Annotated in this window: 78 protein-coding genes and 2 pseudogenes; 32 read left to right on the top strand and 48 right to left on the bottom strand. The window is 71.0% G+C overall.

Going from position 1 to position 85032, the window contains the following annotated elements; translation table 11 throughout:
• Positions 1 to 61: 61 nt before the first annotated feature.
• Entirely contained in the window at positions 62 to 847 is a 786-nt protein-coding gene (gene nagB / locus ACFVTC_RS39800) for a glucosamine-6-phosphate deaminase (RefSeq protein WP_390134254.1), read from the bottom strand.
• 685 nt (positions 848 to 1532) lie between these two features.
• Here nagB and ACFVTC_RS39795 point away from each other — a divergent pair.
• Complete coding sequence (locus ACFVTC_RS39795; RefSeq protein ID WP_390134260.1) at positions 1533 to 2999, top strand: sensor histidine kinase; 1467 nt, start codon at positions 1533 to 1535, stop codon at positions 2997 to 2999.
• Between the two features lie 229 nt (positions 3000 to 3228).
• Here ACFVTC_RS39795 and ACFVTC_RS39790 read toward each other — a convergent pair whose 3' ends face one another.
• The 6 genes from ACFVTC_RS39790 to ACFVTC_RS39765 form a co-directional block, all read right to left on the bottom strand.
• Positions 3229 to 3486, bottom strand: coding sequence for a WhiB family transcriptional regulator (locus ACFVTC_RS39790; RefSeq protein WP_006380970.1), 258 nt, complete (start codon positions 3484 to 3486; stop codon positions 3229 to 3231).
• 318 nt (positions 3487 to 3804) lie between these two features.
• The gene (locus ACFVTC_RS39785; protein WP_329290318.1) at positions 3805 to 4773 is read right to left on the bottom strand and encodes a diacylglycerol kinase family protein; all 969 of its coding nucleotides are present in this window, start codon (positions 4771 to 4773) and stop codon (positions 3805 to 3807) included.
• 188 nt (positions 4774 to 4961) lie between these two features.
• A complete protein-coding gene (locus tag ACFVTC_RS39780; RefSeq protein WP_390134251.1) occupies positions 4962 to 5417 on the bottom strand; it encodes a hypothetical protein in 456 nt (151 codons plus the stop codon).
• Between the two features lie 157 nt (positions 5418 to 5574).
• Positions 5575 to 6810, bottom strand: a complete 1236-nt coding sequence (locus tag ACFVTC_RS39775) for an RNA polymerase sigma factor SigF (RefSeq protein ID WP_390134249.1) — start codon at positions 6808 to 6810, stop codon at positions 5575 to 5577.
• Positions 6807 to 7220 (bottom strand): anti-sigma regulatory factor, encoded by a 414-nt coding sequence (locus ACFVTC_RS39770; protein WP_054228129.1) that lies wholly within the window; start codon positions 7218 to 7220, stop codon positions 6807 to 6809. The genes ACFVTC_RS39775 and ACFVTC_RS39770 overlap by 4 nt, the downstream gene beginning before the upstream one ends.
• Positions 7221 to 7480: 260 nt before the next feature.
• Positions 7481 to 7741, bottom strand: a complete 261-nt coding sequence (locus ACFVTC_RS39765; RefSeq protein WP_390134247.1) for a UBP-type zinc finger domain-containing protein — start codon at positions 7739 to 7741, stop codon at positions 7481 to 7483.
• Between the two features lie 61 nt (positions 7742 to 7802).
• Here ACFVTC_RS39765 and ACFVTC_RS39760 point away from each other — a divergent pair, with 61 nt between their 5' ends.
• Positions 7803 to 9398, top strand: coding sequence for a Na+/H+ antiporter (locus ACFVTC_RS39760; protein ID WP_390134245.1), 1596 nt, complete (start codon positions 7803 to 7805; stop codon positions 9396 to 9398).
• 24 nt (positions 9399 to 9422) lie between these two features.
• Here ACFVTC_RS39760 and ACFVTC_RS39755 read toward each other — a convergent pair whose 3' ends face one another.
• The 3 genes from ACFVTC_RS39755 to ACFVTC_RS39745 all read right to left on the bottom strand — a co-directional run bounded on the left by ACFVTC_RS39755 (position 9423) and on the right by ACFVTC_RS39745 (position 11413).
• Positions 9423 to 10385, bottom strand: a complete 963-nt coding sequence (locus ACFVTC_RS39755) for a 1-aminocyclopropane-1-carboxylate deaminase/D-cysteine desulfhydrase (protein ID WP_390134244.1) — start codon at positions 10383 to 10385, stop codon at positions 9423 to 9425.
• Positions 10386 to 10441: 56 nt separating this feature from the next.
• The gene (locus ACFVTC_RS39750; protein WP_390134242.1) at positions 10442 to 11032 is read right to left on the bottom strand and encodes an N-acetylmuramoyl-L-alanine amidase; all 591 of its coding nucleotides are present in this window, start codon (positions 11030 to 11032) and stop codon (positions 10442 to 10444) included.
• Positions 11033 to 11179: 147 nt separating this feature from the next.
• The gene (locus ACFVTC_RS39745) at positions 11180 to 11413 is read right to left on the bottom strand and encodes a hypothetical protein (protein ID WP_390134240.1); all 234 of its coding nucleotides are present in this window, start codon (positions 11411 to 11413) and stop codon (positions 11180 to 11182) included.
• A 286-nt stretch (positions 11414 to 11699) separates the two neighbouring features.
• Here ACFVTC_RS39745 and ACFVTC_RS39740 point away from each other — a divergent pair, with 286 nt between their 5' ends.
• From ACFVTC_RS39740 to ACFVTC_RS39725, 4 genes are all read left to right on the top strand, one after another.
• A complete protein-coding gene (locus tag ACFVTC_RS39740; protein WP_390134238.1) occupies positions 11700 to 13106 on the top strand; it encodes a family 2B encapsulin nanocompartment shell protein in 1407 nt (468 codons plus the stop codon).
• Positions 13107 to 13240: 134 nt separating this feature from the next.
• Positions 13241 to 14302, top strand: coding sequence for a family 2 encapsulin nanocompartment cargo protein polyprenyl transferase (locus ACFVTC_RS39735; RefSeq protein ID WP_390134236.1), 1062 nt, complete (start codon positions 13241 to 13243; stop codon positions 14300 to 14302).
• Between the two features lie 196 nt (positions 14303 to 14498).
• Positions 14499 to 15110, top strand: a complete 612-nt coding sequence (locus ACFVTC_RS39730; protein WP_390134234.1) for a GNAT family N-acetyltransferase — start codon at positions 14499 to 14501, stop codon at positions 15108 to 15110.
• A gap of 82 nt (positions 15111 to 15192) precedes the next feature.
• On the top strand, positions 15193 to 15489 hold the full coding sequence (locus ACFVTC_RS39725) for a hypothetical protein (RefSeq protein ID WP_390134232.1): 297 nt from the start codon (positions 15193 to 15195) through the stop codon (positions 15487 to 15489).
• A gap of 267 nt (positions 15490 to 15756) precedes the next feature.
• Here ACFVTC_RS39725 and ACFVTC_RS39720 read toward each other — a convergent pair whose 3' ends face one another.
• Together ACFVTC_RS39720 and ACFVTC_RS39715 are read right to left on the bottom strand one after the other, a co-directional pair.
• Complete coding sequence (locus ACFVTC_RS39720) at positions 15757 to 16518, bottom strand: YoaK family protein (RefSeq protein ID WP_390134230.1); 762 nt, start codon at positions 16516 to 16518, stop codon at positions 15757 to 15759.
• A 199-nt stretch (positions 16519 to 16717) separates the two neighbouring features.
• Positions 16718 to 17284, bottom strand: coding sequence for a TetR/AcrR family transcriptional regulator (locus ACFVTC_RS39715; RefSeq protein WP_390134228.1), 567 nt, complete (start codon positions 17282 to 17284; stop codon positions 16718 to 16720).
• An 86-nt stretch (positions 17285 to 17370) separates the two neighbouring features.
• On the opposite strand from ACFVTC_RS39715, the gene ACFVTC_RS39710 reads away from it, so the two are divergent.
• Both ACFVTC_RS39710 and ACFVTC_RS39705 read left to right on the top strand, forming a co-directional pair.
• Positions 17371 to 18291, top strand: a complete 921-nt coding sequence (locus ACFVTC_RS39710; protein ID WP_390134225.1) for an SDR family oxidoreductase — start codon at positions 17371 to 17373, stop codon at positions 18289 to 18291.
• A gap of 167 nt (positions 18292 to 18458) precedes the next feature.
• On the top strand, positions 18459 to 18791 hold the full coding sequence (locus tag ACFVTC_RS39705; protein WP_390134223.1) for a DUF952 domain-containing protein: 333 nt from the start codon (positions 18459 to 18461) through the stop codon (positions 18789 to 18791).
• A gap of 31 nt (positions 18792 to 18822) precedes the next feature.
• Here the strand turns inward: ACFVTC_RS39705 and ACFVTC_RS39700 are convergent, their stop codons facing one another.
• The 4 genes from ACFVTC_RS39700 to ACFVTC_RS39685 all read right to left on the bottom strand — a co-directional run bounded on the left by ACFVTC_RS39700 (position 18823) and on the right by ACFVTC_RS39685 (position 21711).
• Complete coding sequence (locus ACFVTC_RS39700) at positions 18823 to 19617, bottom strand: VOC family protein (RefSeq protein WP_390134221.1); 795 nt, start codon at positions 19615 to 19617, stop codon at positions 18823 to 18825.
• Positions 19618 to 19848: 231 nt separating this feature from the next.
• Positions 19849 to 20715 carry a hypothetical protein gene (locus ACFVTC_RS39695; RefSeq protein ID WP_390134219.1) on the bottom strand — a complete coding sequence of 289 codons (867 nt, stop codon included), beginning with the start codon at positions 20713 to 20715 and terminating at the stop codon, positions 19849 to 19851.
• A 146-nt stretch (positions 20716 to 20861) separates the two neighbouring features.
• Positions 20862 to 21278, bottom strand: a complete 417-nt coding sequence (locus ACFVTC_RS39690) for a VOC family protein (RefSeq protein WP_390134217.1) — start codon at positions 21276 to 21278, stop codon at positions 20862 to 20864.
• A 49-nt stretch (positions 21279 to 21327) separates the two neighbouring features.
• Positions 21328 to 21711, bottom strand: coding sequence for a helix-turn-helix transcriptional regulator (locus tag ACFVTC_RS39685; protein ID WP_390134259.1), 384 nt, complete (start codon positions 21709 to 21711; stop codon positions 21328 to 21330).
• Positions 21712 to 21885: 174 nt separating this feature from the next.
• Here ACFVTC_RS39685 and ACFVTC_RS39680 point away from each other — a divergent pair, with 174 nt between their 5' ends.
• From ACFVTC_RS39680 to ACFVTC_RS39665, 4 genes are all read left to right on the top strand, one after another.
• Positions 21886 to 22518: a hypothetical protein gene (locus tag ACFVTC_RS39680; protein WP_390134215.1), complete on the top strand. Its 633-nt coding sequence runs from the start codon at positions 21886 to 21888 to the stop codon at positions 22516 to 22518.
• A gap of 100 nt (positions 22519 to 22618) precedes the next feature.
• Positions 22619 to 22858 carry a ferredoxin gene (locus ACFVTC_RS39675; RefSeq protein ID WP_390134213.1) on the top strand — a complete coding sequence of 80 codons (240 nt, stop codon included), beginning with the start codon at positions 22619 to 22621 and terminating at the stop codon, positions 22856 to 22858.
• The gene (locus tag ACFVTC_RS39670) at positions 22848 to 24242 is read left to right on the top strand and encodes an NAD(P)/FAD-dependent oxidoreductase (RefSeq protein WP_390134211.1); all 1395 of its coding nucleotides are present in this window, start codon (positions 22848 to 22850) and stop codon (positions 24240 to 24242) included. The genes ACFVTC_RS39675 and ACFVTC_RS39670 overlap by 11 nt, the downstream gene beginning before the upstream one ends.
• Before the next feature lie 23 nt (positions 24243 to 24265).
• On the top strand, positions 24266 to 25498 hold the full coding sequence (locus tag ACFVTC_RS39665) for a cytochrome P450 (protein ID WP_390134209.1): 1233 nt from the start codon (positions 24266 to 24268) through the stop codon (positions 25496 to 25498).
• Positions 25499 to 25687: 189 nt separating this feature from the next.
• On the opposite strand, the gene sodN is transcribed toward ACFVTC_RS39665, so the two are convergent.
• Complete coding sequence (sodN, locus tag ACFVTC_RS39660) at positions 25688 to 26083, bottom strand: superoxide dismutase, Ni (RefSeq protein WP_004983535.1); 396 nt, start codon at positions 26081 to 26083, stop codon at positions 25688 to 25690.
• Positions 26084 to 26227: 144 nt separating this feature from the next.
• On the opposite strand from sodN, the gene sodX reads away from it, so the two are divergent.
• On the top strand, positions 26228 to 26662 hold the full coding sequence (sodX, locus tag ACFVTC_RS39655) for a nickel-type superoxide dismutase maturation protease (RefSeq protein ID WP_390134207.1): 435 nt from the start codon (positions 26228 to 26230) through the stop codon (positions 26660 to 26662).
• Here sodX and ACFVTC_RS39650 read toward each other — a convergent pair.
• On the bottom strand, positions 26566 to 27195 hold the full coding sequence (locus ACFVTC_RS39650; protein WP_390134204.1) for a CGNR zinc finger domain-containing protein: 630 nt from the start codon (positions 27193 to 27195) through the stop codon (positions 26566 to 26568). The two genes, sodX and ACFVTC_RS39650, sit on opposite strands and share 97 nt — an antisense overlap.
• 110 nt (positions 27196 to 27305) lie before the next feature.
• Between ACFVTC_RS39650 and ACFVTC_RS39645 the strand changes: the two are divergent.
• Positions 27306 to 28093 (top strand): annotated as a pseudogene (locus tag ACFVTC_RS39645) (class I SAM-dependent methyltransferase).
• Between the two features lie 147 nt (positions 28094 to 28240).
• On the opposite strand, the gene ACFVTC_RS39640 reads toward ACFVTC_RS39645, so the two are convergent.
• The 3 genes from ACFVTC_RS39640 to ACFVTC_RS39630 are packed head-to-tail and all read right to left on the bottom strand — an operon-like array spanning position 28241 to position 30955.
• On the bottom strand, positions 28241 to 29002 hold the full coding sequence (locus ACFVTC_RS39640) for an amino acid ABC transporter ATP-binding protein (protein WP_390134202.1): 762 nt from the start codon (positions 29000 to 29002) through the stop codon (positions 28241 to 28243).
• Complete coding sequence (locus ACFVTC_RS39635; protein ID WP_390134200.1) at positions 28999 to 29964, bottom strand: amino acid ABC transporter permease; 966 nt, start codon at positions 29962 to 29964, stop codon at positions 28999 to 29001. Before ACFVTC_RS39635 ends, ACFVTC_RS39640 begins: the two co-directional genes overlap by 4 nt.
• A gap of 28 nt (positions 29965 to 29992) precedes the next feature.
• Positions 29993 to 30955, bottom strand: a complete 963-nt coding sequence (locus ACFVTC_RS39630; protein WP_390134198.1) for an ABC transporter substrate-binding protein — start codon at positions 30953 to 30955, stop codon at positions 29993 to 29995.
• 541 nt (positions 30956 to 31496) lie between these two features.
• Here ACFVTC_RS39630 and ACFVTC_RS39625 point away from each other — a divergent pair.
• From ACFVTC_RS39625 to ACFVTC_RS39610, 4 genes are all read left to right on the top strand, one after another.
• Positions 31497 to 32744 (top strand): NADP-dependent malic enzyme, encoded by a 1248-nt coding sequence (locus ACFVTC_RS39625; RefSeq protein WP_390134196.1) that lies wholly within the window; start codon positions 31497 to 31499, stop codon positions 32742 to 32744.
• A 293-nt stretch (positions 32745 to 33037) separates the two neighbouring features.
• On the top strand, positions 33038 to 34003 hold the full coding sequence (locus tag ACFVTC_RS39620) for a zinc-binding dehydrogenase (RefSeq protein ID WP_390134194.1): 966 nt from the start codon (positions 33038 to 33040) through the stop codon (positions 34001 to 34003).
• A 135-nt stretch (positions 34004 to 34138) separates the two neighbouring features.
• Positions 34139 to 34348 carry a helix-turn-helix domain-containing protein gene (locus ACFVTC_RS39615; protein WP_148010429.1) on the top strand — a complete coding sequence of 70 codons (210 nt, stop codon included), beginning with the start codon at positions 34139 to 34141 and terminating at the stop codon, positions 34346 to 34348.
• Positions 34348 to 34914, top strand: a complete 567-nt coding sequence (locus tag ACFVTC_RS39610; RefSeq protein ID WP_390134192.1) for a Clp protease N-terminal domain-containing protein — start codon at positions 34348 to 34350, stop codon at positions 34912 to 34914. The genes ACFVTC_RS39615 and ACFVTC_RS39610 overlap by 1 nt, the downstream gene beginning before the upstream one ends.
• 86 nt (positions 34915 to 35000) lie before the next feature.
• Here ACFVTC_RS39610 and ACFVTC_RS39605 read toward each other — a convergent pair whose 3' ends face one another.
• From ACFVTC_RS39605 to ACFVTC_RS39575, 7 genes are all read right to left on the bottom strand, one after another.
• The gene (locus tag ACFVTC_RS39605) at positions 35001 to 36110 is read right to left on the bottom strand and encodes a helix-turn-helix transcriptional regulator (protein WP_390134190.1); all 1110 of its coding nucleotides are present in this window, start codon (positions 36108 to 36110) and stop codon (positions 35001 to 35003) included.
• A gap of 1 nt (position 36111) precedes the next feature.
• On the bottom strand, positions 36112 to 37014 hold the full coding sequence (locus ACFVTC_RS39600) for a DUF4097 domain-containing protein (RefSeq protein WP_390134188.1): 903 nt from the start codon (positions 37012 to 37014) through the stop codon (positions 36112 to 36114).
• Between the two features lie 179 nt (positions 37015 to 37193).
• On the bottom strand, positions 37194 to 37382 hold the full coding sequence (locus ACFVTC_RS39595; protein ID WP_356270338.1) for a DUF6104 family protein: 189 nt from the start codon (positions 37380 to 37382) through the stop codon (positions 37194 to 37196).
• A 153-nt stretch (positions 37383 to 37535) separates the two neighbouring features.
• Positions 37536 to 41372: a multifunctional oxoglutarate decarboxylase/oxoglutarate dehydrogenase thiamine pyrophosphate-binding subunit/dihydrolipoyllysine-residue succinyltransferase subunit gene (locus ACFVTC_RS39590; protein ID WP_390134186.1), complete on the bottom strand. Its 3837-nt coding sequence runs from the start codon at positions 41370 to 41372 to the stop codon at positions 37536 to 37538.
• Between the two features lie 282 nt (positions 41373 to 41654).
• On the bottom strand, positions 41655 to 42755 hold the full coding sequence (locus ACFVTC_RS39585) for an ATP-binding protein (RefSeq protein WP_390134184.1): 1101 nt from the start codon (positions 42753 to 42755) through the stop codon (positions 41655 to 41657).
• A 40-nt stretch (positions 42756 to 42795) separates the two neighbouring features.
• Positions 42796 to 43533, bottom strand: coding sequence for a response regulator transcription factor (locus ACFVTC_RS39580; RefSeq protein ID WP_054236710.1), 738 nt, complete (start codon positions 43531 to 43533; stop codon positions 42796 to 42798).
• A gap of 113 nt (positions 43534 to 43646) precedes the next feature.
• Complete coding sequence (locus tag ACFVTC_RS39575) at positions 43647 to 44324, bottom strand: spermidine synthase (RefSeq protein WP_390134181.1); 678 nt, start codon at positions 44322 to 44324, stop codon at positions 43647 to 43649.
• A gap of 410 nt (positions 44325 to 44734) precedes the next feature.
• Here ACFVTC_RS39575 and ACFVTC_RS39570 point away from each other — a divergent pair, with 410 nt between their 5' ends.
• Positions 44735 to 45610, top strand: a complete 876-nt coding sequence (locus ACFVTC_RS39570; protein WP_390134179.1) for a rhomboid-like protein — start codon at positions 44735 to 44737, stop codon at positions 45608 to 45610.
• Positions 45611 to 45858: 248 nt separating this feature from the next.
• Positions 45859 to 48282: an endopeptidase La gene (gene lon, locus ACFVTC_RS39565; protein WP_390134177.1), complete on the top strand. Its 2424-nt coding sequence runs from the start codon at positions 45859 to 45861 to the stop codon at positions 48280 to 48282.
• A gap of 78 nt (positions 48283 to 48360) precedes the next feature.
• Here lon and ACFVTC_RS39560 read toward each other — a convergent pair.
• Positions 48361 to 48456 (bottom strand): annotated as a pseudogene (locus ACFVTC_RS39560) (lysozyme); the annotation flags it as partial.
• A gap of 304 nt (positions 48457 to 48760) precedes the next feature.
• Between ACFVTC_RS39560 and ACFVTC_RS39555 the strand changes: the two are divergent.
• The gene (locus ACFVTC_RS39555) at positions 48761 to 49252 is read left to right on the top strand and encodes a MarR family winged helix-turn-helix transcriptional regulator (protein ID WP_390134175.1); all 492 of its coding nucleotides are present in this window, start codon (positions 48761 to 48763) and stop codon (positions 49250 to 49252) included.
• Positions 49253 to 49438: 186 nt separating this feature from the next.
• On the opposite strand, the gene ACFVTC_RS39550 is transcribed toward ACFVTC_RS39555, so the two are convergent.
• Entirely contained in the window at positions 49439 to 50227 is a 789-nt protein-coding gene (locus ACFVTC_RS39550) for a hypothetical protein (RefSeq protein ID WP_390134172.1), read from the bottom strand.
• Between the two features lie 395 nt (positions 50228 to 50622).
• Here ACFVTC_RS39550 and ACFVTC_RS39545 point away from each other — a divergent pair, with 395 nt between their 5' ends.
• From ACFVTC_RS39545 to ACFVTC_RS39520, 6 genes are all read left to right on the top strand, one after another.
• Positions 50623 to 53517 carry a nitrate- and nitrite sensing domain-containing protein gene (locus tag ACFVTC_RS39545; RefSeq protein ID WP_390134170.1) on the top strand — a complete coding sequence of 965 codons (2895 nt, stop codon included), beginning with the start codon at positions 50623 to 50625 and terminating at the stop codon, positions 53515 to 53517.
• Positions 53514 to 54017 (top strand): roadblock/LC7 domain-containing protein, encoded by a 504-nt coding sequence (locus ACFVTC_RS39540; protein WP_168530199.1) that lies wholly within the window; start codon positions 53514 to 53516, stop codon positions 54015 to 54017. Before ACFVTC_RS39545 ends, ACFVTC_RS39540 begins: the two co-directional genes overlap by 4 nt.
• The gene (locus ACFVTC_RS39535) at positions 54014 to 54421 is read left to right on the top strand and encodes a DUF742 domain-containing protein (RefSeq protein WP_153288648.1); all 408 of its coding nucleotides are present in this window, start codon (positions 54014 to 54016) and stop codon (positions 54419 to 54421) included. Before ACFVTC_RS39540 ends, ACFVTC_RS39535 begins: the two co-directional genes overlap by 4 nt.
• Complete coding sequence (locus ACFVTC_RS39530) at positions 54402 to 55082, top strand: ATP/GTP-binding protein (protein WP_390134167.1); 681 nt, start codon at positions 54402 to 54404, stop codon at positions 55080 to 55082. The genes ACFVTC_RS39535 and ACFVTC_RS39530 overlap by 20 nt, the downstream gene beginning before the upstream one ends.
• Before the next feature lie 24 nt (positions 55083 to 55106).
• On the top strand, positions 55107 to 56360 hold the full coding sequence (locus ACFVTC_RS39525; RefSeq protein WP_390134165.1) for a styrene monooxygenase/indole monooxygenase family protein: 1254 nt from the start codon (positions 55107 to 55109) through the stop codon (positions 56358 to 56360).
• Positions 56361 to 56531: 171 nt separating this feature from the next.
• Positions 56532 to 58160, top strand: a complete 1629-nt coding sequence (locus tag ACFVTC_RS39520; protein WP_390134162.1) for a multicopper oxidase family protein — start codon at positions 56532 to 56534, stop codon at positions 58158 to 58160.
• 82 nt (positions 58161 to 58242) lie between these two features.
• Here ACFVTC_RS39520 and ACFVTC_RS39515 read toward each other — a convergent pair whose 3' ends face one another.
• The 4 genes from ACFVTC_RS39515 to ACFVTC_RS39500 all read right to left on the bottom strand — a co-directional run bounded on the left by ACFVTC_RS39515 (position 58243) and on the right by ACFVTC_RS39500 (position 61749).
• Positions 58243 to 59391: an NlpC/P60 family protein gene (locus ACFVTC_RS39515; RefSeq protein ID WP_390134160.1), complete on the bottom strand. Its 1149-nt coding sequence runs from the start codon at positions 59389 to 59391 to the stop codon at positions 58243 to 58245.
• 102 nt (positions 59392 to 59493) lie between these two features.
• Positions 59494 to 59811: a hypothetical protein gene (locus ACFVTC_RS39510; protein ID WP_390134158.1), complete on the bottom strand. Its 318-nt coding sequence runs from the start codon at positions 59809 to 59811 to the stop codon at positions 59494 to 59496.
• Positions 59812 to 59963: 152 nt separating this feature from the next.
• Positions 59964 to 60689 (bottom strand): TetR/AcrR family transcriptional regulator, encoded by a 726-nt coding sequence (locus ACFVTC_RS39505; protein ID WP_390134156.1) that lies wholly within the window; start codon positions 60687 to 60689, stop codon positions 59964 to 59966.
• A 115-nt stretch (positions 60690 to 60804) separates the two neighbouring features.
• Positions 60805 to 61749, bottom strand: coding sequence for a diiron oxygenase (locus ACFVTC_RS39500; protein ID WP_390134154.1), 945 nt, complete (start codon positions 61747 to 61749; stop codon positions 60805 to 60807).
• Positions 61750 to 61887: 138 nt separating this feature from the next.
• On the opposite strand from ACFVTC_RS39500, the gene ACFVTC_RS39495 reads away from it, so the two are divergent.
• A complete protein-coding gene (locus tag ACFVTC_RS39495) occupies positions 61888 to 62994 on the top strand; it encodes a ferritin-like domain-containing protein (RefSeq protein WP_390134152.1) in 1107 nt (368 codons plus the stop codon).
• Between the two features lie 107 nt (positions 62995 to 63101).
• Here the strand turns inward: ACFVTC_RS39495 and ACFVTC_RS39490 are convergent, their stop codons facing one another.
• The 7 genes from ACFVTC_RS39490 to ACFVTC_RS39460 all read right to left on the bottom strand — a co-directional run bounded on the left by ACFVTC_RS39490 (position 63102) and on the right by ACFVTC_RS39460 (position 71285).
• Positions 63102 to 63872 carry a TIGR03943 family putative permease subunit gene (locus tag ACFVTC_RS39490; protein ID WP_390134150.1) on the bottom strand — a complete coding sequence of 257 codons (771 nt, stop codon included), beginning with the start codon at positions 63870 to 63872 and terminating at the stop codon, positions 63102 to 63104.
• Positions 63869 to 64981: a permease gene (locus ACFVTC_RS39485; RefSeq protein WP_390134148.1), complete on the bottom strand. Its 1113-nt coding sequence runs from the start codon at positions 64979 to 64981 to the stop codon at positions 63869 to 63871. Before ACFVTC_RS39485 ends, ACFVTC_RS39490 begins: the two co-directional genes overlap by 4 nt.
• 82 nt (positions 64982 to 65063) lie before the next feature.
• Positions 65064 to 66581 carry a peptidoglycan D,D-transpeptidase FtsI family protein gene (locus tag ACFVTC_RS39480; protein WP_390134146.1) on the bottom strand — a complete coding sequence of 506 codons (1518 nt, stop codon included), beginning with the start codon at positions 66579 to 66581 and terminating at the stop codon, positions 65064 to 65066.
• A gap of 19 nt (positions 66582 to 66600) precedes the next feature.
• Positions 66601 to 68046, bottom strand: a complete 1446-nt coding sequence (locus tag ACFVTC_RS39475) for an FtsW/RodA/SpoVE family cell cycle protein (RefSeq protein WP_390134144.1) — start codon at positions 68044 to 68046, stop codon at positions 66601 to 66603.
• Positions 68047 to 68151: 105 nt separating this feature from the next.
• On the bottom strand, positions 68152 to 69594 hold the full coding sequence (locus tag ACFVTC_RS39470; RefSeq protein ID WP_390134258.1) for an ATP-binding protein: 1443 nt from the start codon (positions 69592 to 69594) through the stop codon (positions 68152 to 68154).
• A 143-nt stretch (positions 69595 to 69737) separates the two neighbouring features.
• Positions 69738 to 70529, bottom strand: coding sequence for a hypothetical protein (locus tag ACFVTC_RS39465; RefSeq protein WP_390134142.1), 792 nt, complete (start codon positions 70527 to 70529; stop codon positions 69738 to 69740).
• Positions 70530 to 70778: 249 nt separating this feature from the next.
• Complete coding sequence (locus ACFVTC_RS39460; protein WP_390134256.1) at positions 70779 to 71285, bottom strand: protein phosphatase; 507 nt, start codon at positions 71283 to 71285, stop codon at positions 70779 to 70781.
• Positions 71286 to 71382: 97 nt separating this feature from the next.
• On the opposite strand from ACFVTC_RS39460, the gene ACFVTC_RS39455 reads away from it, so the two are divergent.
• Positions 71383 to 72186: a nuclease-related domain-containing protein gene (locus ACFVTC_RS39455; protein ID WP_390134140.1), complete on the top strand. Its 804-nt coding sequence runs from the start codon at positions 71383 to 71385 to the stop codon at positions 72184 to 72186.
• A 144-nt stretch (positions 72187 to 72330) separates the two neighbouring features.
• On the opposite strand, the gene ACFVTC_RS39450 is transcribed toward ACFVTC_RS39455, so the two are convergent.
• Both ACFVTC_RS39450 and ligD read right to left on the bottom strand, forming a co-directional pair.
• Entirely contained in the window at positions 72331 to 73608 is a 1278-nt protein-coding gene (locus ACFVTC_RS39450; protein WP_390134138.1) for an ATP-binding protein, read from the bottom strand.
• Positions 73609 to 73991: 383 nt separating this feature from the next.
• A complete protein-coding gene (gene ligD / locus ACFVTC_RS39445; protein WP_390134136.1) occupies positions 73992 to 74873 on the bottom strand; it encodes a non-homologous end-joining DNA ligase in 882 nt (293 codons plus the stop codon).
• Between the two features lie 181 nt (positions 74874 to 75054).
• On the opposite strand from ligD, the gene ACFVTC_RS39440 reads away from it, so the two are divergent.
• A complete protein-coding gene (locus tag ACFVTC_RS39440; protein ID WP_390134134.1) occupies positions 75055 to 76191 on the top strand; it encodes a Ku protein in 1137 nt (378 codons plus the stop codon).
• Positions 76192 to 76285: 94 nt separating this feature from the next.
• On the opposite strand, the gene ACFVTC_RS39435 is transcribed toward ACFVTC_RS39440, so the two are convergent.
• Together ACFVTC_RS39435 and ACFVTC_RS39430 are read right to left on the bottom strand one after the other, a co-directional pair.
• Complete coding sequence (locus ACFVTC_RS39435; protein WP_390134132.1) at positions 76286 to 78064, bottom strand: beta-ketoacyl-[acyl-carrier-protein] synthase family protein; 1779 nt, start codon at positions 78062 to 78064, stop codon at positions 76286 to 76288.
• A 484-nt stretch (positions 78065 to 78548) separates the two neighbouring features.
• Entirely contained in the window at positions 78549 to 79442 is an 894-nt protein-coding gene (locus ACFVTC_RS39430) for a LysR family transcriptional regulator (protein ID WP_390134130.1), read from the bottom strand.
• Positions 79443 to 79574: 132 nt separating this feature from the next.
• On the opposite strand from ACFVTC_RS39430, the gene ACFVTC_RS39425 reads away from it, so the two are divergent.
• Both ACFVTC_RS39425 and ACFVTC_RS39420 read left to right on the top strand, forming a co-directional pair.
• Positions 79575 to 80024: a hypothetical protein gene (locus tag ACFVTC_RS39425; RefSeq protein WP_390134128.1), complete on the top strand. Its 450-nt coding sequence runs from the start codon at positions 79575 to 79577 to the stop codon at positions 80022 to 80024.
• Positions 80025 to 80239: 215 nt separating this feature from the next.
• Entirely contained in the window at positions 80240 to 81298 is a 1059-nt protein-coding gene (locus ACFVTC_RS39420) for a zinc-dependent alcohol dehydrogenase family protein (protein WP_390134125.1), read from the top strand.
• Between the two features lie 341 nt (positions 81299 to 81639).
• Here ACFVTC_RS39420 and ACFVTC_RS39415 read toward each other — a convergent pair whose 3' ends face one another.
• From ACFVTC_RS39415 to ACFVTC_RS39405, 3 genes are read right to left on the bottom strand one after another with little or no spacing between them, the layout of a single operon-like run.
• Positions 81640 to 82080: an NUDIX domain-containing protein gene (locus ACFVTC_RS39415; protein WP_390134123.1), complete on the bottom strand. Its 441-nt coding sequence runs from the start codon at positions 82078 to 82080 to the stop codon at positions 81640 to 81642.
• 4 nt (positions 82081 to 82084) lie between these two features.
• Positions 82085 to 82825, bottom strand: coding sequence for a hypothetical protein (locus ACFVTC_RS39410; RefSeq protein ID WP_390134120.1), 741 nt, complete (start codon positions 82823 to 82825; stop codon positions 82085 to 82087).
• A gap of 44 nt (positions 82826 to 82869) precedes the next feature.
• Positions 82870 to 83754 (bottom strand): hypothetical protein, encoded by an 885-nt coding sequence (locus tag ACFVTC_RS39405; RefSeq protein ID WP_390134118.1) that lies wholly within the window; start codon positions 83752 to 83754, stop codon positions 82870 to 82872.
• Between the last annotated feature and the right edge of the window lie 1278 nt (positions 83755 to 85032).

Raw genomic sequence — 85032 nt, 5'->3', positions numbered from 1 at the left:
CCGGGCACCCTGTCCGACAGGGTGCCCGGCGCCTTCGTGCGCGCGGGTCGGGGGACAGCCCTCAGATTCCCTGCCAGTCCGGCTTGTTCGCGAAGGTGTGCCGGAAGTAGTCCGCGAGCTTCAGCTCGGACGCCGCCGCCTCGTCCACGACGACCGTGGCGTGCGGGTGGAGCTGGAGTGCCGAGGCCGGGCACACCGCGGCGACCGGACCCTCCACGGTCGCGGCGACCGCGTCGGCCTTGCCCTCACCGGTGGCGAGCAGCACCAGATGCCTGGCCTCCAGGATGGTGCCGATGCCCTGCGTGATGACGTGGTGCGGCACCTGCTCGATGTCGCCTCCGAAGAACCGTGCGTTGTCGACCCGGGTCTGTTCCGTCAGCGTCTTGATGCGGGTCCGCGAGACGAGCGAGGAGCACGGTTCGTTGAAGCCGATGTGCCCGTCCGTCCCGATGCCGAGGATCTGCAGGTCGACCCCGCCGGCCGAGGCCAACGCCCTGTCGTACGCCGCGCAGGCGGCCTGGACGTCCCGCGCCGCGCCGTCCGGCCCCATGAACGCGGCCATGTCCAGCCCGAGCGGCTCGAGCACCTCGCGCCGCAGCACCGACCGATAGGACTCGGGGTGGTCGGCGGGGAGCCCCACGTACTCGTCGAGCTGAGCGATCCGGGCCCGCGAGGCGTCCACGGAGCCGGTGCCGACCCGTGCCGCCAGTGCCTCGTAGACGGGCAGCGGGGTCGAGCCGGTGGCGACGCCGAGCAGGGCGTCGGGCTTGCGCCGCAGCAGTTGCGCCACGGCCTCGGCGATCAGCTCGCCGCCCGCCTTGGCGTCCGGAACGATGACAACTTCCACGCTGGGCCTGCCGATCTGGGAGGGGCTCGCCGGGAACCGAGGGGAACACATGTGGTGTAGACCAATCTAGCAAAGATGGTCCGCCCGTGGTCGTGGGAGAACCCGCGCGCCGGAAGGGATCCGGGCGTGTCCTCCCGCGAAGCGACGTCCGTCGCGGGGCTCGGCTCGATGCCGACGGCACCGGCGTGCGGCCCGGCTCCCCCCGCGATCCGGCGATCACCGTCAGTCACGTCGGCGGTTCCCGGACCCGGCGGCGCGACAACCCGTCCGGCCCCGCGCATGAGCGGAACCGACCCCCGCAGGGGGCCGAAGCGGGCTAGTCTTCATGGTGGATGTCGTGGGAAGTTCGATGAAGTGACAACAACAAACATCCGTCGGCTCATGGACGCGAGAACGTGGTCTAGTCCACAATGTTCGGGTAGGGCGTCCACGGCCCACAGCGTCACCCCATCAACTGAACAAGCCTCCGTCCTCCCCGCACAGGAGGACGGACCGAGGAACCGGCGCTCTCTGCCCTGACTGCTCCGGGTCCTCTCCATCGGCCGACCGGGACCGCACAGCCCACGGCCGTTGCTGCTCCGGGCTGCGGTGCCGGGAGGGTTGAGGGTCCCTCCCAGGCGCCGCGGCCCGCGGGTGTTTTCGGACCGGGACCGACCCCCCGGGTACGCTCGCACATGTGCCCTCCATGAACGACCTCGTACGCCAGCACACCGCTCTCGGTGCCTCCGATCTCGAGTGGCTGCATCTGCTGGTCTCGGAGTGGCAGTTGCTCTCCGACCTCTCCTTCGCCGACCTCGTCCTGTGGGTGCCCACCCGGGACGGCACCCGCTACGTCTCGGTGGCGCAGATGCGCCCCAACACCGGTCCGACCTCGTACCAGGACGACATGGTGGGCCATCTGGTCCCGCGGGGCCGCCGCCCGCTGCTGGACGCCGCGCTCGACGAGGGCCGCATCGTGCGCGAGGGCGACCCCGAATGGCGGGAGGAGGTGCCCGTGCGGGTCGAGTCCATTCCGGTACGACGGGAGGGGCGCGTCCTCGGTGTCATCGCGCGCAACACCAACCTCCTCACCGTGCGCACCCCGAGCCGGCTGGAGCTGACGTACCTCCAGAGCGCCTCCGACCTCGCCCAGATGATCGCGGCCGGCTCCTTCCCGTTCCCCGACCAGCAGGTCGACATGGACGCCTCGCCGCGCGTGGGCGACGGACTGATCCGCCTGGACGCGGAAGGCATCGTGCAGTACGCGTCGCCGAACGCGTTGTCCGCGTACCACCGGCTGGGCCTCGCCTCCGACCTGGTGGGCCACAACCTCGGCGTGACCACCGCCGAACTCGCACCGTCCCGCGGGCCGGTGGACGAGGCGCTGGCCAAGGTCGCGAGCGGATGGGCGCCCCGCGAGTTCGAGATCGAGAGCGCCGAAGGGGTGATCCAGCTGCGGGCGATCCCGCTGAAGCCCAAGGGCACCCGGGTCGGTTCCCTCGTACTGTTGCGCGACGTCACCGAACTGCGCCGCCGCGAACGGGAGTTGATCACCAAGGACGCGACCATCCGGGAGATCCACCACCGGGTCAAGAACAACCTCCAGACGGTGGCGGCACTGCTGCGGCTGCAGGCCAGGCGCATCGAGTCGGAGCGCGGCCGGGAGGCCCTGGAGGAGGCCGTGCGACGGGTCGGGTCGATCGCGATCGTGCATGAGACGCTGTCTCAGAACCTGGACGAACGAGTGGAGTTCGACGAGATCGCCGACCGGGTGCTCGCGATGGTCGCCGAGATCTCGCCCGGCAAGGTCACCGGCCGTCGCACCGGCCGCTTCGGGGTGCTGGACGCGGAGGTGGCGACACCGCTCTCCATGGTCCTCACCGAGATTCTGCAGAACGCGCTGGAGCACGGTTTCCGCGAGGGCGACCGGGGCACGGTCGAGGTCTCGGCGGTCCGGGGCGGCACCACCAAGGAGACCCGGCTGCTGGTCACCGTCCAGGACGACGGTGTCGGTCTGCCGGAGGGATTCGACCCGCACCGCTCGGGCAACCTCGGCCTCCAGATCGTACGGACCCTGGTGGAGGGCGAGTTGGGCGGCACCTTCGACATGGTGGCGGCCCCCGAACGCGGCACGCAGGTCATCCTGGACATTCCGGTGCGGGCGAGCAAGTAGGACGCGGCCGTGCCCCGAGGGCGCGGGGCCCGGGGCGATGGCGCAGGACAGAGGCCCCGGACCTTTCGGTCCGGGGCCTCTGCCTACGTTGCGATGGGGGTACCCCCTGCTCGAGCATGGTCGAGAGTTCCGGGGGAGCATCGGGGGTACTGCGCGCTGCGGCTCGGGGGCGGGAGATGCGTACGCGCTGTACGCGCCGCCAAGCTCAGGCTCGTTGCGGGGTGGGGTGTCAGGCGGTGGCCTGACGAGCCCGGTTGCGGGCGGCGCGGCGCTTCATCGCACGACGCTCGTCCTCGCTGAGGCCACCCCAGACGCCGGAGTCCTGGCCGGACTCGAGCGCCCACTGCAGGCACTGCTCCATGACGGGGCAGCGGCGGCAGACGGCCTTGGCTTCCTCGATCTGCAGCAGCGCAGGACCGGTGTTGCCGATGGGGAAGAAGAGCTCGGGGTCTTCCTCGCGGCAAACGGCGTTGTGACGCCAGTCCATGGCTGCTACCTCTCCTTGGTATTACATGCACGTTGCTTGTGAATGTGAACGCTTTCACGAATCCCTCAACAAGTGAAGGGCCGACTACCAGACGGACTGGTGTGGTCCTGTGATTTGAGGAGGGGTTCTGGCGCTCTGTGGGGCCGATGTTGCGGGCCGTCCCGAGCGCCACGTAGAGACTCGCAAACCTCAGCGGCGGATACAACCCCTTCTGGAAAGTTTTTTTTGATTCCTCGGTGTCGACTAGGTCACAGCCGTACTTCCATGGGGTGGACCCTGGTCTAAACGTTCGAGTGAAAGGACTTTGAGGACTTCCACTCACACAATCACACGCAGTGCACGGCGTACGCCTGTGAACGTCACGCTCGTGCGCAGCCCCAGGTGGTCGCCGTCCATCTGAAGGGGGAGTGGCGCCTTCGAATGCAAGGTGAAGTCGGTCAGGTCGTGCAGTGACAGGGCGTGCTTTCCGTGCGGACCGCGTTCGGGGGACGAAGTGAGCAACTGGGTGGCATACCGGGCGGCCGAGGCCGTCGACATGCGGCTGAGGCCGAGTACGTCGAGGCCGGTATCGAACGAAGCCTTAGGCGAGGCGTACACCGGACGATTGCCGAGAAACGTCCAGGGCGAGGTGTTGCAGATGATGGACAGGACGAGATCGGTGACCGGGTCCTCGCCGGGGCGGTCCAGGGTGATCGTTCCGTGCCTGCGATGAGGTTCGTCCAGAAACTGACGTACCACTTGGCGCAAATACAGGGCGTGCGTGGAGCGCTTGCCGCGCTCCCGCTGCTGCTCGACCCGGCCGATCACTCCGGCGTCGAAGCCGAGCCCCGCGCAGAACGTGAACCAGCGGGAGGGGACGGATTCGTCCTCGGTGCCGGGGGTGCCCGCGGCGAGACCGAGGCCGACCGTGCGCTCGCGGTTCTCTCTCAGCGCGTCCAGCAGGGCGCCGGTGGCCTCCACCGCGTCGTTGGGCAGGCCGAGGGCGCGGGCGAAGACATTGGTGGAGCCGCCGGGGACCACGGCGAGGCGGGGGAGGCGGTCCAGCTCGGGGCCGTTGTGCAGGAGACCGTTGACCACTTCGTTGACGGTGCCGTCGCCGCCGAGGGCGACGACCAGTTCTATGTCCTCACCCTCCGCGGCCTGCCGGCCCAGGTCCCGGGCGTGCCCGCGGTACTCGGTGGTGACCACTTCGAGCTTCATCTCGCTCGCCAACGCGTGGATCAAGACGTCGCGCGTGCGCGCACTTGTGGTGGTTGCTGCCGGATTGACCACGAGAAGTGCACGCATGCGAAGCAGCGTACCTACCGTGCGGTACTCGTCCCAGACCGAGGTAGGGATCGGGTAAGAGATGAGGGCGTGAGTCTCGACACGGGGAGAGACGGCGGAAACGGGGTACGGCGCGGGGCGGCGGCGCGGAACGGGGTGGCGGGACGGGGTGACGGCGCATGCCGGGCAGGGTGCGCGGCCGTAGCCTGTCAGCGCTGGTGGGACTCCTCCGCACCGCCGGGACCACGGATGCCCAGGGCCACCGTCGTCGCCGGGTTCACCAGCAGAACCAGAGCCGCGACCGCGACGACGGCCAGGACGATGCCCGCCGGGATGGCTACGCTGTCGGCCCGGAGCAGGTTGTAGGCGACGGGCAGGGCCAGGATCTGGGTGATGACCGCGGGGCCCCGACTCCATCTGCGGCGCAGGAGCAGCCCGCGCGCGGCCAGCAGGGGCAGCAGCGCGAGCACGATCAGGGTCACGCCCCCGGTGACGGCCTGCCGCCGGTCGTCCGGAGATCCGGTGAGCCCCTGCACGAACAGATAGGCGCCCCCCGCGGCCAGGGCGAGCCCCTCCAGCGCGGCCAGCGCCGCCGCGGCGGTCAGCCGTCCGGGACGGGGCCGCGCGGTCGACGCGTCGGGGGCGGGGGTCTGCTCAGCGCTCACCCCTGAAGGGTAGCCCTCGGCTCCTGGTGCACGACCGGGCCCTGCGTACGATCGAGCCCTGCGCACGACCGGCCCCAGGTGCACGGCCGGCCCCTGGCGTACGAGCGGGGGCCCCGGACCGGTGCCCCGGCGCGGCAGCCCCGCCGTCCGGGGTGGGCTACTCCTCCACCAGCAGCTTTTCGCGGAGCTGGGCGAGGGTGCGGGCCAGCAGCCGGGAGACGTGCATCTGGGAGATGCCGACCTCCTGGGCGATCTGCGACTGCGTCATGTTGCCGAAGAAACGAAGAAGAAGGATCCGCTTCTCTCGCGGCGGAAGGTCCTCCAGCAGCGGCTTCAGCGACTCCCGGTACTCGACGCCCTCCAGAGCCTCGTCCTCGGCGCCGAGTGTGTCGGCGACGGCCGGCGACTCGTCGTCCGTGTCGGGAACGTCCAGGGACAGCGTGGAGTACGCGTTCGCGGACTCCAGGCCCTCCAGGACCTCCTCCTCCGAGATCGCCAGCTTCTCGGCGAGTTCGTGGACCGTGGGGGAGCGGCCGTGCTGCTGGGAGAGTTCCGCGGTCGCCGTGGTGAGCGCGAGGCGCAGTTCCTGGAGGCGGCGCGGCACCCGGACCGCCCAGCCCTTGTCACGGAAGTGCCGCTTGATCTCGCCGACGACCGTCGGGGTCGCGTACGTCGAGAACTCGACGCCGCGCTCCGGGTCGAACCGGTCGACCGACTTGATCAGGCCGATGGTGGCGACCTGGGTCAGGTCGTCCAGCGGCTCGCCGCGGTTGCGGAAGCGGCGTGCGAGGTGCTCGACGAGCGGGAGGTGCATGCGGACCAGCTGGTTGCGCAGTTCCGCGTACTCGGCGCTGCCGTCCGGCAGCTTGCGCAGCTCGATGAACATCGCCCGCGCCCCGCTGCGGTCCTGCGGGTCCTTCGGGTCGTGCTGGATGTGCTGGACGCTCGGCCCGTGCTGCGTGGCCTGCACGCTCTGCACGTTCTGCGTGGCCTGCACGCTCGGCCCGTGCTGCGTGGCCTGCACGTTCTGCGCAGCTGTCTTGTCGTGTTGCTCTTGCTCGCTCATAGTCCCGCCCGTCACCAGCCGCCGCCCTTCCGAGGACGTGCTCCGCGCGGCACCCTCCGGATCCCGTTGCCCGTCGTCCCGGCCGGGGAGCTTCTCCTGTCCGTCCTCGTCGACCGGCGCGTCCCCCGCGTTGTCGGCTTCGTTCGGGCTGGGGGGATCCCCGGCCCGGGTGGCTGTGCCGTCGTCGGGGTGCGGCCGGGCCTGGTCGGGGATGCCGTCGACGCCCTCCGCCACGCGCCGTGGCGCGTCGAGGCCGTCGACGCGCCCGGCGGGAAGCCCCCGTGTGCCGCGCTCTTCGTCCCGCACCGGCCCGTCCCCGTCCCTCACGCCGGCCCGGGTCCCGCGCCGCGCTGTTTGTAGAGGCTGATCGAAACGGTCTTGTCCTCGGCGACGGTGGAGTCGACCTTGCCCGCGAGCGCCGAGAGCACGGTCCACGCGAACGTGTCCCGTGACGGAGCGTGACCGTCCGTGGTCGGAGCGGAGACCGTCACCTCGAGCGAGTCGTCGATGAGCCGGAAGACACAACTGAGCACTGAGCCGGGGACGGCCTGCTGCAGCAGGATCGCGCAGGCCTCGTCCACCGCGATGCGCAGGTCCTCGATCTCGTCGAGGGTGAAGTCCAAACGGGCCGCGAGGCCGGCCGTGGCCGTGCGCAGCACCGACAGGTAGGCACCCGCGGCGGGCAGCCGGACTTCCACGAAGTCCTTCGTCGCGGGCTCGCCTGCGATCTGGGACACCCTCACCTCCAAGGTGGTACAAGCTCATTCGAGCTCTTTCGGGGCCGAGGGTCGCCCCCCGGGGTAACGCGCTAGGTGGTTCAGCGGTGACGCTACCGCGCTCCCGACTTTCCTGTCCTGGGGACCCCACTCCCCTGCTGTCACTCATAGTAAGCCCATGAGTACGGACAGTGGCTAGGGGTCTGCGGGCCCAAATAGGAAGAGCGCGCGCCGGGTTGACGTACCCAGGCGTCAGACGGTCGAACCGTCCGGACGGCGGGTCACGCCAGTACGTGGTCGACGAAGCACCAGCGCCAGCTCTCACCGGGCTCGAACGTGCGCATCACGGGGTGTCCCGTCTCCTTGAAATGCTCTGTCGCGTGCCGCAGCGGCGAGGAGTCGCAGCAGCTGAGGTGCCCGCAGTCCAGGCACAGTCGCAGCTGTACCGGATGTGTGCCCGCGGCGAGACACTCCACGCACGTCTCGCTCGTGGGCTCAGGTTCGGGGTGAGGCAGCGCGTCGGCATGCGTGCACTGTTTCATGATTGCCAGGTTACGTCGGGCGTGCGGGATGCCGCGCGAAAACGAGGGCGGGCGGACGAGGATGCACGTATTGCCACTGCTGTTGCTGGTCGCGGGAAGCGCGGCGGTCGCCGGAGCGGCCCGCCGTACTCCGGTGCCGGCACCGCTGCTCCTCGTCGCCGCGGGCCTGGTGGTCGCGTACGTGCCGGGGGTTCCCGGGTACGAACTCGACCCCGACGTCGTCCTCCCGCTGCTGCTGCCCCCGCTGCTGTACACGGCCGCCACCGACAGCTCGTACCTCGACCTGCGGGCGCATCTGCGGCCCATCGCGCTGCTGTCGGTCGGGTACGTGCTCTTCGCGACGCTGGCCGTCGGCTGGGTCACCTATCTGATCGTGCCGGGTCTGCCGCTGCCCGCGGCGCTCGTGTTCGGGGCGGTGGTGGCGCCGCCCGACGCGGTCGCGGCCACCGCGGTGGCGCGCCGGGTCGGGCTGCCTTCGAAGATCACCACGATTCTGCAGGGCGAGTCCCTGGTGAACGACGCGACCGCGATCACCGCCTACAAGGTGGCCCTCGCCGCCGCGGTCGGCGAGGGCGCGACCTGGTCGGGCGGCATCCGCGAGTTCCTGCTCGCGGCGGTCGGCGGCGTGGTCGTCGGCCTGGTCCTGATGATGCCGATCCACTGGCTGCGCACCCACCTGAACGAGGCGCTCCTGCAGAACACCCTCTCCTTGCTGATCCCCTTCGTGGCGTACGGGATCGCCGAGCAGGTGCACGCCTCCGGGGTCCTCGCGGTGGTCGTCGTCGCGCTCTACCTCGGACACCGCGCCTGGGAGGTGGACTTCGCGACGCGGCTCCAGGAGGAGGCCGTCTGGAAGATGGTCGCGTTCGTCCTGGAGTCGGCCGTGTTCGCGCTCATCGGCCTGCAACTGCCGGTCGTCCTCAAGGGTCTCGGCCCGTACGAGGGTGTCACCGCCGCCTGGTACGCGGTGGTCGTCTTCCTGGTGGTGGTCGCCGCCCGGTTCATGTGGGTGTATCCCGCCACCTTCCTGCCGCGGATCCTGTCCTCGCGCATCCGGGGGCGCGAGGAGAACCCCACCTGGAAGGGCCCGTTCGTCATCGGCTGGGCCGGGATGCGGGGCGTGGTGTCGCTCGCCATCGCCTTCTCGATCCCGCTCACGGTGGACGGAGGCGCACGCTTCCCCGAGCGCAACCTCCTGCTCTTCCTCACCTTCACCACCGTCATCGCCACGCTGGTCGTCCAGGGGCTGACCCTGCCTCCGCTGATCCGCCTCCTGAAGCTGCCTGGCCGCGACCCCCAGGCCGAGACGCTCGCCGAGGCCAACGCCCAGGCCCAGGCCTCCCGGGCCGCCGAGCAGCGCCTCGACGACCTACTGGCCGACGAGCGCAACGCGCTGCCCCCGCCGCTCGCCGACCGGCTGCGCTCGGTCCTTGAGCGCCGACGCAACGCGGTCTGGGAGCGGCTCGGCGCCGTCAACCCGGTGACCGGGGAGACCGCCGACGACACCTACCGCAGGCTGTCCCGCAAGATGATCAGTGCCGAGCGCGAGGTCTTCGTGCGGCTCCGCGACCACCGGTACATCGACGACGAGATGCTGCGCACCCTGCTGAGACGGCTCGACCTGGAGGAGGCGGCGGCCTACCGGGAGGCGGCGTGAGGGTCCGCCGCGCCGGCACCCGGTTCAGGCGAGCGGCGCTCCGGTGATCACCGCCGCCACGGTCGTCCCCGGTGCGAACGCCCCCTCCTCGGCCAGGGCGACAAGTCCGTAGAGCATCTTGGCGACATAGAGACGTTCGACGGGCAGGCCGTGACGCTGTTCGAAATCCTCGGCGAAAAAGTCGAGTTCGGGCGTGGCGCGCGCGTAGCCGCCGAAGTGGTAGCGGTCGTCGAGTGACCAGGTGCCGCGGCGGCCGCCGAAGGCGGAGTCCTGGAGGGCGCGTACCTCGGCGCCCAGGAAACCGCCCTTGAGGACGGGGACGCCCAGCGCCCGCTGGCCGGGGGCGAGGCCGGCGGCCAGGCCCGCGAGGGTGCCGCCGGTCCCGCAGGCGAGGGCGACGACGTCGGCGTGGCCGCGCAGCTCCGCGCCGAGCTCCTGGCAGCCGCGTACGGCGAGCGCGTTGCTGCCGCCCTCGGGGACGACGTACGCGTCCCGGGCGTCCGCCGCGCACAGGATCGCGGCCTGCGTCCGCGGTTCCGTCTTGCGGCGATACGTCGACCTGTCGACGAAGTGCAGCCGCATGCCGTCGGCCGCGCACCGGGTCAGGGAGGGATTGAGGGGGCGGTGGGCCAGCTCGTCGCCCCGGACCACGCCGATGGTCGGCAGTCCGAGGAGGCGGCCCGCGGCGGCGGTGGCCCGCAGATGGTTCGAGTACGCGCCGCCGAAGGTGAGGAGCGTGCGGCCGGCCGCGGCGCGCAGGTTCGGGACCAGCTTGCGCCACTTGTTGCCGATCAGGTCCGGGTGGATCAGATCGTCGCGCTTGAGCAGCAGCCGGACGCCATGGCGCGTGAAGCGCCCGTCCGCGACCGGGTCCAGCGGCGAGGGCAGCCTGGGCCGCAGACCGGTCGGGTCGAGCGCTTCGGGGCCGCCCGGGGCGCCGGGCACGGCGGGAGTGCCCGGGATGCCGGGGTCGTCGGGGCTGGTCACCCCACCATTGTCGGACAGCCGTGCGGGAATCCGGACGACCGGCGAACGCCTGTGCGTCACTTGAGGCGGTCGCGGACGCGCCCTCTCATCGAGGCCATCGTGAAGCCGCGCGGGTCGACCTTGCCGGGCTGCCACTCCAGATGGCCGATGACCGAGCGCTCCGTCCAGCCGTGATGGCGGCAGATCGCGGCCGCGACCCTCTCGATCGCCTCCAGCTGGACCTCGGGCCAGGGGTCCTTGCCGTTGCCGAGGTTCTCGCACTCGAAGCCGTAGAAGTGGCGGTTGCCGTCGGTGTTCGCCTCGTTGTCCACGGGGAGCGACTTCTCCGCGATCACGGCGCGCAGCACGTCGTCGTCGCCCAGGCCCGCGTGGTTGACCCGGCCGTAGCCGACGAGATGCACGACGCCGTCCTTGGTGATGACGCCGTGACACAGCGGTCCCGGCAGGTCGGTGCGGCCCGTGCGGCAGAGGCCGATGGTGTGCTCGTCGCCCGAGGACGCCGTGTGGTGGATCATCACCCCGTGCACGGGGCCCCACGGCCCCTTGTGGTTGCGGTTGTGATGCTCCCAGGCGCCGACCTCGACGACGGTGACGCCTTCCCTCCTGAGCCGGTCCAGGAAACCGGCCGCGGACATGGGTGAAGCCATGACCGCCTCCTTCGCGCTGCACGCCGGCCACCGGGCGCGGCCGTCTCGTACCGCCGCTTCTACCCGGAACTGGACGCTCCGGGTTGGCCGTTCGTACAGCGTGCGAGCCGATCCGGTCAGGGCCGGCGGGCGTCGGGGCGGCACCGCTCAGGAGCGCAGGAACGCGTCCCCGTTCGCCGCGATATGGCTGTCCAGGGCCTGGAGGGCCTGCTGGGTCGCCTCGGGGGACCCGCTGCCGCGCCGCTCCGCGTAGTACGCGGAGCCCAGTCTCTTGAGGAGGTCCGCGCCCGCTCGCTGCGCCTGCACCTCGTCCAGCTTCTGCTTGCCCTGCGTGAGCCCTCGCTGCGCCTGTTCCTTGGCGCGGTCCAGGAAGCCTGCCATCGCCGTCTCCCGTCATCGTCCGTCGCCGTGTCAAACGGTTGGCCGGATCTTGGAGTTCCCGAGCGCGCCGACAGGAGGCTGTTCGACGGCGCGGGCCCGGCCGTTCGACAGCACGGCACGATTTTCCGGACGTCAGGATTCCGCACGATTCGCCCGCTCGACAAAGTGCGCGTGTGTGCCCAATCCGCCGTGATCCATTCCCCCTCATTCGTGTAATAGCACCGGCACGCTCCGTGATGGAAGGCTGGGCGGCGCAGATCAGTGCATGACCGGGAGGGCAATTTTCATGTCGGTAGGCGAAGAGGTCCGTTCAGGTCAGGGCAGGCCGCAGCAGAGTCTCGGCACATCGGCCGCGCGGAACCTGGCCACCACCACCAAGTCCGCACCCCAGATGCAGGAGATCAGTTCACGGTGGCTGCTGCGCATGCTCCCGTGGGTGAACGTGCAGGGTGGCACGTACCGCGTGAACCGGCGGCTCAGCTACTCGGTGGGCGACGGCAGGGTGACGTTCGTGAAGACCGGTGACCGCGTCCAGGTCATCCCCGCCGAGCTCGGCGAGCTGACCGTCCTGCGGTCCTACGAGGATCAGGAGGTGCTCGGCGAGCTCGCCCAGCGCTGCCAGCAGCGGGAGTTCGCGCCGGGCGAGGTGCTCGCCTCGTTCGGCAGTCCGTCCGACGAGGTGTTCCTGCTCGCGCACGGCAAGGTCGAGAAGATCGGTACGGGTCCCTACGGCGACGACGCGGTCCTCGGCGTCCTCGCCGACGGCGCGTACTTCGGCGAGCAGGCGCTCATCGACCCGGACGCCATCTGGGAGTACACGGCCCGCGCCGTCACCGCGGTCACCGTGCTCGCGCTGCCCCGCCAGGACCTGGAACAGGTCGCGGAGCGCGCCGAGTCCCTGCGCACCCACCTCCAGCAACTGCGGGCGATCCCCGAGCAGCGCACCAACAAGTACGGCGAGAAGGAGATCGACCTCGCGGCCGGCCACACCGGGGAGGAGGACATCCCCGGAACCTTCGTGGACTACGAGGCCGCACCGCGCGAGTACGAACTGAGCATCGCCCAGACGGTACTGCGCCTGCACACCCGCGTGGCCGATCTCTACAACCAGCCGATGAACCAGACCGAGCAGCAGCTCCGCCTCACCGTCGAGGCGCTGAAGGAGCGCCAGGAGCACGAGCTCATCAACAACCGGGAGTTCGGACTGCTCAACAACTGCGAGTACGACCAGCGGCTGCAACCGCACGACGGCGTTCCGAGCCCCGACGACCTCGACGAACTGCTCAGTCGCAGGCGCGGGACGAAGCTCCTGCTCGCCCACCCGCGCGCGATCTCCGCGATCGGCCGCGAGTGCAACAAGCGCGGGCTCGTCCCGGAGAGCGTCGAGGTCGCGGGCAACCGCATCCCGACCTGGCGGGGGGTCCCGATCTTCCCGTGCAACAAGATCCCGGTCAGCGACGCCCGTACGACCTCGATCATCGCCCTGCGTACCGGTGAGGCGGAGCAGGGCGTCATCGGGCTCCAGCAGGCGGGCATCCCGGACGAGATCGAGCCGAGTACGTCGGTGCGCTTCATGGGCATCAACGAACAGGCGATCATCTCCTACCTGGTGACGGCGTACTACTCGGCCGCGGTCCTCGTCCCGGACGCCCTCGGCATCCTGGAGAACGTCGAGATCGGCCGCTGGCGGTGACCTTCCCGACACCGGCCACCGTGTTCCCGCCGGACCGGACGGGCAGACCGGGCAGACCGGGTGGACCGGGCGGACCGGAGCCCCGGCAGAGCGGGGCCGAGACCCTCGACGGGCGGAGCCCTCTCGGGGGGCCCATGGACGGGGGGTCCATGCGACAACAGGTACCGCCCGTCCCGCCCGACGGGCAGGAGGCGGCGGGCATCCTGGAGCGTGCGCGGGCGTCCGTCGACCCCGAGCTGCGCAGGGCCATCGACTCGCTGCCGGGTTCGATGCGCCGGATCGCGCTCTATCACTTCGGCTGGGAGCACGCGGACGGCACCCCGGCGGCGGGCAACGCGGGCAAGGCGATCCGCCCCGCCCTCGTGCTCACCGCCGCGGGAGCGCTCGGCGGGCAGCACGTGTCGGCCGTACGGGCGGCCGCCGCGGTGGAGCTGATCCACAACTTCAGCCTGCTGCACGACGACGTGATGGACCGGGACACCACACGCAGACACCGGCCCACCGCGTGGACCGTGTTCGGCGACGCCGCCGCGATCCTCGTGGGGGACGCCCTGCAGGCGCTCGCCCAGCGGCTGCTGGCCGAGGACCCGCATCCGGCGGCCCCGGCCGCCGCCGCCCGGCTCGCGTCCTGCGTGGTCGAGCTGTGCGAGGGACAGCACTCCGACACGGCCATGGAGAAACGCGGCCCGGGTGAGGTCACCCTCGACGAGTGCCTCGCCATGGCCGAGGCGAAGACGGGCGCGTTGCTCGGCTGCGCCTGCGCGATCGGGGGGCTCTACGCGGGGGCGGACGAGGAGGACGTCGAGGCACTGGACGCGTTCGGCCGGGAGGCCGGTCTCGCCTTCCAGCTGATCGACGACGTGATCGGGATCTGGGGGGACCCGAGCCGCACCGGCAAGCCGGCCGGGGCGGACCTCATCGCCCGCAAGAAGTCCCTGCCCGTGGTGGCCGCGCTCGGCTCCGGCACCCCGGCGGCGACGGAACTCGCCGAACTGTACGGAGTTCCCTACGAGGAAGGGGAGTTGGAGCACACGGTGCTGGCCGTGGAGCGGGCGGGGGGCCGCGACTGGGCCCAGGTCCAGGCGGCCGACCGGATGTCCCGGGCGATGCACGAACTGTCCCGGGCGATCCCCGACCCGGAGGCCGCGGGCGGTCTCCTGGCACTCGCGGAGTTCGTCACGCGACGCAGTAACTGAAGCCGCCGGACGGCGGTTGAAGACCCCGGAGCCACCGGGACCGTACGGCACCTGACCTCCGTACGGTCCCGGTCTCCGGCCGGGGCGGATCCCGCGCATCCCCACGGTGCGCGGGGCCCGCCCCTTCGCCGCGGGTGATCCCCGCTAGGCTGCGACGGCCGTACGGCCAGGGGCGGTTGAGGCGAAGGGGCAGGACATGGGCGTGGCGATACGGGTGGCGGGCGAGGGCGATCGCGGACGGGTCGTCCAGTTGCTCGACGAGGCGTTCCGGGACGACCCGGTGAGCGGCTGGGTCTTCCCGGACGCGGCGCACCGCCGTGACCGGCACCCCCGGCTGATGGCGGTGTTCGCCGACATCGTGTTCGCCGGGGGCCGTGTCGACATCACGGAGGACGGCACGGCGTGCGCCCTGTGGCTGTCGGTGCCGGCCGACGACGACCACGCCGACGAGGAGGGGCCGGTCCAGCTGCGCGAGGCGGTGGACCCCGACAACGTACGGGTCGAGCTGGTGGGCCGGCTCACCGCCGGGATCCACCCCGCGGGCCGTGCCCACGAGTACCTGTGGATGATCGCCGTGGCACCGGAGCACCAGGGCGAGGGTCTCGGCAGCGCACTCGTCCGTTCGGTCCTCGACCGCTGCGACCAGGAGGGTGTCCCCGCCTATCTGGAGGCCAGCAACGAGCGCAGCCGCGCGCTCTACGAGCGGCTCGGGTTCGGTCACACCGGCCGGCCCCTCGACCTGCCGGAAGGCCCGCGCATGTGGCCGATGTGGCGCGAGCCGCGGGCGGGGTCGGCGGCCGGGGCGTAGTCGGCCGGGCCCGCCGTCCCGGCCGCTCGCGAGCCCGGCCGTGCGGGGAGCGCCGGAGCGGGTGCCGCCCTACTCTGAAGGCATGGGCATCGATGAGCATGTCTGCCCCGCCTGCGAGCAGCCGGTCGCCACGGTCGTGCGGCGCCGCAAGACACTGGGCGCGTTCGTTCCCGTCTGGGGTCCCGGTCCCTGCCACAACCCACGGTGCGAGGCGAGCGCGGAGTCCGCGTCCTCCCCGCGGACGCGTGATCTTCAGGAGGCGGGCGCGGCCCGGTGGCCCCGCGATCCCCGCGACCCCGGGAAGGCCGCGGGAGTCCGGCGGACGTCGGCGGACCGGGACGACCAGGACGAGGCCACGGAGGCCACGGAGAGTTCCTGATCCGTGCGCTGACCTGTGGGGGCGCGTCCGGGGGGCGGTGAGGTGTGCCCGTACCGGAGGCCGGGCACGGAGGTCCGAGAACACGGAGGCCGAGGCGCGGAGGCCGAGAACACGGAGGTCGAGCGCGGAGGCCGAGAACACGGAGGTCGAGCGCGGAGGCCGCACCTCTTGTCTCCCCGCGCTTCCCGGTTCCCCGCGCTTCCCGGTTCGCCGCGCATCCCGGTTCTCCGGGGTTCTCCGGCCGGGCTCGCGGGGGTGCCGGGCCCGTCAGGAGGCGGGGGCCGGGGGAGGCCGGTGGCGGGGCGGGTCGGCGTGGACTCCCGACAACGCCAGCGCCATGACGACCGCCGCGACGACGAGGAGCGCGCGGCCCGCCCCCCATGGCGCCAGGAGTGTGCCCAGGGTCCCGCCCGCGAACATGCCGCAGACGGTCGCGGTGAGGCGGGTGCGCGCGAGTCGTCGCGGCACCCCCTGCTCGCCGTCCGGAACCCGTGGCGCGGTGGACACGTCCGCCACCAGCTGGACCAGGGACATCTGGATGAGGAGCGTCGGCATGCCCGGCACGGCCACGCGCAGTACGACGGCGGACCTCACGCCCATGGCGAGGGCCACGGCCGCGAGGGCGAGCAGATCGGAATCGTGAGCGGGCGAACCCGTCCCGTGGCGCAGCAGGTCCAGTGTCCCCCCGACCGCGAGCAGGACCCCCTCGGTGGCCAGCGCCGCCGGGAACCAGCGGCGTCCCCGCGCGGTGAGCGCGCGGATCGCGAAGGAGGCCGTGGCCACCCCGGCCGCGAACGTCACGAGCGCGACGGAGGGCCGGATCACGGAGACCTGGCCGGATCCGGCCAACGCGAAGGTCAGGAACAGCACGTTGCCCGTCTCGAGTGCGGCGAACACCCGGCCCATGGTCAGGAACGTGATCGCGTCGACCGCCCCCGCGACCACGGTGAGCACCGTCATGATCACGGTCCTGCGGAGCTCGGTCCGGTCGACGGGAGCGGGTACGGAGGCGGTGGAGCTTTCGGGCATGGGCAAGTCTCAGCAGATGGCGGGCCCGAGCGGCCGGCCCCGAGGCGACACGCAGGGGGAGTACCGCCGTCTGCCGCAGCCGGCGCCCAGGGCGGGCCCGCGGAGGCCCGAGGACAGGGTGCGGCGTCCTTGCTGCCGGCTTCCGGGAGAACCGACCGCCCGCCACGACGGCGTCCGTCCCGGAGACCGGCCCGCGGGCCTACCGGCCCGCGGTCACGGCCTTCAGCTCGGCCAGCGATTCCCGCATCATCTCTGCCATCTCGCGTTCCTCGGCCGCCACGATCCAGCGCTCGAAGCCGACCTTGAAGACGGCGATCCCGGCCTCGGCGGTCAGGCTCGCGGCCGGCTCCGTGACGCCGCGTCCGTGCAGGGCGCCGGTGAGCGCGGCCGCCATCGTGGCGAGCTTGATCAGCTCGCGTTCCCGGAGTTCCGTGTTCGCCATGATCACAGCCTGCCGTGCGCGCGCGAAGTCGCGGCGGTCGGCGAACGTCTCGGAGACCGCGTCGAGCCCCGCCGCCATCGCGTCGATCGGCGCGGCGGACTCCGGAGCGTCGGCGACCGCCCGCACGAACAGCTCCTGCAACTGGCCGGAGCCGGCGAACAGCACCTCGCGCTTGTCGGCGTAGTGCCGGAAGAAGGTGCGCTCGGTGAGTCCGGCCCGTCGGGCGATCTCCGCCACCGTGGTCTGTTCGAAGCCGCGCTCGCTGTAGAGCTCCAACGCCGCCTTCGCCAGGCGCCCGCGCGCGTTCGGCTCCCATCTACCCATGCGCAGATCCTACGTGATGGCAGCAACTGACATCAGGTGTTAGCGTTGATGACAGCAACTGACATCAACTGGTTTGGGGATTCTCCATGCGCATCTTCGTGACCGGCGCGTCCGGCTGGCTCGGTTCCGCCGTCGTTCCCGAGCTGACCGGGGCGGGGCACCAGGTCGTCGGGCTCGCCCGCTCCGAGGCCTCCGCCGACGCGCTCACCGCGGCCGGGGTGGAGGTGGTCCGCGGCACCCTCGACGATCTCGACGTGCTCCGGGACGCGGCCGCCGGGTCGGACGGGGTGATCCACCTGGCGTTCAAGCACGACGTCGCCTTCGCCGGCGGTTTCCAGGGCGCCGCCGAGGCCGACCGCCGCGCCGTCGACGCCCTCGGCGACGTGCTCGCGGGCACCGACCGTCCCTTCGTCCTCGCCTCCGGGGTGGTCGGCCTCGCCCCCGGGCGGCCGGCCACGGAGCGGGACATGCCGACCGTCGACGGCTCGCCGATCTCGATCCGGATGGCCACCGCGCAGGCGGTGCTCGCACTGGCCTCGCGTGGGGTGCGCTCGTCCGTGGTACGGCTCTCCCCGACCTGCCACGGCGACGGGGACAACGGTTTCATGGCGGCGCTGGTCACCATCGCCCGCGCCAAGGGCGTCTCCGGCTACCTCGGCGACGGCGCCAACCGCTGGCCGGCCGTCCACCGTCTGGACGCGGCACGGCTGTTCCGTCTGGCGGTCGAGAAGGCCCCCGCCGGGTCGGTGCTGCACGGTGTCGCGGAGCAGGGCGTCGCGATCCGTGACATCGCCGAGGTGATCGGCCGTCAACTCGACGTGCCGGTGGCCGCCGTGGCGCCCGAGGACGCGGCCGGGCACTTCGCCTGGCTTGGGCCCTTCCTCGGCCTCGACTCCCCGGCGTCGAACACCCTCACCCGCGAGCTGGTGGGCTGGGAGCCGGTCCACCCCGGTCTCCTGGAAGACCTCGGCAAGGGCCACTACTTCGCCGCCGTCACCCCTGCCTGACCGGTAGCGGAGGCGTCCCCGCGGGGCACGCGCCCAGTGCCGTGCGGGGAGCGTGTCCGCGGGGCCGGTCCGGCACCCGGCGCGCCGGAACCGGGAGGGAAGCGAGGGAAGGGAAGCGAGGGAAGGGAGAGGCCGGGGTTGTACGCCCGACGCCGTAACGTTGGGGCATGTCCGAACCCCTTTTGCACATCACCGAGCGTTCGCTGTGGGACGCGGCCCGCGCGTCCGGCGCGTACGAGATGTCCACCCGTGGCCGCACCCTCGGGGAGGAGGGCTTCATCCACTGTTCGACGCGGGCCCAACTCCCGCGGATCGCTTCCTTCCTCTATGGGGCCTACGAAGGCCCTGGCGACCTGGTGGTCCTGGTCGTCGACGCCGAACGGCTGGAGGTGCCGGTGCGGTACGAGGCCGTGAAGCCCGGCGGCGAGGAGTTCCCGCACGTCTACGGGCCGATCCCGGTCACGGCGGTGGTGGACGTGGAGGTGTGGGAGCGGGCCTAGGCGTATAGCCCGCCCCCGCCGGGAGGCCCGCCTAGACCGACCGGACCGGGAGGCCACCGGTGCCGGGGTCGCGGCCCGTCAGGCAGTAGGTGCCGCCGGCCGGGTCCCGCATCACGGCCCAGTGCGTGCCACGGCCGACGAGGGTGGCGCCGAGGTGTTCGTGCCGGGCGCGGACGGCCTCGATGTCCGAGCAGGCGAGGTCGAGGTGGGCCGAGGTGGGGCGATCGGTGCCGAGACGTTGCAGGACCACGCGGACGGGCAGCGTGGCGGGCGGCCTGATCACATGGAACTCGGGGAGCGAGCCGGGGTGGGACTCCCATCCGGTGAGGCCGCTCCAGAAGGCGACCTCCGCGTCGTGGCGGGAGGGCGCCACGTCGACGCACACCTGGTCGAGGCGGCTGGTGACGCCGGGGGGTCCCTCGACCACCGGCGGCCGTACCGATTCCCCCTGCCACGGGACCACGCAGAACAGCAGGCCGCCGGGGGAGCGCAGCACGGCCCAGCCCCCGTCGTCGGTGATGCCGTTGTCGGACACGGTGCGCGCTCCGAGCCGCAGGGCCGACTCCACCAGTGCCGCCACGTCCTCGACGGCCAGGTCGAGGTGCGCGCCGCCCGCGCCCTCCTCGACGCCCTGCGCGTTCAGACAGGCGTCGGACCCGTCCGGCAGCAGGGTCACGAACTCGTCCTGTCCGCCGCGCGGCGCGGACGGCGCGGTCCCCGTGACGGACGTCCAGAAGGCGCGGGCCGGCCCGAGGTCCTTCCTTGGCCGGTCGACGAAGGCGTAGGTCCACCGGATCGGCCCGCTCCCGCGGATCGGTTCGGGCATGGTGCGGTTCCCCTGTCGGACGGGTCGGACGGGTCGGACGGGTCGGACGGGTCGGACGGGTCGGACGGGTCGGACGGGTCGGACGGGTCGGACGGGTCGGACGGGTCGGACGGTTCGGACCGTTCGTACGGTTCGGACCGTTCGGACGGTTCGGACGGGTCGGACGGTTCGGACCGTTCGTACGGTTCGGACGCTTCGGACGGTGTCGGCGGTTCGGGCGCCCGGCACGCTTCAGGCGGCTCCGGCGGCTCCGGCGGCGCCTCGCACCGTCTCCTGCCCGATCAGCCCGCGCAACGACGTCTTCACGCGCGCGACGAAGGCGTCCCGCGCGGCGGGGGAGAGGACGTCCAGCGACAGATACGGGTTGAGGTCCTCCAGCTCGACGAGGAGCAGCTCGCCGTCCGGTGCCCGGCAGGCGTCGACGCGCTGGATGCCGTACGCGATGTCGTTCCAGTCGACGAACCGCTGCGCGAACTCCCGGTCCCGCCCGGTCGCTTCGTACGGCTCCAGGTCCCACCGCCGGTCCGGGCGGGGTGCGTACAGGGCGTACTGGAAGGTGCGGTCGACGAAGTAGAAGGACACCTCGTAACGGAAGTCGACACGCGGCTGGACGAGACGGTCGTCGTACGACAGTTCGGCGAGCCGGTCGCGCGGGACGAACTCCAGGCCTATCGAGTCCGCCCCCAGTTTCGGCTTCACGACGTACGTGTCGACGTCCGGCAGCCGGTGCAGGTCCCCGGCGCGGTCGACGGTGGGGATGACCGGGAACCCCGCCGCGGTGAGGTCGAGCAGGTACTGCTTGCCGGCCATGTCCCCCTTGCCGGAGAGCTGGTTGTACACACGGACGCCGTCGGCGAGCGCGCGCTGCCGGAAGGCGTCGTACTGCGCCTGGTAGTGCAGCACCGGCCCGCTGTTGCGGACGACCACGGCGTCGAAGCCGGTCATCAGCGCGGCCGCGTCCAGCGGATGGCACACGGCGACGTCGAAGTCCTCGCGCAACCGGGAGGTGAGGAACACGTCCTCGTCGCCGTACCGCCGCCCCTGGGCCGGATAGGCCAGGTCGCTGACGTAGAGGACGCGGGAGCGCGCGGACGGCATGGGTGTCTCCGGTGGTGAGCGGTGCGGTGGGGCCGACGCAACGGTAGCCGGAGCCCGATGCCCGGGGACGGGCACCCGGGGGACGGGCGGCGGGGCACGCTTCCCACCGGGGACCCGGGCCTGTTCCCGGCGGAGGGGAGCCGTGGTCAGGCCGCGGGGCGCTCCTTGAAGCGGAGGAGGTTGCCCGCCGGGTCACGGAACGCGCAGTCGCGGGCGCCCCAGGGCTGGTCCGTCGGCTCCTGGAGGACTTCGGCGCCGGACGCGCGGACCCGTTCGTAGAGGGCGTCGCAGTCGGTCGTCGAGAAGATGACCCCGCGCAGGATGCCCTTGGCGAGCAGCTCGACCATGGCCTGCTTGTCGGCGGGGGAGGCGTCCGGGCTCGCGTCCGGGGGCTCGAGGACGATCTCCACGTCCGGCTGGAGCGGCGAGCCGAGGGTCACCCAGCGCATCCCCTCGAACCCGACGTCGTTGCGTACTTCCAGGCCCAGGACGTCCCGGTAGAAGGCGAGCGCCTTGTCGTGGTCGTCCACGGCGATGAAGCACTGGGAAAGTTTCAGGTCCATGGGCTCCAGGCTAGGCCGTGCCGGGGGCTGTCCGCCGGGCGGACGGGGCCTACAGGCGCGTCCCCGGTTCCCCTTCGTCCGGCCTGCGGTGGCGGGAGGGGCGGGTCAGACGGCGGGTCACACAGGGTGGGATGGGGGCTCCGTGGTCGTGCGGGCGGGCCCGGTAGGCGCTCGGGGTCTCCCCTACGAGCTCCGTGAAGCGGGAGCTGAAGGAGCCGAGCGAGGTGCAGCCCACGGCGATGCAGACCTCCGTGACCGTCAGGTCGCCGCGCCGCAGCAGGGCCTTGGCCCGCTCGATCCGGCGGGTCATCAGATAGCCGTACGGCGTCTCCCCGTACGCCGCGCGGAAGCTGCGCTGGAAGTGGCCGGGGGACATCAGCGCCGTGCGCGCGAGCGCGGCGATGTCCAGCGGCTCCGCGTACTCACGGTCCATCCGGTCGCGTGTCCGGCGCAGCCGGACCAGATCCTCCACAGTCACTTGTCCAGGATGACACGGGCCACCGACAGCGGGGAGGGCCGTCACTCCCGCGGGTGCCCCCGGTGGCGTACGGGCACGCGTGCCTGCTTGCTGGACCAAGGGGGGAACCGGGAAGGACGGCGGGCGACGATGGAGCCGAACGACGAGCGGCTGCGCACACCGCGGGCGGCCGGCATGGCCGGGGCGGTGTTCGCGGTGCTGCTCGCGGTGGCGATCGTGCTGGTGCGGATCGCCGTGCCCGCCGGGAACCCGCCCGGCGCGAAGATCGACCCGGACAAACGGTGGGCGGTACAGACGGCCCTGGAGATCCTTCCCTTCGCGGGCATCTTCTTCCTGTGGTTCATGGGCGCCGTGCGCGCGCAGGTCGGCGACGCCGAGGACAGGTTCGTCGCCACCGTCTTCATGGGCAGCGGATTGGTGTTCGTCGCCACGATGTTCGGGGCTGGTGCCGCGGCGGGCACCGTCCTGGACGAGGTCCGGTCCTCCGACTTCGGGCGCTACTTCGCCTACACGATGATGACGACGTACGCGCTGCGGATGGCGGCCGTGTTCGTCTTCACGACCTCCACCATCGGACACCGCCTCGGTGTCCTGCCGAGACCCCTCGCCCTCCTCGGATTTCTCGTGGGCGTGGTGCTGCTCGCCACGGGGTCCTCCCTGCCCTGGGCCGAACTGGTCTTCCCGGCCTGGGCGCTGATCGTCAGCCTCCACATCCTGCGCGTCGGGCTGCGCGAACCGCGCCGGTCCCGGAGCCCGCGGTGACCCCGTCGTCCCATCGGACGCTCCGGCGAGCGGGTCCGCGCCCGCTCACGCATGCTGAAGGGCGAGGGGGCGGACGGGGCCACGGAAAGGCTGTTCCTCGGTGAGACTTGTCGTCGATCTCAACCGCTGCCAGGGGTACGCGCAGTGCGCGTTCCTCGCTCCCGACGTGTTCGCCATGCACGGCGACGAGGCCCTGCTCTACAACCCGGAGGCCGACGAGAAGCGGCGCGACGACGTGGCGCGTGCCGTCGCGGCCTGCCCCGTCCAGGCCATCCTCGTGGACGCGGATCACGCCGCCGCGAACCCCGGAACAGACCGGGAGGTCACCGGTGAGCAGTGACGGAATCCTCGACCGGCTCAAGCGCGAAGGACGTGTCGTCGTCGTGGGCGCCTCGCTCGCGGGACTGCGGGCCGCGGAGACCCTGCGCGAGAAGGGCTTCGCCGGCTCCCTGACGATGGTCGGCGACGAACCCCACGAGCCCTACGACCGGCCCCCGCTGTCCAAGCAGGTCCTGCTGGGCCGGGCGACGCCGGACCGGACCTCCCTGCCCCGGCGCCGCGCGATCGACGCGCAGTGGCGTCTCGGGGTTCCGGCCACCGGCCTCGACATGGCGGCCCGGCGGGTGCGGCTGGCCGACGGCGACGAGGTGGGCTACGACCGGCTGCTGATCGCCACCGGCGTCCGGGCCAGGCCCTGGCCGAGGGAGAGCGAGGCGGAACTCGACGGTGTCTTCGTCCTGCGCACCCGCGACGACGCGACCGGGCTGGAGCGCGCGCTCGCGCAGAACCCCCGCCGTGTGCTCGTCATCGGCGCCGGGTTCACCGGCTCGGAGATCGCCTCCGCCTGCCGGGAACGCGGGATCGCGGTCACCGTGGCCGAACGGGCCGCCGCGCCCCTGGTCGGCGCGCTCGGCGGGGTCGTCGGCCGGATCGCGGCCGAGATCCAGCGCGAGCACGGGGTCGACCTGCGCTGCGGCGTCATGGTGACCAGCCTGGAGGGCGACGCCGCGAACCGGGTCCGCGCCGCCCATCTCTCCGACGGGAACACCGTCGAGGCCGATGTGGTGGTCGTGTGCCTCGGCGCCCTGCGCAACACCGAGTGGCTCGCGGGATCCGGACTGGGCGCGGGTCCCCGGGGCATCGCCTGTGACGCCGGCTGCCGGGCCTTCGACATCCGCGGCATCGTCACCGACGACGTCTACGTGGCCGGCGACGTGGCGCGTTCCCCGCATCCGCTGTTCGGCTACCAGTTCCTGTCCCTGGAGCACTGGGGCAACGCCGTCGCGCAGGCCGAGACCGCGGCGCACAACATGATGAGCGACAGCGTGGACCGCCGCCCCCACATCTGGGTGCCCGCCTTCTGGTCCTCGCAGTTCGGCGTGAACATCAAGTCCGTGGGGGTGCCGTCGATGGGGACGGAGATCCTCATCGCCCAGGGCGCCCTGGGCGAGCGCAGATTCACCGGCGTGTACGGGTACCAGGGGCGCGTCATCGGCGCCGTCACCTTCGACCAGACGAAGTGGCTGCAGTTCTACCAGCAGCTGATCGAGACCACAGCGCCCTTCCCGCCGTCCTTCCCGACCGTGGACCGCCGCCCCGAGGGGCAGCGCCCTGTGGACGCGGACTTCCCCGACCCGTCAGTGCCCACGAGCGGACCGACCGTCACCCTCACCGGCTATTCGCCGGCCGACCGGCGGATGACGTTCACCCCCGCCGGGCACTGATCCGACGCTCACGAGGACGCATCATGACGCAAGCCATCCTGCGGCAGATCATCGACTACTCGCACCGCGCGAACCCGTATCCGCTGTACCAGGAACTCCGCGAGACCCCGGTGTACCACGACGCGGACGGGCCCTACGTCGTCAGCAAGTACTACGACATCCAGGGCCTGTTGCACGATCCGCGGGTCAGCTCCGACGCGCGCAACCTGAAGGCGACGGCCGGCGATCCGCTGGGCGACGCGGAGGAGGAGTCGGCGCTGCCGCCGGCGTTCCTGCGGCTCGACCCGCCGGAGCACGACCGGCTGCGGCGCATGACGAACCGTCCCTTCGGACCCCCGCACTCGCCGCGGCGCGTCCACGAGATGCACGGCGAACTGGCCGACATCGTCTCCGGGCTCATCGACGGCATCGGCGACCCGGAGCGGATCGACCTGGTCGACCAGTTCTCGTACCCCTTCCCGGTGACCGTGATCTGCCGGCTCCTCGGCGTGCCGCGCGAGGACGAGCCCCGCTTCCACACCTGGGCGGACACCCTCGCCGCCAGCCTGGACCCCGTCCCGGGCGCCGACGCCGGTGAGCGCGCCAAGGTCTCGAACAACGCCCGCACCGAGCTGGGCATGTATCTGGCCGGGCTGATCGAGGAACGCCGCAAGAAGCCGGGCGAGGACATGCTGTCGCAACTGGCCACCGCGCACGGGCCGGACGGCGCCATGACGACGATGGAGGTCATGAGCACCGCGGCGCTGCTGCTGATCGCCGGTCACGAGACCACGGTGAACCTCATCACCAACGGGATGCTGACCCTGCTGCGCAACCCCGGCATCCTGCAACGGCTGCGCGCGGACCCGAAGCTGGCCGTCCCCGTCGTCGAGGAGCTGCTCCGCTTCGAACCGCCGGTGCAGCTGTTGCCGCAGCGCAGCACCCTCGCCGACATCGAGGTGCGCGGCGTGACCATCCCCAAGGGCTCGTCACTGTGGCTGGTGCTGGCGGCGGGCAACCGTGACCCCGAGCGCTTCGAGAACCCGGACCGGTTCGACCCGGACCGCGGGGACATCCAGCACCTGGGCTTCGGCAGCGGCATCCACAGCTGCTTCGGCGCTCCGCTGGCCCGGCTGGAGGCACAGCTCGCGCTCGGTGAACTGGCCCGCAGGCTGGAGAACCCCCGTCTGGTGGAGGACCCGCCCCCCTACCGGCAGAACGCGGTCCTGCGCGGCCCCCGTCACCTGTCGATCGCCTGCGACGGCATCCGTCCGTAGGGCGACGTCACCGGGCCGTCCGGGCCGTGTCCGGCGATGTCCGCCGGGCGTCGCCGGTGGTCCGGACACGGCACGACCTGGCGCGCACACCCGAAGGGGCCCGGCCGGAACATCCGGCCGGGCCCCTTCGGAACGCCCGTCGACCTGCGAGGGTGCACCGCTCGCCGGTCAGGGCGAACGCGGCCCGAATCAGGCCTTCTTGGTCTCCCAGAAGATCTTGTCGATCTGGGCGATGTAGTCCAGCGCCTTCTGGCCCGTCGCCGGGTCGGTGGACGCCTTGGCGGCCGAGAGGGCCTTCAGGGTGTCGTTGACCAGCTGGTGCAGCTCGGGGTACTTCTCGAAGTGCGGGGGCTTGAAGTAGTCGCTCCAGAGCACCGACACGTGGTGCTTGGCGAGCTCGGCGCGCTGCTCCTTGATGACGGTGGCGCGGGCCTGGAAGTGCGGGTCGTCGTTACCGGCCATCTTTTCCTGGACGGCCTTCACCGACTCCGCCTCGATGCGGGCCTGGGCAGGGTCGTACACGCCGCAGGGCAGGTCACAGTGCGCGCTGACCTTCACCTTGGGGGCAAACAGGCGGGAGAGCATGGAGCTGTCCTTCCTCGTGATCGTCTTCTCAGGTGGGACATTACTCCGTGGGGGACGTCTTTTCGCGAGTGCCCCCATGGGCTTAGGACAAAAGTCCGGGGTGAGACTGGGACTGGTGGAGGATGGACCGGGGAGGTGCCGGTGATGCCGGAGCTGTCGCAGGAGAGCGAACGTGGAAGGGCCGTGCTGCCGTTCGGGGGAGCCGAGGTGCGGGGGCCCTCGATGGTGCCCACGCTCCAGCACGGGGATCGGCTCGTCGTGCAGTACGGGGCCCGGGTGGGTCCCGGTGACGTGGTCGTTCTGCGTCATCCGTTCCAGCAGGACCTGCTGGTGGTGAAGCGGGTGGCACAGCGGCGCGAGGGCGGCTGGTGGGTACTGGGTGACAACGCCTTCGCCGGCGGGGACAGCACCGACTACGGCGCCGTGCCCGAGGAGCTCGTCCTGGGGAAGGTGCGCTTCCGGTACCGGCCCCCCAAGGACGGTCAGCGTTCGCCGCTCGCGCTGGTGCGCTGGGCGTTGTCGGCGGCCAGGCCCGTACTCTCCGACCGGTCCGCCTCCAGGCGCTTCCGGGCCCGGTAGGCGGCCACGTTGGCGCGGGTCGCGCAGCGGTCCGAGCAGTAGCGCCGGGAGCGGTTCGTCGACGTGTCCAGGTAGGCGTTGCGGCACGGCGCGGCCTCGCACAGGCCCAGCCGGTCCACGCCGTACGAGGTGAGGTGGAAGGCGAGCCCCATGGCGGCGATCGCCGCGTAACCCGCCGTCACGTTCGACGGGTGGTCCGCGAGGTGCATGTGCCACAGCGGGCGGCCGTCGTCGTCCCGGAAGTCGTGCCCGGAGATCTGCGGGCTGACGGGGAATTCCAGGAGCAGCGAGTTCAGCAGGTCGACCGCGAGGGTCTCGTCGTCGCCGTCCGCCGCCTCGAACACGGCGCGCAGCCGTGCGCGGACCGAACGGAAGCGCGTCACGTCGGCGTCCGTGGCGCGGCGCGCCGCCGAGGCGTTGCCCACGAAGAGATCGCGGACGGCCTCGACCGAGGTGAGCGCGTCCTTGCCCCGGGCCGGCTCCTCGCTGTTGACGAGACGAACCGCGTAGTCCGAGTAATAGGCCAATTCCACTTGTAGTCCTTACGGAGGCGCTCTATCGTCATGCGTGCGGTCGGGTAACGGCTGATTGCGCTTCCAGGGTATTACGCGGGTGAGTGAAGACGCGCGAAGAAGGGGCTCACATGACCGTCAGCACCGGCACCGGCCACACCGGGACGCAGGGCACCGGAACCGACTGGCAGGCCTGGCAGGAGAGCTGGGACCGGCAGCAGGAGTGGTACATGCCGGACCGCGAGGAACGCTTCCGGGTGATGCTCGACATGGTCGAGCCCTGGTCGGCCCCGCGCCCCGCGTCCTCGACCTGGCCTGCGGCACCGGGACCGTCACCGCCCGGCTCCTCGCCCGGCTCCCGCGCGCCACCAGCACCGGCGTCGACCTCGACCCCGCGCTGCTCACCATCGCCGAGGGCACCTTCGCGGGCGACGACCGGGTCTCCTTCGTCACGGCCGACCTCAAGGACCCGCACTGGACGGCCGGGCTGCCGTACGAGTCCTACGACGCCGTGCTGACGGCCACGGCCCTTCACTGGCTGCACAGGGACCCCCTCGCGGCGCTCTACGGCCGGATCGCGGGGATCGTCCGCGCCGGCGGGGTCTTCATGAACGCCGACCACATGATCGACGAGTCCACGCCCCTGATCAACGCTGCCGATCGCGCGCAGCGGCACGCCCGGATGGACCGGGCCAAGGAGGGCGGTGTCCTCGACTGGTCCGCGTGGTGGGAACTGGCCGCGCAGGACCCGGTCCTCGCCGTGCCGACCGCCCGCCGCTTCGAGATCTACGGCGAGCACGCCGACGGCGACACCCCGTCCGCCGACTGGCACGCGGGCGTGCTGCGCGAGAAGGGCTTCGCGGAGGCGCGGGCGGTGTGGCGCTCGCCTTCGGACGCGCTGGTGCTCGCGGTCAGGTGATCCGCCGGGTCCGCCGGGTCCGCCGGGTACTTCGGGTACTTCGGTCGAGGCGGCAGGGACGTGTGGTGACCCGGAACGACGGACGCCGCCCAGCCCTTCCCGGGCGGGCGGCATCCGTTTGTCGGAACCCTCGGATTGTCGGAACCCTCAGAGCACCTTCGACAGGAACGACTTGGTGCGCTCGTGCTGCGGGTCCGTCAGGACGTCGCGCGGGTTGCCGGACTCGACCACGACACCGCCGTCCATGAAGACCAGGCTGTCGCCGACCTCGCGGGCGAAGCCCATCTCGTGCGTGACGACGATCATCGTCATACCGGACTCGGCGAGGTCGCGCATGACGTCGAGGACGTCACCGACCAGCTCCGGGTCCAGGGCCGAGGTCGGCTCGTCGAAGAGCATCAGCTTCGGGTCCATCGCCAGCGCGCGGGCGATGGCCACGCGCTGCTGCTGGCCGCCGGAGAGCTGCGAGGGGTAGTTGCGCGCCTTGTCGGACAGACCGACGCGTTCGAGCAGCTCCATCGCGCGGTTCTGGGCGTCCGACTTCTTCGTGCCCTTCACCTGGATCGGCGCTTCCATGACGTTCTCGACTGCCGTCATGTGCGGGAACAGGTTGAAGCGCTGGAAGACCATGCCGATGTCCCGGCGCTTCAGGGCGACTTCGCTGTCCTTGAGCTCATAGAGCTTGTCGCCCTTCTGGCGGTAGCCGACCAGGTCGCCGTCGACGTACAGCCGGCCGGCGTTGATCTTCTCCAGGTGGTTGATGCACCTCAGGAAGGTCGACTTGCCGGAGCCGGACGGGCCGATCAGGCAGAACACCTCACCGGTGTTCACCTCCAGGTCGATGCCCTTGAGGACCTCCACCGGACCGAAGGACTTGTGGACGCCCTCGGACTTCACCATCGCGGTCATGCGGTGCCCCTCTCACGGCCGAGGCCGAGCATGTTCGCCTTGATCTTCTGGAAGACGGTCGGCGGCAGGCTACGGCTGGAACCCCGTGCGTAGTAGCGCTCCAGGTAGTACTGGAAGACGCTGAACACGCTGGTCATGGCCAGGTACCAGATGGAGGCGACGAACAGCATCTCCATGACGGCGTACGACGTGGAGCCGATCGCCGAGGTGGAGCGCAGGAGCTCGTTGTACGTGACCGCGTACACCAGCGACGAGGTCTTCAGCATGTTGATGAACTCGTTGCCGGTCGGCGGCACGATCACGCGCATCGCCTGCGGGATCACGATCCGGAACAGCGTCTTGGTGTGGCTCATGCCCAGGGCCTGCGCGGCCTCCGTCTGACCCTCGTCGACGGCCAGCAGGCCGGCGCGGCAGATCTCGGCCATGTACGCGGCCTCGTTCAGACCGAGACCCAGCAGGGCGCACATGAACGGAGTCATGACGTCCGTCATCTCGTTCTTGTAGATCGGACCGAGATTCAGAACGGGGAAGATCAGCGCCAGGTTGAACCAGAGCAGCAGCTGGACGTAGACCGGGGTGCCGCGGAAGAACCAGATGTACAGCCAGGCGACCGTGCTGGTCACCGGGTTCTTCGAGAGGCGCATCACCGCGAGGACGATGCCCAGCACCACACCCACGATCATGGCGAGCACGCTGATCAGAAGCGTCCGGCCGGCGCCCTGGACGACGCTGGACACGAACAGCTGGTCGCCGACCGTGTGCCACTGGATGTTGCCCTGCGAGAACGCGACGCCGAGCGCCAGCAGCAGCGCGACGACGATGACGCCGCTGATCCACCGGCCGTAGTGCCGGACGGGGATCGCCTTGATGGTCTCCGGGTCCGGCCCGACGGCCGTGCTCCTGGCCACCGTGTCGCCGGGGGGCGCGGCGTCCGCGGGGGACTTGTCGAATTTGTCAGTCACGTGACTGCCCTTCAGTGGTGCGCTCGGCCTACTTGCCGCCGTTGATCGCGGACTGCTCGATCGCGCCGGACTGGGCGCCCCACTTCTCCAGGACCTTCTGGTACGAACCGTCCTTGATGATCGCGTCGACGGCGTCCTTCAGCGCGTCACGGAGCTGGGTGTTCTTCTTGTTCAGGATGATGCCGAACGGGCCGGCGTCGTACTGCTTGTTGATGACCTCGAAGGCCTTGCCGCCGTCGGCCTTGTTGGCCAGGTCGACCGCCACCGGGTAGTCGTTGATGCCGGCCACCGCGCCGCCGGACTTCACCCGGGTCTGGGCCTCGGTGTCGTTCTGGAACGCCTCGATGTTGATGGCCTTCTTGCCGGCGTCCGTGCACTTCTTGGACTGGTCCTTCAGGGCCGTCTCGTACGTCGTGCCCTGCTGCACGGCTGCCGTCTTGCCGCAGAGGTCCTCGATGCCCTTGATGCCCTCGGGGTTGCCCTTCTTCACGTAGATGGCCGTACCGGCCGTGAAGTAGTCGACGAAGTCGACGCCCTCGCCGAGCTTCTTGCCCTTGTCGTCCAGGCCCTGCTGGCGCTGCTTGTTGTCCGTGATGGACGACATGCCGACGTCGTAGCGGCCGGAGTTGACGGCGGTGATCAGGCCGTCGAAGGAGCCCGAGGTGAACTCGAACTTCACGCCGAGCTGCTTGGCCAGCGCGTCGGCCAGGTCCGGGTCGACGCCGACGATCTTGCCGCCCTCGGTCGACTCCATGGGGGCGTACTCGGCGTTCGTGCCGACCTTGATGACGCCCGCGTCCTGGATCTTCTTCGGCAGCTTGGAGAAGAGGGGAGCGCTGTTGGACTTGGCCGATTCGGTGGAGCTGCTGCCGCCACCGTTCGTCTGGTCACCGCAACCGGTGAGAACCAGGGCCCCGGCGACCGCGATCGCACCGACCGCTGCTATCCGGGACTGCGCGGCCGTCGTACGACGGGTGGTGCTTGCGGTCATGGTGGGTGCCTCCGGCGGATGAGGGAGTTGCCGATGGGTCGACGAGAACACACACCTTCGGGTGTCGCGACCTCGTGTGATGACGGCATCTTGCCATTCGGATTGCGCCCTTCAGAGGACTCGCTATGTCAAAATCGGATAACGGGTGACCCCCGGACCAACACTGGGTGCCCCAGCCGCGCCGGATCCTGTGCGGGAATCCGCCCTTTCGGCCGGAAGATCTGCGGCGCACCTCCGGATGCGGACCGCCACGACTCCGCGCTTGCGACGACATGACGTCAAATCCTGGACTTGTCCACATATTCGGGTATGAGTCATGTCACCGGCGTGTGAGCTTCGCGTTATGGGCTCGTCCTCGGCACAGTCCGTCCGGTAAGAAGGTTCTTTACACCCCTCATCCGGGGCTCAGGGCGCGTGTGCGGCGCGCCCGTCGCGTATCCGCCCGTACGCAACCACGGCGGCAGGGCGTACGCGGTGCCCGCCCACCCCTCAATCAGGAGTGGTCACCCTCAATCAATGAAGACTTAAGGGGTAAAACAAAGTGGCAGCGGAGATCGTCAATCCTCGCAGCGACAGCAGTACGGGTCCCGAAGGCGACGTGGAGCCGGTGAATTCCGACGGCTCCGTGGACTCGCCGGCCTTCGACCCGGCGTTCGCGCTGCACCGTGGCGGGAAGATGGCCGTGCAGGCCACCGTGCCCGTGCGGAACAAGGACGACCTGTCCCTGGCGTACACACCCGGCGTCGCGAAGGTGTGCAGCGCCATCGCCGAGCGGCCGGAACTGGTCCACGACTACACGTGGAAGTCCAACGTGGTCGCGGTGGTCACGGACGGCACGGCCGTTCTCGGCCTCGGCGACATCGGTCCGGAGGCCTCGCTCCCCGTGATGGAGGGCAAGGCGATCCTGTTCAAGCAGTTCGGCGGGGTGGACGCCGTGCCGATCGCGCTGGACTGCACCGGCGTCGACGAGATCGTCGAGACCGTGGCCCGGCTGGCCCCGTCCTTCGGCGGCATCAACCTGGAGGACATCTCGGCGCCGCGGTGCTTCGAGATCGAGCGGAAGCTCCAGGAGCGGCTGGACATTCCCGTCTTCCACGACGACCAGCACGGGACGGCCGTGGTGACCCTGGCGGCCCTGCGGAACGCCGCGAAGCTGACCGGGCGCTCGCTCGGCGAGCTGCGCGCGGTGATCTCCGGCGCGGGCGCGGCCGGGATCGCCATCGCCAAGTTCCTGCTGGAGGCGGGCATCGGCGACGTGGCCGTCGCGGACCGCAAGGGCGTCGTGTCGTCCGACCGGGGCGACCTCACGGACGTCAAGCGGGAGCTCGCCGGGATCAGCAACAAGGCGGGGTTCTCCGGGTCGCTGGAAGCGGCGCTCGCCGGTGCGGACGTCTTCATCGGCGTCTCCGGCGGCACGGTTCCGGAGCCGGCGGTGGCTTCCATGGCCGAGGGCGCGTTCGTGTTCGCCATGGCCAACCCGAACCCGGAGGTGCATCCGGAGATCGCCCACAAGTACGCGGCGGTGGTCGCCACCGGGCGGTCCGACTTCCCGAACCAGATCAACAACGTGCTGGCGTTCCCCGGGATCTTCGCCGGGGCGCTCCAGGTCCGGGCGTCCCGGATCACGGAGGGAATGAAGATCGCGGCGGCCGACGCGCTGGCCGCGGTCGTCGGGGACGACCTCTCCGCCGACTACATCATCCCCTCGCCGTTCGACGAGCGGGTGGCGCCCGCGGTGACCGCGGCGGTGGCCGCGGCCGCTCGGGCCGAAGGGGTCGCGCGCCGGTGAGGTGAGCGGTTCGGCACCGTTTCGCTCGAGACCGGTCCGCAAGCCGCGTGAGCGTGGTTCGAGGGCGGCTTCAGATGTTCCGGGGCGGTTCGAGAGCGGATTCTGCGGCCTCGCCGGGGTTGTCCCCCGGCGGGGCCGCTTTCCTTTGCCCGGGCGTTGGGCCGTACGGATGGTTCACGCGGGGTTCTTCGGGCGAGCCGGTACGGGTGTGAGGTGGGCCGCGGGACCGGCGGGACGCGTGTCACAGCGGGACGTGGTTCCGCGGCGTGGGGGCGGAGCCTATCGTCAAGGTCATGTTCGCTGCCTACGCCGCTCGCATTGACCGTGATCAGCCGCTCGACGGCCTGGAGTTGGGGGAGCGCCCGGCCCCCGAGCAGAGGCCCGGCTGGACGACCGTGAACGTCAGGGCCGCGTCCCTGAACCATCACGACCTCTGGTCCCTCCGGGGAGTGGGCCTGGCCGAGGACAAACTGCCGATGATCCTCGGATGCGACGCGGCCGGCGTCGACGAGGACGGCAACGAGGTCGTCCTTCACTCCGTCATCGGGCAGACGGGGCACGGGGTCGGCCCCGAGGAGCCCCGGTCGATCCTCACCGAGCGCTACCAGGGAACCTTCGCCGAGCAGGTCACGGTCCCGGCGTGGAACGTCCTCCCGAAGCCCAGGGAGCTCTCGTTCGAGGAGGCCGCCTGCCTGCCGACCGCGTGGCTGACGGCGTACCGCATGCTCTTCACCAACGCCGGGGTGCGGCCGGGCGACTCGGTCCTCGTGCAGGGGGCCGGCGGTGGTGTCGCGACCGCCGCGATCGTGCTCGGCAAGGCCGCCGGACTGCGGGTCTTCGCGACGAGCCGTGACGAGGCCAAGCGCAAGCGGGCCGTCGAACTCGGGGCGGTCGAGGCGCTGGAGTCCGGCGCGCGACTGCCGCAGCGTGTGGACGCGGTCATCGAGACGGTGGGCGCGGCCACGTGGTCGCACAGCATCAAGTCGCTGCGGCCCGGCGGCACGCTGGTGATCTCGGGAGCGACGAGCGGGGACCGTCCCGCGCACGCCGAGCTGACCCGGATCTTCTTCCTGGAGCTCAAGGTCGTCGGCTCCACCATGGGCACCAAGGACGAGCTGGAGGACCTGCTGTCCTTCTGCGCCGCAACCGGGGTGCGGCCCGTCATCGACGAGGTGCTGCCGCTCGACCGGGCCCGGGAGGGGTTCGAGCGGATCGCGGCGGGCGATCAGTTCGGGAAGATCGTGCTCACGGTGGGCTGAGGCCCGCCCCGGCCGAGTGGGCCGGGGCGCAGTGACGTGGTGGCCGCGGCGGGCCCGGAGACTCCGGGCCCGCCGTTCCGCATCCGAGTGTCAACTTTGATTGACGTGACGCATCTGTCAATGTAGGTTGACGCCATGACCGAAGCAACGGATCTCGCCGAGCGTGCGGGTGACCGCGATCCGCGGATCGGGCTGCGGGCGGTCTCCGCGCTGCGGAGGCTGCTGGAGCAGCTGGAGGCGGTACAGGTGCGCAGTGCGCGCCATCAGGGCTGGTCGTGGCAGGAGATCGCCGCGGAACTCGGAGTGAGCAGGCAGGCCGTGCACAAGAAGTACGGGAGGCAGTGATGTTCGAGCGTTTCACGAAGGACGCCCGCGCCGTGGTCGAGGGCGCGGTCGGGTACTCCGAGCGGGCGGGGGCCGAGGCGGTGGACGAGGAGCACATGCTCCTTGCCCTGCTGGACCGGGAGGGCAGCCGCGGCTCGTTCGCGCTCGCTTCGCTCGGCGCGGCCGAACGCCGTGACTCGGTGGAACGGGCGCTCGCCGAGACGCGGCGGCGGGGCGGGCTCTCCCGAGCCGAGACGGAGGCGCTGTCCGGGCTCGGCATCGACGTCTCGGAGATCGTCTCCCGGGTGGAGGAGGCCCACGGGGCCGGAGCGTTGGAGGCGGGCAGGAGGGGTGGAGCCGGCCGGCGGTCCGGGCGCCGGCCGTTCACCCAGGGGGCCAAGGAGACGCTGACGCAGTCCCTTCGGCTGGCGCTCGCCCGCCAGGACCGGCACATCGGCGACGAGCATCTGCTGCTGGCCCTGACCGTCCGGCCCGGTGTGCTCGCGGAGGTGCTCGCCGATCACGGGGTCACGTACGAGACGGTGACACGCGTGCTCTACGGCGGCGGGGAGGCCAAGGCGGGATGAGGCCGCCGCGGGGGGCCTTCGGGGTCGCCCGGCCGGAACTCGGGGACCCCGTTCCCCTCAGGGAGATCCCCGGGGGCCACCTGCGGTCAGCTCTTCGGTGTGCGCAACGCGGCCCCGATGTGCGCCGCCGCCGTGGACAGGTGACGGCGGGTCGCCCGCAGTTGGTCCTCCGTCACCCCGTGGTCCCGGGCCGCGTCGCGGATGTCGTCGCGGAACCGGTCGAGGAGGCGGTCGAGGTCGCGGGCGGGTTCACCGGTGGAGCTCTCGTGGGCCCAGGAGGGTTCGTAGCCGGCCGGGAACTCGTCCGGGGTGTCCGAGTGGTCGGGTTCCGGGGTACGCGCCGAGCCGGATTCGGCGGACCCGGTTTCCGGCGTGGCCGCCCGGCCGGGGCCGGTGTCCTTTCCGAAGGACTTGCCGAAGTCGCCCCCGAAGGTCTTGCCGAAGTCGCCGAACTCCTTGGCGAGTTCGGTGAGGCCCTCGCGGACCCCCGTCGGCCAGTCCCCGCGCGCGAAGTGGTCCTGGACCTGCTCCTGGACCCGCTTGGCCATGCGCTGCATCTCTTCCTGGGCCTGGGCGCGGACCCTCTCCTGTGCCTCCTTGGCCTGGCGGCGGGCCCGCTGGGCCTCGTCGCGGGCCCGTCGGCTCTCGTCCTTCGCGCGCCGGGCCTGCTCCTTCCACTCCTGCTTGACGCGCCGCATCTCCTCCTTCGCGGCACGCCACGACTCCTTGTCACGGTGGTCGCCGAAGTCCCCGAAGCCGCCCGCGGGACCCTCGTGCTCCGTGGCCTCGCCGGCGTGTCCGTTGCCGCGCCGGGCCTCCGTGGCCGCCGCCCGCATCTCGCGGCGCAGATCGCCCGCGGCGCCCCGCACGTCGGCGCGGATCTCCGCGGCGAGCTCCGCGACCGACTCGCGGATCTCCAGCTCCAGATCGGCCAGTTCGCCGCTGCGATCGGCCAGTTCGGCGCGGCCCGCGTCGGTGATCGCGTACACCTTGCGGCCGCCCTCGGTGGTGTGGGTGACCAGTCCCTCGGCCTCCAGCTTGGAGAGCCGCGGATAGACGGTGCCCGCCGAGGGCGCGTACAGCCCCTGGAAGCGCTCCTCCAGGAGGCGGATCACCTCGTATCCGTGCCGCGGGGCCTCGTCCAGCAGCTTCAGCAGGTAGAGGCGCAGACGGCCGTGGGCGAAGACGGGAGGCATCTCAGAGCACCTTCTTGTCGGTCGGGCCGTCCGTGGAGGCGTCGGGCGAGCTGTCCCCCGTGGGCGCGGACGGGACCGGCTCGCGCGGCTCGTCCTCCACCGGTGGCCTGCGCAGCAGGGCGATGGAGCCGGAGGCGGTCACCGCCCTCAGCTTGCCGTTGCCCGCGCCCAGCCGGCCGGTGATCTTCTTGGCGCCCCACTGGCCGCTGACCCGGAGGTCCTCGAAGGCGCTGGAGACGGTGCCGCTCGCGGTGTTGGCCTCCACGTCGGCGTCGGCGGGGTGCGGGAGGCGGATCGCGATCTCACCCGAGACGTTCGTCAGGCGCACGTCGGTGGGGGTGCCCGTGGGGTCGAGGTCCACGATCATCGAGCCGCTCACCGAGTCGGCGCGCACGGAGGAGCCCGAGGCCTCGACGACGGTCAGATCGCCGGAGACGGAGTTGAAGCGGAGGTCGCCGGTGACGGCCTGGGCCTCCAGGCTGCCGGAGACGGTGTCCACCCGGACGGGGCCGGAGAGGCGTACGAGCGTCGTGTCGCCGGTGACACCCTTGACCTCCACCCGGCCCTCCACGCCGGAGACCACGGCGGCGGCGCCGACCACGCCGACCTCGACACGCGTGCCGGTCGGGACGGCCAGCGAGACCACCACGCTGCGGCGCCAGCCCTTGCTGTCGAGCCACTTGAGGAAGCCCTTCCAGGGCAGGTCCTCGTACGCCACGGTGAGCGTGCCGTCCCGCTGGGTCACCTGAAGCGGGGGGCCTTCCAGTTGGGAGACCTGAAGCCTCGCGGAACCCTCGTCGGTGCCCACGACGTTCACTGTTCCGTTGACGACGCGCACGTGCAGCGCCGTCACGGGGTCGTCGAAGGTGAGCTTCCTCGGCTCTGCGACGGACCACTCGGACATGGTGCAGACCTCCAGACGACCGGTCCCGGACGGGCTCGGGCATGGAATCGACGCGCCATATCGCGTCTTCCGTCATTCACGATATATCGCGGATACGGAAAGTCAAGACACCCGTTGCGGCGAGATGCGGTGAGGGAGGGGGCCCGGGGCGTGGCGAGGGGCCGCGGGCGCGACGGGATCTACTCCTCGTCGTCCTCGTCCTCGTCGTCAAGCCGTGCCAGCCACGTCGCCAGGCGCTCGACCGGTACCTCGAAGTCCGGGTTGAGGTCGACGAACGTGCGCAGCTGCTCGGCGAGCCACTCGAAGGTGACCTCCTCCTCGCCGCGCCGCTTCTCCAGTTCCTCGATGCCACGGTCGGTGAAGTACATGGGCGGTGCTCCCGTCGATGAAGGGGTGAAAGGGGTGAAGGGGATGTAAAGGGTGGAAGGGGTGGGGAAAATGCGGTGGGAGATGCCGCGGGCCCGGCCCCTCGAGAGGGAACCGGGCCCGCGACGACGTACGGGAGGCTGTGCGCCCGAGGCCTAGGCCTCGAACACCTCGCGCACCAGCTGCTCCTGCTCGGCCTGGTGCCGCTTCGCCGAACCCACGGCCGGGGACGAGCCGGCCGGGCGGGAGATGCGGCGCAGCCGCTCGGCGCCCGGGATGTCGGCGCCGACGGCCAGGTCCAGGTGGTCGATCAGGTTGAGGGCGATGAAGGGCCACGCGCCCTGGTTCGCCGGCTCCTCCTGGGCCCACAGGTACTTCTCGGCGTTCGGGTACTTGGCGATCTCCGCCTGGAGCTCCGCACCCGCGAGGGGGTACAGGCGCTCGATGCGGATGATCGCCGTGTCCGTGGCGCCGCGCTTCTGCCGCTCGGCCTCGAGGTCGTAGTACAGCTTGCCGGCGCAGAAGACGACCTTGCGGACCGCCGCGGCGTCGACCGAGTCGTCGCCGATGACGGGGCGGAAGGCGCCCGTGGTGAACTCCTCCGCCTTCGACGCGGCGGCCTTGAGGCGCAGCATCGACTTCGGGGTGAAGACCACCAGCGGCTTGTGGTGCGGGTTGTGCACCTGCCACCGCAGGAGGTGGAAGTAGTTCGACGGGAGCGTCGGCTGGGCGACCGTCATGTTGTTCTGGGCGCACAGCTGGAGGAAGCGCTCGATGCGGGCCGACGAGTGGTCCGGGCCCTGGCCCTCCATGCCGTGCGGAAGCAGGAGCGTGACGCCGGACGTCTGGCCCCACTTCTGCTCCGCCGAGGAGATCAGCTCGTCCACGACCGTCTGCGCGCCGTTGACGAAGTCGCCGAACTGCGCCTCCCACATCACGAGGGCGTCCGGGCGGGCCAGCGAGTAGCCGTACTCGAAGCCCATGACCGCGTACTCGGAGAGCAGCGAGTCGTAGACGTTGTAGCGGGCCTGGTCGTCGGAGAGGTACTGGAGCGGGGTGAAGTCCTCGCCCGTGACCCGGTCGATCAGGACCGCGTGACGCTGGCCGAAGGTGCCGCGGCGGGAGTCCTGGCCGGACAGCCGGACCGGGGTGCCCTCCAGGAGGAGGGACCCGATGGCGAGGGTCTCGCCCATGCCCCAGTCGATCGTGCCGTCCTCGATCATCGCCGCCCGGCGCTGCAGCTGCGGCAGCAGACGCGGGTGGACGGTGACGTTGTCGGGGATGTTGACCTGGGACTCGGCGATCCGCTTGACGACCTCCTGGGAGACCGCGGTCTGCACGGCGACGGGGAACTGCGCCTGCGGGTCCGAGATCTGCACCTCCGCCCCCTGCGAGACGGCCTCGCGGACCTCGGTGAAGACCTTCTCCAGCTGGCCCTGGAAGTCCTGCAGCGCCTGCTCGGCCTCTTCGAGGGTGATGTCGCCGCGGCCGATGAGGGACTCGGTGTAGAGCTTGCGCACCGAGCGCTTCTTGTCGATCAGGTCGTACATCAGCGGCTGCGTGAACGCCGGGTTGTCGGACTCGTTGTGTCCGCGGCGGCGGTAGCAGATGAGGTCGATGACGACGTCCTTGTTGAACGCCTGGCGGAACTCGAAGGCCAGGCGGGCGACGCGGACGACGGCCTCGGGGTCGTCACCGTTCACGTGGAAGATCGGCGCCTCGATCATGCGGGCCACGTCGGTGGCGTACATGGAGGAGCGCGACGACTCCGGGGCGGCGGTGAAGCCGACCTGGTTGTTGATGACGATGTGCACCGTGCCGCCGGTGCGGTAGCCGCGCAGCTGCGACATGTTGAGCGTCTCGGCGACGACACCCTGGCCCGCGAAGGCCGCGTCACCGTGCAGGGCGACCGGCAGGACCGTGAAGTCCGTGCCGCCCTTGTTGATGATGTCCTGCTTGGCGCGGGCGATGCCCTCGATGACCGGGTCGACCGTCTCCAGGTGGGAGGGGTTCGCGGCCAGCGAGACCTTGATCTGCTCGCCGTCCAGGCCGGTGAAGGTGCCCTGGGCGCCCAGGTGGTACTTCACGTCGCCGGAGCCGTGCATCGACTTCGGGTCGAGGTTGCCCTCGAACTCGCGGAAGATCTGCGCGTACGACTTGCCGACGATGTTGGCGAGGACGTTCAGACGGCCGCGGTGGGCCATGCCGATGACGACCTCGTCCAGGCGGGACTCCGCGGCGCTGTCGATGACGGCGTCGAGGAGCGGGATGACGGACTCGCCGCCCTCCAGGGAGAACCGCTTCTGGCCGACGTACTTCGTCTGCAGGAAGGTCTCGAAGGCCTCGGCCGCGTTCAGCCGGCGCAGGATGCGCAGCTGCTCCTCGCGCTCCGGCTTGGAGTGCGGGCGCTCGACGCGGTCCTGGATCCACTTGCGCTGCTTCGGGTCCTGGATGTGCATGAACTCGATGCCGGTGGTGCGGCAGTACGAGTCGCGCAGCACGCCGAGGATGTCGCGCAGCTTCATCATCGACTTGCCGGAGAAGCCGCCGACCGCGAACTCGCGCTCCAGGTCCCACAGGGTGAGGCCGTGCTCGGTGATGTCGAGGTCGGGGTGCTTGCGCTGGCGGTACTCCAGCGGGTCGGTGTCGGCCATGACGTGGCCGCGGACCCGGTAGGAGTGGATCAGCTCGAAGACGCGGGCGGCCTTGGTGACGTCGTCGTCGTGGCTGGCGTCGATGTCCTTGAGCCAGCGGACCGGCTCGTAGGGGATGCGCAGCGCCTCGAAGATCTCGTCGAAGAAGCCGTTCTCGCCGAGGAGGAGGTTGGCGACGACGCGGAGGAACTCGCCGGAGGCGGCGCCCTGGATCACCCGGTGGTCGTAGGTCGACGTGAGCGTCATGACCTTCGAGATGCCGAGCTTGTTCAGGGTGTCCTGGGAGGTGCCCTGGAACTCCGCCGGGTAGTCCATGGAGCCGACGCCCATGATGACCGACTGGCCGGGCATCAGGCGGGGGACCGAGTGGACGGTGCCGAGGCCGCCGGGGTTGGTCAGGGAGACCGTGACGCCGGTGAAGTCGTCCATCGTCAGCTTGCCGTCGCGGGCGCGGCGGACGATGTCCTCGTAGGCCTGCCAGAACTCGAAGAAGTTCAGCGTCTCGGCCTTCTTGATGCCGGCGACGACGAGCTGGCGGTCGCCGTTCGGCTTCACCAGGTCGATGGCGAGACCGAAGTTGACGTGCTCCGGCTTGACCAGGGTCGGCTTGCCGTCCTTCTCCGCGAAGGAGTGGTTCATGGTCGGCATGGCCTTGATGGCCTGCACCATCGCGTAGCCGATGAGGTGGGTGAAGGAGATCTTCCCGCCCCGGGCGCGCTTCAGGTGGTTGTTGATGACGATGCGGTTGTCGAAGAGCAGCTTCACCGGGACCGCGCGCACGGACGTGGCCGTGGGCACCTCGATCGAGGCGTTCATGTTCTTCGCGACCGCGGCGGCGGGGCCGCGCAGCGTCACGTACTCGGGACCGGCAGGGGCCTCGGTCGTGGGCGCGGTCGCGGCCTTCGGCTTCGCGGCGGCCGGAGCGGCCTTCGCGGGAGCCGGGGCCGGGGCAGCGGCGGCGGGCCTGGGCGCCACGGGTGCGGCGGCCGGAGCGGGCGCCGGGGCCGCAGGAGCCGCCGGAGCGGCCTGGGCCGGAGCCTGGGGCGCCGCGGGCGCGGCAGGGGCTGCCGGCGCGGCAGGCGCGGACGCAGCCGCCGTGGGGGTGGTCCCTGCGGCCCCCGCGGCCGCAGTACCCGCCGGAGCCGAGGCGGCCGGAGCCCCTGGCTTGTAGTCGGCGAAGAAGTCCCACCAGGCTCGGTCTACCGAATTCGGGTCCTGGAGGTACTGCTGATAGATCTCGTCGACGAGCCACTCATTGGGACCGAACGCAGCGGCGGGGTTCTTCCCGGCTTGGTCTTCGGTCGAAGTGCTCGAGTTACTGGGGGACTGTGGCGACACGGCGGCAACCGCCCTCTTCCGCTTCACAAGGTGATGGACAGCGGGAATAAAGGCTACGCCTCCCTGGCCGGGAAGGTCAGGCCGGGCCCGTCCAACGTCGCGCAAGTCACATCGGAAAGCGTGTTTCGGTGAGGGAAATGGCGGGAAACAAGCGAGGTTCCGGACCGGAGTGGGTACGTCGATTCCGGGTCGCGGCACGACTCGCGCGGCCCTCTGCCTGATCACACGTGTCCACGAGCGACGGACACGGATGGATCTTGTGGCTCCGGTTCGAACTTTACGTCAACTTGGCAGAGAGGGAAGGCCCGGAAGGGTGACCTGGATACGGCAGCCCCGCTGGGATTCGGCCACGCCGATCCGGCCGCCGTGCAGATCGACCGCCCAGCGGGCGATGGCGAGCCCCAGGCCCGTACCGCCGTCGCTGCCGGGCCCGTGGGGCGCGGGCACCCCGCCCCGGTTGAACCGCTCGAAGACGCGGTGCCACTCCGACTGCGGAATGCCGGGGCCCTCGTCCAGGACTTCCAGCGCCAGCGACTCGGGGAGGTCGCCCCGGCGGGCCTTGACGGTGACCCGGCCGTGCGGCGGGCTGTGCTTGACCGCGTTGTCGATGAGATTGGCGACGACCTGGTGGATCCGCTCCGGGTCGGCGTGCGCGGTCAGCTCCGGCGGCGAGACGTCGAGGTGCAGGTGGACGTCGGTGCGGGTGTGGTTGCCGGAGCCCGACGCGAGGCCCGCGCGCGCGGAGGCGACCATGTTGGCCTCCTTCAGTACGCCCGACAGGTACGGCCACACCTCGAAACGGCGCTTGCGCAGCGGTACGACGCCGTTGTCGAGCCGGGAGAGGTCCAGCAGGGTCTCGACCAGCCGGCCCAGCCGCTCCGTCTGCTTGAGCGCCGTACGCATCGTCTCGGGGTCGGCGGCGGAGACGCCGTCCACGACGTTCTCCAGGACCGCGCGCAGAGCCGCGATGGGGGTGCGCAGCTCGTGCGAGACGTTCGCCACGAGTTCCTTGCGCTGGCGGTCCTGGGCCTCCAGCTCGTCGGCCATGAGGTTGATCGTCTGGGCCAGGTCGCCCAGCTCGTCGCGGCGGCTGTCGCTGACCCGGCGCGTGTAGTCGCCGTGGGAGATGGACCGGGCGACCGTGTTCATCTCGTCCAGCGGCGCGGTGAGCGAATGCGCCACGAACTGCGTGATCAGGAGGGTGGCGATCATCGAGAAGACCGTGATGAAGCGCAGCTCCGTCTCGGTGCGTACCGCGATCATCAGCAGACCGGTGGTGATGAAGACCGAGACCACGACCAGCGTGCCCAGCTTGGTCTTGATCGAGAAGGGGCGCACGGAGCCCCAGGGCCCGGTGTTCCCGCGCTCTCCCGATCCGCTCATGAGATCAGCCCCCTCAGGCAGGTCCTCGCGCGGACCCCGCTCAGGGAGTCGGGGTCTCCAGCGCATAGCCCACACCGTGCACGGTGCGGATCCGCTCGGCGCCGATCTTCCGGCGCAGCGCCTTGATGTGGCTGTCCACGGTCCGGGTTCCCGAAGCGTCCGCCCAGTCCCAGACCTCGGCCAGCAACTGTTCGCGGGAGAGTACCGCGCGCGGCGTGTTGGCGAGGCAGACCAGCAGGTCGAACTCGGTGGGGGTGAGGTGCACGTCCTCCGAGCGCACCCGCACCCGGCGCTGCGCGTGGTCGATCTCCAGCTCGCCGAGGCGCAGGATGCCGCTGCGCGGCGTCGAGGCCGCCACCACCGCCCGCTCGACCCGGCGCAGCAGGACGTGCACGCGCGCGGCCAGCTCCCGCATCGAGAACGGCTTGGTCATGTAGTCGTCGGCGCCCACGCCGAGACCGACCAGCATGTCGGTCTCGTCGTCGCGCGCGGTGAGCATCAGCACCGGTACCGGGCGCTGGGCCTGGACCCGCCGGCACACCTCCAGGCCGTCGAAGCCGGGCAGCATGATGTCGAGGATCAGCAGGTCCGGCTGCCATGCCTCCGCCGTGTCGACGGCGGCCGGTCCGTCGCCCGCGGTTTGCACGAGGAACCCCTCGGCTCGCAGACGGGCCGCGATGGCGTCGACGATCGTCGGGTCGTCCTCGACCACCAGCACCCGGCGCTGAGCGCCCGGCGTCGCCGCCGTGCCGTTGTGGGATGTGTGGGTCTGCTCCATCGCCCGCCCCTGATGTGTGCGTTCCGGAATCCGTGGGGTGATCCCATGACTGCGCTTGACGCTTGAATGATCCGCGCCAGGGGAGCAGCGTAAGGGCAGTCGGCTGCGCTCGGCTATCCAGGCCCTGTCGCGAGGTGGACGACGTCCGGAACGCCCCGGGCAACCGGGATCTCTTCGGTACGCACCCGTCGGAATCCGGCATTCCGCAAGCTTCCTTCAAATTCCGGAGAGGGCCGGGCCGACCATACGGCGAGCACTCCGCCGGGCCTCAACACCCGCGCGCAGTCCGCGAGTCCGGCCGGTCCGTACAGGCTGTCGTTGTCCTCCGTGACGGTCCAGTCGGGGCCGTTGTCGATGTCCAGGCAGAGCGCGTCGTACGTGGCGGATGTCTCACGGAGGTGAGTGGACAGATCGGCCTCCACGATCTCGGTGCGCGGATCGGCCAACGCCCGCGCGGAGAGTCCGGCCAGCGGACCGTCACGGTGCCAGTCGACGATGGCCCGCTCGCGTTCGACGACGATGATGCGCCCCCAGCGCCGGTCCGCCGCCGCGTGGGCGAGCGAGAACCCGACGCCGAGTCCGCCGATCAGCACGTCCGGCTCCGGGCGTCCCTCGAGGGCGTCGTACGCGGCGTCGACGAGCAGCCGCTCCGAGCGGCCGTCCGAGGTGTCCATCAGGAAGCACCCGTTGGCGATGATCTGCAGCAGTGCGCCGTGGCGCCGCAACACGACCTCGCCGTACGGGCCTTCCCTGCGGTCGATGACTACGGGGGTGTCGTACGGAGCCGTCATGGCGCCCATCCTGGCAGTCCGCCCCGGAGGCGCGGCGGCACCGATCCCCGGGTGCGGGGCGGCACCGATCCCCGGGCACGCCGTCCCCTCCCCGGGCGCGCCGTCCGGGCCCACGCCCCGGGTGTCCGGGCGGCCGGCGCCCCGCGTACGCGCCTCGCGGGTCCGCCCGGCGAGGCCGGTGCCGACCGGCCGTCCTCCATACATACGGCTACGGCGACACGTCGACGTATGACACGGCGACGGCGACACGGTGTCGTCGGCCCGCCGTCACCGCGGCACGCACGCCCCGGCAGCCCGCGCGGCGTTCCTGGGTGAGGGGTTGCTGTGAATCCGCCCGCGGGTGGCGTCGGTCATAGACAGTGGCGCGTGGGACACCCAAGGGTGGGTGGGGACGGAAGGAGCCCTCCACCTTGGACCGGAGCACGACCGCGGCGGCCACGACCTCCCCGTCGGACGCCACGCCCGAGAACACGGAAGCCGGCGGCACGTCCGTGCTGGACGGCATGCCGCGGCAGCGAGGCGACGCGGTCACGGAGACATCCGCGCTCCGCCCGCCCGCCTCTCGCGCCCGCACCCGTGCCCTCGCCCGGACACGCGTGCCGCGGCCCTGGCGGCTGCTCCCCACCCCCACCGGCACACCCTTCACCTTCGGGTACGCGGCCGTCCTCGCCGTCGTGTCGGTGACCGCTGACCACGCGGCCCCCTCCCTCGTCCACGCCCTGCAGCAGGGCTCCAGTACGGACGTGGCGCACCTCGCCCGCCATCCGGTGCTGGTGCTGCTGGCCAGCGCGCTGTGGATCGCCGGCGGGGTCGCGTCGATGTACGCGGCCGGGTTCGTGCTCGTCCTGACCGCGCTGGAACGGCGCATAGGCGGACTGCGGGCGGCGGGTGTCTTCCTGCTCGGCCATGTCGTGGCCACGCTGGCCACCGAGGTGCCCGTCGGCCTGTCGGTGCTGGCCGGACACCTTCCCGGCAGTTCCCTGCACCGTCTCGACTACGGCATCAGCTTCGGTGTCGCCGCGAGCGTAGGTGCCCTCGCCGGGCTGCTGACGCCGTGGCTGCGCTGGCCGGTGCTGATGGGCTTCGCCGGGGTGCTGGTCGGCGACCTGATCGCGTTCCGGGATCCGATGACCGACTGGGGACACCTGCTGTCCCTGGCGGTCGGGGTCTCGACCTGGCCGCTGATACGGCGCCGGCACCGGGCCGGCGCGGACGGACGCGGCGGCCGCGACACGGCCGGCCCCGCCGTCCGGGCTGCCCAGGCGCCCGGCACCCTCGCCGCCTAGGACCCGACCGCCGCCCCCAGGGGCCCGCGGGAACAGGGCGCGACGCGAGGGGGTTCTTGCGGTGAGCCCCCGGCCGGGTGCACTCCCGTCGGCCCATCGGTGCGTCGAGGTCGGCGCTGACCTGTGCGGATTCCCGTAGCCCCAGGGGTGGCCGAGTGATCGCTCAGAGCGAACGGGCCCCGGGGAACAATCGGGGACTCACGTGCATTGAGTCGGTGTAGCTCAACTTGACTGCCGGAGGGAAGATCATGGCTTCGACGTCCACATCGCTCACCCTGCCCGTGCTGCCGCTCGACGACGAGGTCGTGCTGCCCGGGATGGTGGTTCCGCTGGACCTGAACGACGCCGATGTGCGCGCCGCGGTGGAGGCTGCCCAGGCCGCCGCGCGGTCGGAGCCCGGCAAGCCGCGGGTACTGCTGGTGCCACGCATCGACGGGGCGTACCCGAGCACCGGTGTGCTCGGCACCGTCGAGCAGGTCGGCCGACTGGCCGACGGCGACCCGGGCGCGCTGATCCGCGGCCGTGGACGCGTGAAGATCGGTGCCGGGACGACCGGTCCCGGTGCTGCGCTGTGGGTCGAGGGCACCCAGATCGACGAGACCGTGCCCGACCCGCTGCCCGGTCACGTCACCGAACTGGTCAAGGAGTACAAGGCCCTCGCCACCAGCTGGCTGCGCAAGCGCGCCGCCTGGCAGGTCGTGGACCGCGTACAGGCCATCGACGACGTGTCCGCGCTCGCCGACAACTCCGGTTACTCCCCGTTCCTGAGCACCGAGCAGAAGGTCACGCTGCTGGAGACCGCCGACCCGGTGGCCCGGCTGAAGCTCGCCACCGAGCAGCTGCGTGAGCACCTCGCCGAGCAGGACGTCGCCGAGTCCATCGCCAAGGACGTCCAGGAGGGCGTCGACAAGCAGCAGCGCGAGTTCCTGCTGCGGCGCCAGCTGGAGGCGGTCCGCAAGGAGCTGCGCGAGCTGAACGGCGACGCCAAGGAGGGCGAGGAGTCGGACGACTACCGGACCCGCGTCGAGGCCGCCGACCTTCCCGAGAAGGTCCGCGAGGCCGCCCTCAAGGAGGTCGACAAGCTGGAGCGGTCCAGTGACCAGTCGCCCGAGGGCTCCTGGATCCGCACCTGGCTCGACACGGTGCTGGAGCTGCCGTGGAACGAACGGACCGACGACACCGGCGCGTATGACATCCAGGGCGCCAAGGCCGTCCTGGACGCCGAGCACGCCGGACTCGACGACGTGAAGGAACGCATCACCGAGTACCTCGCCGTGCGCAAGCGGCGTTCCGAGCGCGGGCTCGGCGTGGTCGGCGGGCGGCGCGGCGGCGCGGTGCTCGCGCTGGTCGGACCGCCCGGCGTCGGCAAGACCTCGCTCGGCGAGTCCGTCGCGCACGCGATGGGCCGGAAGTTCGTCCGGGTCGCCCTCGGCGGCGTCCGGGACGAGGCCGAGATCCGCGGCCACCGGCGTACGTACGTCGGCGCCCTGCCCGGCCGTATCGTCCGCGCCATCAAGGAGGCCGGGTCCATGAACCCGGTGGTCCTGCTGGACGAGATCGACAAGGTGGGATCCGACTTCCGGGGCGACCCGGCCGCGGCCCTGCTGGAGGTCCTCGACCCCGCGCAGAACCACACCTTCCGGGACCACTACCTGGAGGTCGAGCTCGACCTCAGCGACGTGGTGTTCCTGGCGACGGCCAACGTGCTCGAAGCCATCCCGGAGGCCCTGCTCGACCGCATGGAGCTGGTCAGGCTCGACGGGTACACCGAGGACGAGAAGGTCGTCATCGCCCGTGACCACCTGCTGCAGCGGCAGCTGGAGCGGGCGGGTCTGGCGAAGGACGAGGTCACGCTCGACGAGAGCGCGCTGCGCAAGCTCGCCGGGGAGTACACCCGGGAAGCGGGCGTCCGCAACCTGGAGCGGGCCGTCGCCCGGCTGCTCCGCAAGATCGCGGCACAGCACGAACTCGGCGAGCGGGAGCTGCCGTTCACGGTGACCGACGCCGATCTGCGCGGGCTGCTCGGACGGCCGCACCATGTGCCCGAGTCGGCCCAGGACCCGGCCGAGCGCCGTACCGCGGTGCCCGGTGTCGCCACCGGTCTGGCCGTCACGGGCGCGGGCGGTGACGTCCTCTACGTGGAGGCGTCGCTCGCCGACCCGGAGACGGGCGCGGCGGGTCTGACCCTGACCGGTCAGCTGGGTGACGTGATGAAGGAGTCGGCGCAGATCGCGCTGAGCTTCCTGCGGTCGCACGGAGCCGAGCTGGAACTGCCGGTGGGCGACCTGAAGGACCGGGGCGTGCACATCCACTTCCCGGCGGGCGCCGTCCCCAAGGACGGTCCGAGCGCGGGCGTCACCATGACGACGGCCCTCGCGTCGCTGCTCAGCGGGCGGCCGGTCCGTACGGACGTGGCGATGACCGGTGAGGTCTCGCTGACCGGCCGGGTGCTGCCGATCGGCGGCGTCAAGCAGAAGCTGCTGGCCGCCCACCGGGCCGGGGTGACGACGGTCGTGATCCCGAAGCGCAACGAGCCCGACCTGGACGACGTCCCCGCGGAGGTCCTGGAGAAGCTCGACGTCCACGCGGTGACGGACGTCCGGCAGGTGCTGGAGCTGGCGCTGACGCCGGCGACCAGCGGTGCGACCCCGGAGGTGCCGGTGGCGGCGTGACGGACGCCGCCGGTCCGTCCGGACGGGGAAGGCCCGGGCCCGTGAGGGAGTCCGGGCCTTCCCCTGTCCGGGCGCTCGTCCGTCGGCGAGCGCCCGCGGCCGGTCGAGCGCGCCGTTGAACCTGCCGTGGTCACGGACCGTCGGTCCCGACGACGTGTACTGCCACATCGTGTGCGGCTCGCGGATCCGTGCGCGGGCATGTCGAGCCTCAGAGGAGATCGGTGGGGCACGGTGGGGGACACGGGTGGACATCGACGGCATCGCGCCCGACGCCCCTGGGGCCGGGTCCTCGTCGACGGGGTGATGGCGTGGGCATGCCAGTATTTGTCCGTCAAAGAAGCCAGGCGCCGGGAAGGCCGCGGGAAGAGGGCCCGGAGGCTGCCGTTGGTCCATGCCTGCGAAATACTGGCGGAGCTGCGGCAACGGCGACTTTTGGCAGAAACTTTCAGGATCGGGAAACCGGGTCAGGGGTGCTGACGTGCACGAGGACGCAAACGGCGACGGACGTCGTGTCGAATCCGAGGCGTCGGAAAATGGTGTGGACCAGGAATTCCCGGCACTGGAGCGGGAGCTGACCGTTTTCCTGCGACGCGCCCGCGCCAATTCCGGTGAGATGGCCCGCGAGGTCCACCCGGACCTGGAGTCCTCGGCGTACGGACTCCTCTTCCGTCTGGAGGAGTGCGGCCGCCAGCGCGCCACCGAGCTGGCCGCCTACATCGGGGTCGGCAAGGCCACGATGTCCCGTCAGCTCCGCGCCCTGGAGGAGCTCGGCCTCGTCGCCCGCGAGCCCGACCCGGCCGACGGCCGGGCCTGGCTCGTCCACCTCACCGACGGGGGCCGGGACCGCTTCCGCAGGGTCCGGGAGGCGCGACGGGCACGGTACGTCCGCGAACTCGCCGGCTGGGACCCGCACGAGGTCGCCGAACTCGCCCGGCTGCTGCACCAGCTGAACCGGGGCATGGAGAAGTAGTCCTCCGGGCGGGGCCGGGGGCGGGGGCGGCACGGCGCCTCGCGGCCGCCGCGCCGCCGCGCCGCCGCGCCGCCGCACGGAGGGTCCGTTTCCCCGCGGGCCCTCTCCGTGGGTCTCGTCCGCAGGCATTCTCCACGGGCCGCCCGCTCCACCGGGGCCTCGCCCCGCCGGCCGGGGCGGGCCCGTTCAGTACTCCACGAACACCACCGTCGCGTCGTCGTGCGTCTTGCTCCGGCGCAGCCGCACCCGGGTCTCCGCGTCGTCGCGCTCCAGCGTCCGTACGCGGTCGACGAGCGCCTGCCCGCCCTCCTTGCGCAGGAGCGTGAACAGCTCGCTCCAGTCGCCCTCCGCGAACTTCTCGACCCAGCGGGTCGCGCCGTCCGTGAGGGCGGCCAGCGCGCGCACCTCCGCACGCGGCAGCACGCCCGTCACGGCCCGTGCCGCCACCGACGGATCCGCGGCGGCCGTGAAGAAGCCCCCCTCCTTGTTGCGGACCGTCGCGTCGGCGATCGCGTCGGTGGCGAGCCAGGCGCGCGGGACGAGGCCGAGGCGGCCGTCCAGGACCGGTGTCACCTCCCCGGCGGGGGACTCCAGCAGCAGGGCCGAGTCCGACAGGACCAGGTACTCGACCAGTTCGGCGGACCACCGCGCGACCACCACGGTTGCCTGCGGTGTGCGCGGGTGAGAAAGGTCACAGGAGCCCGCGTGGGCCTCGGCGGTGCGCCGGATCGCCAGGGAAAGGATCTCCGACAGGGGGAGATCCCGTCGGGAAACGGACAGTTCGGTCAGGGATCCGCCGAGCCGTGCCGAGAACCACGCAACGGAATGAAGACATCCGTCGTCACCCGGTGGAGGTGTCACGCCGTCGAGGAGGACCAGGGAACCCCCCTGCCCCGAGGCCGGGAGCCCGACCGATGCGAAGTCCTCATTGGGGCGGCCAGGGTCGCCCGGTTCGGAAACGAGTTCGGTGCGCATCCAGCCAGTCTGCACGAGCTCTTCACAAGGTCCACGAAAGGCTGGCAACGGTCGCCGAACAAGTGCGGACCCGCAGCTCAGCCGCCTGGTTTGGCATGGAATGATCAACTCCGGGAACGCGTGGCGGCGAATACTGCCAAAGCCCGCCGCCGACGTCCAACCGGCCCGCCGCGCAAGGGGGGCGCACGCGCCAGAGGAACTTGCCCGCCAACTCCCGTCCGGGGTTCACTCCTTCGGGTGGCGGGTCAGATGATGCGGGACCACTGCCCACCGGCACTGGGAGGGTCGGGTCCCGATGGGGGGCACCCCCTGTTCACGCCGAGTCGAAGGCGTGCGGAGGGCGGACACCCTCATTGACGGAGCGTCACCCGCGCCCTTGGGTACACGAGTCAGGAATGCGAGCACCGGTGCAGAAGATGCGGTCTCGGCGCACAGGCAGGCAGTCGGCCCCCGAGGGGGGCGCGGAACGCACGCCGGGGGCCGCGGGGGACACCTCCGCGGGCAAGGGCCGCGCCGCTCACGTGCGTAATCGGCTGATCGTCGCCGTGGCGGTCGTCGCGGCCGCCATCGCCGGCGCCGGAGCCCCCACGGTCATGGCGGCCTCGGAGCAGCTCAACGACTCACAGAACCTGGTGACGCTCGCGCAGCGGACCCAGGAGGCGCTGACGCTCGCCCACGCGCTGGCCGACGAGCGCGACGACGTCACCACGTACATCGCCGCGGGGCGCCCCAAGTCCAAGGCCCCCTCCGAGCAGCGCAGCGCCCGGGTCGACCGTCAGGTCACGGAACTGCGGGCGGACGAGGACGCGTCCGCCGTGCTGCTGACCGACCTGGACGGCATCGGCGCGGTCCGCAGAGCGGCGCTCACCGGCAACAGCGGCGCTCTCGAGACCCACGAGGCGTACTCCGCCGTCATCACCGGACTGCACGGCCTCGCCGAGGACCTGGCCGAGCGGCTGCCGCCCCGGGCCGGCTCCGGCGCGCACTCCCTCGCCGAACTCGACTCCGCCGTCCAGCAGTCCGCCGCCGCCCGCGGTCTGCTCCTGGCCGCCCTCGACATCCCGCGCACCACCCGGACGGTCATCGACCCGCTGACCGGTCTGCCGACCACCACGAGGCGCGCGTCGGCCGCCGGCGCCAAGCAGCGCGACGCGCTCAGCGCCGCCGCCCAGCAGGCCAGGCTGCGCTCGGACGCGGCCCTGGCCGACTTCCGCGAGACCGCGCCCAAGGCCGCCAAGGCCTCCTACGACTCGACGGTCACCGGACCGGACGTCACGACCGCCGACAAGTACCTCGCCGGCCTCACCGACCAGCCGACGTTCTCCGACGACGAGCTCGACACCAGCGCGAAGAAGGCGGACGCCGCGCTCTCCGCCCGGGTCGAGCTGATGCGCGGCGCGGAGGCATCCCTCTACGAGCACCGCACCAAGGACCTCGAACTGCTGCGGGACGACGACGTCACCGCGCTGGAGGTCCGGATCGCCGTGATCGGCGGCCTGCTGCTGGTCGCGGTCGGCGTCTCGATGGCGATGGCCCGCACGCTCACCCGTCCGCTGGCCGTGCTGCGGATCGGATCGGCCCGCCTCGCCGCCGACCCGGCGGCCGCGGAACCGGTCAGGTTCACCGGCCGCAACGACGAGTTCGCCCAGGTCGTCCGCTCCGTCAACGCGCTGCACGCGTACGCCGCGGGGGTGCACGAGCGGCTCACGCCTCTCGAGGCGGACCGCAAGCACCTCGTCGGGCAGCGTCGGCAGATGGCCGACGAACGCGACCGGCTGCGGGCCGAACTCGCGCAGGCCGCAGCCCACTTGGAGCAGGTGCGCGGCACCATCCACGGGACCTTCGTCAACCTCGCGCTGCGGACCCTCGGCCTGGTCGAGCGGCAACTCGGCGTCATCGAGGGGCTGGAGGAGCGCGAGCAGGACCCGGAGCGGCTGGGCACGCTCTTCAAGCTGGACCACTTCGCCACCGTGATGCGGCGCCACAGCGAGAACCTGCTGGTCCTCGCCGGGCACGAGCACGTCCAGCACCACGCGGGCCCGGTCCCGCTCGTCGACGTCGTGCGCGCCGCCGTCAGCGAGATCGAGCGGTACGAGCGGGTCCGTATCGCCGCTCTGCCGCCGCACGCCCACCTCGCCGGCTACGCCGCGGACGACCTCTCGCACCTGCTGGCCGAACTCATGGAGAACGCCTCGTCGTTCTCGCCGCCCGACCTCCCCGTCGAGGTCTCCGGCTGGCTCCTGGAGAGCGGCGAGGTGATGCTCTCCGTGCAGGACGAGGGCATCGGCATGGCGGCCGAGCGGATGACCCAGCTCAACGCCCGCCTCTCCGCGTTCGATCCGGACGACGCGTACGACGAGGAGAGCGGCGAGGGACTCGGGCTCGGCCTGTACGTGGTGGCGCGGCTCGCCCACCGGCACGGCGTACGCGTACAGCTGCGCGAGCAGAAGCAGGGCGGGACCGCCGCGGTGGTCGTCCTCCCGAAGACGCTGCTGTCCGCGTCCCCCGCCGGCACGGTCCCCTCGACCGCCCCCGTTCCGGGCGCGGCCCCCACGGTGACGCTTCCGGGGGCCGCCGCCGAGGTCAACTCTAACGTCCTGCGCGGACGTTCGGCCCTCAGGCCGGCCGTTCCCGCCACCGCGGACGGGGACGAGGACCCCTTGATAGCCGCGGCGGAGGAGGCCGTACGGGACGCCGGGGCGCAGGATGCGCCCGTACCGGGTCCGCCGGATTCCGAGACCACGATGGTCCTGGCGCCGGTGCCGCCGGCCGACGCGCCGGTACCGCCACCACGCGGTCCGGCCACGCGGACGGACGGGCCGACGGCGCCCGCCGACGGACGCGCGACGGCGCCGGCGGACGGTCCGGCGACGCCGGCGGACGCACCCCGCGCGGCCGCGGCGGCCCCCGCCCCGCCCACCGTGCCCTCCCCCCGGCCCGCCACCACCGACCCCTACGCCATCGGACCCGACGTCCACGACCGCGCACCGGACGACGAGTCGGAGCGGGTCACCGACAAGGGCCTGCCCAAGCGCACACCGAAGATCTCCGCCCCCGCGCCTGCCCCCCGGGCGCGTGCCGGCGGGGTGGACGCCGAGGCGCTGCGGCGCAGACTGGGCGGCTTCCACCGGGGTGCGACGGAGGGCCGCCGCGATGTCGAGGCGGAGATCTCCGAAGAGACGGCACAGACACGCACCCCCGGCGCGCCGGACGGCCCGGCCACCGCACCGCACCGGGCACCGGGCGCAGTAGACGCATCGGGGGGCACAGTCGAGGAGGCAAGCAGTTGACCGCGCCCAGTACGTTCGGCCTGAGCAGCGAGGCCCGCAATCTGCACTGGCTGCTGACCAACCTCGTCGAGGAGGTGCCCGGACTCCTGTCGGTCGCGGTCGTCTCCTCGGACGGTCTGCTGCTGCTCTCCTCCGACCCCGGCAGGAACGCGGAGGCCCGCACCGGGACGGAGCAGCGCCCCACCGGTCCCAAGGGATCCGCCGCGGACCTCGCCACCATCGTCTCCGGCATCGGCAGCCTGACCATCGGCGCCGCGAAGCTGATGGAGGCGGGCGGCGTCAAACAGACCATGGTCGCGATGGACGACGGCAGTCTCTTCGTGATGTCGATCAGCGACGGTTCGCTGCTCGGTGTGCACGGCGCCCCGGACTGCGACATGAGCGTGGTGGCGTACCACATGGCGCTCTTCGTCGGCCGCGCCGGCCACGTGCTGACCCCCGAACTCCGCAGTGAACTGCGCCAGTCACTAGAAGCCAAGCCGACGGGGAGTGCCCAGTGAGTTCTTCCTCCGCACCCAAGCTCCCCATACGCGGCGGCGACCGCAAACCCGCCCGGGTCCGCCCCTACTCGCTCACCGGTGGCCGGACCCGCTTCGGGCACGTGCTGCTCGTCGAGACCTTCGTGGCCGCGCTCGAAGCCCCCGAGGAGCGCCGGGAACTGACCAACGGGTCGCTCGAGACCCGGGTGATGCCCGAGATGCGGGCGATCGTCGAACTGTGCCGCCGGATGCGTACGGTGGCCGAGATCGCCGCCCTCCTCAGGATGCCGCTGGGTGTGGTCCGCGTGCTCCTGAGCGACCTGGCGGACCAGGGAAAGATCCGTGTGTACGGAACAGGTCACGGCCCGGGACAGCCGGACCGCGCTCTGCTGGAAAGGGTGCTGAATGGACTCCGTCGTCTCTGAGGGCGCGCCGCGAACCGCCTTCCCCGCCACGGCCCCGATGCCGCTCGCCCCGGTGCCGCTGCCCGGGCCGGAGTCCGACGAGAACCTCCAGGCCTGGCAGACGGACCGCAGCCGCGCCCCGATCGCCACCAAGATCGTGGTCGCGGGCGGTTTCGGCGTGGGCAAGACCACGCTGGTCACGGCGGTCTCCGAGATCACGCCCCTCCAGACGGAGGCGCTGATGACCCAGGCCAGCGAGGACACCGACGACCTCAGCGCGACGCCGGAGAAACTGACCACCACGGTGGCCATGGACTTCGGCCGCATCACGCTCGACGACGACCTGGTGCTCTACCTCTTCGGCACACCGGGGCAGCAGCGCTTCTGGTTCATGTGGGACGACCTGGTGCGCGGCGCGATCGGCGCGGTGGTCCTGGCCGACACCCGCCGCCTCAAGGACTGCTTCCCGGCGCTCGACTACTTCGAGAGCTGCGGACTTCCCTACGTCGTCGCGGTCAACCACTTCGACGGCAGCGAGCCGTTCGACGCCGCCGACGTGCGTGAGGCCCTCACGGTGCCTCCACACATACCTGTCATGATCATGGATGCCAGGCGTCGGATCTCGGTCGTCGAGACGCTCCTCGCGCTGGTGGGGCACGCGCTCGACACGAGCCCCGAATAAGACGTACGCAGAGTAAGGACGCCCATGCGGAAGATACTCGTCGTCGGAGCCGGCCAGTCCGGACTCCAGCTCGCCCTCGGCCTCCAGTCGAACGGGTACGAGGTCACCCTGATGTCGAACCGGACGGCGGACGAGATCCGTACGGGCCGGGTCATGTCGACGCAGTGCATGTTCCACACGGCCCTCCAGCACGAGCGCGATCTCCAGCTGAACTTCTGGGAGTCCCAGGCCCCGAGGATCGAGGGCCTCGGCGTCTCGGTCGCCGCCCCCGGCTCCTTCGACCCGGGCCCCTCGCAGCGCGCGATCGACTGGGTCGGCAGGCTCGACGGCTACGCCCAGTCGGTCGACCAGCGGGTGAAGATGGCCGGCTGGATGGAGACGTTCGCCCAGCGCGGCGGCCAGCTGGTGATACACGGCGCGGCGGTCTCCGACCTGGACTACTTCGCCCGTACGTACGACCTCGTACTGGTCTCCGCGGGCAAGGGTGAACTGGTGTCCATGTTCGGCCGGGACGCCTCCCGTTCCCCGTACGCGCAGCCGCAGCGGGCACTCGCCGTCGCCTACGTGCACGGTCTCGGTCCGCGCCCGGAGCACCCGGACTACGACGCGGTCCGCTGCAACCTGGTCCCCGGTGTCGGCGAGCTCTTCGTCATGCCGACGCTCACCACCTCCGGCCGCGCGGACATCCTCTTCTGGGAGGGCGTGCCCGGCGGCCCGGCCGACGTCTTCAACGGCGTCAAGGACCCGGCCGAGCACCTCTCCCTGACGCTGGAGCTGATGGAGCGGTTCGTGCCGTGGGAGTACGCGCGCGCCACGAAGGTCGAACTGACCGACGCCAACGCGACGCTGTCGGGCCGTTACGCCCCCACCGTCCGCAACCCGGTCGGCCGACTCCCCGGCGGCGGTCTGGTCCTGGGCGTCGCCGACGTGGTCGTGGCGAACGACCCGATCACCGGCCAGGGCTCCAACTCCGCCTCCAAGTGCGCGGCCGCGTATCTCGCCTCGATCCTGGAGCAGGGCGAGAAGGAGTTCGACGAGGCATGGATGCGCTCCACCTTCGACCGCTACTGGGACACCGCCCAGCACGTGACGAAGTGGACGAACGCCATGCTGGGCGTCCCGCCGGAGCACGTCCTCAAGCTGATCGGCGCCGGCACCCAACTCGAGCCGGTGGCTCACCGCTTCGCCAACGGGTTCGACAACCCGGCGGACTTCGAGAACTTCTTCTATGAGCCGGAGAAGACGGAGGCGTACCTCGCCTCGGTCGCGGGGGCCTGAGCCCCGTCCCGGTGTGGGCCGAGCGTGCTCGGCCGCGCGGTTCCCGGCGCTCCTGTCAGGAGCGCCGGCGCCCGCGAGGGCCCGGGAAGTAACGATTCTTCACCACCCTGGTGACAGGACACGCCGCTCCAGTTCTCGCACACATGCGGACAAGACGTGTGTTATTCATCCATGCACACATATAAGCGGCGCACCGTGCTGGGTGCCTCGATCGTGGCCGTCGGCTCGGGAGTCCTGGCGGGCTGCTCCGGATCCGACTCGGGGTCCGGCCCGCAGTCGGGGGCCGGAGCCGCCGGCAACGCGGGCGGCGGCTTCGTACCCAGGGGACCCGGCGGTTTTGTGAACCCCTCCGATCCCGAGGTCCTCGCCGCCGAGCGCAGACGCGGCACCGGTCCCGTCCGGGAGTTCCGGCTCACCGCCGCCGAGACCTCCCTCGACCTGGGCGGACGCACCGTCAGGTCATGGGCGTACGGTGACGCGCTGCCGGGCAAGGAGGTGCGGGTCACCAAGGGCGACATCCTCGCCCTCACGGTCGCCAACCACCTGCCGGTCGAGACGACGCTGCACTCGCACGGGGTCCGGATGCGCTGCGACATGGACGGGGTGCCGGGCCTGACCCAGAACTCCATCAAGCCCGGCGCGGACTTCACCTACCGCTTCGCCATGGCGCACGCGGGCACCTACTGGCTGCACTCGCACTCCGGCATGCAACTCGACCGGGGCCTGTACGCGCCCCTGATCGTCGAGGACCCCAGGGAACCCCTGTCCTACGACCAGGAGTGGGTCGTCGTGCTGGACGACTGGGTGGACGGCGTGGGCGGCTCCACCCCGGAGGGAGTGCTCTCCCAGCTGCGCGGCGGCAGGGGCGCGCCGATGGACATGGGGGAGGGCGGCGCGCACAGCGGGTCCGGCCACGACGCGGCGGGCGGCGCGCAGTCGTCGGGCCATGTCCACTCCGCCGGCCCCTCGCGCATCCTGCGGGGCTCGCACAGCCGCATCCTGCGCAGCGAGGGCGGCAACGTCGACTACCCGTACTACCTGGTCAACGGCCGTATCCCGCAGGCTCCCTCGGTCTTCCGGGCCCGCCCCGGGGACCGCATCCGGCTGCGGATCATCAACGCCGGGGGCGACACGGCCTTCCGGGTGGCGCTGGGCGGCCACCGGATGACGGTGACCCACACGGACGGCTACCCGGTCGAGCACAAGACGACGGACGCGCTGCTGATCGGCATGGCCGAACGCTACGACGTGCTGATCACCGCCAAGGACGGGATGTTCCCGCTGGTCGCGCTGGCCGAGGGCAAGAACGCCCGTGCCCTGGCGGTCCTGCGTACCTCCAGCGGGACCCTGCCCGGCCCTGCCGTGCACCCGCGCGAACTCGACGGCGAGGTGGTCCCGGCCCGACGGATGCGGCCGCACGAGTCCGTGGCGCTCAACGACTCCGGTCCGGACCGCCGGCTGCGCGTCAAGCTGACCGGCAGCATGAGGAGGTTCGACTGGGCCTTCGACCACGAGCCCTACTCCCTGGAACGCCGCCACCCGATCCGCGAGGGCGAACGGATCCGCCTGTCCCTCATCAACGCCACCAACATGTGGCACCCCCTGCATCTGCACGGCCACACGTTCGCCCTCACCGGCCTCGGAGCGGTCGGAGCACGCAAGGACACCGCTGTGGTCCTGCCGCACCGCAAGATCGTCGTCGATTTCTACGCAGACAACCCGGGACTGTGGATGCTCCACTGCCACAACCAGTACCACTCCGAGTCCGGCATGATGACCCTCCTCGGCTATCGCAGGTGAGAGCCGGATGCCGCGCCCTGCCGGGCGGGACGACGCGCTCCCGCCGGGCGGGCCGCGCTCCACCCGGGCAGGACGACGGCCCCTACCGGGTGCTCCCGTCCGGCCCGTCGGCCGCCCTCGAGGGCGGCGCCGGCGGTGCGTACCGCCCGACGGGCTTCCCGGCGGGGTCCGGCCGCACGGCGCCCAGGACCGGGTTGGCGGCGATCGGCGAGATCTTGATCCTGGTCCCGGGCCGCGGCGCCTGCACCACCATCCCGTCCCCCATGTACATGGCGACGTGGGTGGCCTCGGGGAAGTAGACGACCAGGTCGCCGGGGCGCAGCTCGGTCAGCGGGATCCGGGGCAGCCGCGCCCACTGCTCCTGGCTGGTGCGTGGAATGGGCTGCCCGGCGTGGCCCCAGGCCTGCGAGGTGAGCCCCGAACAGTCGTACGCCCCGGGTCCCTCGGCGCCCCATCGGTACGGCTTCCCGAGCTGCTTCACGGCGTACTCCACCGCCTCCCGGCCCTCCGGTGAAGGGGCCCGTACGCTGCTCAGTGCCCCGGACGTCACCAGTTTCCGCTGGGCCGCCTCCGTCCCCCGCTTCTCCAGCGCGTCGAGTTCGGCGAGCTGTCGCGCGGTGAGCGAGGCGAGCAGTTCCTCGACGTCCTTCAGCCGCTCGCGGACCTTGTCGCGCTCCTTCTTCTGCCGCGCGGCGAGGGTGAGCTGACCGTCCAGGGCCTTGCGCGCCCGCCGTGCCAGCCCGTCGGTGTGCCGCTCGCTCCCGGCCAGCCGGTCCATGGCCTTGACCCGCTCCCGGGACAGCCGCCTGATCACCTGTCCCTCGTCCAGCGCGCGCTGCGGATCACGGGTGAGCAGCAGCCGCAGGTACGAGGAGATCCCACTGCTGCTCTGGTACTGCTGCCGGGCCAGTCGCCCCGCCGCGCCGCGGCTGTCGTGCAGGGAGAGGCGGGCGCCGACGAGTCTCGCGTCGAGCCTGGCGACCTCGGTCCGCTGTCTCCCGAGCTTCTCCACGGTCGCGTTGTACGTCTCGGTGGCGCGCTCCGCCTCCCGGTAGCGCTGCTGGAGGTTCGTCAGCAACCGCGCCGCGGACCGCACTTCGGGACCGCCCGCGCCGGCCCGCGCGGACGCCGAGGGCCCGGGGTCCGGGGCCGCCACGGCGGGTACGGGCGCGAGCAGTGCCCCGGTCGCCACCGCGACCGTACAGACCAGGCGCAGGATGCGTCCTGACACTTCATCACCTCCGGTGCGGCGGTGGTACGTCCACCTCGCACCGGCAGGATCGGGCGTGCGCGTCCCGCGTGCGCGCCCGGTGAGCGGTTCGGCCCAAGAAGGTCACTCGTCGGCGTGGGACTCCGGCGTGGCGTCGCCGCCCCCGGCGCGCGGCCCGGACCAGGGCCACTTCGGTCCGCCGGGTGCGCGGCCCGCGCCACCCTCGGGGTCGAACGCGTACTTCCATCCCTGGTGCAGTCCCAGGCGCCTGCTCCGGCCGGCCTGGACGCGGCGGTAGACGAGGACGGTCGGCGGGCCGCCGGCCGCGTCCGGTACCGGTACGCGGTACACCTTCGGCGGGTGTCCGGTCAGGCCGAGCAGGACGGGCAGCACACGCCCGTCCAGCGGGCCTCCCTCGAAGGGGGTGTCTTGGCTCTTCACCGCACCAGTGTCACAAACGCGCCGCCCGGCGGTGTTCATTGCCGGTCGGTGGTGGCCGACGTCAGGCAGTTCCGGTCGATGCCGGGCGGTGTCGGTCGAAGGAGTCGCGCCGCGCCGGCCGGTCGGTACCGGTCGGTGCCGGTCGGTGCCGGTCAAAGGAGTCGCGCCGCGCCGTCGAGCAGCGGGACGACCCGCCGCGCCAGCCTCCCCACCGCACCCTCCGGCGCCTCCAGGGCGAGCGCCGCCCGCACGACGTCGGCGGTCTGCGGATCGCGTCCCGCGCTCGCCACCAGCATCGCCACGAACTGCTCCACCAGCCAGTCCCGCAGCTCGTCCAGCGGCGGTTCCTTGCCCCCGTCGAGCCAGCTGAGCGACGCCCCCTCGACGGCGGTGATCCACATCCGTACGGTCATCCGCAGCCGCGGACCCGGATCCCGCACGGCGAGATGGTCGACGATGTGGTCGGCGGCGGCCCGCCGTACCCCGTCCACTATGGCGGTCGTCCTGGACGTCTCGACGACACTGCCGCCCTGCAGCAGCGCGCTGAAGCCCGCGTCGTGCTGGTCGACGAAGGCGAGATAGCGGTCGAGGGCCCGCGACAGCCGTTCGCTCAGCGACCCCTGCGACGGCTCCGCGAAGCAGTGCTCCAGCTCCTTTGCGGCGGAGCGCAGCGCGGCCTCGTACAGCTGCTGCTTGCCGCCCGGGAAGTACCGGTACACGAGGGGCCGCGACACCCCCGCGGCCTCCGCCACGTCGTCCAGCGAGACCTCCTCGGGGGCCCGGTGCGCGAAGAGGGACAGCGCCGCCTCGAGGAGCTGCGAACGCCGCTCCTCGACGCTCAGCCGGCGGTATGCGGGAGTGGGGGCCGCGGAGGTCATGTCGGCAGCGTAACCCGTGTGTTCGCCCCCGCCGCGGCCGCTCGCACCCGTCCGGCGGGGCTCCGTCCGGGACGTCGTTCCGGGCCCGACGAGGGGCACCGTCGTGGTGCCCCCCTCAGGCCAGCAGCCCGGAGGCCTTCCACAGCCGCCGCCCGACGCCCCGCAGTACGCCGATGTCGTCCAGGAAATCGGTCAGGCGTTTCGCCCCGGTCTGCATCACCTCGCGCCGGTGTCCGCTCGCCCGCACCTGCGCCACGGCCTCGCGCCGGTCCAGACCGACGTTCGTGTAGACCTCGGGATTGACGAAGGCGACGGAGAAGACCCGGGCGAACTCACCGGAGGTGACGCGGGTGAACTCCTGGGACCAGCGTGGCGCGGTCACCATCTGGCGCCGCAGCTCCTCCCGCGCGTACCGCACGTGCCGGGCCTCCTCGACCACGTGGATGCGGGTGACGCCGCGCACCAGGGTCTGCACCCGCTCGTCGGGGAAGGTCAGCCGCTGCATCCAGTCCAGGATCTCCTCGCCGAGCAGCGTGGCGGTGAAGGAGCCGGGGGTGGTCGAGATGGTCTTGAAGAGCCGCCCGAGATTCAGATGGGCGCGGCTGACCGGGTAGTGCGGTGTGCCGCCGCGCGAGATCAGCCGGGCGAACATCTTCGAGTGCCGGCACTCGTCCTCGATCTCGGTGAGCGCGTACCGCACGTGCGCGCTCGTGGCCGCCTTGTCGTAGATGTGACGCACCAGCAGCTGCATCAGGATGATCTCGAACCAGATCCCGAGGGAGGCGAGCGCCGCCGCCTCGTGCTGCGAGAGCAGGACGCGCTGCTCCTCGCCCATCCGCTTCCACAGCGGGGTGTCGTAGAGCGAGACCAGCTCGGGCGGCCAGAACCACTTGCCCTCCTCGAAGGGCGCGTCCCAGTCCAGTTCCTCGTCCGGGTCGAAGGAGTGCTTGGCGGAAGAGGCGAGCAGCCGTTCGGCCACCTGTTCCCGGTCCTTGAGCAAGCCGAGCGCGTCGCGGAGCCCGGCGAGCTCGTCGAGTCCGTCTTCCGTCACCGTCGTCATGACTGTTCCCACCTCGTCGTACGGGATCTTCAGGGGTTACCGGCAGTCACTTCTTATGAGACGGCCTGTCAGCAAGCTCGTCAATCCCCTGTGCGCGACTTGTTGACGACGCGTCTACCCCGTGTGAGCCTGCCGGGTATGCCGACGCACGAGCTGTACGCCAAGGACCCGGGAGACCCCCTCTGGCAGATACCGGCCTCGGGGGCAGCACGCTTCAGCTGGGAGTACGACGACGGTCGCGCCCGGCTCCTTGCCCTTTACCAGAAGGGCAAGGACAAACAGTGGGACGGACAGCGGCGGATCGACTGGGACATCGAGGTCGATCCGTACGATCCGCTCGGCACCCCCGACGAGGCGATGACCCTGTACGGGACACCGCACTGGGCGAAGATGACCGACCGGGACAAGGGTGAACTGCGCCGGCACTACACCGCCTGGCAGTTCAGCCAGTTCCTGCACGGCGAGCAGGGCGCGATGGTGTGCGCGGCGCGCATCGTGGAGTCCGTCCCCGATCTCGACGCGAAGCTCTACTCGGCCACCCAGACCATGGACGAGGCCCGGCACGCGGAGATCTACGGCCGCTTTCTGCACGAGAAGATCGGCATGCTCTACCCGGTCAACGAACACCTGCGGTCCCTGCTCGGCGACACCCTCCGCGACTCCCGGTGGGACATGCCCTACCTCGGGATGCAGGTCCTGATCGAGGGGCTGGCGCTGGCTGCCTTCGGCATGATCCGCGACACCACGGACAAGCCCCTCCCCAAGCAGATCCTCGCGTACGTGATGCAGGACGAGGCCCGCCATGTCGCCTTCGGCCGCATGGCGCTGCGCGACTACTACCGGCAGCTCTCCGACGCCGAACTGCGCGAACGCGAGGAGTTCGTCATCGAGGGCTGCCACCTGATGCGGGACCGGCTGCGCGGCGTCGAGGTGCTGGAGAACTTCGGCATCCCCAGGGTCGAGGCCGAGGTGTACAGCGAGCAGTCCGAATTCCTGCGCCTCTTCCGCCGGCTGCTCTTCAGCCGCATCGTCCCCTGCGTCAAGGACATCGGCCTGTGGGGCGAGCGCCTCCAGCAGGCGTACGTCGACATGGGCGTCCTCGAGATGGGCGACTCCAGCCTCGACCTGCTGATGGCCCAGGACGAGGAGATCGCGGAACGGCTGGACGCGGGGCGGTTCGCGGCGGAGGAGCGGGCGCGCGTGGCCGAGGTCGAGGAGATGATCGAGGAGGGCGCGGACTCCTGAGGGCGGCGGGCGCGAACCGGGTGCGGGGCCGCCCACCGGGGGGTGTCCGAACCGTGCGACACCCCGTCCCAGCTGTCCCGGCCAGTCGTCCCGGTCAGTCGTTCCGGTCAGTTGTTCCAGCTCTCGTCGTACGGGTCGCGCGGGGTCGGGACCGGCTTGGCCTCGGTGACGTCGAGGAAGGGGATGACCCCGTCGTTGACCGGGTCCTTGGCCCGTTTGCCGGTGTAGGTGCCGGTGACCCGCAGCCAGGCGTCGGGCTGCAGGACGGGCGGGATGTGTCCGGTCAGGCCGATCTTGACCGGCTGGGCGTCGGCGGCACAGCAGTTGAGCGCCATCCGGACCAGGTACGGGGTGCCGTCGTGGCCGAGGGCGACGAAACCGGTGACCTCGACCCGCCGGTTCCCCAGGGTGCGGCCGTGACCGTACGCGGCGCGCCCCGCGTAGTCGACGACGCTGAGCGGGAGCGGGTCGGTGGCCGGCAGGCGCGGGTAGGCGAGGGGCGCCTGCAGGGCCGTACCGGTGTGCAGGGCGCTGTAGGAGCCGAGCGCGGGCGGGGCGACCAGGATGAGGGCGAACAGGGGCAGGACGAGGAGCCAGGAGACACGGGGTTCCCGGTGCGCGTGTCCGTGGCCGTCCCCGCCCTCGGCCCCCTGCCCCTCGCCTTCCCCCGCGCCCTCCGCGTGCCGGTGTGCGTCCTTCGGGGCGCGCAGGTCGTACCAGACCGTCGCCAGCGCCGCGAGGATCAGGACCACACCGGCCGCGAGGAGCAGGGGCCGCAGCCCGGCCTTGACGTAGCGCAGGTAGAGGTCGGTGAAGCCGGCGTGCAGCACCGCCGCCCCGACCAGGAACATGATCACCGCCTGGGCCTGCCGGTTCACAGGAGCACCGTCCCGACGAGCACCGATCCGAGGATGGCCAGCGCGAAGGTGGCGGGCGCGAACCGCAGGGCGAACCCGCGGCCGAACGTGCCGGCCTGCATGGCGAAGAGCTTCAGGTCGATCATCGGTCCCACCACGAGGAAGGCCAGCCGTGCGGTCAGCGAGAACTGGGTCAGGGACGAGACGACGAACGCGTCGGCCTCGGAGCAGATGGACAACAGCACCGCCAGGACGGCCAGGGCGAGGATCGCCACCACCGGGTTGTCGGCCGCGGCGTGCAGCCAGCTCGCCGGTACGACGGCCTTGAGCGTGGCCGCCGCCATGGCCCCGATGACGAGGAAGCCGCCGGCGTGCATCACGTCGTGCCGCACGGACCCCCAGAACGCGGCCCCTTTGCCGAGGCCCTCGTGCGAGGGGCGGGCCGGCGGCCGCAGCCAGTCGGCACGGCCCAGCCGCTGCCACAGCCACCCCATCGAGCACGCCACGAGCAGACTCGCCACGAAGCGGGCCACGACCATCTCGGGGTCGCGGGGGAACGCTACGGCGGTGGCGGTCAGCACGATCGGGTTGATCGCCGGGGCCGACAGCAGGAACGCCAGCGCCGCCGCCGGTGTCACCCCCCGGCGCACCAGCGCGCCGGCCACCGGCACCGACGCGCACTCGCAGCCCGGCAATACCGCCCCGGCCATCCCGGCCACCGGCACGGCCAGCGCGGGCCGCTTCGGCAGCGCGCGGGCGAAGAACGCGGGCGGGACGAACACCGCGATGGCCGCCGACAGCAGTACGCCGAGGACGAGGAAGGGCAGGGCCTGGAGGACCACCGCGACGAACACGGTCATCCAGCTCTGCATCACGGGCGCGGACAGGGCGCCGCGGACCGGGCCCTGCGCCAGCACCAGCACGACCAGCAGCATGACCAGCACGAGCGGCGAGCTGAACTGCCAGCCCTGCGAATCGTCGGCCCGCGGTTCTTCCGCCCCGGCCTGCGGTTCGTTCGCCCCGGCCCGCCGTTCCTTCGCCCCGGCCGGCGGTCCGCCCGCGTCCTCGGCCGGCGGTTCGTCCGGGTCGCGGTGGCCGGGCTCCGGCGGGGCCGCTCTGGTGATGCTCACGGGCGAGGTACCTCCGGCATGACAGGACGGGGGCCGTGTGGTGGGAAGCCCCCCATCAGTACGCCGATCGCGGCCGGATATCTCATTCCGGCCGCAACCGGCCTTCACGACGTCCCTTCGAGCCTCCTTCGCCGTGTCCGTTCCCGGACCCGAGCACCGCCTCCATCACCGCCTTCGCGATCGGCGCAGCGTCCCCGCCCCCGCTGATGTCGCCGCGGTCCGCCGCCGCGTCCTCGACGACGACCGCGACCGCCACCGCGGGCTCCAGGGAGTCGTCGGCCTGGGCCCAGGAGACGAACCAGGCGTACGGCAGCCCCAGGTTGTCGATGCCGTGCTGGGCGGTCCCGGTCTTGCCGCCGACGGTCGCCCCCGGGATCGCGGCGTTCGTGCCGGTGCCGTCCGTCACCACGTCCGTCATCAGCCGGCGCATCCGTGCGGCCGTCGCCGGGCTCATCGCCTGGCGGAGCGTGTGCGGTCCGGTCGTCGAGACGGTGGTGCCGTCCAGCCCCTTCCTCCGCTCCACCAGATAGGGCGACTTGACGGTCCCGCCGTCCGCCACGGCCGCCGAGATCATCGCCATCTGCAGGGGCGTGGCCCGGGTGTTGAACTGGCCGATGGAGGAGAGCGCCAACTGCGGCCTGTCGAGGACGGTGTCGAAATTGCTGGGCACGGCCAGGAACGGGATGCGCAGCTTCTTGTCGTTGAAGCCGAAGTCCGCCGCCGTGCGGGCCATGGCACGCAGTCCCACGTCCACGCCGAGCTTGGCGAAGACCGTGTTGCACGACCACTCGAAGGCGTACCGCAGCGACGCGTCCTCGCAGCCCTCTGTCTCGTTCGTCAGCCAGGTCCTGGTGCCGGGCAGCGTGTAGGGGTCGGGGGAGTCGGTCGACTCGTCGACGTCCGTCACCACACCGGTCTCCAGCGCCGCCGCGGCCGTCACCACCTTGAACGTCGACCCCGGCGGATAGGTCTGCCGGATCGCCCGGTTGAGCATCGGTCTGTCCGCCGCCGCGTTCAGCCGCCGCCACGCGTCCGTCACCGCCGTCCCCGTCCCCGACAACTGCCCCGGGTCGTAGGAAGGCGTCGAGACCAGCGCCAGGATCCTTCCCGTGGACGGCTGGATGGCGGCGACCGCGCCCCGGCGCCGGCCGAGCCCCTGGTAGGCCGCCCGCTGCGCGGCCGGATCGAGGGTGGTGACGATCTGGCCGCCGGGGTTGCGGGCACGCGTGACGTCGTTCCACAGCGGGAGCGGGGAGAGCAGCGGATCGGTGCCGGAGAGGATGCCGTCCTCGGTGCTCTCCAGGGACGTCGTGCCGTACACCTGTGAGGCGAAGCCGGTCACGGGCGCGTACAGCGGGCCGTCCGTGTACGTCCGCTCGTAGCGGAGCTGCTCCCCGGTGTCCCTGGAGCCGGTGACCGGCCGCCCGCCGACCAGGATGTCGCCGCGCGGCTGCCCGTACCGGGCGATCGACTGACGGCGGTTGGCCGGGTTGTCGTCGTACGTCCCGCCCCGCACGACCTGGACGCGGGCGGCGTTCACGAGGAGGGCGACGAGCAGCACGGCGCACAGGGCGGCGGCCCTGCGGATGTACTTGGTCATGGTGAGTCCTTCCGGCGGCTCACGGCGCCGCCGTCCCGTCGTACTGACTGCGTGCCGAATCACTGATCCTGATCAGCAGCGCGACGATGATCCAGTTGGTGACGACCGAGGAGCCGCCCTGGGCGAGGAACGGCATCGCCATGCCGGTCAGCGGGATCAGACCGGTCACCCCGCCGGCGATCACGAAGACCTGGAGCGCCACGATCGAGGCGAGGCCGATCGCGAGGAGGCGCCCGAAGGGGTCGCGCAGGGCGAGGCCGGCCCGGTAGCCGCGCTCCACGAGGAGCGCGTAGAGGAGGAAGATCGCCGAGAGCCCGGACAGGCCCAGCTCCTCGCCCGCCGTCGCGAGGATGAAGTCCGACTTGGCGGCGAAACCGATCAGGATGGAGTGACCGAGCCCGAGACCGGTGCCGAGCACCCCGCCGGCGGCGAACGCGAAGAGGGACTGGGCGAGTTGGTTGGGCCCGAGCCCCGCGTCGATCGAGGCGAAGGGGTGCAGCCAGTCCTGCACCCGCCCGTGGACGTGCGGTTCCAGCCGGCCCACGGCCATCGCGCCCGCACAGGCGAGCAGGAGGCCCACCGCGATCCAGCCGGTGCGGCCGGTGGCGATGTACAGCAGGATCACGAACAGGCCGAAGAACAGCAGCGACGTCCCCAGGTCCCGTTCCAGGATGAGCACCAGCACGCTCAGCAGCCAGACCGTGACGATCGGGCCGAGGACGCGGCCGGTGGGAAGCTGGAGCCGGATGAAGCCGAGGATCGGACGGCCCGCGTGCGTGAGCGCGTTGCGGTTGGCCGCGAGGTAGCCGGCGAAGAAGACGGCGAGGAGCACCTTCGCGAACTCGCCCGGCTGGATGGAGAATCCGGCGATCCGGATCCAGATCCGGGCGCCGTTCACGGCGGGGAAGAGGATCGGCAGGAGGAGCAGCGCGAGCGCGGTGACGACCGAGACGTAGGTGTAGCGCTGCAGGACGCGGTGGTCGCGCAGGAAGAACACGACCACGATGAAGAGCGCGACACCGAGGGTCGACCAGATGAGCTGGATCGGGGCGGCCGGGTCGTCGGGGGTCTCCAGGTCGAGACGGTAGATCAGCACCAGGCCGAGGCCGTTGAGGAGGACGGCGATCGGCAGCAGCAGCGGATCGGCGTACGGCGCCCGCAGCCGTACCGCGACGTGCGCGAGCAGCGCCAGCACGCCGAGCCCCGCGCCGTAACCGGCGGCGCCGGGCGGGACGGTGCCGTGCCGGGCGAGTCCGACGGCGCAGTAGCCGTACACGGAGAGCAGCACGGCGACGACGATGAGGGTGAACTCGATGCCGCGGCGCCTGGCGAGACGTGCGGAGGGGACGGGTGGGGGTGGGTCCGCCACCACGGCCGTTCCGGTGGGTCCGGTGGTTCCGGCCGTTCCGGTGGTTCCGGCTGTTCCGGTCGTTCCGTCCGAACCGGGCATTCCGGGCTGAATCATGTCCGGAACGTAGCAAGTGGCGGAGCTGATGTCCCGTCATGCGGTGGTGAACGGTCCGTTTCGGTGCACCTCGCGCGGGTTCATCGCGTCGGGGGAGCGGAGGGCTCAGAGACCGGTGTGACCGCCGCGGCCGTGCCCGCGGTCCCGGTCGATCTCCCCGTCCCGTCCGTCCTGCGAGCTCCGCTCGTCGTGCTCGTCCCTCTGGTCCCGCTCGTCCTGAGGGAGCGTCAAGGTCGCCAGAGCCCCACCGTCGGGTGCGTTGGCGAAGACCAGCAGCGCGCCCAGCACCTCCGCCTGGCCGAGCGCGATGGTCAGGCCGAGACCATGGCCCTTGGAGCCGCCCTCGGTACGGAACCGCTGCGGCCCGTGCTCCAGCAGGTAGTCCGGGTAGCCGTCGCCGTGGTCCCGTACCGTCACCACCGGGCCGTCGACGGTCAGCGTCACCGGCGCCCTGCCGTGCTTGTGCGCGTTGGCCACCAGATTGCCGAGCACCCGCTCCAGGCGGCGCCGGTCGGTCTCCACCCGTGTGTCGCGCACGACATGGACCTCGGTCCCGGTGCCCGACGCCCCCACCACCCGGCCGGCCAGCGGGGCCAGGGGCTCCGCATCCAGTTCCAGCCGTTCCCGCCCGGCGTCCAGGCGGGAGATCTCCAGCAGATCCTCGGTGAGCGTACGCAGCGTGGCGACCCGGTCGCGCACCAGCTCGGTCGGCCGGCCCGGTGGCAGCAGCTCGGCCGCCGCGTGCAGCCCGGTCAGCGGGGTGCGCAGCTCGTGCGCCACGTCCGCGGTGAAGCGCTGCTCGCTCAGCAGTTTGCTCTGCAGCGAGGCCGCCATCGTGTCGAGCGCGCCGGCGACCGCGGCCACCTCGTCCTGAGGACGTGCCGGGCGCTGGGTACGGGGTTCGGCGCCGCCGCGGGAGTCGTGGACGGCGCGGGGTTCGTGAGCGGTGCGGGGGTCGTAGGCGGTACGCGGGTCGTGGACGGTGCGGGGTTCGTAAGCGGTGTGGGGGTCGTGGACGGTGCGGGGTTCGTAAGCGGTGCGAGGGTCGTGGACGGTGCGAGGGTCGTTGACGCGTGCGTCCAGGTCGCCGGCGCTGATCCGCCGGGCCACCCGCGCCGTCGCGTGCAGCCGCCGGGTCACCCGGGTCACCGCGAACGCCCCCACCAGCAGCGTCGCGCCGATCGCCAGCGCCGAGGACCACACGATCGCCCGGTCCAGGGCGTCGATGGCGTGGGCGCCCTGCGCGTAGTCGAACCGCACGGCGAGCGCCCGGCCGTGGCCGGCGGGTCCGGCCGCCCACATGGTGGGATGCTCGTCCTCGCCGCCGACCATCGTGCCGCGCCGGCCGTCGGTGGCCAGCTCGCGCAGCGCGGCCGGCAGCCCCGGCAGGTCGACGCCCGCGCCCGGGGGCAGCCGGTCGCCCTCCTCGTACGCCGCCGTCACCTCGGTCAGCCGGTCGAGCGCGCGCCCGCGGGCCTCGCCGACGGTCTGGTTCGTCACCGACACATGCACGAGGACGCCGAGGAGGGCGGCCAGGCCGCAGCACATCACCGCGAGGAAGGCGGTCGCCTTCCAGGTGAGGGTGGCGGTCCAGTGGGGGATGCGGCAGAGGGCCCGCAGGGTGCGCACGGGACGGAGGCGCCGGGCGGGTCGGAGGTGCCCGGCGGGGCGGTGGTGCCGTCGGGGGCGTGTCATGAGCCGCTCGCCGACGGGGTCGGGCCGGAGGTGGTGAACGGGGGCGCGGACGCGGACGGCGGCGGGAGGGGCGCGGGGGTCGTGGCACGGGTGGGCGTGGGGGAGGGGGTGCCCACCCGGAGGATCTCGTCGCGGGTCGCCAGCATCGCGTTCTGGTGCGCGTCCCAGGTCCACACCGTACGGAACTCGTAGCCCGGCAGGGTCGAGGGCGAACGGATGATCACCTGGCGGCCCGCGAGCTCGACGCTGACCACACTGTCCGAAGTGCTCATGACCTGCACCAGCCGGTGGTTCAGGAAGGCGTACACGCGCACGGCCAGCTGGTTGTGGGGGAAGCGGATGCCGAGCACCATGTCGTCCTTCCCGTCGCCGGTGAGATCGCGGTAGTACGCCTTCAGGAGCGGGCAGTCCTCGCCGAGGGAGCCCTTCTTCCCGCAGTTCTCCAGCTGCCGGGCCGTCGCCGCGTGCGAGGCGCCCGCGCCGGAGTACTCGTCCGGGTGCGCGGCGACCTCGGCGCGCACCACGTCGAGCGGATTCACCTGGTGGATGTCGTCGCCCGGCGCGGTGACGCCCTTGACCGTCTCGGTGTCGGCCTCGCCGTAGTCGAGGGCGGGCGTCGACGCGGGAGGCAGCTCCGGCCAGAGCCTGGCGGGGCCCACGGCGGTGGGCGTTTTCCCCGCGGAGCGCAGCGCACCGGAGTCGCCACAGCCGGCCAGGACCGCGACCAGCACGGCGGTGAGGGCGGTGAGGGCGGCGAGCGTGAGGCGGCTGGGCCGAGTGGGGGTCACTGCTCTCCTGCGTCCGTGCCCGCCTCGGTCCGGGGCCGGGGACGGCACGGTGCGCGAGGCCGGCGTGAAACCGACGGAACCGACGCCCTACACCTTATTCGTACGGAAGTCCTTTTTGTTCGTGGACGGACCGCTGACCGGACTCTCGCGTTCCGCCCCTCCGGGCTCCTGCGTTCCGCCCCCGGAGTCCCGGAGTCCCGGAGTCCCGGAGTCCCGGAGTCCCGGGGTCCGGCGGCCTCCGTCACTCCGTCACTCCGCCAGTTCCTCCAGGAGCCGGGCGGTGGGGAGCCCGGCCCGCAGGTACTCCACGAACAGTTCGTTGTGCAGGGCCCACGGTGAGCGGCGGCCGCGGATGAGCCGTATCGCCTCGTCGGAGCTGTGCCCCGCGAGGATCAGCGCGTGCGCCACGACGAGCCCCGAGCGGTTGTAGCCGTGGTAGCAGCGGACCAGGACCCGGCGACCGTCCTCCAGCGCGTCGTCCGCGGCCCGCGCCAGACGGATCACGCCCGCCAGCTGCGTGCCGTCCAGGGGACCGTCCGGGATCGGCCACACATGGTGCTCGACGCCCGGGTCCGGACCGTGCCCCGGTAGCCGCAGCAGCGTCAGGACCAGGTCGAACTCATCGTGCACGACGGCGAATTCCGGCTCCCCGGAGCGCCCCGCGAAGGCGTGCCCGCCCATCCACAGGCCGGGCACGATCTCGCTCCACGGGTTCTGCGGAGCGGGTACATCGGGCTGTCTTCCGCGAGTCCGCAACGGCGCCTCCCACAACTCCCCCAACTGCTCACAAAGGTAACCGGGTTCTTGCCCCTGGAGCACCCCGCCTGTTCCCATGGTCATGGGGTGATGGTGCATGAACGGACTGCGGGTCGTACCGGCCTGGCGCCACGGACAGGAGCGTCTCTACGTGTGCCTGACCGACGGAAGGAACGTCGCCTGGTACGACCGTGACACGGCCCGGGTCAACCTGCTCAGCGAGGACCGGCGGGAGGACGTGCTCGACACGCTCGCCCCGTTCCTCACCGGCCCCGTGACCGTGGGGCCACCCCCGGTCCCCACCCCGGCGGAGCTGGCCCGCCTCACCCTCCATCCGGACGACGACCTCGCGCCCAACCGGCCGGGCGAGGCGCTGGTCGTCGCCCTCGACCGGGATCCGGGGCCGGCCCACCGGCTGCGGCCCGACCCACGCCGCCGCGCGCTCGCCGCCGAGCAGACCGTCGGCGACGCCCTCGACCGGCTGGAGGGAGCGGGCTGGCACATCGTGCACTCGGTCCCCCTGCCCGGCGGTGACCGCATCCACCATCTGGTCATCGGACCTGGGGGCCTCTTCTCGGTCCGTGCCGTGTACGCCCGCAAGCAGCGGGTCCTGGTCACCGATCCCATGGTCACGGTCGGCCGCCGTGAGTCGCGCCCCCTGCTCCGGCAGGTCCGCGCCGACGCCGGCCGGGCCTCGTACGCGCTGACCGCCGAGGTCCGTCCCGTCCTGGCCCTGGCCGGGCCCGCGGGCCTCGACGTCCTCTCGCCGCTCCGTGAGCTGCGGGTGCTCCAGGACACCGAGCTGTCCTCCCTGGCCCGGCTGGGCGGGGTCCTGAAACCGGCGGACGTGGAGGCACTGCACGCGATGGCCCGGGACCGGCACACGTGGCTGAGGGTGTGAGGCGCCCGCCGTCCGCCGCCGTTTCGCCGTCCGCCGTCCGCCGCCGTCCGCCGTACGCGTCCGCCGTTTCGCCGTCCGCCGTCCCGCCATCCGCCGTACGCGCCCGTCGTGCGCCCGCACCGCACGCGGGCGGGCAGGCGGGCGTCACATCCGTACGTGACGCCCGATGTCCTCCTCGAACTCGGTGAGGGCCTGCGCGGTGAGGGTCGGGCGGGTGTCGGCGACCGCCGCCAGATAGTCCTCGGTACCGGCCGGCACGCCCCGGCGGTCGGTGATCTCGCGCTCGAACGCGGCCTGGGCACCCTTGCGGGCGGCGAACTCGATGTCGGCGGGGGTGAACATCTCACTCGCCGCCACCAGCCGGTGCAGCTCGACGCGGTCGGCGGCGGCCCCGAGATAGCGCCGCCAGATGGCCTCCCGGGCCGCCGGATCGGGCGGTCCCACCGGGATGACGTAGTCGAACCTCCCGGGCCGCAGGAACGCCTGATCCAGTGAGCGGACAGAGTTCGTGGCGCAGATCAGCAGCCGCTCGTCGTGGTCGCGGAAGCCGGGGATCAGTTTCAGCAGCTCGTTGGTGACACCGTGGCCGGGATCGACGGCCAGACCGGACCGGGCGCCGGCGATCTCCTCGACCTCGTCGATGAACAGCACCACCGTCTCCAGTTCCGCCAGCTCGGCGAAGGTGTCCCGCAGCGACGCGGCGAGCCCCTCGGCGCCCGCCGCCAGCCGGGACGGGAACAGCTCCACGAACGGCCACTCCAGCCGGGAGGCGACCGCTTTCGCGAAGCTGGTCTTCCCCGTGCCCGGAGGCCCGAAGAGGATGACCGCCTTCGGCGGTGTCACCCCGTACCGGTCGGCGAGCTCGGGCTCGGCCAGCGGCAGCACGATCCGCCGCTCGATGGCGTCCTTCTCCCGTTCCATCCCGGCGAGTGCGTGCCAGAGCCCCTGCGGCTGCAGCCTCCCGCCGAGCTCCGCGAGCAGACCCGCCTCGCCCGCGCCGAGATGCTCGATCTTCTCGTAGAGGACCAGCCCGGTGCGCGCCCGGTAGCCGGAGTTCTCCAGGGCCGTCGTCCCGGTGGCCCCCGGGGTGAGCAACGCCCCGATCCGCCGTACGTCCTGGGTCCGCAGCCGCCGTTCGAGTTCGCCGATCAGGGCGCTGCCGATGCCCCGGTCGCGCCACGCGGCGGAGAGCGCCACCAGCGTGATCCAGGCCCGGTCGCCCCGGGCCTGTGCCACCGCCAGGCCCACCATGTCGTTCCCGGCGACGGCGACCACGGCGGGGCCGCCGCCCCGGGCCGCCGCCATGACCTCGGAGACCGGGAAGACGGCGGCGGCGTCGTCCGCCAGCCGGTTCTGGTCCCATATCTGGATCGCCTGGTCGAGATCATCGTCGTGGAAGTCCCGCAGTCGCCACGTCGGCATCATCGCCACCTCGCCGGCAGGCCGCTGCCGCCCCCGGTGGCACGCGGCCACACACCCTGCGCTGCCCTTGTCCGGTCCCGTCCGTCCCGTCCCGCCTCGCCCCGCCCTTCGACCTGCCCTGCCGGGTCCCGCTTCGCCCCCGTGCCCTGTCGCTGTTCATTGTCCGCGCGGGCCGGATGCGCGGCGACCCGAGCTCCGAGGTCCGGCGACCCGGGGCCGGGAGGGCGGGAGGGGGGCTGAGTGGGTCCGGGAGGGGCCGGGAGTGGGTCCGGGAGGGGCCGGGAGGGGCCGGGAGTGGGAGCGAATGGGTCCGGGAGGGGCCGGCCGGGAGTGCCGCGTGGGTCCGGGAGGGGCCGCGGGCCGTGCGCGGTGTCCGTCGTCGCTCACGGCAAGGCGTGCGCGCGGCCCGCATCCAGCAGGGGTGCCAGCAGATCGCCGTACCGCTCCAGCCGGGGCGCGATGTCCCCGGCGTGGAAGACGAGCCGCTCCGGCTCTCCGCAGTCCGCGACCTCGTCCCAGGTGACGGGCGCGGAGACGGTGGGCGTGGTCCGGGCCCGCAGGGTGTACGGCGTCGCCGTGGTCTTGCGCGCGGCGTTCTGGCTGTGGTCGACGAAGACCTTTCCCGGCCGCAGGCTCTTCGTCATCCGGTGCGTGACCAGGCCCGGCAGCGCGCGCTCCGCCTCGACGGCCAGTTTCTTCGCGTACGCGGCGACGTCCTCGGACGCCACCGGCACCAGCGCCGCCAGCAGATGCAGCCCCTTCGAGCCGGACGTCTTCGCGTACGCCGCGATCCCGTCCGTCGCCAGCCGCTCCCGCAGCCACAGGGCGACCTCGCAGCACTCGACGACCGTCGCGGGGGCGCCGGGGTCCAGATCGAACACCAGCCGGTCCGCCGCGCCGGGCGCGTCCGCCCGCCACTGCGGTGTGTGGAACTCGGTGACGAGGTTCGCGGCCCACATGAGCGAGGCGAGGTCCTGGATCAGGACCATACGGGCGGGTCCCTCCGTCCGGGGGACCTCGGCCGCCTGGACCCAGGCGGGGGTGCCGGGCGGCACGTTCTTGGTGAAGAAGACCTGGCCGTCCGGTCCGTCGGGATAGCGCAGGAAGGAGACCGGCCGGTCGTGGAGGTGCGCCAGCAGCGGGGTCGCGGTCGTCGCGCAGTAGTGCAGGACCTCGCCCTTCGTGAAGCCGGTCGCCGGGTAGACGACCTTCTCCAGGTTGGTGAGCGCGAGCCGCCGTCCCTCCACCTCGGTGATCGGCGTCATGGGCCGAGCGTCGCACGAAACCGTGGCGAGGCGCTCGGCGTCCCGCCTGCGGATGTGCTGTCGCGAACACGCGTCTAGCCTGACTTCCAACCGCACCCCGCGAAATCCGTGTCGGACCCCTCGCCCCTCGCCCCTCGCCTCCCGTCTCCCGCCTCCCGTCTCTCGAATCCGTGTCAGGAAGGTGCTGCACGTGCGATCCATCTGGAACGGCGCCATCTCCTTCGGGCTGGTCAGCATCCCGATCAAGCTCGTGAACGCCACGGAGAGTCACTCGATCTCCTTCCGCCAGGTCCACCTCGCCGACGGCGGCCGCATCCGGTACCGGAAGTTCTGTGAACTGGAGGACCGCGAGGTCACAGGCGGTGAGATCGGCAAGGCGTACGAGGACGGCGACGGCTCGCTGATCCCGGTCACGGACGAGGACCTGGCCTCGCTGCCGATCCCGACCGCCAGGACGATCGAGATCGTGGCCTTCGTGCCGGCCGACCGGATCGACCCGCTCCAGATGGACACGGCCTACTACCTGTCCGCGAACGGCGTCCCCGCCGCCAAGCCGTACATCCTGCTGCGCGAGGCACTCAAGCGCAGCCGCAAGGTCGCCATCGCGAAGTTCGCGCTGCGCGGACGGGAGCGGCTCGGGATGCTGCGGGTGGTGGACGACGTGATCGCCATGCACGGGCTGCTCTGGCCGGACGAGATCCGCGGTACGGACGAGGTCGCCCCGGACGCGAACGTGACCGTCCGCGACCAGGAACTCGACCTGGCCGACGCCCTCATGGACACCCTCGGCGAGGTCGACCTCACGGATCTGCACGACGACTACCGCGACGCCGTGGAGGAGCTGATCGCCGCCAAGGCATCCGGTGAACAGGCGCCGGCCGCGCCCGCCGGGGAGAAGGCGGGCGGCAAGGTGCTCGACCTGATGGCCGCCCTGGAGAAGAGCGTGCGCGCGGCGAAGGAGTCCCGCGGCGAGGAGACGGACGGTGCGACGGCCGCGAAGACCGAGGAGCGGACCGGTGGGAAGGGCGAGGAGACCGGCGGGACCGCCGAGGTCACCCCGCTCCCGGCCCGCGGGTCGGCCCGTACGGCACCGAAGTCGGTCGGAGGGAAGAAGTCCACGTCGACCGCGAAGAAGACGGCGGCGAAGAAGACCACGGCGAAGAAGAGCACGGCGAAGGCGTCCTCCGGGACCACCGCCCGGACGGCCACGAAGTCGACGGCCCAGGGGACGGCCAAGGGCGCGGCGAAGAAGACGGCCGCCAGGAAGAACACGGCGACCGCGAAGAAGACGACCCCCCGCAAACGGGCCTCGGCCTGAGACACGACAGAACCCCGCCGGACCGGTAGACCGGCCCGTAGGCCCGTAGGCCCGTAGGCCCGTACGCCCGCGGCCGATGTGGCCGCCGGGCCAGTCAACCTGTGCGGCGGAACGCCAGCACCGCGTTGTGACCGCCGAATCCGAACGAGTTGCTGAGGGCGAGGTCGCCGAACGCGGGCAGCGGGCGGGGGCTCTTGGTCACCACGTCCAGGCCGATGGCGTCGTCCTGGACGTCACAGCCGATGGTGGGTGGGATGAGGCCGTGATGGAGGGTGAGCACCGTGGCGACGGCCTCCACACCGCCCGCGGCTCCCTGGAGATGGCCGAGATGGCCCTTGAGCGCCGTGACGGGCACCCGTCCGCCCAGCACGGCGCGCAGGGCGCGCGCCTCGGCGAGATCGCCGTCGACGGTGGCGGTGGCGTGCGCGTTGACGTGGACGACGTCGACGACGTGGGCGCCCGCGTCCTGGACGGCCCGGCGCAGCGCCAGTGCCACGCCGCTGCCGGACGGGTCGGGCGCGGCCATGTGGTGGGCGTCCGCGGACAGGCCCCAGCCGGCGGCCTCGCAGTAGACGCGCGCCCCGCGTGCCCGGGCGTGCTCCTCGGCCTCCAGGAGCAGGAACCCGGCGCCCTCGCCGTTCACGAAGCCGTCGCGGTCGCCGGCGAACGGCCGGGAGGGGCTGGTGGATCCGATCGGGTGGGCGGACAGCGCGCGCATCGCGGCGAAGGAGGCCATGATCGCCGGGGTGACCACGGCCTCGGCGCCCCCGGCGAGGGCGACGTCGACCCGCCCGTACCGGATGCGGTCGACGGCCTGCCCGACGGCCTCGGTGCCGGAGGCGCACGCGCTGGTCACGGTGCGGGCCTCGCCGGTGATGCGCAGGGCGAGCGACACCTGCGACGCGGCCTGCGAGGGCACGGTCATCGGCGTGGTCAGCGGGGAGACCGCACGCGGTCCGCGGTCGCGCAGCCTGCGGTCGCCGCCGACCAGGACGGAGGCGTCGCCGAGGATGGAGCCGACCGAGACGCCGACCCGCTCGGGGGCGAGCCCGCTCTCCCTCGTACCGGCCGGGTCGAACCCGGCGTCCTGCCAGGCCTCGCGGGCGGCGAGCACCGCGAACTGGGCGGACCGGTTCATCCGCCGGGCCTGCGGCCGGGGCAGCAGGCCGACGGGGTCCACGGGCACGGTCCCCGCGATCCGCACCGGCAGTCCGGCGAACTCCTCGCCCTCCAACTCGCGTATGCCGCAACGACCTTCGAGCAGCCCCTGCCACAGTTCCCCGACTCCGACACCGAGGGGCGTCACGGCGCCGAGCCCGGTGACGACGACCCGGCGCGGCGCACGGGCCTCGACGGACCGGTGCGGACGCGGGTGATGGCGTACGACGTGTCCCTGCCGGACGGCTCGCGCGGCCCGCTCCCGCACCTCCGCGTCCGGGATCGGTTCCCGGGTCCCGCTGTCCAGATCCGGGTACCACCGCCCCCACCTACGGGTGTACGACTCCTCGACGGCCCCGGGGTCCACGACGCGCAGCGAACCGACGCGGTCCCCGTCCCGGAATTCCACCGTGTCGAGATCGGACGAGACGGTCCCGGGAATTGCCGTCACGTCCAACCGGCAGCAGCCGACGATGACTTGACGAGCCCGCTCGAATACCGCGTCGCGATCCTTCCCGCCGAGCGGCGGCCGCAATGTCAGGCGAATGGTGTGCGGAGTCTCGGGCGATGTGTGCGTCACCGCGTACCAGGTGTTCTCCTTCACGTCCTGATCCGAGAGGGCGAGAAGATCACCGGGAATCACTTCGGCGACGGTGAGAGCGTGGGTCCGGGTGACGGCGTGGGGCTGTACGGGAACATCGGAGGGATGGCACATGTGAGCGATTGCTTTCTTCGGGGCCTTCCGCCATCAACTGTCCGCGAAGAAGTGTGAATTGCCTAGATGCCTGCACCAATTATGTGAGCGACGCGACCGAAGGCACGGATCGGAATTCGCTCGCAAAGACCGCCGAACCGTTCGGCCGTCCTCCACGCCGGCGACCAACTCCCCCTGAAAGAACGACACTCGGCCGTGCGCATGTGAGGAGCGCGAGGAGACGGCGGGGCGACGGACGGCGAGCACGGCCGCGACACGGACGCCGCCCCCTCCTACACGTCGGTCTCCGCCCCTCTCACACGTCGGTCTGCGCCCTCTCCCACACGTCGGTCTCCGCCCTTTCCCGCACGTCGGTCTCCGCCCCGACCGCACCACGAAGTCCCGTCCGCACCACGCCCCGGCACACGTCGGACTTCCCCCTCCCGACCGACCACGTGCCAACGCCTTCCGAGCCGATGTCCACCTGTTCCAGGGAGGCCGATGCTCACCCTTGCCGGAAGAACTCGTGGGCCATGTCGAGCATGGCGCGTGCCGCCGCACCTGGGGGCCGCTCGGACGGAGCGGCCAGGGAGAACTGCCATTCCAGGTCGGCGTCGTCGACGGTCAGGGTGGCGACGTCCTGCCCCTTGCCGTCGAGGGCGACCCGCGGCAGCAGCGCCACCCCCAGGCCGTTTCGGACGTAGGCCACGCCGGTGGTGAGGTCGGTGATCTCGATGGCGACGTGATGGGGGACGGCGGCGGTGGCGAAGGCGCGGTCGGCGACGGTCCGGTTGCTGTAGCCCGCGGGGAAGTCGACGAAGTCCAGGCCGGCCAGTTCGGTGATCGACACGGTGCGGCGTCTCGCGAGCGGATGGGCGGCCGGCACGACGAGGTCGAGCACCGAGGTCGCCAGGGCGGTCAGCGTGATGCCCGTCGGGCCCGGTCCGGGCCCCGAGACGAAGGCGAGGTCGAGCCGCCGTTCGAGGAGGGCGTCGACCAGGCCCTGGGAGCCGGAGGGGGCGGCGCCGGTCCGCAGGAACACACCGGGATGACGCCGGTGGAATTCACCGAGGAACACGGGAAGGTCGATGACCCCGACCGTGGCTATCGCGCCCAGCCGCAGTGTGCCGCGCAGTCCGCCGCGGACCTCGTCCACCGCGTCCGCGGCCTCCCGGGCGGCGTCGAGAGCGGCGTGGGCGCGCGGGAGCAGGGCAGCGCCGGCATCGGTGAGCAGCACGCGTCTGGGGGTGCGTTCCAGCAGCGGCGTGCGGAGTTCCCGCTCGAGGTTCTTGATCGTGGTGGAGACCGCGGACTGGACGACGTGCAGCCGTGCGGCGGCACGGGTGAAGTTCGCTTCCTCGGCGACGGCGACGAAGTACTCGAGCTGGCGCAGTTCCACCCTCCGAGTATCCCTCAGCGAGCCCTCGAGGTATCTCTCGGCGAGATGGCGGCGTTCTCTGACTTTCGTTGGACAGTCCCTGTCGCGTCCGGCGATTCTGTTAGAAGTTCAACCGATACAGGAGGATGAGAGATGACCTACAAGACGCCCCCGACATATCTGGGAAGCGGCGACCCGGCGCGGCAGCGAAAGGACTACTACCCCCCTTGGCTGGACAATCTTGCCGACGATGTGACGCTGGAGGCCGGAGTCTTCACGGGTACCGTCCACGGGGCCGAGGACGTCTTTGCGATTCTGTCCTATGCGCGCACTCTTTACGATTTCCAGGACTTCATCCACATCGGCAAGTACGGAGAGAACGGATTCGTCGAGGACTACGCGGCGACGGTGGACGGCAAGCCGATCGCCAACATCGCCGTCGTCTACTTCAACGACGAGGGGAAGACGCAGCATCTCGTGATGAACCACCGTCCGCTGCAGATGCTCAACTACTTCTCCCGCAAGCTGGGCGAACACTTCGCCGGGACGGAGTACGCAAAGTACGTCGCCGACCCGTCGGACGGCGACCGCGAAGGGGCGTGACTCGATCGACGACCCCCAGGTGTTCCCGGCGGCCTCCTGAGCCCCGAACCGACGCGGCGGACAGGGACGCGGCATTCTCCGCCGCCGGGAATGCTTCCGGGTCCGGGCGTGCCCCTTGAGTTCCGACGGGAATGCCGGCACCAGAATTGTTTTCCCCGATCACCCTCCGAATTCGTCGGGCGGTGAGAGACGAAAGGTCATTCATGTCTCGGTCCATGCGCGCGCTCGTAGCCGACAGGGTCGGCGAGCCCGTCGATGTTCTGCGGCTGGAGTCCCGGCCTGTTCCCATGCCGGAGGCGGGCCAGGCGCTGATCCGTGTGACGGCGACTCCGGTCCACGCCAGTGATCTGCACGTCCTGCGGGGCCGCTACGGTTTCTCCCCCGAATTTCCCGCTGTCGGGGGTCACATGGAATGCGTGGGCCGTATCGAGGCCCTGGGCCCGGACACCGCGGGGCTGGAGGTCGGTGAGCGTGTCGTGGTCGCCGCCGTACCGGCGGTACCGGGGCCCCCGGCGGCCGGCACCTGGCAGGAATACCTCGTTGCCGACACACGAAGGCTCCTGCCGGTCCCCGAGGGCCTGAGCGACTCCAGCGCCTGCCAACTTGCCGTCAATCCGTTGACCGCGCTGCTCCTGGTGACGCGTGTACTCGATGTGCGGCCGGGGGAATGGCTGTTGCAGACGGCGGCGGGTTCGACCGTCGGCCGACTCGTCATCCAGCTGTGCCGGCATCTGGGTGTGCGCACGATCAATGTCGTGCGGCGGCGGGATGCCGTCGAGGAGATCAAGGCGCTCGGTGGTGACGAGGTCATCTGCACCGAGGACGAGGACCTGGTGCGGCGCGTGGCCGAGATCGCGGGGCCGGCCGGCGTGCGCAAGGCCACCGACTGTGTCGCGGGAGTCGTGGGGGCCCAGGTGTCCCAGGCGCTGGCCCCGGGGGGAGAGGTCGTGGTCTACGGCGCGCTGTCCACCCACCGCAAGACCGATCCGGCGGCGCTGACGATCCCGTTGCAGGCCCGCTCGGTGATCTACGAGACCAAGGTGGTCCGAGGGTTCTGGCTGAACCGCTGGTTCGCCACCGCCTCACCCGAGGACGCGCTGAGCGCGCTGTCCGAGGTGCGTGGACTGGTCACCGACGGGGTCCTGAGCATCCCCGAGGGCCGGCCGTTCCCACTCGAACACTTCACCGAAGCCCTCGCGCTCGCCGAAACCCCCGCACGCGACGCCAAGCCACTCTTCGTCTTCGGCGGCGCCCGGAACGAAGCCGACAGATAGAACCCGGCCCTGCCGATGCCGATGCCGATACCAATTCCGATGTTGATGTCGGCGGCGCAGCCCATCCCGGCGACAGGCACGGCTCGGCCTGCCGTACAGAGACACCGGACCGACGTCCGCGATCAGGTCGGGCTCCTCGAACGCGTTGTCCCGTTTGAACGGCTGGAAGATGACTGACAGGACGAAGTCGATGTAATTGGGCAGCGGCGACCCGGCGCGCATGCGCGTGCGCGCGGACGACTACCCCCATCGGCCGGACAGCCTTGCCGACGACGTGACGATGGAGGGCTCGGTACCGAACTGGGTCGTCCGGGGTGCGGAGGACGCCAGTGTTACGACGCTCAGTGAGGCTGTTCGGACCGGATCAGTCTGGAGATCAGGCCGGAATAATTGGGGTGTGCCAATTTCAGATTCCCTAATTCCGCCGTGTCGAACCAGCCGATCGCCCGATGCTCGCGAGGCGCCGCATTGAACGGATAGCCGTCCCAATTTTTGATCATCCAAATCCGCATTTCGGCATCATCTGTCAGAAAATGCGCAACAGGTGGACCAACTGGTCGGGCGACATCGATACCGAGCTCTTCGCGTACTTCTCGAACCAGGGCGTCCTGGGCGGTCTCCCTTTCTTCGACGTGCCCACCTACCAGATCCCACGTGTCCGGATACCATCGGCGATTCGGATTCCGGTAACAGAGCAGAACCCGTTGATCGCGAACAAAGAGTGCTGAAACAAGCTGAACTTTGCTCGAGCGGCAGCTGCTTTTACCCGCAGGGTATTCCATGGGTTCACTCGCCTATATTTCTTGGCAATTGATAGAGTACGTCTATATGGGATTCGATGATACAAATAATGTTCAGGTGCTTGTTGTACCTGTAGTAGACCCGGGTGAGCCTGTCATGCTTGAACTCGTCACCCTGTGTCGTCCCCAGCGCCTGCCGGAGTTGCGGGGTGATAAATTGATTCACCCAGAAACACTCTCCATTACGCTCCTGAAGTATGCGTGCGTGGTGGCTCTGATTAGGTCTGGTCCCCTGAATGACGGGATTTGGATGGTAGCTGAACCTCCCGCTCAGATCCATGGCGGCGACTGTGAGATCCCAGGGGAAGCGAGTTCTCGCACCGCCCGCCATCTGGCCGATACTAAAATCATGCTGATATTGAGTGAGTCGATCGATCAGCACTCTCTCGCTTCTTACGGTAACCGTTTCATTGAAAAAGTGATGTATTTCCAGTTGCCGCTCCTGCCAGCGGGCGTTCAGTTTCCGCATGATGGTGATTCCTGCGGGGTCGACAGCCAGACGTTCGGCCAGTTCCTCTTGAGCTTGCCTGTTCGCTTCCCGAGCTACGCTGATCAGACGGTCTCCGTCGATCAGGATGCTCAGTGTGGTAACGCCCACGACGAGGAGTGTCATCACGGGGATTCTTTCCTTCAGCCAAGGGAGACCGTCGATCGCCCCGGTGAAGTCAAGTACCGATGTTGCTACCGAAACGAAAACCGCTGTGCCCAGAGTGATCTTGTCGAACATGGACCTGTGCCGCACTGGATCCCCTCTCCCATCAGGCAATTTTCTCAAGTATTCTTTCGGAGCAGGCCGTGTTTGCCGCGAGCGTGCTCGAGCATGGTCGCGTAGACGCGCTCCAATTCCTCTCCCATGGCTTGATCCGGCCAAGGCGGCAAGTCGCCAGGACCGGCATCATGGGTAAAACCCAAGCCATTGCTCGCTAGAACGCTTCGGTGAATGTACTGCCTTTCTGGATGATCTAGGGGGCGATTGAATCCGTCCCGTAGTCGGCCTCCGGAGTCGCCGCCGAACTGGATCTTCCAGTCAATCATCTCCTGGGCGTACGGAAGATTCAGTTCGATGCAGATACTGCCCATGATGCGTTCCGCGGTGGCTTTGTCCTGAAGATCCGCATGAGGGATCACGTACGTCGACTCGGGTGCTACCGAGCGAATGAATTCGAACATTTCCTTGAAATAACACATGGCGAGGTGGAACAGGGAGAAGCTTCCCCATCCGACGGGTATCCCTTGGTTGTGTACAATTTTGGCCCAATGGCTGGTGACCACTTCATTGTCGGTACTCTTCAGCCAGTGCGTCATGTTCGCCCAGGACTGCCAAATGAGTCTGGGGTGTCGAATGATGTAGATGTGGTGTAACTTGCGAAGAAAGACGGGTCGCTCGACGCCGGAAGGGTAGACAGGGATGGTACAGAGTTCCGGCGTGTATTGGCCGATGCTCTGCTTTATGACTCGAACCTTCGTGGTCGGTCTGAGCGGCTGCTCGAAATAATGTGAGAAATCAGCCGCACCTGTCGATTCATAGATGTATTTTCCCGGATCCTTGAAAAGTTCGATCTCCGGATGGTTCAAGAAGGCGTGACTCAAAGCTGTGGTGCCGCTTCTGTTGAGTCCGACAATAACCAAAGTGGGATGAACGGCCAGGTCGCGCACGGAACCCCCTTGTGTCGTGGGCGTCAGGGTAGCCCGCTCCCGCCGGGCGTAACAGTGGGCCTTGTGCATCCATACTCCGAGCCGGCGGGAGCATCGGGCTTCGATTCCGTCGTCCCGGACTGCCCGCGCCCGCTTCCCGTCCCGGTTATCGCAGGACGGGGGCGCGTATCCAAAATGGATCTTGAGTGTGTTTCCACATCAGGCCCTTGAATCTCGCTTCTCCCTCAGTCCCCGTGCCGGGAAGATGCGGGCCGTAGCCGCGCCGGCCGCCCCAACATCGGGCCGATCCCGGGGAGCGGGTCCAGCTTGCCAACCGAAAGGAGGTCCTCCACGATCTACGCAGTACGGTCGACCGCGGCCTGCTCGGGCTGCCAGTGCGGGTCGGTCGGAATGACAGAACCTTCGAGACGTGGATCCCAGTATCGGAAGATGCGTATAGCTCTATCGACCTGCGAAGTCTTCAGATCTCGCTCAACGAGAACGTACCGCCCGTTGGATTCGTCGAGGGCCTGGCATTTCGTAGAGTCGGCACCGAACCAAGAAGCAGGGCCGCCATTTCATTCCGGTGGAGCGGATCAACCGGCTAGCTCTGCGATCGCTTGGACAACACCATCATCGTCTTCAGGGCCGAGCCACTGGATGACTTCCAGCCGCGGTGATTAGCCGGCCGTCGTGGCAAGGATATCTCTCACGTTTGAGCGATGAGAGCATTGGCATGCTCGCGATGCGCGCTGAAATGTTGCCCGCGAAGGAGCAAGATCTCGCATGGTTAGCTTCCCTGCCACGGCGAGTACTTGTATTGCTACTTGATAACCGTCGACTGTGCGGTGCATATGCGTGCGTTTTGCGGCAGCGACGGAGACATGGGCGGGGCTGTCCGGCCTCGCGGGAACCTGATCAGTGCGGCCGTCTCCACGGGGGCAGTCGTGTGGCAGTAACGACGAACTGCGCCACAGCCAAGCCGCAACAATGACGACGAGGGCGTGGAGGCCTAAGGGCTGTCCCGTAATCCCCGGTGGATCAGCGCGCGGCGTCAGATGCGGTGCATCCAAGGTGCGAGGGTCGTCCTCATACCGGGTGTATTCGGGCGATCCGACAGCGCGGCGAGGTGCCGTAGCTGTCGTCGTGCGCCCGCCGGGGATTACGGGACAGCCCTTAGAAGCCATCTCATTTGGTTGGGTAGGCTGCCCGTCGTGGTGGGGATTGTTGAGCGGCTGGTGCCGGATGAGTTGTGGGAGTTGTTCCAGCGTGTGGTGCCGGAGGCACCATCCCGGCCTC

The organism is Streptomyces sp. NPDC057950, from assembly GCF_042887295.1.
Taxonomy (GTDB): Bacteria; Actinomycetota; Actinomycetes; order Streptomycetales; family Streptomycetaceae; genus Streptomyces; species Streptomyces kaempferi.
Note: the sequence above shows the minus strand (reverse complement) of the source record. Positions and strands in the feature narration are given on the sequence as shown.

Excerpts from the sequence above, each read along its gene's own strand:
- ACFVTC_RS39795 (WP_390134260.1), top strand. The coding sequence starts at position 1,533 with ATGAACGACCTCGTACGCCAGCACACCGCTCTCGGTGCCTCCGATCTC.
- ACFVTC_RS39790 (WP_006380970.1), bottom strand. The coding sequence starts at position 3,486 with ATGGACTGGCGTCACAACGCCGTTTGCCGCGAGGAAGACCCCGAGCTC.
- ACFVTC_RS39785 (WP_329290318.1), bottom strand. The coding sequence starts at position 4,773 with ATGCGTGCACTTCTCGTGGTCAATCCGGCAGCAACCACCACAAGTGCG.
- ACFVTC_RS39765 (WP_390134247.1), bottom strand. The coding sequence starts at position 7,741 with ATGAAACAGTGCACGCATGCCGACGCGCTGCCTCACCCCGAACCTGAG.
- ACFVTC_RS39760 (WP_390134245.1), top strand. The coding sequence starts at position 7,803 with ATGCACGTATTGCCACTGCTGTTGCTGGTCGCGGGAAGCGCGGCGGTC.
- ACFVTC_RS39750 (WP_390134242.1), bottom strand. The coding sequence starts at position 11,032 with ATGGCTTCACCCATGTCCGCGGCCGGTTTCCTGGACCGGCTCAGGAGG.
- ACFVTC_RS39745 (WP_390134240.1), bottom strand. The coding sequence starts at position 11,413 with ATGGCAGGCTTCCTGGACCGCGCCAAGGAACAGGCGCAGCGAGGGCTC.
- ACFVTC_RS39740 (WP_390134238.1), top strand. The coding sequence starts at position 11,700 with ATGTCGGTAGGCGAAGAGGTCCGTTCAGGTCAGGGCAGGCCGCAGCAG.
- ACFVTC_RS39735 (WP_390134236.1), top strand. The coding sequence starts at position 13,241 with ATGGACGGGGGGTCCATGCGACAACAGGTACCGCCCGTCCCGCCCGAC.
- ACFVTC_RS39730 (WP_390134234.1), top strand. The coding sequence starts at position 14,499 with ATGGGCGTGGCGATACGGGTGGCGGGCGAGGGCGATCGCGGACGGGTC.
- ACFVTC_RS39725 (WP_390134232.1), top strand. The coding sequence starts at position 15,193 with ATGGGCATCGATGAGCATGTCTGCCCCGCCTGCGAGCAGCCGGTCGCC.
- ACFVTC_RS39720 (WP_390134230.1), bottom strand. The coding sequence starts at position 16,518 with ATGCCCGAAAGCTCCACCGCCTCCGTACCCGCTCCCGTCGACCGGACC.
- ACFVTC_RS39715 (WP_390134228.1), bottom strand. The coding sequence starts at position 17,284 with ATGGGTAGATGGGAGCCGAACGCGCGCGGGCGCCTGGCGAAGGCGGCG.
- ACFVTC_RS39710 (WP_390134225.1), top strand. The coding sequence starts at position 17,371 with ATGCGCATCTTCGTGACCGGCGCGTCCGGCTGGCTCGGTTCCGCCGTC.
- ACFVTC_RS39705 (WP_390134223.1), top strand. The coding sequence starts at position 18,459 with ATGTCCGAACCCCTTTTGCACATCACCGAGCGTTCGCTGTGGGACGCG.
- ACFVTC_RS39700 (WP_390134221.1), bottom strand. The coding sequence starts at position 19,617 with ATGCCCGAACCGATCCGCGGGAGCGGGCCGATCCGGTGGACCTACGCC.
- ACFVTC_RS39695 (WP_390134219.1), bottom strand. The coding sequence starts at position 20,715 with ATGCCGTCCGCGCGCTCCCGCGTCCTCTACGTCAGCGACCTGGCCTAT.
- ACFVTC_RS39690 (WP_390134217.1), bottom strand. The coding sequence starts at position 21,278 with ATGGACCTGAAACTTTCCCAGTGCTTCATCGCCGTGGACGACCACGAC.
- ACFVTC_RS39685 (WP_390134259.1), bottom strand. The coding sequence starts at position 21,711 with ATGGACCGTGAGTACGCGGAGCCGCTGGACATCGCCGCGCTCGCGCGC.
- ACFVTC_RS39680 (WP_390134215.1), top strand. The coding sequence starts at position 21,886 with ATGGAGCCGAACGACGAGCGGCTGCGCACACCGCGGGCGGCCGGCATG.
- ACFVTC_RS39665 (WP_390134209.1), top strand. The coding sequence starts at position 24,266 with ATGACGCAAGCCATCCTGCGGCAGATCATCGACTACTCGCACCGCGCG.
- sodN (WP_004983535.1), bottom strand. The coding sequence starts at position 26,083 with ATGCTCTCCCGCCTGTTTGCCCCCAAGGTGAAGGTCAGCGCGCACTGT.
- sodX (WP_390134207.1), top strand. The coding sequence starts at position 26,228 with ATGCCGGAGCTGTCGCAGGAGAGCGAACGTGGAAGGGCCGTGCTGCCG.
- ACFVTC_RS39640 (WP_390134202.1), bottom strand. The coding sequence starts at position 29,002 with ATGACCGCGATGGTGAAGTCCGAGGGCGTCCACAAGTCCTTCGGTCCG.
- ACFVTC_RS39630 (WP_390134198.1), bottom strand. The coding sequence starts at position 30,955 with ATGACCGCAAGCACCACCCGTCGTACGACGGCCGCGCAGTCCCGGATA.
- ACFVTC_RS39620 (WP_390134194.1), top strand. The coding sequence starts at position 33,038 with ATGTTCGCTGCCTACGCCGCTCGCATTGACCGTGATCAGCCGCTCGAC.
- ACFVTC_RS39615 (WP_148010429.1), top strand. The coding sequence starts at position 34,139 with ATGACCGAAGCAACGGATCTCGCCGAGCGTGCGGGTGACCGCGATCCG.
- ACFVTC_RS39610 (WP_390134192.1), top strand. The coding sequence starts at position 34,348 with ATGTTCGAGCGTTTCACGAAGGACGCCCGCGCCGTGGTCGAGGGCGCG.
- ACFVTC_RS39605 (WP_390134190.1), bottom strand. The coding sequence starts at position 36,110 with ATGCCTCCCGTCTTCGCCCACGGCCGTCTGCGCCTCTACCTGCTGAAG.
- ACFVTC_RS39600 (WP_390134188.1), bottom strand. The coding sequence starts at position 37,014 with ATGTCCGAGTGGTCCGTCGCAGAGCCGAGGAAGCTCACCTTCGACGAC.
- ACFVTC_RS39595 (WP_356270338.1), bottom strand. The coding sequence starts at position 37,382 with ATGTACTTCACCGACCGTGGCATCGAGGAACTGGAGAAGCGGCGCGGC.
- ACFVTC_RS39585 (WP_390134184.1), bottom strand. The coding sequence starts at position 42,755 with ATGAGCGGATCGGGAGAGCGCGGGAACACCGGGCCCTGGGGCTCCGTG.
- ACFVTC_RS39580 (WP_054236710.1), bottom strand. The coding sequence starts at position 43,533 with ATGGAGCAGACCCACACATCCCACAACGGCACGGCGGCGACGCCGGGC.
- ACFVTC_RS39575 (WP_390134181.1), bottom strand. The coding sequence starts at position 44,324 with ATGACGGCTCCGTACGACACCCCCGTAGTCATCGACCGCAGGGAAGGC.
- lon (WP_390134177.1), top strand. The coding sequence starts at position 45,859 with ATGGCTTCGACGTCCACATCGCTCACCCTGCCCGTGCTGCCGCTCGAC.
- ACFVTC_RS39550 (WP_390134172.1), bottom strand. The coding sequence starts at position 50,227 with ATGCGCACCGAACTCGTTTCCGAACCGGGCGACCCTGGCCGCCCCAAT.
- ACFVTC_RS39545 (WP_390134170.1), top strand. The coding sequence starts at position 50,623 with ATGCGAGCACCGGTGCAGAAGATGCGGTCTCGGCGCACAGGCAGGCAG.
- ACFVTC_RS39530 (WP_390134167.1), top strand. The coding sequence starts at position 54,402 with ATGGACTCCGTCGTCTCTGAGGGCGCGCCGCGAACCGCCTTCCCCGCC.
- ACFVTC_RS39525 (WP_390134165.1), top strand. The coding sequence starts at position 55,107 with ATGCGGAAGATACTCGTCGTCGGAGCCGGCCAGTCCGGACTCCAGCTC.
- ACFVTC_RS39520 (WP_390134162.1), top strand. The coding sequence starts at position 56,532 with ATGCACACATATAAGCGGCGCACCGTGCTGGGTGCCTCGATCGTGGCC.
- ACFVTC_RS39505 (WP_390134156.1), bottom strand. The coding sequence starts at position 60,689 with ATGACCTCCGCGGCCCCCACTCCCGCATACCGCCGGCTGAGCGTCGAG.
- ACFVTC_RS39500 (WP_390134154.1), bottom strand. The coding sequence starts at position 61,749 with ATGACGACGGTGACGGAAGACGGACTCGACGAGCTCGCCGGGCTCCGC.
- ACFVTC_RS39495 (WP_390134152.1), top strand. The coding sequence starts at position 61,888 with ATGCCGACGCACGAGCTGTACGCCAAGGACCCGGGAGACCCCCTCTGG.
- ACFVTC_RS39480 (WP_390134146.1), bottom strand. The coding sequence starts at position 66,581 with ATGACCAAGTACATCCGCAGGGCCGCCGCCCTGTGCGCCGTGCTGCTC.
- ACFVTC_RS39475 (WP_390134144.1), bottom strand. The coding sequence starts at position 68,046 with ATGATTCAGCCCGGAATGCCCGGTTCGGACGGAACGACCGGAACAGCC.
- ACFVTC_RS39470 (WP_390134258.1), bottom strand. The coding sequence starts at position 69,594 with ATGTGCTGCGGCCTGGCCGCCCTCCTCGGCGTCCTCGTGCATGTGTCG.
- ACFVTC_RS39455 (WP_390134140.1), top strand. The coding sequence starts at position 71,383 with ATGAACGGACTGCGGGTCGTACCGGCCTGGCGCCACGGACAGGAGCGT.
- ACFVTC_RS39450 (WP_390134138.1), bottom strand. The coding sequence starts at position 73,608 with ATGCCGACGTGGCGACTGCGGGACTTCCACGACGATGATCTCGACCAG.
- ligD (WP_390134136.1), bottom strand. The coding sequence starts at position 74,873 with ATGACGCCGATCACCGAGGTGGAGGGACGGCGGCTCGCGCTCACCAAC.
- ACFVTC_RS39435 (WP_390134132.1), bottom strand. The coding sequence starts at position 78,064 with ATGTGCCATCCCTCCGATGTTCCCGTACAGCCCCACGCCGTCACCCGG.
- ACFVTC_RS39425 (WP_390134128.1), top strand. The coding sequence starts at position 79,575 with ATGACCTACAAGACGCCCCCGACATATCTGGGAAGCGGCGACCCGGCG.
- ACFVTC_RS39420 (WP_390134125.1), top strand. The coding sequence starts at position 80,240 with ATGCGCGCGCTCGTAGCCGACAGGGTCGGCGAGCCCGTCGATGTTCTG.
- ACFVTC_RS39415 (WP_390134123.1), bottom strand. The coding sequence starts at position 82,080 with ATGGAATACCCTGCGGGTAAAAGCAGCTGCCGCTCGAGCAAAGTTCAG.
- ACFVTC_RS39410 (WP_390134120.1), bottom strand. The coding sequence starts at position 82,825 with ATGTTCGACAAGATCACTCTGGGCACAGCGGTTTTCGTTTCGGTAGCA.